The sequence below is a fragment of the Streptomyces sp. NPDC047525 genome, from assembly GCF_040643025.1.
GTDB classification, from domain to species: domain Bacteria; phylum Actinomycetota; class Actinomycetes; order Streptomycetales; family Streptomycetaceae; genus Streptomyces; species Streptomyces durmitorensis.
This window is the reverse complement of the sequence record NZ_JBEYTL010000001.1, coordinates 557119-669956: the sequence shown is the minus strand read 5'-3', so window position 1 is coordinate 669956 and position 112838 is coordinate 557119. Positions and strand designations below refer to the sequence as shown.

Annotated in this window: 103 protein-coding genes and 1 riboswitch (2 of these 104 only partly in view); of the genes, 57 read left to right on the top strand and 46 right to left on the bottom strand. The window is 70.6% G+C overall.

Annotated features, from left to right (window positions below):
• The 5 genes from ABZ833_RS03175 to ABZ833_RS03155 form a co-directional block, all read right to left on the bottom strand.
• On the bottom strand, window positions 1-1172 hold the 5' portion of the coding sequence (locus ABZ833_RS03175) for an ATP-grasp domain-containing protein (protein ID WP_361040279.1). The gene continues 52 nt to the left of window position 1, outside the view; only the first 1172 of its 1224 coding nucleotides appear in the window; the start codon lies at window positions 1170-1172; its stop codon lies off the left edge, out of view.
• A 112-nt stretch (window positions 1173-1284) separates the two neighbouring features.
• Entirely contained in the window at window positions 1285-2289 is a 1005-nt protein-coding gene (locus ABZ833_RS03170; protein ID WP_361040277.1) for an iron-siderophore ABC transporter substrate-binding protein, read from the bottom strand.
• A gap of 85 nt (window positions 2290-2374) precedes the next feature.
• A complete protein-coding gene (locus ABZ833_RS03165) occupies window positions 2375-3241 on the bottom strand; it encodes an ABC transporter ATP-binding protein (RefSeq protein ID WP_361040275.1) in 867 nt (288 codons plus the stop codon).
• Window positions 3238-4293, bottom strand: coding sequence for an iron ABC transporter permease (locus ABZ833_RS03160; protein ID WP_361040272.1), 1056 nt, complete (start codon window positions 4291-4293; stop codon window positions 3238-3240). The genes ABZ833_RS03165 and ABZ833_RS03160 overlap by 4 nt, the downstream gene beginning before the upstream one ends.
• On the bottom strand, window positions 4290-5309 hold the full coding sequence (locus tag ABZ833_RS03155; protein ID WP_361040269.1) for an iron chelate uptake ABC transporter family permease subunit: 1020 nt from the start codon (window positions 5307-5309) through the stop codon (window positions 4290-4292). The genes ABZ833_RS03160 and ABZ833_RS03155 overlap by 4 nt, the downstream gene beginning before the upstream one ends.
• 233 nt (window positions 5310-5542) lie before the next feature.
• On the opposite strand from ABZ833_RS03155, the gene ABZ833_RS03150 reads away from it, so the two are divergent.
• Entirely contained in the window at window positions 5543-6478 is a 936-nt protein-coding gene (locus ABZ833_RS03150) for a (2Fe-2S)-binding protein (protein ID WP_361041317.1), read from the top strand.
• Window positions 6479-6556: 78 nt separating this feature from the next.
• Window positions 6557-7648, top strand: coding sequence for a 2-oxoglutarate and iron-dependent oxygenase domain-containing protein (locus ABZ833_RS03145; RefSeq protein ID WP_361040267.1), 1092 nt, complete (start codon window positions 6557-6559; stop codon window positions 7646-7648).
• Here the strand turns inward: ABZ833_RS03145 and ABZ833_RS03140 are convergent.
• The 4 genes from ABZ833_RS03140 to ABZ833_RS03125 form a co-directional block, all read right to left on the bottom strand.
• The gene (locus tag ABZ833_RS03140) at window positions 7635-8375 is read right to left on the bottom strand and encodes a Clp protease N-terminal domain-containing protein (RefSeq protein ID WP_361040265.1); all 741 of its coding nucleotides are present in this window, start codon (window positions 8373-8375) and stop codon (window positions 7635-7637) included. The two genes, ABZ833_RS03145 and ABZ833_RS03140, sit on opposite strands and share 14 nt — an antisense overlap.
• Before the next feature lie 32 nt (window positions 8376-8407).
• Window positions 8408-9670, bottom strand: coding sequence for an MFS transporter (locus ABZ833_RS03135; protein ID WP_361040262.1), 1263 nt, complete (start codon window positions 9668-9670; stop codon window positions 8408-8410).
• Between the two features lie 167 nt (window positions 9671-9837).
• Window positions 9838-10230, bottom strand: a complete 393-nt coding sequence (locus tag ABZ833_RS03130; protein ID WP_361041314.1) for a GNAT family N-acetyltransferase — start codon at window positions 10228-10230, stop codon at window positions 9838-9840.
• 189 nt (window positions 10231-10419) lie between these two features.
• A complete protein-coding gene (locus ABZ833_RS03125; protein ID WP_361040260.1) occupies window positions 10420-11757 on the bottom strand; it encodes a M64 family metallopeptidase in 1338 nt (445 codons plus the stop codon).
• A gap of 234 nt (window positions 11758-11991) precedes the next feature.
• On the opposite strand from ABZ833_RS03125, the gene ABZ833_RS03120 reads away from it, so the two are divergent.
• Window positions 11992-13392, top strand: coding sequence for a helix-turn-helix transcriptional regulator (locus tag ABZ833_RS03120; RefSeq protein WP_361040257.1), 1401 nt, complete (start codon window positions 11992-11994; stop codon window positions 13390-13392).
• Between the two features lie 190 nt (window positions 13393-13582).
• Window positions 13583-14083 carry a hypothetical protein gene (locus tag ABZ833_RS03115; protein WP_361040256.1) on the top strand — a complete coding sequence of 167 codons (501 nt, stop codon included), beginning with the start codon at window positions 13583-13585 and terminating at the stop codon, window positions 14081-14083.
• A gap of 61 nt (window positions 14084-14144) precedes the next feature.
• On the opposite strand, the gene ABZ833_RS03110 is transcribed toward ABZ833_RS03115, so the two are convergent.
• The gene (locus tag ABZ833_RS03110; RefSeq protein ID WP_361040254.1) at window positions 14145-15104 is read right to left on the bottom strand and encodes an oxygenase MpaB family protein; all 960 of its coding nucleotides are present in this window, start codon (window positions 15102-15104) and stop codon (window positions 14145-14147) included.
• Window positions 15105-15254: 150 nt separating this feature from the next.
• Between ABZ833_RS03110 and ABZ833_RS03105 the strand changes: the two genes are divergently transcribed.
• Entirely contained in the window at window positions 15255-15650 is a 396-nt protein-coding gene (locus tag ABZ833_RS03105; protein ID WP_249585750.1) for a PPOX class F420-dependent oxidoreductase, read from the top strand.
• A 9-nt stretch (window positions 15651-15659) separates the two neighbouring features.
• Here ABZ833_RS03105 and ABZ833_RS03100 read toward each other — a convergent pair whose 3' ends face one another.
• Together ABZ833_RS03100 and ABZ833_RS03095 are read right to left on the bottom strand one after the other, a co-directional pair.
• Window positions 15660-16688 (bottom strand): tetratricopeptide repeat protein, encoded by a 1029-nt coding sequence (locus tag ABZ833_RS03100; RefSeq protein ID WP_361040251.1) that lies wholly within the window; start codon window positions 16686-16688, stop codon window positions 15660-15662.
• Between the two features lie 179 nt (window positions 16689-16867).
• Complete coding sequence (locus ABZ833_RS03095; protein WP_361040248.1) at window positions 16868-17953, bottom strand: hypothetical protein; 1086 nt, start codon at window positions 17951-17953, stop codon at window positions 16868-16870.
• A gap of 368 nt (window positions 17954-18321) precedes the next feature.
• Here ABZ833_RS03095 and ABZ833_RS03090 point away from each other — a divergent pair, with 368 nt between their 5' ends.
• Entirely contained in the window at window positions 18322-20550 is a 2229-nt protein-coding gene (locus tag ABZ833_RS03090) for an MMPL family transporter (RefSeq protein ID WP_361040246.1), read from the top strand.
• An 83-nt stretch (window positions 20551-20633) separates the two neighbouring features.
• On the opposite strand, the gene ABZ833_RS03085 is transcribed toward ABZ833_RS03090, so the two are convergent.
• Window positions 20634-21647 carry a DUF3048 domain-containing protein gene (locus tag ABZ833_RS03085; protein WP_361040244.1) on the bottom strand — a complete coding sequence of 338 codons (1014 nt, stop codon included), beginning with the start codon at window positions 21645-21647 and terminating at the stop codon, window positions 20634-20636.
• 305 nt (window positions 21648-21952) lie between these two features.
• Window positions 21953-23098 carry a S1 family peptidase gene (locus ABZ833_RS03080; protein WP_361040241.1) on the bottom strand — a complete coding sequence of 382 codons (1146 nt, stop codon included), beginning with the start codon at window positions 23096-23098 and terminating at the stop codon, window positions 21953-21955.
• 217 nt (window positions 23099-23315) lie between these two features.
• Between ABZ833_RS03080 and ABZ833_RS03075 the strand changes: the two genes are divergently transcribed.
• From ABZ833_RS03075 to ABZ833_RS03060, 4 genes are all read left to right on the top strand, one after another.
• Complete coding sequence (locus tag ABZ833_RS03075; RefSeq protein ID WP_361040239.1) at window positions 23316-25580, top strand: excinuclease ABC subunit UvrA; 2265 nt, start codon at window positions 23316-23318, stop codon at window positions 25578-25580.
• Window positions 25581-25640: 60 nt separating this feature from the next.
• A complete protein-coding gene (locus tag ABZ833_RS03070) occupies window positions 25641-27602 on the top strand; it encodes a M13-type metalloendopeptidase (RefSeq protein WP_361040236.1) in 1962 nt (653 codons plus the stop codon).
• 160 nt (window positions 27603-27762) lie between these two features.
• On the top strand, window positions 27763-30594 hold the full coding sequence (locus tag ABZ833_RS03065) for a beta-L-arabinofuranosidase domain-containing protein (RefSeq protein WP_361040234.1): 2832 nt from the start codon (window positions 27763-27765) through the stop codon (window positions 30592-30594).
• Window positions 30595-30767: 173 nt separating this feature from the next.
• Window positions 30768-32309 carry an FAD-dependent oxidoreductase gene (locus tag ABZ833_RS03060; protein WP_361040232.1) on the top strand — a complete coding sequence of 514 codons (1542 nt, stop codon included), beginning with the start codon at window positions 30768-30770 and terminating at the stop codon, window positions 32307-32309.
• On the opposite strand, the gene ABZ833_RS03055 is transcribed toward ABZ833_RS03060, so the two are convergent.
• Window positions 32228-33022, bottom strand: coding sequence for a glutathione binding-like protein (locus tag ABZ833_RS03055; protein ID WP_361040229.1), 795 nt, complete (start codon window positions 33020-33022; stop codon window positions 32228-32230). The genes ABZ833_RS03060 and ABZ833_RS03055 overlap by 82 nt on opposite strands.
• A 261-nt stretch (window positions 33023-33283) precedes the next feature.
• A riboswitch (SAM riboswitch) is annotated at window positions 33284-33428 on the bottom strand.
• A 247-nt stretch (window positions 33429-33675) separates the two neighbouring features.
• Between ABZ833_RS03055 and ABZ833_RS03050 the strand changes: the two genes are divergently transcribed.
• From ABZ833_RS03050 to ABZ833_RS03015, 8 genes are all read left to right on the top strand, one after another.
• Complete coding sequence (locus tag ABZ833_RS03050; protein WP_361040227.1) at window positions 33676-33831, top strand: putative leader peptide; 156 nt, start codon at window positions 33676-33678, stop codon at window positions 33829-33831.
• Window positions 33832-33937: 106 nt separating this feature from the next.
• Window positions 33938-35167, top strand: coding sequence for an LLM class flavin-dependent oxidoreductase (locus ABZ833_RS03045; RefSeq protein ID WP_361040225.1), 1230 nt, complete (start codon window positions 33938-33940; stop codon window positions 35165-35167).
• Window positions 35168-35190: 23 nt separating this feature from the next.
• On the top strand, window positions 35191-36642 hold the full coding sequence (locus ABZ833_RS03040; protein WP_361040222.1) for an NtaA/DmoA family FMN-dependent monooxygenase: 1452 nt from the start codon (window positions 35191-35193) through the stop codon (window positions 36640-36642).
• Window positions 36643-36656: 14 nt separating this feature from the next.
• Window positions 36657-37784: an LLM class flavin-dependent oxidoreductase gene (locus tag ABZ833_RS03035; RefSeq protein WP_361040220.1), complete on the top strand. Its 1128-nt coding sequence runs from the start codon at window positions 36657-36659 to the stop codon at window positions 37782-37784.
• A 445-nt stretch (window positions 37785-38229) separates the two neighbouring features.
• A complete protein-coding gene (locus ABZ833_RS03030; protein WP_361040218.1) occupies window positions 38230-39339 on the top strand; it encodes an LLM class flavin-dependent oxidoreductase in 1110 nt (369 codons plus the stop codon).
• Entirely contained in the window at window positions 39336-40205 is an 870-nt protein-coding gene (locus tag ABZ833_RS03025; RefSeq protein WP_361040215.1) for an ABC transporter permease, read from the top strand. The genes ABZ833_RS03030 and ABZ833_RS03025 overlap by 4 nt, the downstream gene beginning before the upstream one ends.
• Before the next feature lie 89 nt (window positions 40206-40294).
• Window positions 40295-41332: a glycine betaine ABC transporter substrate-binding protein gene (locus tag ABZ833_RS03020; RefSeq protein ID WP_361040213.1), complete on the top strand. Its 1038-nt coding sequence runs from the start codon at window positions 40295-40297 to the stop codon at window positions 41330-41332.
• 43 nt (window positions 41333-41375) lie between these two features.
• A complete protein-coding gene (locus tag ABZ833_RS03015; protein ID WP_361041311.1) occupies window positions 41376-42116 on the top strand; it encodes an ABC transporter ATP-binding protein in 741 nt (246 codons plus the stop codon).
• 10 nt (window positions 42117-42126) lie between these two features.
• On the opposite strand, the gene ABZ833_RS03010 is transcribed toward ABZ833_RS03015, so the two are convergent.
• Complete coding sequence (locus ABZ833_RS03010) at window positions 42127-43323, bottom strand: helix-turn-helix domain-containing protein (protein ID WP_361040211.1); 1197 nt, start codon at window positions 43321-43323, stop codon at window positions 42127-42129.
• A 140-nt stretch (window positions 43324-43463) separates the two neighbouring features.
• Between ABZ833_RS03010 and ABZ833_RS03005 the strand changes: the two genes are divergently transcribed.
• Entirely contained in the window at window positions 43464-44636 is a 1173-nt protein-coding gene (locus tag ABZ833_RS03005; protein ID WP_361040209.1) for a lactate 2-monooxygenase, read from the top strand.
• Complete coding sequence (locus ABZ833_RS03000) at window positions 44633-45610, top strand: NAD(P)-dependent oxidoreductase (protein ID WP_361040207.1); 978 nt, start codon at window positions 44633-44635, stop codon at window positions 45608-45610. The genes ABZ833_RS03005 and ABZ833_RS03000 overlap by 4 nt, the downstream gene beginning before the upstream one ends.
• A 63-nt stretch (window positions 45611-45673) precedes the next feature.
• Here ABZ833_RS03000 and ABZ833_RS02995 read toward each other — a convergent pair whose 3' ends face one another.
• Together ABZ833_RS02995 and ABZ833_RS02990 are read right to left on the bottom strand one after the other, a co-directional pair.
• Complete coding sequence (locus tag ABZ833_RS02995) at window positions 45674-46495, bottom strand: endonuclease (protein ID WP_361040205.1); 822 nt, start codon at window positions 46493-46495, stop codon at window positions 45674-45676.
• Between the two features lie 194 nt (window positions 46496-46689).
• On the bottom strand, window positions 46690-47280 hold the full coding sequence (locus ABZ833_RS02990; protein ID WP_361040203.1) for a TetR/AcrR family transcriptional regulator: 591 nt from the start codon (window positions 47278-47280) through the stop codon (window positions 46690-46692).
• 204 nt (window positions 47281-47484) lie between these two features.
• On the opposite strand from ABZ833_RS02990, the gene ABZ833_RS02985 reads away from it, so the two are divergent.
• Window positions 47485-48894, top strand: coding sequence for an aldehyde dehydrogenase family protein (locus ABZ833_RS02985; protein ID WP_361041309.1), 1410 nt, complete (start codon window positions 47485-47487; stop codon window positions 48892-48894).
• Window positions 48895-48926: 32 nt separating this feature from the next.
• Here ABZ833_RS02985 and ABZ833_RS02980 read toward each other — a convergent pair whose 3' ends face one another.
• Both ABZ833_RS02980 and ABZ833_RS02975 read right to left on the bottom strand, forming a co-directional pair.
• Window positions 48927-49709, bottom strand: a complete 783-nt coding sequence (locus tag ABZ833_RS02980) for a thioesterase family protein (protein ID WP_361040201.1) — start codon at window positions 49707-49709, stop codon at window positions 48927-48929.
• A gap of 74 nt (window positions 49710-49783) precedes the next feature.
• Window positions 49784-50989 (bottom strand): acyl-CoA dehydrogenase, encoded by a 1206-nt coding sequence (locus tag ABZ833_RS02975; RefSeq protein ID WP_361040199.1) that lies wholly within the window; start codon window positions 50987-50989, stop codon window positions 49784-49786.
• Between the two features lie 220 nt (window positions 50990-51209).
• Between ABZ833_RS02975 and ABZ833_RS02970 the strand changes: the two genes are divergently transcribed.
• Window positions 51210-51431, top strand: a complete 222-nt coding sequence (locus ABZ833_RS02970; RefSeq protein ID WP_361040197.1) for a hypothetical protein — start codon at window positions 51210-51212, stop codon at window positions 51429-51431.
• Here the strand turns inward: ABZ833_RS02970 and ABZ833_RS02965 are convergent.
• Together ABZ833_RS02965 and ABZ833_RS02960 are read right to left on the bottom strand one after the other, a co-directional pair.
• On the bottom strand, window positions 51428-51886 hold the full coding sequence (locus ABZ833_RS02965) for an Rrf2 family transcriptional regulator (RefSeq protein ID WP_361040194.1): 459 nt from the start codon (window positions 51884-51886) through the stop codon (window positions 51428-51430). The genes ABZ833_RS02970 and ABZ833_RS02965 overlap by 4 nt on opposite strands.
• A gap of 46 nt (window positions 51887-51932) precedes the next feature.
• The gene (locus tag ABZ833_RS02960; protein WP_361040192.1) at window positions 51933-53141 is read right to left on the bottom strand and encodes an ROK family transcriptional regulator; all 1209 of its coding nucleotides are present in this window, start codon (window positions 53139-53141) and stop codon (window positions 51933-51935) included.
• A 445-nt stretch (window positions 53142-53586) separates the two neighbouring features.
• On the opposite strand from ABZ833_RS02960, the gene ABZ833_RS02955 reads away from it, so the two are divergent.
• From ABZ833_RS02955 to ABZ833_RS02935, 5 genes are all read left to right on the top strand, one after another.
• The gene (locus ABZ833_RS02955) at window positions 53587-54546 is read left to right on the top strand and encodes a TauD/TfdA family dioxygenase (protein ID WP_361040190.1); all 960 of its coding nucleotides are present in this window, start codon (window positions 53587-53589) and stop codon (window positions 54544-54546) included.
• Between the two features lie 413 nt (window positions 54547-54959).
• Complete coding sequence (locus ABZ833_RS02950) at window positions 54960-55187, top strand: type A2 lantipeptide (RefSeq protein ID WP_361040187.1); 228 nt, start codon at window positions 54960-54962, stop codon at window positions 55185-55187.
• 93 nt (window positions 55188-55280) lie between these two features.
• Window positions 55281-56087, top strand: coding sequence for an HlyD family efflux transporter periplasmic adaptor subunit (locus ABZ833_RS02945; RefSeq protein WP_361040184.1), 807 nt, complete (start codon window positions 55281-55283; stop codon window positions 56085-56087).
• A complete protein-coding gene (locus tag ABZ833_RS02940; protein WP_249585722.1) occupies window positions 56084-58369 on the top strand; it encodes an NHLP family bacteriocin export ABC transporter peptidase/permease/ATPase subunit in 2286 nt (761 codons plus the stop codon). Before ABZ833_RS02945 ends, ABZ833_RS02940 begins: the two co-directional genes overlap by 4 nt.
• Before the next feature lies 1 nt (window position 58370).
• Window positions 58371-61229, top strand: coding sequence for an NHLP bacteriocin export ABC transporter permease/ATPase subunit (locus ABZ833_RS02935; protein ID WP_361040182.1), 2859 nt, complete (start codon window positions 58371-58373; stop codon window positions 61227-61229).
• 61 nt (window positions 61230-61290) lie between these two features.
• Here the strand turns inward: ABZ833_RS02935 and ABZ833_RS02930 are convergent, their stop codons facing one another.
• The 6 genes from ABZ833_RS02930 to ABZ833_RS02905 form a co-directional block, all read right to left on the bottom strand.
• Window positions 61291-62010 carry a hypothetical protein gene (locus tag ABZ833_RS02930; protein WP_361040179.1) on the bottom strand — a complete coding sequence of 240 codons (720 nt, stop codon included), beginning with the start codon at window positions 62008-62010 and terminating at the stop codon, window positions 61291-61293.
• 7 nt (window positions 62011-62017) lie between these two features.
• Window positions 62018-62629 carry a sigma-70 family RNA polymerase sigma factor gene (locus ABZ833_RS02925; RefSeq protein WP_361040176.1) on the bottom strand — a complete coding sequence of 204 codons (612 nt, stop codon included), beginning with the start codon at window positions 62627-62629 and terminating at the stop codon, window positions 62018-62020.
• Window positions 62626-62817, bottom strand: coding sequence for a hypothetical protein (locus tag ABZ833_RS02920; RefSeq protein ID WP_361040173.1), 192 nt, complete (start codon window positions 62815-62817; stop codon window positions 62626-62628). Before ABZ833_RS02920 ends, ABZ833_RS02925 begins: the two co-directional genes overlap by 4 nt.
• A 393-nt stretch (window positions 62818-63210) precedes the next feature.
• Window positions 63211-64389 (bottom strand): serine hydrolase domain-containing protein, encoded by a 1179-nt coding sequence (locus ABZ833_RS02915; RefSeq protein WP_361040171.1) that lies wholly within the window; start codon window positions 64387-64389, stop codon window positions 63211-63213.
• A 137-nt stretch (window positions 64390-64526) separates the two neighbouring features.
• A complete protein-coding gene (locus ABZ833_RS02910; protein ID WP_361040168.1) occupies window positions 64527-65042 on the bottom strand; it encodes a lytic polysaccharide monooxygenase auxiliary activity family 9 protein in 516 nt (171 codons plus the stop codon).
• 173 nt (window positions 65043-65215) lie between these two features.
• A complete protein-coding gene (locus ABZ833_RS02905; protein ID WP_361040165.1) occupies window positions 65216-65563 on the bottom strand; it encodes a DoxX family protein in 348 nt (115 codons plus the stop codon).
• A gap of 299 nt (window positions 65564-65862) precedes the next feature.
• Here ABZ833_RS02905 and ABZ833_RS02900 point away from each other — a divergent pair, with 299 nt between their 5' ends.
• On the top strand, window positions 65863-66786 hold the full coding sequence (locus ABZ833_RS02900) for an NADP-dependent oxidoreductase (RefSeq protein WP_361040162.1): 924 nt from the start codon (window positions 65863-65865) through the stop codon (window positions 66784-66786).
• 50 nt (window positions 66787-66836) lie between these two features.
• Window positions 66837-67775 carry an AraC family transcriptional regulator gene (locus tag ABZ833_RS02895; RefSeq protein WP_361040160.1) on the top strand — a complete coding sequence of 313 codons (939 nt, stop codon included), beginning with the start codon at window positions 66837-66839 and terminating at the stop codon, window positions 67773-67775.
• Between the two features lie 98 nt (window positions 67776-67873).
• Here ABZ833_RS02895 and ABZ833_RS02890 read toward each other — a convergent pair whose 3' ends face one another.
• Window positions 67874-68626 (bottom strand): sulfite exporter TauE/SafE family protein, encoded by a 753-nt coding sequence (locus tag ABZ833_RS02890; RefSeq protein WP_361040158.1) that lies wholly within the window; start codon window positions 68624-68626, stop codon window positions 67874-67876.
• Between the two features lie 230 nt (window positions 68627-68856).
• Between ABZ833_RS02890 and ABZ833_RS02885 the strand changes: the two genes are divergently transcribed.
• Together ABZ833_RS02885 and ABZ833_RS02880 are read left to right on the top strand one after the other, a co-directional pair.
• Entirely contained in the window at window positions 68857-69804 is a 948-nt protein-coding gene (locus tag ABZ833_RS02885) for a LysR family transcriptional regulator (protein WP_361040156.1), read from the top strand.
• A gap of 65 nt (window positions 69805-69869) precedes the next feature.
• The gene (locus ABZ833_RS02880; RefSeq protein WP_361040153.1) at window positions 69870-70832 is read left to right on the top strand and encodes an ankyrin repeat domain-containing protein; all 963 of its coding nucleotides are present in this window, start codon (window positions 69870-69872) and stop codon (window positions 70830-70832) included.
• Window positions 70833-70960: 128 nt separating this feature from the next.
• Here the strand turns inward: ABZ833_RS02880 and ABZ833_RS02875 are convergent, their stop codons facing one another.
• On the bottom strand, window positions 70961-72079 hold the full coding sequence (locus ABZ833_RS02875; RefSeq protein ID WP_361040150.1) for an ABC transporter substrate-binding protein: 1119 nt from the start codon (window positions 72077-72079) through the stop codon (window positions 70961-70963).
• A gap of 37 nt (window positions 72080-72116) precedes the next feature.
• Entirely contained in the window at window positions 72117-73238 is a 1122-nt protein-coding gene (locus tag ABZ833_RS02870) for a substrate-binding domain-containing protein (protein ID WP_361040148.1), read from the bottom strand.
• 354 nt (window positions 73239-73592) lie between these two features.
• Between ABZ833_RS02870 and ABZ833_RS02865 the strand changes: the two genes are divergently transcribed.
• On the top strand, window positions 73593-74819 hold the full coding sequence (locus tag ABZ833_RS02865; protein WP_361040145.1) for a carboxylesterase family protein: 1227 nt from the start codon (window positions 73593-73595) through the stop codon (window positions 74817-74819).
• Window positions 74820-74846: 27 nt separating this feature from the next.
• Here the strand turns inward: ABZ833_RS02865 and ABZ833_RS02860 are convergent, their stop codons facing one another.
• Window positions 74847-75791, bottom strand: a complete 945-nt coding sequence (locus ABZ833_RS02860; RefSeq protein WP_361040143.1) for an MBL fold metallo-hydrolase — start codon at window positions 75789-75791, stop codon at window positions 74847-74849.
• Window positions 75792-75870: 79 nt separating this feature from the next.
• Between ABZ833_RS02860 and ABZ833_RS02855 the strand changes: the two genes are divergently transcribed.
• The 7 genes from ABZ833_RS02855 (at window position 75871) to ABZ833_RS02825 (ending at window position 82043) form a co-directional block, all read left to right on the top strand.
• Complete coding sequence (locus ABZ833_RS02855; protein ID WP_361040140.1) at window positions 75871-76299, top strand: MarR family transcriptional regulator; 429 nt, start codon at window positions 75871-75873, stop codon at window positions 76297-76299.
• A gap of 274 nt (window positions 76300-76573) precedes the next feature.
• Entirely contained in the window at window positions 76574-76777 is a 204-nt protein-coding gene (locus ABZ833_RS02850; RefSeq protein WP_100598391.1) for a cold-shock protein, read from the top strand.
• Window positions 76778-76939: 162 nt separating this feature from the next.
• Window positions 76940-78466, top strand: coding sequence for a DEAD/DEAH box helicase (locus ABZ833_RS02845; protein WP_361040137.1), 1527 nt, complete (start codon window positions 76940-76942; stop codon window positions 78464-78466).
• Window positions 78467-78512: 46 nt separating this feature from the next.
• Window positions 78513-79091: a TetR/AcrR family transcriptional regulator gene (locus tag ABZ833_RS02840; protein ID WP_361040134.1), complete on the top strand. Its 579-nt coding sequence runs from the start codon at window positions 78513-78515 to the stop codon at window positions 79089-79091.
• Window positions 79092-79270: 179 nt separating this feature from the next.
• Window positions 79271-80053 (top strand): oxidoreductase, encoded by a 783-nt coding sequence (locus tag ABZ833_RS02835; protein ID WP_361040131.1) that lies wholly within the window; start codon window positions 79271-79273, stop codon window positions 80051-80053.
• A 90-nt stretch (window positions 80054-80143) separates the two neighbouring features.
• Window positions 80144-80713, top strand: a complete 570-nt coding sequence (locus ABZ833_RS02830) for a WHG domain-containing protein (RefSeq protein WP_361040128.1) — start codon at window positions 80144-80146, stop codon at window positions 80711-80713.
• A gap of 145 nt (window positions 80714-80858) precedes the next feature.
• Window positions 80859-82043, top strand: a complete 1185-nt coding sequence (locus tag ABZ833_RS02825; protein WP_361040125.1) for a GDSL-type esterase/lipase family protein — start codon at window positions 80859-80861, stop codon at window positions 82041-82043.
• 16 nt (window positions 82044-82059) lie between these two features.
• On the opposite strand, the gene ABZ833_RS02820 is transcribed toward ABZ833_RS02825, so the two are convergent.
• Complete coding sequence (locus tag ABZ833_RS02820; RefSeq protein ID WP_361040122.1) at window positions 82060-82794, bottom strand: ankyrin repeat domain-containing protein; 735 nt, start codon at window positions 82792-82794, stop codon at window positions 82060-82062.
• Between the two features lie 200 nt (window positions 82795-82994).
• Between ABZ833_RS02820 and ABZ833_RS02815 the strand changes: the two genes are divergently transcribed.
• Window positions 82995-84092 carry a chitinase gene (locus ABZ833_RS02815; RefSeq protein ID WP_361041307.1) on the top strand — a complete coding sequence of 366 codons (1098 nt, stop codon included), beginning with the start codon at window positions 82995-82997 and terminating at the stop codon, window positions 84090-84092.
• A 2-nt stretch (window positions 84093-84094) separates the two neighbouring features.
• On the opposite strand, the gene ABZ833_RS02810 is transcribed toward ABZ833_RS02815, so the two are convergent.
• On the bottom strand, window positions 84095-85072 hold the full coding sequence (locus ABZ833_RS02810) for an aldo/keto reductase (RefSeq protein ID WP_361040119.1): 978 nt from the start codon (window positions 85070-85072) through the stop codon (window positions 84095-84097).
• A 326-nt stretch (window positions 85073-85398) separates the two neighbouring features.
• On the opposite strand from ABZ833_RS02810, the gene ABZ833_RS02805 reads away from it, so the two are divergent.
• The 3 genes from ABZ833_RS02805 to ABZ833_RS02795 all read left to right on the top strand — a co-directional run bounded on the left by ABZ833_RS02805 (window position 85399) and on the right by ABZ833_RS02795 (window position 88206).
• On the top strand, window positions 85399-86313 hold the full coding sequence (locus tag ABZ833_RS02805) for an FAD:protein FMN transferase (protein WP_361040116.1): 915 nt from the start codon (window positions 85399-85401) through the stop codon (window positions 86311-86313).
• Between the two features lie 72 nt (window positions 86314-86385).
• A complete protein-coding gene (locus tag ABZ833_RS02800) occupies window positions 86386-86865 on the top strand; it encodes a hypothetical protein (RefSeq protein WP_361040113.1) in 480 nt (159 codons plus the stop codon).
• 204 nt (window positions 86866-87069) lie between these two features.
• The gene (locus ABZ833_RS02795) at window positions 87070-88206 is read left to right on the top strand and encodes a PQQ-dependent sugar dehydrogenase (RefSeq protein WP_361040110.1); all 1137 of its coding nucleotides are present in this window, start codon (window positions 87070-87072) and stop codon (window positions 88204-88206) included.
• 57 nt (window positions 88207-88263) lie between these two features.
• Here ABZ833_RS02795 and ABZ833_RS02790 read toward each other — a convergent pair whose 3' ends face one another.
• The 4 genes from ABZ833_RS02790 to ABZ833_RS02775 form a co-directional block, all read right to left on the bottom strand.
• Window positions 88264-88932 (bottom strand): fasciclin domain-containing protein, encoded by a 669-nt coding sequence (locus ABZ833_RS02790; RefSeq protein ID WP_361040107.1) that lies wholly within the window; start codon window positions 88930-88932, stop codon window positions 88264-88266.
• A gap of 87 nt (window positions 88933-89019) precedes the next feature.
• Complete coding sequence (locus ABZ833_RS02785) at window positions 89020-90597, bottom strand: molybdopterin-dependent oxidoreductase (RefSeq protein WP_361040104.1); 1578 nt, start codon at window positions 90595-90597, stop codon at window positions 89020-89022.
• 227 nt (window positions 90598-90824) lie between these two features.
• A complete protein-coding gene (locus ABZ833_RS02780) occupies window positions 90825-91325 on the bottom strand; it encodes a hemerythrin domain-containing protein (RefSeq protein WP_361040101.1) in 501 nt (166 codons plus the stop codon).
• A gap of 157 nt (window positions 91326-91482) precedes the next feature.
• Window positions 91483-91971: an ATP-binding protein gene (locus tag ABZ833_RS02775; RefSeq protein ID WP_361040098.1), complete on the bottom strand. Its 489-nt coding sequence runs from the start codon at window positions 91969-91971 to the stop codon at window positions 91483-91485.
• Window positions 91972-92246: 275 nt separating this feature from the next.
• Here ABZ833_RS02775 and ABZ833_RS02770 point away from each other — a divergent pair, with 275 nt between their 5' ends.
• Genes ABZ833_RS02770 through ABZ833_RS02760 form a run of 3 tightly spaced genes read left to right on the top strand, consistent with a single transcriptional unit; the run spans window position 92247 to window position 94674 of the window.
• On the top strand, window positions 92247-93056 hold the full coding sequence (locus ABZ833_RS02770) for an alpha/beta hydrolase (RefSeq protein ID WP_361040095.1): 810 nt from the start codon (window positions 92247-92249) through the stop codon (window positions 93054-93056).
• Entirely contained in the window at window positions 93056-94327 is a 1272-nt protein-coding gene (locus ABZ833_RS02765) for a SpoIIE family protein phosphatase (RefSeq protein ID WP_361041305.1), read from the top strand. Before ABZ833_RS02770 ends, ABZ833_RS02765 begins: the two co-directional genes overlap by 1 nt.
• Entirely contained in the window at window positions 94324-94674 is a 351-nt protein-coding gene (locus tag ABZ833_RS02760) for an STAS domain-containing protein (RefSeq protein ID WP_361040093.1), read from the top strand. Before ABZ833_RS02765 ends, ABZ833_RS02760 begins: the two co-directional genes overlap by 4 nt.
• Here the strand turns inward: ABZ833_RS02760 and ABZ833_RS02755 are convergent.
• The 3 genes from ABZ833_RS02755 to ABZ833_RS02745 all read right to left on the bottom strand — a co-directional run bounded on the left by ABZ833_RS02755 (window position 94671) and on the right by ABZ833_RS02745 (window position 96569).
• Entirely contained in the window at window positions 94671-95135 is a 465-nt protein-coding gene (locus ABZ833_RS02755) for a peroxiredoxin (protein ID WP_361040091.1), read from the bottom strand. The two genes, ABZ833_RS02760 and ABZ833_RS02755, sit on opposite strands and share 4 nt — an antisense overlap.
• Window positions 95136-95288: 153 nt before the next feature.
• Window positions 95289-95609, bottom strand: a complete 321-nt coding sequence (locus ABZ833_RS02750) for a DUF6191 domain-containing protein (protein WP_361040088.1) — start codon at window positions 95607-95609, stop codon at window positions 95289-95291.
• A 117-nt stretch (window positions 95610-95726) separates the two neighbouring features.
• Window positions 95727-96569, bottom strand: coding sequence for a SigB/SigF/SigG family RNA polymerase sigma factor (locus tag ABZ833_RS02745; protein WP_361040086.1), 843 nt, complete (start codon window positions 96567-96569; stop codon window positions 95727-95729).
• 305 nt (window positions 96570-96874) lie between these two features.
• On the opposite strand from ABZ833_RS02745, the gene ABZ833_RS02740 reads away from it, so the two are divergent.
• Window positions 96875-97201, top strand: coding sequence for a plasmid stabilization protein (locus tag ABZ833_RS02740; RefSeq protein ID WP_361040083.1), 327 nt, complete (start codon window positions 96875-96877; stop codon window positions 97199-97201).
• A 332-nt stretch (window positions 97202-97533) separates the two neighbouring features.
• Here the strand turns inward: ABZ833_RS02740 and ABZ833_RS02735 are convergent, their stop codons facing one another.
• Together ABZ833_RS02735 and ABZ833_RS02730 are read right to left on the bottom strand one after the other, a co-directional pair.
• Window positions 97534-97758, bottom strand: coding sequence for a DUF5133 domain-containing protein (locus ABZ833_RS02735; protein WP_361040081.1), 225 nt, complete (start codon window positions 97756-97758; stop codon window positions 97534-97536).
• A 63-nt stretch (window positions 97759-97821) separates the two neighbouring features.
• Entirely contained in the window at window positions 97822-98661 is an 840-nt protein-coding gene (locus ABZ833_RS02730) for an RNA polymerase sigma factor SigF (RefSeq protein ID WP_361040079.1), read from the bottom strand.
• A gap of 177 nt (window positions 98662-98838) precedes the next feature.
• On the opposite strand from ABZ833_RS02730, the gene ABZ833_RS02725 reads away from it, so the two are divergent.
• Window positions 98839-100002, top strand: a complete 1164-nt coding sequence (locus tag ABZ833_RS02725) for a PP2C family protein-serine/threonine phosphatase (protein WP_361040077.1) — start codon at window positions 98839-98841, stop codon at window positions 100000-100002.
• A 47-nt stretch (window positions 100003-100049) separates the two neighbouring features.
• Here ABZ833_RS02725 and ABZ833_RS02720 read toward each other — a convergent pair whose 3' ends face one another.
• A complete protein-coding gene (locus tag ABZ833_RS02720) occupies window positions 100050-100547 on the bottom strand; it encodes a MarR family transcriptional regulator (protein WP_361040075.1) in 498 nt (165 codons plus the stop codon).
• Between the two features lie 335 nt (window positions 100548-100882).
• Window positions 100883-102295, bottom strand: a complete 1413-nt coding sequence (locus ABZ833_RS02715) for a histidine kinase (RefSeq protein WP_361040073.1) — start codon at window positions 102293-102295, stop codon at window positions 100883-100885.
• Between the two features lie 151 nt (window positions 102296-102446).
• Here ABZ833_RS02715 and ABZ833_RS02710 point away from each other — a divergent pair, with 151 nt between their 5' ends.
• Window positions 102447-103184, top strand: a complete 738-nt coding sequence (locus ABZ833_RS02710; protein ID WP_361040071.1) for an FCD domain-containing protein — start codon at window positions 102447-102449, stop codon at window positions 103182-103184.
• Between the two features lie 40 nt (window positions 103185-103224).
• Here ABZ833_RS02710 and ABZ833_RS02705 read toward each other — a convergent pair whose 3' ends face one another.
• Entirely contained in the window at window positions 103225-103929 is a 705-nt protein-coding gene (locus tag ABZ833_RS02705) for a FadR/GntR family transcriptional regulator (protein WP_361040069.1), read from the bottom strand.
• 163 nt (window positions 103930-104092) lie between these two features.
• Here ABZ833_RS02705 and ABZ833_RS02700 point away from each other — a divergent pair, with 163 nt between their 5' ends.
• From ABZ833_RS02700 to ABZ833_RS02665, 8 genes are all read left to right on the top strand, one after another.
• Window positions 104093-105052: a dihydrodipicolinate synthase family protein gene (locus ABZ833_RS02700; protein ID WP_361040067.1), complete on the top strand. Its 960-nt coding sequence runs from the start codon at window positions 104093-104095 to the stop codon at window positions 105050-105052.
• On the top strand, window positions 105049-106005 hold the full coding sequence (locus ABZ833_RS02695; RefSeq protein ID WP_361040065.1) for an ROK family protein: 957 nt from the start codon (window positions 105049-105051) through the stop codon (window positions 106003-106005). The genes ABZ833_RS02700 and ABZ833_RS02695 overlap by 4 nt, the downstream gene beginning before the upstream one ends.
• Window positions 106002-106700: a putative N-acetylmannosamine-6-phosphate 2-epimerase gene (locus ABZ833_RS02690; RefSeq protein WP_361040063.1), complete on the top strand. Its 699-nt coding sequence runs from the start codon at window positions 106002-106004 to the stop codon at window positions 106698-106700. The genes ABZ833_RS02695 and ABZ833_RS02690 overlap by 4 nt, the downstream gene beginning before the upstream one ends.
• A 77-nt stretch (window positions 106701-106777) precedes the next feature.
• Complete coding sequence (locus tag ABZ833_RS02685; protein ID WP_361040060.1) at window positions 106778-108271, top strand: sialate:H+ symport family MFS transporter; 1494 nt, start codon at window positions 106778-106780, stop codon at window positions 108269-108271.
• 364 nt (window positions 108272-108635) lie between these two features.
• On the top strand, window positions 108636-111047 hold the full coding sequence (locus ABZ833_RS02680; RefSeq protein WP_361040057.1) for a phosphoketolase family protein: 2412 nt from the start codon (window positions 108636-108638) through the stop codon (window positions 111045-111047).
• A gap of 225 nt (window positions 111048-111272) precedes the next feature.
• Window positions 111273-111662, top strand: a complete 390-nt coding sequence (locus tag ABZ833_RS02675; protein ID WP_361040055.1) for a hypothetical protein — start codon at window positions 111273-111275, stop codon at window positions 111660-111662.
• Window positions 111663-111741: 79 nt separating this feature from the next.
• Window positions 111742-112425 (top strand): M15 family metallopeptidase, encoded by a 684-nt coding sequence (locus ABZ833_RS02670; protein ID WP_361041303.1) that lies wholly within the window; start codon window positions 111742-111744, stop codon window positions 112423-112425.
• Between the two features lie 45 nt (window positions 112426-112470).
• On the top strand, window positions 112471-112838 hold the 5' portion of the coding sequence (locus tag ABZ833_RS02665) for a hypothetical protein (RefSeq protein ID WP_361040053.1). Its footprint extends 55 nt past the window's final position; the window shows 368 of its 423 coding nt (coding positions 1-368); its start codon is at window positions 112471-112473; the stop codon falls past the right edge of the window.

The window sequence follows — 112838 nt, the reverse complement described above, 5'->3', positions numbered from 1 at the left end:
TCCACCGCAGCCTGTTCGGTGCCGGTGGCGCGGACCACGCCGAGGAAGTCGCGGTTGGTGCCGTGGAGTTCGTGCCGTTCGCCGATCTCGCGCAGCGGGCGGTACGTCAGTCGCACCCCGCCCACCGTCACTTCGCTCGCGCGCGGCGCGGCCGTCAGCGTTCCGGAGCTTCGCGCGCACGGATAGTCGAGCCGGGCCCGGCCGTCCGTCCGCGCGCCCAGGTCCGAGGGGAGCGGCTCGCCCAGATGCGTACGGAGGATGTGCTCGAAGAGCGGTATGTCCAGGAGCTGCGCCAGGAGCAGGTCGCACTGGTCGCCGATGGCGCGGTAGTTGACCTCGATGAGCCGTGCCCGCCCCTGCGCCACCACGAACTCCGTGTGACAGGCCCCGAACCCCACACCCAGCACGTCCAGTTGGGCAAGAACCTGGGCCGTCACCGGCTCCGGATGCGCCGGGACGAACGTCATCCGCTCCTCTATGAAGTACGGCGGCGGCGACACCTCCGTACGGAAGCCGCCCAGGACGTGCCGGACGCGGCCGTCGCCGAGCGTCTCCAGAGTGCACAGCTCCCCGGCGAGATACTCCTCGACGACCAGTGCCGCCCCCGGACGTCGCGCCTGTATCTCCGCGCACCGCCGGATCAGGTCGGCCGGCCTGTCGGCCAGCACCACGTCCTCGCTCGCCACGCCCTCCCGCGGCTTGACCACGCACGGAAACGGCACGTCGAGGCCGCTGAGTTCGGCCGGGTCCTGGTCGGCGGAGAGCTCCGCCGACCAGACCGCGTCGGCGCCCGCAGCCGCCAGATGGCGGCGCATCTGCGCCTTGTCCTTGGTGCGCAGCGCCACCCGCCAGTCCTTGCAGGGCAGCCCGAAGTACTCGGCGGCAAGGGCGGCCTGGGTCTGGAGGTGGTCACTGTTGGTGAAGACGGCGCCGGGGGAGTGGTGTGCGGAGATCCGGCTGATGACGGCGCGGAAGTCGCGCACGTCGCACTCCAGGATCTCCAGGTTGTCCGGGGTCTCCGATGACTTCAGGGTCTCCAGGGCGGGACCGCGCCGGTGGGCATCGGGCTGATCGGTGAGGAGGGTGACGTCTAGGCCGAGCCTGCGCGCGGCGGGCAGAAAGCCTTCGGTGACCGAGTCGGTGGGGTTGCGGGCAAGGACGTACAGCCGCATGGCGGGGGTCCACTTCCGGGTGCGAGCGGAGGTGCGTGTGGGGGAGGGGGAGGTGCGGGCCGATGGAGCGGCCCGCACCGAAGAGGCCCTGAGGGTTCTGTGTGAAGGCCGTCTACTTCGCCGGGAGTTCGACGCCCGTCGCCTTGGCCACGTCCTCAAGGACGTGCTCCGCGGCCTGGACCCCGATGCCCGACATCCACGTCTCGTCCGGGACCGTGAAGACCTTGTCCTTCTTGACGGCGCTCAGGTCCTTCCAGACGGGGTTGGACGTGACGTCCTTCTGCTGGGTCTTGTCGGGAGCGTCGGCCACCGTCACGAAGATCAGGTCGGCGTCGGCCTTGTCGATCTGCTCGGGGCTGACGTCGAGCATCGTCTTCTCGGGGTCGGACGAGTTCTGCGACGCCGGGCGCGTGAGGCCGATGTCGTCGAGGACGATGCCGCTGTAGGAGGACTTCTGGTAGAGCCGCGTCGGTCCCGCGACGAAGCGGACGACCGAGGCCGACGGCATCTTGCCGTCGTACTTCGCCTTGATGGAATCGCCGAGGGCCTTGGCGCGCGTCTCGTAGCTCTTGAGCGCCGTGTCGGCCTTGCTCTCCATGCCCAGGGCCTTGGCGTGGACCTTCAGGTTCTCCTTCCAGGGGGAACCCGTGGTCTCGGTGAAGACGGTCGGCGCGATGCCGCCCAGCTTGTCGTAGACCTTTTCGTGCCGGACCTTGGAGGACAGGATCAGATCGGGCTTGAGCGAGGCGATGAGTTCCAGGTTCGGCTCCTCCATCGGGCCGACGTCCTTCACCCCGCCGATCTTGTCCTTGAGGTACGAGGGGAAGCCGCCCGAGGTCTTGAAGTGCGGGGAGACCGCGCCGACCGGCTTGATGCCGAGCAGCGTGACGTCGTCCAGCTCGCCGGTGTCCAGGACGACGACCTTCTGCGGCCGTGCGGGGATCTCGGTGCTGCCCATGGCGTGCTTGATGGTGCGCGGGAAACCGGTGTCGGCGGCGGCGTCGGCCGTGCCCTTGTCGTCTCCCTCGGAGCCGCCGCACGCGGCGAGTGCGCCGGTGCCGAGGACGACGGTGAGCAGGACGGCACTGAGCCTGCGCGGAAGGCTTCTGGTGGTCATGAGGCCTGGATCCCTTGCTGTGAGCGGAGGTTGGGACGGGGTGGAGAGGGGTGCACCGGGTTTGACGGAACACACGGGGCGACGATCAGGCGGGGACTGCCGGATCGCCCGTGGCGCGGCGGGCGGTTCTGCCCTTCGGTACGACCAGTGGGGTGCCGGTCTCCGGGTCGGGGATGACCCGGCATTCGACGTCGAAGACGTCTTTGACGAGGTCCGCGTCGAGTATGTCGGCGGGCGCACCGGCCGCGGCGAGCCGCCCGTCCTTGAGCACGACCAGGTGGTCCGCGTACCGGGCGGCCTGCCCGAGGTCGTGCAGCACCATCACCACGGTGCGGTCCGCCTCGGTGTGCAGATCGGCGACCAGGTCGAGTACGTCGAGCTGGTGCCGCAGGTCCAGGAAGGTGGTCGGCTCGTCCAGGAGCAGCAGCTCGGTGTCCTGGGCGAGCGCGAGGGCGATCCAGGCGCGCTGACGCTGGCCGCCGGAGAGCCGGTCCACGGACCGGTCGCGCAGCTCCGTGGTGCCGGTGCGCTCCAGGGCCTCGTCCACCGCCGCCTGGTCGGCCTTGGACCAGGGGCTGAGGAAGCTCTGGTGGGGGTAGCGGCCCAGGCGTACGAGGGCTTCGACGGTGATGGCGTCGGGCGTCACCGGCTGCTGCGGCAGGAGGCCCATCCGCCGGGCGAGGGCCCGCGCCGACATCCGGTGGATGTCCGCGCCGTCCAGGGCGACACTGCCGCCGGCGGGCGCGAGCAGCCGCGTCAGGCCGCGCAGCAGCGTGGACTTGCCGCAGGCGTTGGGGCCGACGATGGCGGTGACGGCACCGCCGGGCAGGGTCACGTCGAGGCCGCCGACCACGACCTTGTCGCCGTACCGCAGAGCGAGCCCGTGCGTGGAGAGTTGATTGGCGGGGGGCGTCGGCGTGGATGTCGGTGTGGACGTCGGCGTGGGGCTCATGCGGCACTCCGGTTGACGGGCCTGCTCTGTCGGATCATCAGCACAAGGAGCCAGGGGGCGCCGAGCGTCGCGGTGACCACCCCGACGGGCAGGCCCGACACCGGAAGCAGGTGCTGCACCACCAGGTCGGAGGCGAGCAGCAGCACCGCCCCCGCCAGACCGGTCAGCGCCAGCGTCCCCGGAGTCGGCGGACCGGCCACGAACCGCACCAGGTGCGGCACGGCGAGCGCCACGAACGCGACGGGCCCGGTGAGCGCGGCGGCGAGCGAGGCCAGCACGATCGCGGTGAGGAGGAGTTGGAGCCGCGCGGCCGACGGGTTCAGGCCGAGCCCGCCCGCCGACTCGTCGCCCAGGTCCAGTACGGCGAGCCGCCGCTGGAGCGAGAAAGCGGCCACCAGCGCGAGCGCCACCGCGCCTCCGGCGGCCCACACCTCGGTCCACGTCCGCCCGTAGAGCGATCCGGTGGTCCATTGGAGCGCGGAGCCCGCGAGTTCGGCGGGGAAGCGTACGACCATGAGGTTCACGGCGGCGGCAAGACCCGCCTGGACGGCGAGCCCGACGAGCACGAGCCGGGTGACGGTCAGGCCCGAGCGCCAGCCGAACACCCCGAGCAGCAGCGCGGCCAGGAGACCGCCGCCCAGCGCGGCCGGCGGGATCAGCGTCTGGGACGCCCCGGTGGCGAGCAGTACGACGGCCCCGAAGGAGGCGCCGCCCGTCACGCCCATCACGTCCGGCGAGGCCAGAGGATTGCGGAACACCCGCTGCAGCAGCGAGCCCGATACCCCGAGTCCGACCCCGGCGACGACCGCGGCGATCACCCGGGGCGCCCGGAAGTCCTGCACCACCAGCACGTCCGCCGGGTCACCGAGCCCGACCAGGCCGCGCAGCGCGACCGAGGCGGGCATGGGCATCTGACCCGTGGTCAGGGCGAGCGTGACGAGTGCGAAGAGGGCGGCGAGGCCGACGCAGGCGAGCAGGGCGAGGCGCCGCCGCTGACGCACCCGCGCGCCGGTGGGAGCGGCCTTGATCTCACGTACGGCGAAGACGGTCATCGCGCCACCTTCCTGGCCAGGACCGCGAGGAGCGGCGCGCCGAGGAAGGCACTGACGATGCCGACCTCCAGCTCGGAGGGGCGCACGACGACGCGGCCGAGGACATCGGCGGCCAGGAGCAGCAGGGGCCCGGCGATCAGACAGCCCGGCACGAGCAGCCGGTGGTCGGAGCCGACCGCGAGCCGCACCAGGTGCGGGGCCGCGAGCCCGATGAACGCGACGGGCCCGGCGACCGCCACCGCCGAGCCCGCCAGCAATACGACCGCGATGCCGCCGGCAACGCGGATCCTGGCCACCGGCACTCCGAGCGCCTGCGCCGAATCGTCGCCCAGCGCAAGGGCGTTGAGGGCGGGCGAGATCGCGAGGGCGAGCACCAGGCCGATGACGAGGGTGGGCAGGACCGGCCAGAGCACGTCGAACGTGCGCCCGGACAGCGATCCGGCCAGCCAGAAGCGGGCCTCGTCCAGGGTGCGTTCGCTGGCCAGCATCACGGCCTGGGTCCAGGAGAGGAGCACCATCTGGAGCACGACTCCGCCGAGCGCGAGGCGCACCGGATCGAGGTCGCCCGCTCGCCGGGCCAGCATCAGGGCCAGCATCCCGGCCGCCGCGGCCCCGAAGAAGGCGAACCACAAGTACTCGACGGGCCGCGTGAGATGCAGGGCGTAGATCGCGACGACGACCGCGAAACCTGCGCCCGCGTTGATGCCGAGCGTGGTCGGCGATGCGAGCGGGTTGCGGGTGATGCCCTGGGCGACGGCTCCGGCCACGCCGAGGGCGGCACCGACGGCGAGTGCGACGACGGTGCGCGGAAGGCGCAGTCCGGTGACGACGATCGCGTCCCGCCCGTGGGCGTCGCCGAAGAGCGCTTCGGCCACGGTGGAAAGCGGTACGGGGCGCGATCCCAGGGCCAGGCTCAGGGCGGCGCACAGCACCAACGCGCCGAATCCGGCGAGGAGCAGAGGGATCCGCCGCGTGACGAGGCTGCCTGGCGGGACGGCCCGATCGATCTTGGACACGGGGTGAGAGTTTAGGTTAGGTATACCTAAGGATGTCAACTCGCTGTGAGGGTTGGCTCACTCGTGGATCACTCATGGGTCACTCGTGGGCCACTCGGTACGACAGGGTGCGCGGCGCGCCGCTTCCGATGAGGCAAGTTGAAGAGAAATAAGGTAAGCCTTACCTAGTCGCGGTGGACGGGTCTGCCGCCGAACGACCGATTGACCTGCCTTTCAAGGAGTTACGCGTGCCGCTGACCGTGGCCCCGGACCTGGCGTCGACCGCCACCGCCCTGAGCCCCGCCGCCCTGCTCGCCACGACCTATCAGCGGCTCGCCGCGCACTGCGGGACGCTCGCCGTCACGGTGGCGCAACCTGGCTCGACCGCGGGTCAAGGGTGGCTCAGCGGCGCCGAACTGACGGCACATCAAGACGCCCTGCAAGCCTTCGTCGGGGCGGAGGCCGCACGCATCCGCGCCGGTCACGATCACACTCCGCGCCCGGATGTCGCCGCGTCCCGCGCGCTGCACGGCTACCTCTGGTCGGTATCCCTGCTGATGAGCGGTGCCTGGTACCTGGATCGGCGCGTGCCGCGGATCCGCCCGCAGGACGTGCGTGTCCATCTGGAGACCGGCGCCTTCGAGATCGTCCCCGGCTCCTTCGCCTGCCTCCCGGACGACCCGGCGGCCGGACTTCCCGGAGCGCTGGTCCTGCCCGACGAGGAGTCGCTGCGCACCGAACTCCGCGCCGCGGTCGTCGCGCACATGCGCCCGCTGCTCACGGCGATCGGACCCCAACTGCGGCGAGGGCAGCGGGCGTTGTGGGGCATGGCCGGGGACGATCTCATCTCCGGGATCTGGTACCTGGGCCGCATGCTCGGCCAGGAGGACGAGGCACTGCGCGCCGTGGACGCCCTGCTCCCGGGCCCCGTGGAGCCCTTCCCCGGTGGCGCCGCCTTCCGTCACCTGACGACCCGCGACGGCGAACGGCATCCGACCCGCACCCGTCTCGGCTGCTGCCTCTACTACACGATCCGCCCCGCCGAGGCATGCGGCACCTGCCCGCGCGTCTGCGACGCGGAACGGCTGCGGAGGCTGGAGGCGGACATCACCTCGGCCGACGTGCCGTTGGCCGACGTACCGTTGACCGATGTGCCGTCGGCTCAAGCGTCGCCGGAGTCCGGGCAGTGAAAGCGTGGCAGGAGCATCGGGACAGGGGAATCGTGATAGGGAATCCGGCGTAGCCCTCGCTCACGCCAGGAGAAGCCCGTGCCCTTCCAGGTTCCCGTCATCGACATCACGCCGTACGTCGCCGGCGGCACGACGGCCGAACGCGCCCGTGTGGCACGCGGGATGGACGAAGCCTGCTCAGAAGTAGGCTTCGTCCAGATCCTCGGGCACGGCATTCCCGAGGCGACGGTGGACGGTCTGGCCGCTGCCGTGGACGGCTTCTTCGGACTGCCCCTGGAGACGAAGAAGAGCTACCGTGTCACCGGGGCGAACCGCGGCTACAGCCCGCCCAGGAGTGAATCCCTCAGCCTGAGCCTCGGCGTGGAGTCCGCCGCCCGAATGAACGACTTCTTCGAGGCGTTCAACATCGGCACCGAAGCCCGCTCGTTCCCCGGACTCGACCTGTCCGAGGACGACTACGGTCTCAACGTCTGGCCCGCGCAGGTCGACGGCTTCGAAGCGGCCGTGCTCGGCTACTTCACCCGGGCAGGCCGCGTGGCACGCACCCTGACCCGCATCTTCGCGGACGCCCTGGGGCAGCCCGCCGACTTCTTCGAGTCGCTGACCGACCACTCCATCGACGTACTGCGCATGAACCACTACGCCCTGCCGGAAGGGACGGTCACCCTCGACGGTGACCTGACGGGGATGGGGGAGCACACCGACTTCGGTCTGGTCACGGTGTTGTGGGCGGACCAGGTCGCCGGGCTGCAGGTGCTCGGCGCCGACGGCGCCTGGCACGACGTGTCGCCCGTCGACGGCGCGCTCCTGGTCAACCTCGGCGACCTCACCGCCCGGCTCACCAACGACCGCTGGATGTCCACCCTGCACCGCGTCAAGCCGCCGATCGTGGACGGCGGCATCGTCCGGCGCCGGTCCGCCGCCTACTTCCACGACGGCAACGTCGACGCGGTCATCTCCACGCTGCCGAGCCACCTCGACGCGGCCGACGAACTCGCCTACGAACCGATCCTCGTGCGTGACCACATCAAGGCGAAGCTCGCGGGGTCCCGACAGGGCAAGGCGAACGCGGCGGCCGTCCGGGAGGCGGCGCGGGTGCGCGCGGCTGCTGGGCGGGAGGCGGGTAAGGGCGGCCCCGCGGCCGACTCGGGCTCCGTCACCCCTGGTTGAGGTCGGCGCGGATCGCCTCCAGGGCCTCGGTGATGTTCGCTTCGGCGGCCGCCTTGTCGACGCCGAGCCCGGCGAGTGTGCCCGTGCCGCCCTCCGTCTCCAGGAGGGAGAGCAGGATGTGCTCGGTCCCGATGTAGTTGTGACCGAGCCGCAGCGCCTCCCGGTAGGTGAGCTCAAGGACCTTCTTCGCCCCGGCGTCGTACGGGATGAGGTCGGGCACCTCGCCCACCGCGGGCGGCAGTGCTTCGGTGACGCGCTCGCGGATCGCGTCGAGCGAACTCCCCTGCGCGACAAGGGCCTTCGCGGCGAGCGCGTCCGGCTCGGTCAGGAGGGCGAGCGTCAGATGGCCGGGACCGATCTCGTCGTTGCCCGCCGCGCGGGCCTCCTCCTGCGAGGCCATGACCACGTTCTTCGCCCGGGGGGTGAACCGGCTGAAGCCCTGCCGGGGGTCGAGGTCCGACATCTCGCCGGGGTCCTTGGCCACGAACCGCTTCTGGGCCGCCTGCCGGGTGACCCCCATGCTCTTGCCGATGTCCGTCCAGGAGGCGCCCGAGCGGCGCGCCTGGTCCACGAAGTGGCCGATCAAGTGGTCGGCGACGTCGCCGAGGTGATCGGCGGCGATCACGGCGTCGGAGAGCTGGTCGAGGGCTTCGGGGCGGGCCTTCTTGATGGCCTGGATCAGATCGTCGAGACGGACGGGCTGTGTGGGCTGAGTGGGCTGCGTCATGTGTCAACGGTAGGTTGACAGTGGAGCGAGCGTCAACCCTGCGTTGACACTCGATCCGGTGGCCCTGCGATCCGGACCCCCGCCTCCGCGCCCGTCCGTGAGCGCTCCGCCCACCGCACCGCGGGCCCCGTCGCAAGGCCCGCCGCGAGGAAGATCCCGCCGAGGAGCAGCCAGCCGGGCGCGCCCCACACCACGAGGAGCGAGGTGAGCAGGAGCGGACCGAGAGTGCGGGCGACGGGGACTCCGGTGCCGAAGAAGCCCTGGTACTGGCCCACTTGGTGTGCGGGCGCAAGGTCGAAGCTGATCTGCCAGGAGCCGGCGGACTGCTGCATCTCCGCGATGACTTGAAGCAGCGCCCCCGCCACCAGGACCACCACCGTCGCCCACACCGGAAGCCCCGCGGCGGACAAGGCGAAGACGGCGCACGAGGCGAGCATGATGAGACCGGAGCGCCGCACCGCACGCGTGGCCGTGCGCGGCCCGCCGACATCACGGGCCATGCGGACCTGGAAGGCCATCACCGCAAGGGTGTTGAGGACGAAGAGCGGCGAGACCAGCCAGCTCGGCGCGTTCGTCCGGTCCACCACCCACAGCGGAATCGCGAGGCTCAGCAGCGGCATCCGCAGCAGCAGGACCGCGTTGAGCGCGGTGATGACGGCGTACGGCCGGTCGCGGAGCACCGCAAGGCGCGGCTCCCCCTTTCCGCGGGCCACGGACCGCGGCACCGCGGGCAGCCGGAGCAGTACGAGCGCGCAGAGCAGGAAGCTGACCGCGTCCAGCACGAAGACCGCCAGATACGCCCCGCGCGAGTCATGGTGCAGGGCGAGGCCGCCGAGCGCGGCACCGACGGCGAGACCGGCGTTGAGCGTCGACTGGAGATGGGCCAGGACGCCCGTACGTGCCGCGGGCGTCACGAGCCCCGCGAGCAGAGCCTGCCGTGCCGCGGCGAGCCCGCACTGGGCGACGGCGTACAGACAGGCCGCGAGGAGGAAAGGGACGAAGGAGCGGATGAACAGGAAGGAGGCGACCGACGCGCTGGTGGCCAGGGCGAGCAGCACCGCGGTGCCGCGCGGGCCCTTCCGGTCGGCGAGCGCGCCCAGCGGCACACCCGTGACGGAACCGATGGCCCAGGCGACCGTGAGCGCGAGCCCGATCTGCGTGGGGGAGAGGCCGACGACGCGGGTGAAGTACAGGGCCGAGGTCACGTAGTAGGCGCCGTCGCCGAGTGAGTTGCTCAGCTGGGCGGCGGCGAGCACGCGTGGCGCTCCGGCCGGCGGCAGGATCTGGATCGGCACAACGCTCCCTGACCAGGCGGCCGTTGGGCCGTTTCTTCACTGATGAGAAGAGGCTAGCCAGCCAAATGGCGCGGTCCGTGGGCCATTTGCGGGACGCGAGTGCGGGCCAATTCCCCGCGCGAAGTGGGGTGGGGGCCACGAAGAAGCCCCGGCACACACCCGCCGGGTCAGCCCGGCCTTCGCACCATGAAGACGTCGACCGGGTCCTCGTGCTCGACGCTGAAACCGTGTCGCTCGTATAGGCGTTGGGCCGCGCTGCCCTGCAGGACGTTCAGGCGTACGAGGTCGCCGTCGGCGTCGGTCCGGTCGAGCAGCCCGCGCAGCACGGCCGAACCGAGGCCCCGGCCCTGGAGCGCGGGGTCCAGGTAGAAGTGCTCGAGCCACTGCGCGTCCTCGGCCGGGCGCAGGGCGACGCAGCCCGCGAAGGAGCCGTCGGCGACGACGACCGAGGTGTGCCCGGGAGCGAACGCGTCCCGCAGTCGCTGGCGCACCCGATGCTCGTCGAACCGGCCGAGCCGCTCCAGATCCGGGCGCATCACCCTCGCGCGCAACTCGACCATGGCCTCGAGGTCGGTCCGCTCGGCGGCCCGCAGCACCCACCCCGGGACAGGTGCCGCGGCCTGGCGCGACTGCTTCGCATGTGTGGTCATGGCCGGATCATCCCTGATCAGCGCCCGGCGGAACGGGGCCGGGGTGCCCTCAGCGGCGAGCGGGCCCCGGCTCCCGTCCAGGTCATGGCGTACGGCACATCAGCGAGTGACCTGCCAGCTCAGCGAGCCGGTCAGGCGCTTGCGCAGTTCCGGGGCGCGCACGGACTTGCTCGGGTCGGTGGCGCGTGCCGTGACGGTGTGCGCGCGGCCGTCGGCCGGCACCCCGAGCGCGGCGGGGGTCACGCTGCTCGCGTCCCTGGCCTGGCGTGCCTCGCGGCCGTCGACGTACCAGCGCACTCGTGCGTGGGAAGACGCCTCGACGCGCATCCGCTCGGAGCCGCGCACCTGTCGGTCCGTGGGGGTGACACCGCTGAGGACGGGCGCGTGCTGGTGGAAGCCCGCGATCATCGCCTCACGTCCGGGCAGGTTGAACTCGCGGCCCAGCGTGCGCATGATCGAGTCCTCGGTGGGGCGGTTGAGGCCGTGTCCGTGGTAGCCGCCACCCTCGTACGCGCCGACGGTGCCGCCGTCAGGCGACTCCTGGCCGAGCCACTGGTGCCACTTCGTCTTCTGTGCGGCCATCTCGTCGGCGCTGAGCTTGGTGAGGTTGGACTCGCCGGGCTCGGGGCCGGTGTAGGTGCTTTCGTCGTACCAGTACTCGTCGGCGAGCTTGCCGAACGAGTGGCCGGTCTCGTGGACGGCGACCTGGTCGGAGTCGGGGTGGTCGGAGGACGCGGTGCCGATGCCGTCGTACCCGGAGGGCGAAGTGATGGCGTTGTAGCCCGCGCCGCCGTACTTGGTGGAGTTGCCGAGCACGATGACGAGGTCGGGGTCGGCGGCCTTGCTCGCGTACGCCTCGACCTTGTTGGTGTCGACGCACAGCAGCCGCTCGATGTCGTCGCAGAAGAACGCCGAGTCCAGGGCGGTGTTCTTGCGGACGTCGCTCGTCGGGTCGCCCGAGATGCCGGAGTCCTGCGAGTGCGCGTCGACGGCCCAGACGTTGAAGAGGTCCTCGTACTCTGCGTACGGCTCGACGGCGGCCATCTCCTTCCACTTGGTGCGCACGTCGGCGTGGAAGTCCTCCTGCTGGGCGGCGGTGTAGCCGTCGCCGATGAAGACGACGTCGACCTTGGTGTCGCTCGCTCCGGCCTCCACGATCGGCAGGACATCGCCGTCGCCCTTGATCGTGGACCGCTCCTTCGTGGTGAGGGGGGCGGAGGCGGGGACCTGGGCGTGGCGGGGGTGGCTGCCGGGTCCTGCGAAGTACTCGACCTCGACCTGACCGGTGTCGTGGGCGGCAGTGGCGCTGCTGTCCTGTCCCTGGTCCGCGGCGACCGGCGCGGTGACGGCGAGCGCGGCGGCCAGGGCGACACCGGTGGCGATGGCGAGACGCTTGCGGGATATGCGGGATATGCGGGATGAGTGTCTGCGACGCATGGAAGATCTCCCGGGATCTGCGCGGACTCGGGATCGGCAAGTCCGCGACGTAAGTGGGGGGTTAAGGGAGGTTAAGGCGCGGTTCAATGTAGGGGCTGTCGGGAAGCCGGGCAATGCCTGGGGCGCAAGGTGGCGGCGGGAATGCTGAGTTCGCACCACCTGCTCCCAAATGACCGTGCGTCAGGCGTTGATGGGCTTGGCTCGGAATCGGAGCTCGGAATCGGAGAGGGAGAGATGAAGCAGAGCGGATCTGGGGGTGTGCGGCTCGACGGGCCCGGAGTGATCGGGCGTCGCGTCCTGCGCCTGCGTACGGAACTCGGGCTCACCCAGCGGCAGTTGGCGGAGCCCGCGTACACGCCTGCCTACGTCTCCACGCTGGAGTCGGGCAAGGTGAGACCCTCTGAGGCCGCCCTCAGGCACCTGGCAGAGCGGCTCGGCGTCACCCCCGAGGAGCTTGCGACGGGACGCCCTGCCCGGCTCGCCGCGGAGCTGCGCCTGCGCCTGACCGACGCGCGGCGCGCCCTGGCCACCGGGGCTCCCGAGGACGCTGCCGCCCTCTTCCGCGCCCTGCGCGCCGAAGCCGTCGAGCACGCGCTGCCGGGGGAGCAGGCCACCGCGCTCCTCGGTCTCGGCGAGTGCCTCCTTGAGTCCGGCGACCTCGACGACGCGCACGAGTGCTTCGCCTCGGTGGAGCGGCTGCTCGCCGACGAGCCGCTGCCGCGCCGCGTCCCCGCCATCCGCGGCCGCGCCAACGCCCACCGCCTCACGGGTGAACTCCGCTACGCCTGCCACCTGTTGGAGACCGCTCTCGACCAGCTCAACGCGTCAGGCCTGCACGACCCCGACGCGCTGCTCCTCCTCTACTCGGCGTCCATCGCCCCGTACATGGACATGGGCGCACAGGAACGCGGCGCGCACGCCGCCGAACTGGCCCTCGCGCTCGCGCCGCGCGTGGACGATCCGGCACTGCTGGCCGGGATGCACCGCGGGGTGGCCCGTACTCTCATCGCGCAGGGCCGTATCGCCGAGGCCGACGCATCGCTCGCCAAGGCCCAGGATCTCTATCAGCAGCTGCACATCCGCACCGAACTCGCCCACTGCCACTGGATGCGCGGCTATGTGCACGCCCAGGACGGCGACCTGGAACGCGCCGAGAGCGAACTGCGCACCGCACACGACATGCTCACCGCCAAGCGGGCGGCTCTCTACGCCGAACAGGTCGAGGTGGAACTGGCGGACGTGCTGCGGCGGCGTGGCAAGGTCGGTGAAGCCGAGGCGCTGCTGAGGCCGCTGCTTGCCACCGGCACGGAACCCGCGGGGTCCAAGGACGTTCCGGCCCTGCGGGCCGGACGAGGCGCGGTGCACGTGGGCGCCGCGCACCGGCTGCTCGGCCTCATCGCGGAGGAGTGCGGTGACACGGAGGCCGCAGAGGAGCACTACCGCGCCGCACTGCCGCTGCTCGAACGCGCGGGCGTGACCGGGGACGTGGCCGACCTGTGCCGCCTCCTCGGCGATCTGCTCCGGCGCACGGGACGGACGGAAGCCGCCCTGGACACCTACCGCACCGGCCTCGCCCACCGGTCCACGCCGGGCACGACGACACTGGGACCCGCGCCGGCGCCCCCGCCGATGTGAGGGCGGACCGCTGAGCGATTGTCCGGCTTCTGTCACGGTGCTGTGCGCGCGGACAACCTGATGTCCCCTCATGTCCGTCCGCCTGCTAAAAATACGGGCGGCACAGGGACGCAGACCGCCTTGTGTGCCTGCATCGCAGTATTTCGACAGTTGGGCCCGAGAGGGCCACAGGGGGAAAGGCAACAGCCTGATGAACCACGCACGCACGACCGCCGCAGTCCTGGCCACGGCGGGGGCACTCACGGCCGCTCAGCTCGGCCTGGCCGGATCCGCGTCCGCGGCGGACGCACCGAAGGCACCGAAGGCGTCGGCCGCATCGGCGCAGAGCGCCGGCTGCCCGATCGACATCGTCTACACGTCCCGGTTCTACATCGGCCCGGGTGGGTGGGTGAAGGGCGACGGCCTGTACTTCGGTCTCAAGAACAAGAGCACGAAGAGCTTCAAGAAGGTCACCTTCACCGTCAGCAACGTCAAGAACGTCCGCTTCGGCACGGCGAAGGCGAAGGGCGGCAAGGTCACGCACAAGACCTCGAAGACCATCTCCGTCTACGACAAGAGCCTCGCGGGCAAGGCCAGCCTCGGGGTCAGGGTCAAGACGCGCCTGCTGAACACCAGGTCGTACAAGGTGAAGTTCAAGGTCCACGGCAACGGCTGGAACTGCGCCGTCAACCAGGGCACCTGGGGCGCCTGAGCATCGCACGGCTCATGCCTCCGGGGTCCGGATCCGTCCGAGCCCCGGAGGCGCATGAGGTTCAGGAAACCCTCCGCAACGCAGCCGCTCCCGCGTCCCAGTCGCGGCCCGCGTTCGTGCCCCACTTCTCCCTGGCCTGGGCCGGGGTCAGCGTGACCGGGTTCAGGGGCGGCTCGCCGTACAGCTTCTGCTCCATGACCGGGCGTACGGCCGGTGCGAGGCGGTCGGTGAGGGGGAGCAGGATCTTCGGGTGGGCGGCTGCCCGCACCGCGGCGCGGGTGGGGGCGAGCGCGGCCAGGTCCAGGGCCCTCGGCTGGTCGAAGCCGCCCAGGACCCGCATCCAGCGCGGAATCGTGGCGATGACGGCCGGAGCCATCAGGCGGCTGCCGAGCCACATGTCCCCTCCTGCGACGGACCGCTGGGCCCGCAGGAAGTAGTGGATCAGGGCCCGCGCGTGCTCGGTCATGCACAGCCGCCTGCGGACGTCCGCGTAGTAGTCGCGTACGTCGGACCGTGACCTGGGCACCTTCGCCGGGTCGCAGGTCTGCAGCTCGGCGGCGATCGCCGACTGGGCCCAGTAGCGCTCCTGCTCGTCGGGGGTGAGCGGGCCGGGGCCGTAGCGCTCGTACATGAGGAGGTTGGAGTGCCAGCCGGTGACGTGGATCCACAGTTGCGAGTCCGGGTCGTTGGCGCTGTAGGGCCGCTGGGTGACCGGCTCGGTGCCCTGGGCCCGGTCGTGGATGCGCATCAGGACGTCGGACGCCTTCAGGGCCGTCCTGGAGTCCGCGACGGCGACCGTGAGGAAATAGGCGATGGTGTGGTTGAAGCGGCTCTTGGCGTACTCCCGCACCCCGTTCTGGTCCTCGACCGCCGCGGCGAGGAACGGGTCGAACGACTCGACGACGATGGACCGTTGGAAGGCGAGCAGTCCGATCGGGCCGTGCCCCCACACTTTCCACGTCGGCGATCCGGGTCCGAAGAACCCCCAGTCCTCGCGGCGCCCCAGCGGCTTGTGGACCATGGTGTACTCCTCGGACAGTAGGTGGCGGGACGCGACGTGGCCGGTGGTGACCGTGATGGCGATTCGACCGCCGGAAGCGAACCTGATCGCGAGTAACATCCGCACCATAGGCTGTTTGAATCTGAGTCAACAAGAGGTTGGAGCGGTCACGTGGACGAGGTAGCGCAGGCGGGGCTCGGCGCAGGGAAGTACCTGCTGGTCACCAGTTTCCGCAAGAACGGCAACGGGGTGCCGAGTCCCGTCTGGGTCGTCGAGGACGGCTCCGCGCTCGGCATCTGGACGGTCACGGACTCCTGGAAGGTCAAGCGGATCCGCAACCGCGCCGACGTCCTGATCGGCCCCTGCGACCTGCGGGGCAACCCGACCGGGGAATCGGTCCCCGCCACCGCCGAGATCTGCGACCCGGAGACGACGGAGCGCTACCGCACCCTCATCAAGCGCAAGTACGGCCTGGTCGGCCGCCTCACCCTGCTCGGCAGCAAGCTCCGGCGCGGCGCGACCGGGACGGTGGGCATCCGCATCACGCCCACCCCGCCCGCCGTGTGACGCCCCGCGTCACGCCACCCGCAGCTCCTCGGTCATCTCCTCCCGGAAGGCGACGGCCGTCTCCCGCGCGTGACGCAGCCCGATGCGGGCGAAGTCCCCTTCGAGCTCGGTCAGTTCGGCCAGTGTCTCGCTCCGGTCGCGACCGAGGCGGGCGCGCGACTTGACCAGGCCGAGCCGGGTGAGCGCCACGCCGCGCGGCTCCCGCATGTCGCTGAACTCCTCCAGGGCGATGGCGTACATCTCGCGTGCCGCGTCGTAACTCCCGTCCCGGTACAGGACATTGCCGCGCATCTTGTGGTTGTACGCGAGCGCGCTCGCCAGATCCATGGACCGGCAGATGACCTCCGCCTCCGAGAGCAGCGTGAGCGCCCGCTCCGTCTCGCCCCGCAGCGAGAGGACGTCGGCGACCCCGCGCAGCGACCAGGCGCGCCCCCGCGCGTCCTGAGCGTCGGCCGCGATCCTGACGCACTCCTCGAACAGCTCGAGCGCCTCGGCGTAGTCGCCGGTGTTCCGCCGCATCTGGGCGATGCCGGACATGGCCCACACCATGTGCCGCGCCTCGCCGTGCGCCCGCCCCTGTTCGAGCAGCTGCTCGTGGAGCGCGGCCACCGCCGCGTAGTCCCCCTGGATGCGTCCGGTCTCGGCGAGCCCGGCGAGCGCGTAGCCGTGCGCGAGCCGTTCACCGCTGTCGGCGGCCAGCGCGACTCCCCAGGTCAAGAGCCTTCGGGCGAGCCGCAGTTGTCCGCACTGGCGGGCGAGCGTGCCGCCGCTCCACAGGGCCCAGGCCATGGCCCCCTCGTCCCCCGCGACGCGTGCGCTGCGGTAGCTCTGGCGCCAGGCGGCGCCCGCGTCGTCCACCTGCCCGAGCCGCCGGTTGGCCTCGGCCAGGGCGAGAGCGGCGCGCGCCCTCTCCAGTGCGGTGTCCGCCTGGGAGAGGGCGCGGTCCGCCGCTGTCAGCACCTCCTCGTAGGAGGAGTTCACCCCGAGTGCCGTGCCCAACTCGCCTTGGTATTCAGGCGCGAATGCCTTGCCGTGCATAGATCCAGGACCTCTCGATCAACTCCGTACGTCGGTCTCCGTACGTTGATCAAGAAGCTACGAGCGGGGCGGGGTGCGGCGAATCCCTCCGCGTATGGGTCATTCCGTACGACTCCAGGGCTACGGGAGAGGCCATGGTCATCATCGGGATGTACGGGGAGGGCGGGGTTCCAGTGTCGTCAGTCGGCGTCCCCGGCGGGTGCGGCGGCGCCCGCGGTCGCCGACTGCAGGGCCGTGATGCACGCGGCGATCGACTTCTGCAGCTCCTCCAGGCGCAGCAGCATGTCGTCCTCGTAGATGTCATCGACCTCGGCGTCGTCGAAGGTCAGCTCCTCGAAGACCTTCGTCGCCTTCTGCAGGCTGCTGTAGAACTTCGCGCGGCGCTCCTGCACCCGCAGCTGCGGGTCGCTCTGGACGGTCTGGGCGACCAGGTCCTTCACGGTGTCGTACGCCTCGCGGGCCCACTCGCCGGAGTCCTCGCCCTCCTCCAGCTCGTCGATGAGGGACAGGTGGCGCTCGGCCTCCTCCTTCAGCTCGGCGGGCGCGTCGATCAGCTGGCCCGCCGGTGTCTTGACCTGACCCTTGTCGACGATCTGGCGGACGTAGTCGACGCGGTCGCCCGCCTTGGCCTCGGCCGCGACCGCCTTCTTGAGGTCGTCGGCCCGGACGATGTCGCGCACCATCTCGGTGCGCAGCGCCGGGTCCTCCTCGAGCCGGTCCATAAGGGCGCGCCGCGCCGCCTCCGCGGTCCCGGGGTCGGCGAGGATCGCGGCCCGCAGCGCGGTGGGGTTCTCGGCGACCTCCAGGGCCTTGGTGGGGCGGATGCCCTCGGCCTCGGCGGCCTCCGTGATCGCGGTGCCGCGCGGGGTGAGGGCACTGGAGCGTGACGCGTAGTACGTCAACCAGACGTCGGAGTCGGGAAGTTCGACGTCCTCGCCGGGCGTGAGCGCCTCGAAGTGGGGTACGAGGCCGTCGTCAGCGGCCTTGTCCCAGGCTTTGTAGTAGCGCATGACGCGCTCGGCGGAGCACCCGGCAAGATCGCTGAACTCCTTCGCCGAGACCTTCGGCGTCTCGTCGGCGCCCTGTCCGCCGGGGCGCACGCTGCGCGCCACCTTCAGGGCGAAGGCCCAGCCGCCGGTCCGTGCGTAGGCACCGAAGTCGCGGGCGTCCCGCGCCACCGGCTCGGGCACGTCGGTCGAGGTGTCGTCGGCCGAGGTGGCGTCGGACGTGTCGGCGGCTTCAGACGGCGCGATGGCAAGAGTCACGAAGGTTCTCCTGGATGGTGATGACAAGTATCTGAGAGCTGACTCGACACCTTATCGCTCCTATTGGGGTGTTATGAGGGCGAGTTGTTGCGTGGTGAAGAGGTGTCCCACGGTACGGAGGCGAATCCTCCGCCGATCAGGCGTCCGGTGTGGGTCCTACACAACCTGACCACATCTCCTCCCCGAGGATGACCCAGCGTGCACGGCACTACAGCGCCCGTGGGCCGATAGTCCGGCTCTGAGTCTGACTTCCGTCCCTGTCAGGGCCTGGACTATTGAGAGGAAACCTGCTGACCGCCCTGACGTGCGCTGATCGTGCCGCGGGGGGAGTCACCCTGCCTGCCGACACCGACGGGAGCCCCTTCGCCGTGGCTACGTTCCTCTACAAACTGGGCCGCCTCGCCTTCCGGCGACGCCGCTATGTGGCACTGATGTGGGTGGTGCTGCTGGCCGGCGTCGGCTTCTCCGCGTCGGCCGCACCCGCACCGCCCGAGGACTCCTTCTCCATGCCGGGGACGGAGTCCCAGAAGGCCTTCGACCTCCTCGACGAGAAGTTCCCGGCGGCCAGCGCCGAGGGCGCCACCGCCCGTGTCGTCATCCGCGCCCCCGAGGGCGAGAAGCTGACGCAGTCCGGCCCCAAGAACGACGTCGAGAAGCTGGTCAAGACCCTGGGCACCGGCCCGCAGGTCGCCGAGGTCGCCGACCCCTTCAAGGCCAACGCCGTCAGCAAGGACGGCACCACCGCGTACGCGTCCGTCACGTACAAGGTCAACGCCCAGGAACTCACCGACAAGGCGCGCGACGCGCTGACCAAGGCCACCGACGACGCCCGCAAGACGGGCTTCACCGTCGAGACCGGCGGCGACGCCGTCATGGCCGAGCAGGAGATGGGCGGCTCAGCCGAACTCATCGGCATCGCGGTCTCCGCGGTTGTCCTGATCATCACCTTCGGCTCGATGGTCGCCGCGGGCATGCCGCTCCTCACCGCCATCATCGGCGTGGGCATCGGCATCTCGGGCATCGCGGCCCTCGGCAGCGTCCTCGACCTCTCCGCCACGACCTCGACGCTCGCGATGATGATCGGCCTCGCCGTCGGCATCGACTACGCCCTCTTCATCGTCTCCCGCTACCGAGCGGAGATCGCCGACGGCCGGGAGCCCGAGGAGGCAGCGGGCCGCGCCACCGGCACCGCGGGTTCCGCCGTGGTGTTCGCCGGACTCACCGTCATCGTCGCGCTCTCCGGCCTGGCGATCGTCAACATCCCGATCCTCACCAAGATGGGCCTGGCCGCGGCCGGCACGGTCGCGATAGCCGTCCTCATCGCCCTCACCATGATCCCCGCGCTGCTCGGCTTCGCGGGCAAGAAGGTGCTGCGCCGCAAGGACCGCAAGAAGCCCGCCGGTGAGCTGCAGGACCCGAACGCCAAGCCGAAGCTCGGCACGCGCTGGGCACGCTTCGTGCTGCGCCGCCCGATCCCGGTCCTGCTGCTCGCCGTGGTGGGCCTCGGTGTGGTCGCCGTACCGGCCACCAGCCTGGAGCTCGGCCTGCCCGACGAGGGCACCTCGGCACCGGACACCACGCAGCGCAAGGCGTACGACATGCTGTCCGAGTCCTTCGGCGCCGGCTTCAACGGCCCGCTGATGGTCACCGTCGACACCGACAAGGACAAGGGCGCCGCCGCCGCGGCCGACACCGTCGGCAAGGAGATCGCCAAGATCGACGGCGTCGCCGCCGTCACGCCGGCGAACGGCAACAAGTCCGACGACACCGCGATCTTCAACGTCGTACCGAAGACCGGCCCCAGCGACCACAAGACCGAGGGCATCGTCAAGACGATCCGCTCGACGGTCGACGGCCTCGGGGACAAGACGGGCTCCGAGGTCCTGGTCACCGGCGCGACCGCCATGACCATCGACTTCTCGCAGACCCTGGACGACGCGCTCCTGCCCTACCTGGGACTCGTCGTCGGCCTCGCCTTCCTGCTCCTGATGCTGGTCTTCCGCTCGGTGCTCGTGCCGCTCAAGGCGGCGCTCGGCTTCCTCCTGTCGGTGACAGCCGCACTCGGTGCAGTCGTCGCGGTCTTCCAGTGGGGATGGCTCGCCGACATCGTCGGCGTGGACCAGCCGGGCCCGATCATGAGCATGATGCCGATCTTCATGATCGGTGTGGTCTTCGGCCTCGCGATGGACTACGAGGTCTTCCTGGTGACGCGCATGCGTGAGGCGTACGTCCACGGGGCGCGCCCCGGTGAGTCCGTCGTCACCGGCTTCACACACGGCGGACGGGTCGTCGCCGCGGCGGCGGTCATCATGATCAGCGTCTTCTCCGGCTTCATCATGGAGAACGACGACATGATCAAGATGATGGGCTTCGGCCTGGCCATCGCCGTCCTCTTCGACGCCTTCGTCGTCCGTATGGCGATCGTTCCCGCCGTGCTCGCCCTGCTGGGCAAGTCGGCGTGGTGGCTGCCGAAGTGGCTCGACCGGCTGCTCCCGAACGTCGACGTGGAGGGCGAGAAGCTGCACCGGCAGCTCGGCGACTTCCCCGAGGCGCGCGAGGACGACCAGGACCGGGAGCTCGAGTCCGTACGCGGCTGAGCACCTGACGCTCCGTGAGGAGTACCCCGTCAGCCCGGTGACCGATCACGGTCACCGGGCTGACGCCTGTCTGGTCCGCCCGCTCAGCGGTCCGCGAAGACCATCCACACCTGGCCGGGCGCGAAGGGCATCCGCTCCCCGTTGGGGCGGGTGAAGGTCGTGCCGCCCGTGGCGCTCGACCGCTTCCAGCGGGTCTTGTACGCCTTGCCGCCCCGCAGGACGGTCGCCCTGCCGCTGCCGATCGTCTTGATGTACGGGGTCGCCGCGCCGTTGACGTCCTTGTAGCGCGACGGGGGCATGTCCACGTACTGGATCACGATCGTCTTCGCGCCGAGGCGCGACCCCGAGGTGCTGCGGGCCGGGGCCCCGTCGAAGGACGCGAGCCAGCGGCGCTCCTGGGGCGACCAGCGGAAGGTGTGGCTCGCCGACGCGTAGCGGACGGTCCGCACGGACGCGGGGGAGCCGCCCGCGGGTGCCCTGCCGAAGCGGAAGCCGATGTCCGTGGGGTGGTCGGCCTTCGGGGCCGAGCGCAGCACGGACCGGGGGCGGACGAAGAGGTTGTGCGGGGCGGGGCGGCTGCCGCTGCGGAAGTAGGCACCCGGGAGGCGGCCGTGCGAGCGGACGTACAGCGGGGACCGCTTGAGCATCTTGCTGAGCGAGCTGCGCACTCCCGAGTAGGCGAGGGCCGGGCGGCCGAACTGCCGCAGCAGCTCGACGTCGGACTCCCGGGCGCTGCGCACCGGGCCGACGTACTGCGGCAGGCGGCTGGAGTAGACCCCCATCAGCCGGCTCATGCCGCCCTCGACCTTCTCCACGTAGACGATGTCCGCCTGCGCGAGACCGGTGTGCGGCCGTGCCATGCGCGCGTTGTCGAACTTCACCGCGAGCACCGGGCCCTGATCGGCGCTCACTCCGGTGAAGGGCGACCGGTCGCGCGGCGGGGCGCCGGGGTCCGCCGGTGCGCTCTCCTGTGCGGCTCCCATGGTGAGCGCGCCCACGGCGACCGTGGCGAGGAGTCTGGTGCCGATGCGGCCGCGGCGGCGGGCCCTAGGGCCTCTCGTTTGGATCAGGCCGGGCTCGCGGGGTCTGGTACGCACATCTGCGGCGTTGCCGTCAGTTGCCAACGCTCCGCGTTGTCGCCCTCCTCCGCCTTGCAGCTGCACGCACCAGACCCCGCTCCCTGATCCGGCCTGATCCAAACGAGAGGCCCTAGCTGTCATCGCGGTTCTCCGTTCGTCCCCGAACGCGCGGTTCCGGGACCAGTTCGTTCCTGGCAGTGGCAGCCGCAGTCCTTCCTCCCCGGCGCCCGCGGCGAACCCGGTTAGGGCCATCCAGCCGCCAGGACTCACCGCAGCGGCGTACGTGCCGGGCCCTCCCGCGGGCCCGGCACGGTCCGCCGCCGTCAGGCGGTGTGCAGGGTAAGGCCGTACCGCCCGAGGATCTCGTTGATCGGCTGGTGCCAGGTCTCGCCGCCGCCGCTGCAGTTGCCCCAGCCGCCCGAGGTGACGCCCTGGGCCTGGTCGCCGCTGATGAACGAGCCGCCGGAGTCGCCCGGTTCGGCGCAGACGCTCGTCTTGGTCATCTGGTGGACGGCGCCCTGGCTGTAGTTCACGGTCTCGTTCTTGGCGAGCACGCTGCCGCAGTGCCAGTGCGTGGTTGAGCCGGAGCGGCAGATCGACGCTCCCACCGGAGCCTCGGCCGAGCCGCGCACGAGCTGGTCGGAGACGGTGCCCCAGCCGAGGACCACCGGGACGGTCCACCAGCCGTTGCCCACGCTGACGTACGCGTAGTCGTTGTCGGGGAACGAAGAGCCCTGGAAGCTGCCGATGGTCGAGTTGTCCCAGCCGCGCACCGCGGCTCCCGCCTGCCCGCAGTGGCCCGCGGTGACGAACCCTCCGTGCACCGAGAAGCCGATCGAGCAGCGGACGTTGCCGGTGTAGTAGGGGTCGCCGCCCACGGTCCCCGCGGCGAAGGTGCTCGGCGCCTTGCCGACCGTCTCGACCTGGACGGGGCCCGCCTCGCGGGCGCGGTCGACGAAGCGTCGGACATCGTTGTCGTCCCGCTGAGCGGCGACGACGTTCACCACGACCTTGTTGCTGCGCGGCGCGACGTGCCAGCTGCTGACGCCCTTGGGTGCGGACAGGGCGTCGATGCGTTCCTTGGCGGCGTCCAGTTCCTTCGCGCTGTGGCGGACCACGCGGACGGCGGCGCCGGCCTCGCGCAGGGCGTCGGTCTTGCGCGCGCTGGTGGTGGCGACGGTCAGCTTTCCGGTGTCCGCGTCGTACCAGGACCCGGCGTAGGAGGATCCGGCCGCCCGCTGCGCCGCGCGGTCGACGCGGATCGCGGTCTTCTCGGAGGCGAGGCGGGCGCGGGCCTGGCTCGCGGTGAGCCCGAGGTCGTCCTGCAGGGCGGTGAGCATGCCCGCGGAGGCGGGCGGAGCGGAGGGTGCGGGGGCGGCGCTCGCGGTGGGGGCGAGCGAGGCGCTCGCCCAGGTGCCGACCAGGAGCAAGGAGGAGAAGGCGATGCGCACTCCGGTTCTGCGTCTCATGGCAGTGCCCTTTCTGTCGTTCCATCGAGGTGGGGAGGAACAGGGTGATGAGAGCGCTCTCACGATGAGTTCAGGCGGAGCATAGGAGCGGCTTGGCAGTCATGTCCATACCAACTGACCGCTCTCAGGCGGCAATTGGTGTCAGAAATTGATGCGAGACGAAGACTGGGTACGGTGTACGCTTTTCCTTCCGCCCGGTTCAGGCCAAGGAGCATCAGTGACGGTCACCCCCGCCGACAGCCACAACGTGATTCAGGTGCGAGGCGCCCGCGAGAACAACTTGCGCGACGTCTCGCTCGACATCCCCAAGCGGCGGCTCACCGTCTTCACCGGAGTCTCGGGCTCCGGGAAGTCCTCGCTCGTCTTCGGCACCATCGCCGCCGAGTCCCAGCGGCTGATCAACGAGACGTACACCGCGTTCATCCAGTCGTTCATGCCGAGCCTGGGCCGCCCCGACGTGGACGGCCTGCGCAATCTCAGCGCGGCGATCGTCGTCGACCAGGAGCGGATGGGCGCCAACTCGCGCTCCACGGTGGGCACCGCCACCGACGCGTACACGATGCTCAGGATCATCTTCAGCCGCCTCGGCGTCCCGGAGATAGGGACATCGGGCGCCTTCAGCTTCAATCTGCCCGAAGGCATGTGCCCCCAGTGCGAGGGCACCGGGGAGGCCTCCACGGTCGACGTCGACCAGCTCGTGGACCGCGAACTCTCGCTGAACGAGGGCGCGATCACGGTCCCGTACTACGCGGTGGACTCCTGGAGCTGGCAGATCATGGCCAACTCCGGCTTCCACGACCCCGACAAGAAGCTCAGGGACTTCACCGAGCAGGAGTGGTCCGACCTGCTGCACAAGGCCCCGGTCAAGGTGAAGGTCGGCTCGAACGGCTTCACGTACGAAGGCCTGATCGCCAAGATGCAGCGGACCTGGCTCGCCAAGGACCGCGATTCCCTCCAGCCCCACATCAAGACCTTCGTGGACCGGGCCGTGGTGTTCGCCCGGTGCCCGCTGTGCGACGGCACGCGTCTCACAGCGGCCGCGCTGTCGTCGAGGATCGACGGCCTGAACATCGCCGACTGCTCGTCGATGCAGATCAGCGATCTGGCCGTGTTCGTACGCGGACTCGAGGACCCCGCTGTCGCGCCGCTGATCGCGAGCCTGCGCGAGCTGCTCGAATCGCTGGTCGAGATCGGGCTCGGCTATCTGAGCCTCGACCGCACATCGGGTTCGCTCTCCGGCGGCGAGGCGCAGCGCGTGAAGATGGTCCGCCATCTCGGCTCCAGCATCACCGACGTGACGTACGTCTTCGACGAGCCGACCATCGGCCTGCACCCGCACGACATCCGGCGCATGAACGATCTGCTCGTCCGGCTGCGCGACAAGGGCAACACGGTGCTCGTGGTGGAGCACAAGCCCGAGGTCATCGCGATCGCCGACCACGTGGTGGACCTCGGCCCCGGGGCCGGAACGGCGGGCGGTGAGATCTGCTTCACCGGCGACGTGGCGGGGCTGCGCGCCTCCGGCACGCTGACCGGGCGGCATCTGGAGCACCGGGCCGGGCTGCGCGAGCAGGTGCGCGTGCCCAAGGGGCAGCTGTCCATCAAGGGCGCCGACCTGCACAACCTCAAGGACGTCGAGGTCGACATCCCGCTCGGGGTGCTCGCCGTGGTCACCGGGGTCGCGGGGTCCGGCAAGAGCTCGCTGATCCACGGCTATCTGTCCGGGCGCGATGGCGTCGTGGTGGCCGACCAGTCGCCGATCCGTGGCTCGCGCCGCTCGAACCCGGCGACCTACACGGGGCTGCTCGGCCCGATCCGCACCGCGTTCGCCAAGGCCAACGGCGTCAAGGCGGCGCTGTTCAGCGCGAACTCGGAGGGTGCCTGCCCCAAGTGCAACGGCATCGGGCTCATCTACACCGACCTGGCGATGATGGCCGGGGTGGCATCCGTCTGCGAGGCCTGCGAGGGGGAGCGCTTCACGGCCGAGGTCCTCACCTACCGGCTGCGCGGCAAGAACATCAGCGAGGTCCTCGGAATGTCGGTCGCCGAGGCACACGACTTCTTCCCCTCGGGGCAGGCGCACACCATCCTCGGCCGCCTCAGCGATGTGGGGCTCGGCTATCTGCGCCTCGGCCAGCCGCTCAACACCCTTTCCGGTGGCGAGCGCCAGCGCCTCAAGCTCGCCATCCACATGGCCGAGAAGTCATCGACGTACGTCCTGGACGAGCCGACCACCGGACTGCACCTGGCCGACGTGGACAAGCTCCTCGCACTGCTCGACCGGCTCGTCGACGACGGCAACTCGGTGGTCGTCATCGAGCACCACCAGGCGGTGATGGCGCACGCCGACTGGATCATCGACATCGGCCCCGGCGGCGGCCACGACGGCGGTCAAGTGGTGTTCACCGGGACGCCCGCGGCCCTGGTGGCCGATGCGCAGACCGTGACGGCGCAGCATCTGCGGGAGTACGTCGCGGGCTGAGCGGGGCCCGCGGTGACCAGCCGATCGTGCTCGGGCCCGGTGTCCGCGTAGGGTGCGTGAATGAGCATGCTGGATGACGCCCGCGCGGGCATGAACCCTGAGATCCGGCCGCAGGACGACCTGTTCGGCCACGTCAACGGTCACTGGCTGGAGACCGAGGCGATCCCCGAGGATCGCTCCAGCTGGGGCCCCTTTGTGCAGTTGGTCGACACGGCCGAGGAACAAGTGAAGGTGATCATCCAGGATCTGGCGTCGGCCGCGTCGTCCGGCGCCGTCCCGGATGACGCACGCAAGATCGCCACGCTGTACGCCTCCTTCATGGACGAGGAGACGATCGCCGCCCGCGGGCTCGCCCCCGCGCAGCCCTTGATCGACGAGGTCGCGGGGGTGCGGGACACCCGCGACCTCGCCGCGTTCCTCGGCCGCTTCGAGCGGACCGGCGGCTCCGGCCTCTTCGGTTCGTACATCGACACGGACGACCGCAACTCCGACCGCTACCTCTTCAACGTCCTCCAGGGCGGGCTCGGCCTGCCCGACGAGTCGTACTACCGCGAAGAGAAGTTCGCCGAGATCCGCGAGAAGTACGTCGCCTACCTCACCGAGCTCCTCACGCTCGGGCAGCACGCCTCGCCCGCCGACGCGGCGCAGGCGGTCCTCGCCCTGGAGACCCGTCTCGCCGCGGGCCACTGGGAGCGGGCCGAGACGCGTGACGTGCAGAAGACCTACAACCTCCTCACCCTGCACGAACTGATCACCCTGGCACCGCACTTCGACTGGCGCGCCTATGTCGAGGGGCTCGGCGGCTCGGACGACACCATCGCCGAGACGTGCGTCCGCCAGCCGTCCTACTTCCGTCACCTGTCCGCGGTCCTGGACGAGGTGCCGATCGAGCAGTGGCGGGACTGGACGCTGGTCCGGGTCCTTCGCTCGTGCGCGCCGTACCTCACGGACGCGTTCGTCCGGAACAACTTCGAGTTCTACGGCCGCACCCTCAACGGCACCCCGGAGCTGCGCGCCCGGTGGAAGCGGGCGGTCGGCTTCGTCGAGGGCTCCATCGGTGAGGCCGTCGGCAAGGAGTACGTGGCCCGGCACTTCCCGCCGAGCTCCAAGGCGATGATGGACGACCTCGTCGCCAACCTGCTCGAGGCCTACCGTCAGTCGATCGCCCGCCTGGACTGGATGACGGACGAGACGAAGGAGCGCGCGTACGAGAAGCTCGCCACGTTCCGTCCCAAGATCGGCTACCCGGACACGTTCCGCGACTACTCGGCCCTCGAGGTCTCTCCCGACGACCTGCTCGGCAACGCGCAGGCGGCGGACGCCTTCGAGTCCGACCGGCAGCTCGCCAAGATCGGCTCCCCGGTCGACCGCGACGAGTGGTTCATGCTGCCGCAGACGGTCAACGCGTACTACAACCCGGGCACCAACGAGATCTGCTTCCCCGCGGGCATCCTGCAGAAGCCGTTCTTCTCGCCCGACGCCGATCCCGCCGAGAACTACGGCGGCATCGGCTCGGTCATCGGCCACGAGATCGGCCACGGCTTCGACGACCAGGGCGCGCAGTACGACGGCGCGGGCAACCTCAACGACTGGTGGACCGCGGCCGACAAGACCGCGTTCGAGGCGAAGTCGAAGGCGCTGGTCAAGCAGTACGACGCCTTCTCGCCCCGCAATCTGCCCGACGAGTTCGTCAACGGCTCCCTGACCGTCGGCGAGAACATCGGTGACCTGGGCGGCCTGACCATCGGGCACACGGCGTACAAGATCGCTCTCGACGGCGCCCCGATGCCCGAGAGCGACGGCACGACCGGCTCCCAGCGGCTCTTCATGAACTGGGCCTACTGCTGGCGCACCAAGCGCCGCAAGGAGCAGGAGCAGCAGTACCTCACCATCGACCCGCACTCGCCGCCCGAGTTCCGGGCCAACATCGTGCGCAACCTCGACGAGTTCCACGAGGCGTTCGGGACGGCGGAGGGCGACGGTCTCTGGCTGGAGCGCGCGGAGCGCGTCCGGATCTGGTGATCCACCGGCGGCCGCGGCGCTCCTGCCGCGGCCCCCGTCTCCACGCCGAGCGTGGATCCTGACAGAAGCATTGACGTGCCCTTGCCACACTCCTACTTTTTGGTCGGTAATCCGAACTGCGTCCGGTATATCGAACAATCAGGTAAGGGATGAGGCACTCATGGCCCCCGCACCCGCCAGACGAGCCGTCCTCCGCGCCGCAGTTCTCGCGGCGGCGGCACCGGTGATCCCGTCCCTCGCGGCAGGCAGGGCGGCCGCGGCACCGCGAACGGTGGTCCATGCGGGTGCGCAGGCCGCGACCCCTTCGAGCTGGACGGCGCAGCCGTTCCCGCTCAAGGACGTCTCGCTGCGCGAGGGTGCCTTCGCCGCCAAGCGGGCCCTGATGCTCGACCACGGCCGGGGCTACGACGTGCACCGGCTCCTCCAGGTGTTCCGCGCCAACGCGGGCCTCTCCACCCGGGGCGCGGTGGCCCCCGGCGGCTGGGAGGGGCTCGACGGCGAGGCGAACGGAAACCTCCGGGGCCACTACACCGGCCACTTCCTCACCATGCTCTCCCAGGCCTACGCCGGCACGGGCGACAAGGCGTACGCCGACAAGATCGGCACCATGGTCGGGGCGCTGACGGAGGTCCGTGCGGCGCTCCGCCGCGACCCGGCCGTCCTCGGCGTCCCCGGCAAGTTCGGTACGGCCGCGGAGAACGTCCGCGGTTCCCACCAGTACGTCGATCTTCCCTCCGGTGTCCTCGGCGGTGCCTCGGACGTGACCTTCTCGGCCTGGGTGAAGCCGGTCCACGACGCCGACTGGACCCGGATCCTCGACTGCGGCAACGACACGAGCCGCTACCTCTACCTGGCCGCCCGCAACGCGGACGGAGTCCCGCGCTTCGCCATCACGACCGACGGCCCTGGCGGCGAACAGGGCATCAACGGGACCGCGCCGCTGCCCCTGGACGAGTGGAGCCACGTGGCGGTGACGCTCGCGGGCACCACCGGCACGCTCTACGTCAACGGCACCGCCGTCGCCTCGAACACCGCGATGACCCTGGACCCGGCCGCACTGGGCACCCTGAAGAACAACTGGCTCGGCCGCTCCAACTACGCGGCCGACCCCGTCTTCGCGGGCGCGTTCGACGAGGTGAACTTCTGGTCGCGGGCGCTGACCGCCACCGAGATCGCCGGACTCCAGGAGGAGCCCGCCGCCGGTTCACCCGCCGGAGCGGGGGACTTGGCGTCGTACGCCTTCGACGAGACGAGCGGCGGCTCCTTCGCCGACAGCTCCGGCCGGGGGCGGCACGCCACCTTGCGCCGCACCTGGGGCGGGCCGAGCCATCCGGGGTTCCTCGCGGCGTACCCGGAGACGCAGTTCATCGCCCTGGAGTCGATGACCAGCGGTGACTACACGGTGGTGTGGGCGCCCTACTACACCGCGCACAAGATCCTGCGCGGTGTCCTCGACGCCTATCTGTACACGGACGACACCCGGGCACTCGACCTCGCGTCGGGCCTGTGCGACTGGATGCACTCCCGTCTCTCCGCCCTGCCACGGAGCACCCTGCAACGCATGTGGGGGATCTTCTCCAGCGGTGAGTTCGGCGGCATCGTCGAGGCGATCTGCGACCTGTACGCCCTCACCGGCAAGGCCGAACACCTGGCCCTTGCCCGCCTCTTCGACCTGGACAAGCTGATCGACGCGTGCGCCGCCGGCGACGACACACTCGACGGCCTCCACGCCAACCAGCACATCCCCATCTTCACGGGACTGCTGCGGCTGTACGACGAGACGGGGGAGCGGCGCTACCTCGCCGCGGCGAAGAACTTCTGGGGCATGGTCGTCCCGACGCGCATGTACGGCATCGGCGGCACCAGCACCGGCGAGTTCTGGAAGGCTCCCGGCGTCATCGCAGGAACGCTCGGCGAGACCACCGCCGAGACCTGCTGCGCGTACAACCTGCTCAAGCTGAGCCGGGCGCTGTTCCTCCACGAGCAGGACCCCGCCTACATCGACTACTACGAGAGAGCCCTGTACAACCAGGTCCTCGGTTCGAAGCAGGACAAGGCCGACGCGGAGAAGCCGCTCGTCACGTACTTCATCGGCCTCCTGCCGGGCCACGTGCGCGACTACACACCCAGGGCGGGCACGACCTGCTGCGAGGGCACGGGCATGGAGAGCGCCACCAAGTACCAGGACTCCGTGTACTTCCGGAAGGCCGACGGCTCGGCCCTGTACGTCAACCTCTACAGCCCCTCTGTGCTGACCTGGAAGGAGAAGGGCATCACGGTCACGCAGACCACCGACTACCCGAGGGAACAGGGCACCACGCTCACCGTCCGGGGCTCGACCGCGGCCTTCGATCTGCGTCTGCGCGTACCGGCCTGGGCGGGGAGCGGGTTCGCCGTGACCGTCAACGGCAGGAAGGTGAAGGCCGATCCGGCCCCCGGCAGCTACTTCTCCGTGTCACGGACCTGGCGCGACGGCGACACGGTCCGGGTCTCCATCCCCTTCCGGCTGCGGGTGGAGAAGACCCTCGACAAGCCGGAGGTCCAGGCCCTGTTCTACGGACCGGTCCATCTCGTGGCCCGCGACAGCCGCAAGACCTACCTCCGGTTCGGCCTCTACCGCAATGCCGCGCTCTCCGGCGACCTGCTGCCCTCGCTCACCCCGGTCGCGGGCGCACCGCTCCACTACACGCTCGACGGCATCGACATCGCGCCCTTCTCCGAAGGCACGGAGGACCCGACGCACTCCTACTTCCAACGGGCCGAACCCAAGGTGGTCTTCGGCACGACCGACTCCGGCGTCACCAACCCGGCAGGGTCCGACGGCGCGACGCTCCTCGACGACATCTGGTCGGCCGCTCCCTTCAAGGACAAGGGCGCGCTGGTCAAGCACGTTCGGACCGTCGTGGACACCTGGGTCTCCGGCGGACGGCTGAGCGAGGCGGACGGCACGAAGGTGGTCGGTACGGCGAAGAGTGCGTCGTACGTCCCGTAGGCGTGCCGTAGGTGTCGTGGCTGCGAGAACCGCAGGGCGGGTGGTCCCGGGCGAGGGAATCCGTCGTCAACCAGGCATGTTGGTTAAGGAGTTAAGCAAGCAGGCTGCTTCGTGCACTCCACGGACACTCCACGGCCCAGGTCGATCCGACGGCCTATTGACGGGAGACACCCATGCCTGCTGGCGGAACCCCTTGGATGCGCGTCGTACGCGCGCGACGTGAACCGGCGGACGCCGGTACGACCCGGCGCACCGTGCTGCGCGGCGGACTCGCCACCGCGAGCGGTCTCGCACTCGGCGCCACGCTCACGCCCACCACAGCGCGCGCCGCGGACCGCACCACCGCGCACGACGCCCGCGTCGTCGTCATCGGCGCGGGCCTCGCCGGGCTCACCTGCGCCCACCGGCTTGCCCAACAGGGCGTCAAGGCCCAGGTGTTCGAGGCGAGGGACGGCCGTGTGGGTGGACGCTGCTGGACCGCGCGGGGCTTCGCGTCGGGCCAGCTCGCCGAGCACGGCGGCGAGCGCATCGACACCCGGCACACCCATATCCGCAAGCTGGCGGCGGAGTTGGGGATCTCCCTGGAAGAGGAGAACCCCGACCGCGAGCACGGCGAGCGCGGCGTCATCCACCTCCAGGGCAAGGTGGTCACCGAAGACGCGGTCTACCGGGACATGGAGGTCGTGCAGAAGCAACTCGCCGCCGACGCACGGCGTATCGGCAGTTACGCCGCGGACGAGGCGGGGCGCGCCGCCCGTGACTTCGACGGCCTGTCGGTGCGGGACTGGCTCGCGGCGAACGTACCCGGCGGAATGTCGTCCCTGCTCGCCTCCGCGATGGCCAACAGCGTGGCCACGTTCTTCGGCAACAGCGCCGACGAACTGAGCGCGATCAACCTCATAGAGCAGTACATCGGACCCGCCGGAGCCGACGAGAAGTACCACGTCAAGGGCGGCAACGACCTCATCCCCCAGGCGATGGCCGAGCGGCTGCCCAAGTCGGCCCTTCACTTCGACGCGCCCCTCACGGCCGTACGCCGCGCGGGCGGCACCTACCGGCTGCGCTTCGGCGGCCGCAGAGGGGAAGTCACCGCCGACCGCGTCGTGTTCGCCCTGCCCTTCACCACCCTGCGCCGCGTCGACCTGGACGGCGCGGGCCTCAGCGCCCGCAAGCGCGAGGCCATCGACAACCACGGCATGGGCACGGATGCCAAGCTGCTGTTCCAGTTCGACCGCCAATTCCCGCGGTTCGACGGATTCAGCGGCGGCATCATGAGCGACAACCCGCTGTTCAGCTCCTGGGACACCTCTTCGTACCAGACAGGACCGGAAGGTCTGCTCACGCTGTTCACCGGCGGCTGGAGCGGCGCGAGTTACCCGGCCGAGCGCCCGCACGCCGCGCCGTCCGCCACGGTGACGGACCTGGCACTGCGGCACCTCGACGCGCTCGTCCCCGGCCTCAAGAAGGCGTACAACGGCCGCGGCTGGCTGGACTCCTGGGTCGACGACCCCTGGGCCCGCGGCTCCTACGCCTCCTACCGCCCCGGCCAGTACACCCGGTACTGGGGCTTCACGGGACGCCGGGAGGGCGGCCTCCACTTCGCGGGCGAACACACCAGCACGCACAGCCAGGGCTACCTCAACGGCGGTGTGGAGAGCGGGGAACGGGCGGCGCGGGAGGTGCTCGCGGCCTTGGGGAGAGGGCCGTTGGCGTAGAAGGCGGGATGGGCGTGCAGGCGGCGGACGTAGGCGCGGACGTGGGGGTGGGAGTCGCCTGCCTCGGCCGCGTCCGGAGTGGGGTGGACGAGAGCGGCCCACAAGTCCACGTCCACCGAGGTGAGTTCGTCGCCCACGAGGTACGGGTGGGAGGCCAGCCGGCCGTCGAGGCGGTCCAGCGTCTCGACGGTGAGGGGGCCCGCGAGGAGTTCGTGCCAGGTGTCGATGTGCGCCGCCAGGGCCGATGGGCGCAGGAGAGGGCCGCTGCCGTGCGCGGCGAGGCGGCAGGCGAGGTCGCGCAGGATGTCGGGCGTGTGGTTGCTGACGACGTGCCCGCTCCAGCGGTCGCACAGGGCGGGAACGGTCAAGGGGCCGTCGAAGTGGTGCTCGGTGGCCTCGTAGTAGCGGTGCAGTGAGTCGAGTGCCGCCGCAGGGGTGTGCGAGGTCAGGAGCGTCGTGGTGACCGACTCCCGGAGTCCGAGCAGGTCGAGGGTGATCGAGACGCGCAAGGAGCGCGGACATCCGGCCGAGAGGTACAGGTGATAGCGGTGCGGCGCCGGGTAGAAGCCGCCGGCCAGGTCGGCGCCGATGCGGCTGCGGATCGGCGCGGGGCAGCTGCCGCCCGGGACGGTTTCGAGCGGGGAGCACGGATCCGGATCCGTGAGGGAAGTCGGGTGGGAAGGGTGGGAACGGTGCGACGTGGTCTCGGGCATGGCTCTCCAGGCAGGTGAGAGGGCGCCGACCGCGCGCACGGCGACGGTGGCACAGGGGAGGGGGAGGGAGAGAGTGATGCGTGGACGTCAGACGGCTGGAGCCGCTGCGCTGCACACGCGCAGCAGGTCGATGTGCAGCCGTCTGGTCAACACGCGGGGGCGGGGCCGGGGCGCGGTCAGGAGAGGCCGCTGGGTGCTCTTCCTCTCACCGACCGCCCTGGACATGTCCACCAGCCCTGCCGTCGAGGCCCGTTGCAACCGGGGCCGCACTTGCCCCGCCGCCACGGCGGGACCCGGTCGTCACCCGGGGCACCCCGTCGCGGCGGAAGGGTTGCCTGCCAGCGGGCCGGGGCCGATGAACCGCTCGTGCAGGGAGCCTGCCGGGCGGGCGCTGACAATCGTGACCGTCCCCGGAAGTCTGGGTCCGGGCACAGGGCGCCGTCAAGAAGGCCGTGCAACTCCCGGCGCGGAGGCGGAACAGATGGCGTGGCCCGGCGGTTGTCCTTGACGGAGAGGGACGACGAGGCACGTACGGCGATGTGAGGACGCCCATGATCGACGGGCATTGCGCACCGCTGCGACCTCACGTAACGTCCCGAGCAGCTTACGAGTGTCGACGTCAAGCCCTGGCTTGCCGAGCGGAGGTGACGGACATGCCGGCAGTCTCCGCCGTGCCGTCCACGTCATCCCTGCTGCCGCCCGTGTCCGCTCGGCGTGTCATCACGATCGCCCCGAGCCGCCAGGTGCACCTGTACTCCCGGCCGCACATCGACCTCCAGCGCGTCGCCGGCGCGCTCTGTCGTTCCTGACCCGTCACCCCGCCGCCGCACCCTCGGAGCCGAGGGGCCGGTGTTCTCGTACGGTCGATCAGGAAGGCACTCCTTCGTGTCGTCATCATCTTCACCCTCGTCCGCGTTGCCCTCTTCCGTTCCCTCCGCTCCTTCGCTGCGCCTCGCCGTCGCGCTCGACGGCGCGGGCTGGCACCCCGCCGCCTGGCGCGAACCAGCCGCCCGCCCAGGGGAGTTGCTCACCGCCCAGTACTGGGCCGATCTGGTCACCGAGGCCGAACGCGGCCTGCTCGACTTCGTGACGATCGAGGACGGACTCGGCCTCCAGTCCTCGCACTTCACCGAACCCGACGGACGCACCGATCAGGTACGAGGGCGGCTCGACGCCGTCCTCATCGCCGCCCGTGTCGCGCCACTGACCAGCCACATCGGCCTTGTGCCGACCGTGGTGGCCACGCACACGGAGCCCTTCCACATATCCAAGGCGATCGCCACGCTCGACTACGTCAGTGAGGGCCGCGCAGGCGTACGGGTGCAGGTGTCCGCACGCCGGAACGAGGCCGCGCACTTCGGGCGCCGCACGCTTCCCGCCCTCGATGCCGTCGAGGACCTCGGCAGGCCGGAAGTGCGGGAGTTGACCTTCGACCTCTTCGACGAGGCAGCCGACCACATCGAAGCCGTGCGCAGGCTCTGGGACAGCTGGGAGGACGACGCGGAGATCAGGGACGTCGCCACCGGCCGCTTCGTCGACCGCGACAAGCTGCACTACATCGACTTCGAGGGCAAGCACTTCAGCGTCAAGGGCCCTTCGATCACGCCCCGGCCGCCGCAGGGCCGCCCCGTCGTCAGCGCGCTCGCCCACGAGACCCCCACCGACGCCCCGTTCCGTCTCCTCGGCCGCTCGGCCGACATCGGATACGTCACCCCGCGCGACGCCGGACACGCACACGCCATCGTCACGGCGGTGCGAGCGGAACAGGACGCCGCAGGGCGGGCCGATGAGCCCCTGCATCTCTTCGGCGATCTGGTGGTGTTCCTCGACGACGACCAGGGAGCCGCCGAAGCCCGCAGGGAGCGTCTGGACGCCCTCGCCGGTCAGCCGTACAGCAGTGACGCGCGGGTGTTCACCGGTACGCCCGCCCAACTGGCCGACCTGCTCGTGGAGTTGGGGCAGGCCGGGCTGACCGGATTCCGGCTGCGTCCCGCCGTCGTCGGGCACGACCTCCCGGCGATCACCCAGGGCCTGGTGCCCGAACTCCAGCGCCGCGGCGCCTTCCGGCGCGCGTACGAAGCCGACACCTTGCGCGGCCTCCTTGGCCTGACCCGCCCCGCGAGCCGCTACGCCGCCACCGCCTGAGCCGGACCGGAAGGAACCCCGTCATGAGCAAGTCACCGGACAAGCCGCTCAAGCAGATCCACCTCGCGGCGCACTTCCCCGGCGTCAACAACACCACCGTATGGAGCGACCCCGAGGCCGGGAGTCATATCGAGTTCTGCTCCTTCGCGCACTTCGCGCGGACCGCCGAACGCGCCAAGTTCGACTTCCTGTTCCTCGCCGAGGGGCTTCGGCTGCGCGAACAGGGCGGAAAGATCTACGACTTGGACGTCGTGGGACGGCCCGACACCTTCGCCGTCCTCACCGCACTCGCCGCCGTCACCGAACACCTCGGCCTGACCGGCACCATCAACTCCACCTTCAACGAGCCCTACGAGGTGGCCCGCCAGTTCGCCAGCCTCGACCACCTCTCGGGCGGGCGCGCCGCGTGGAACGTCGTGACCTCCTGGGACGCCTTCACCGGCGAGAACTTCCGCCGCGGCGGATTCCTCCCGCAGGAGGAGCGGTACTCCAGGGCGAAGGAATTCCTCGCCACGGCAGGCGAGCTGTTCGACTCCTGGCGCGGGGACGAGATCGTCGCCGACCAGGAGACGGGCACCTTCCTGCGCGACGCGCGGGCGGGAGCCTTCGTCCACCAGGGGCAACACTTCGACATCCAGGGGCAGTTCAACGTCCCGCGCAGCCCCCAGGGGCGGCCGGTCGTCTTCCAGGCCGGTGACTCGGACGAGGGGCGCGAGTTCGCCGCCGAAGGCGCGGACGCGATCTTCAGCCGGTACAGCACGCTCAAGGAAGGCCAGGAGTTCTACAGGGACGTCAAGGGCCGCCTGGCCCGCCACGGCCGCACCCACGACCAGCTCCTCATCCTGCCCGCCGCGACCTTCGTCCTCGGTGACACGGACGCCGAGGCGGAGGAGCTCTCGCGTGAGGTGCGGCGCAAGCAGGTCAGCGGTGCCACGGCGATCAAGCACCTGGAGTTCGTCTGGAACCGCGACCTCTCCGCGTACGACCCGGAGGGCCCGCTGCCCGACATCGATCCGGACGTGGGTGAGCACACGATCGCCCGCGGCCGTGCGCAGGTGCGGATGTACCGCGACCCGCTGGCCACCGCGCGGGAGTGGCGCGAGCTCGCTGCCGCGAACAAGTGGTCCATCCGCGACCTCGTCATCGAGACCGGCAACCGCCAGTCCTTCGTCGGCTCCCCGGCCACCGTCGCCGAGACGATCAACTCCTTCGTCCAGGCCGACGCGTCCGACGGCTTCATCCTCGTCCCGCACATCACCCCGGGCGGACTCGACGCCTTCGCCGACACCGTGGTCCCGCTGCTCCAGGAGCGCGGCGTGTTCCGCACGGAGTACGAGGGAACCACCCTGCGCGACCACCTCGGCCTGGCCCACCCCGACTCCGGGGCGCGCCTGCCCGAGCCTGACCCCGAGCCCGTATCCACACCCGAACCCACTCCCGAACCCACACCCGTGCCCGCGTCGGCCGACCACTGAGGAGGACCACCCACATGTCAGCCATCCCGCTCGGCGTCCTCGACCTGGTCCCGGTCTCGTCCGGCTCCACCGCGGCCGCTGCACTGCACAACTCCATCGACCTGGCCCGGCAGACCGAGCGATTCGGGTACGCCCGCTACTGGTTCGCCGAGCACCACCTCAACCCGGGCGTGGCCGGCACCTCACCGGCGGTCGTCCTCGCCCTGACCGCCGCGGCGACCTCGACGATCCGGCTCGGGGCGGGCGCGGTACAGCTCGGCCACCGCACCGCTCTGTCCACGGTCGAGGAGTTCGGCCTGATCGACGCGCTGCACCCCGGACGCCTCGACCTGGGCCTCGGCCGCTCCGGCGGCAAGCCGCCCGGAACGGCCGCTGGTGCGCCGCCGACCGCGACCCCCGTCGTCGACGGCCACGCACCCAACGGACTGCGGATCCCGCCGCGGTTCTCCTACGAGCATCTGCTGGGCTCGCCCCGCGTCGCCCTGCAGCGCAAGCTGCTCCAGCTGCCGCACGCCCAGTCGCAGGACTACGGGGAGCAGATCGACGACATCCTCGCGCTGCTCGCGGGGACGTACCGTTCCGAGGACGGCATCGAAGCGCATGTCGTCCCCGGTGAGGGCGCCGACATCGAGGTGTGGATCCTGGGCAGCAGCGGCGGCCAGAGTGCGGACGTCGCGGGCCGCAACGGTCTGCCCTTCGCGGCGAATTACCACGTCAGTCCGGGGACGGTGCTGGAGGCCGCGGACGGCTACCGCGCCGCGTTCAAGCCCTCCGACGTACTCGACGAGCCCTACGTCAGCGTCTCGGCGGACGTCGTCGTCGCCGAGGACGACGAGACCGCCCGCGAGCTCGCCGCGGGCTACGGCCCGTGGGTCCGCAGCATCCGCACGGCGGAGGGTGCCATCCAGTACCCGACGCCGGAGGAAGCGCGTCGGCACGTCTGGACCGACGCGGACCGCGCGCTGGTGGAGGACCGCACCGAAACCCAGTTCACCGGCTCCCCGGGACGCGTCGCCGACCAGCTGGAACAGCTCCAGGAGGCCACCGGCGCGGACGAGTTGCTCATCACCACGATCACCCACGGCCACGCCGACCGGGTGCGCTCCTACGAACTGCTTGCGGAGGAGTGGCGGCGCAGGTGATCCTCGCCCTCGCCCTCGCCCTGTCCGGGCGAGGGCGAACAGCGAACACGTCATTCGGGAGGCGACGGCAGCTCGGGTGCGGGTCCTGGCAGTACCGCGAGGCGGGATCTCCATGTCCACATGCCGGAACCGGGTTGTCGGCGGGACAAGGACCCGGTCAGGATGCACGCATGAACCCCGCCCTCGTCTCCCGTCGCCACGTGGACCTTCTGCGTGTCTCGGGGATGCTGTGTCGGGCCATCTCCTGTTGTCGCGCGGCCTGTTGCTGAGCGCTCCACCGAGCCTCCGCACCCCTGCACACCGCTGACGACCTCATTCGACCGGTCGTCGGCCGTCGCCGCACCTGACTCCTTCCTCAGCCCCGGACACCCGGGCAGCCCGGCACGCCCCTGCGCATGACGCGGGGCGGCCCGCCCGCGTCCGCTCTCTCTCGAGGTGCCCCAGCATGTCCTCCTCTGCCGCCCCCGTGCTGCACTGGTTCCTGCCCACCGGCGGCGACGGCCGCGACCCCGGTGGTGTCACCGCCGTCCAGGGCCGCACCGCCACCGCGACCCGACGCGCCGCCGACCTCGGGTATCTCGCCCAGGTCGCCCGCGCCGCCGAGCAGTCGGGCTTCGCCAAGCTGCTGACTCCCGTGGGCCTCGGCTGCGTGGACCCCTGGGTGCTGACCCCGGCCCTGGCCGCGGTCACCGAGCGGATCGGCTTCCTCGTCGCCTTCCGCGCGGGGCTCGCCCGGCCGACGCTGCTCGCCCAGCAGGCCGACACCTTCCGCCGCCTGTTCGGCGACCGCATCGCGCTGAACGTGGTCACCGGTGGCGACCCGGCAGAGCAGCGGGCGTACGGCGACCATCTGCCCAAGAGCGAGCGGTACGTCAGGACCGGCGAACTCATGCAGGTCGTACGCGAGTTGCTCGACGGCAAGCCGGTCGACCTCGAAGGCCTTCATGTCCGGGTGGAGGGCGCCCGGCTGGATGCGCCCGCATCGGCTTCGTACGTACCCCTCTACTTCGGCGGCGCCTCCCCGGCCGCCGAGGAGGTCGCGGCGCGCCATGCCGAGGTGCAGCTCCTGTGGGGCGAACCCCCGGCCGCGCTCGCCGAACGCATCGCCAGGGTGCGCGACAAGGCAGCGCTCCTGGGCCGCACCCTGCGCTTCGGGCTACGGCTGCACGTCATCACCCGCGACACCGCCGCCGAGGCGTGGGCGGAGGCCGACCGCATCCTCGCCGGGTTCGACCCGCAGGCGGTCCGCGCCTCCCAGGACCGCTTCGCCCGCATGGACTCCACCGGGCAGGCCCGGATGACCGCCCTGCACGGCGGCTCGGCCGAGAACCTGACCGTCGCCCCCAACCTCTGGGCGGGCATCGGCCTCGTCCGAGAAGGTGCGGGCACCGCGCTGGTCGGCTCGCACGACGAGGTCGCCCAGCGGCTCTTCGAGTACCGCGGGCTCGGCATCGACGAGTTCGTCCTGTCCGGCTATCCGCACCTCGAAGAGGCCTACAGGGTCGGCGAAGAAGTAGCTCCCAGGCTGCGCGCGCTCACGGAGGCGACGGCGTGACCCTCCTCAAGAACACAGAAGCGAGCCCCCGACCCGCGTCGGCAGCAGCACCGCGGCCCGCACGGCGGACGTGGGCCGCGGCAGCGCCCCTGCGCTGGACGTCGCTGCGGCTCCTGGCGCTCGCCGTGCTCCTCGCCGCCTGGCAGGCGGTGGTCGTGGCCGACGTCTGGCCACGCGTCCTCGTGCCGTCGCCCGGGGACGTGTGGCACGCCTTCGTGGAGGCGTCGACCGTCCACGACGGGGTGCGCGGATTCAGCGGCCACCTGCTCGGCGAGCACCTGGCCGTCTCGCTGCGCCGGATCGGCATCGGCACCGCGTACGCGGCTCTCGCCGGGATTCCGCTGGGGCTGCTGATCGGCGTGGTGAAACCGCTCGCGGTGGTCCTGGAACCGGCGGTCACCTTCCTCCGCACGCTGCCGCCGCTGGCGTACCTCTCCCTGCTCGTCATCTGGTTCGGCATCGACGAGACCCCGAAGATCTGGCTGCTCGTGATCGCCGCGCTGCCGCCCATCGCGGCGGCCACCGCGGCCGCGGTACGCGGGGTGCCGGGCGACCTGGTGGAGGCCGCGCGGGCGCTGGGCGCCGGGCCCGTGGTGCTGCTCCTTTCCGTACGGCTGCCCGCCGCACTGCCGGAGATCCTCACCGGTGTACGGATCGCGGTCGGCATCGCGTACACCTCGGTCGTCGCCGCCGAGACCGTCAACGGCGTACCCGGCATCGGCGGCATGATCCGCGACGCCCAGCGCTACAACCAGACCGACGTCGTCATCGCCGGGATCATCGCCATCGGCCTCTCCGGGATCGTCCTGGACGCCCTGTTCAAGGGGGTGGAGCGGGTGGCGGTGCCGTGGCGCGGCCGCGTCTGACGCCCGGCCGCCCTGCCCCCTCTCCCGCTTCCCCGCCTTCCCTCCCTTTCCGGCCTTCCCGCTCCACGTCAACGTACGAAGGAACCGTCATGCCCTCACACCTGAGCCGCACCGCTCTCCTCGCCTCGGCCACCGCTCTGGTCGCACTGACCGCGACCGCCTGCGGCGACGGCGCCGATGCCGCAGGCGGCGGTGGAAAGACCCAGGTCCGCATCGCCTACCAGGCGATACCCAACGCCGATCTGGTGGTCAAGAACCACCGGCTCCTGGAGAAGGCGCTGCCCGAGGCCGAGGTGAAGTGGGTGAAGTTCGACTCGGGGGCGGACGTCAACACGGCGGTGATCGCCGGGTCGGTGGACTTCGCACTGGCAGGCTCGAGCCCGGTCACGAAGGGTCTTTCGGCGCCGCTGAACATCCCGTACAAGGTGCTGTGGATCCATGACGTGATCGGCGAGAACGAGGCACTCGTCGCCAAGAAGGGCATCGGGTCCGTCAAGGCGCTCAAGGGCAAGAAGATCGCCACGCCCTTCGGGTCGACCGCCCACTACTCCCTCCTCGCCGCACTGGACTCGGCCGGTCTCAAGGCCTCCGACGCCTCGCTCGTCGACCTTCAGCCGCAGGACGCGCTCGCCGCCTGGCAGCGCGGTGACATCGACGCCGCCTACGTGTGGACGCCCACCCTCACGGACCTCAAGAAGGACGGCAAGGTCCTGGTCACCAGCCGTCAGCTCGCCGAGCAGGGCAAGCCCACCGCCGACCTCGGTGTGGTGACCGACGCGTTCGCGGCCGAGCACCCGAAGATCGTCGATGCCTGGCTCAAGGCGGAGGACCAGGCCGTCAAGCTGGCCAAGAGCGACCCGGACAAGGCCGCCGATGCGATCGGCGCCGAGCTGAACCTCAGCCCCGAGGCCGCCCGGAAGCAGCTTGCCCAACTGGTGCTGCTCACCGCGGATCAGCAGCGGGGAGCCGACTATCTCGGCAGGCCCGGCGCTCCCGGGGCGCTCGCCGGAAACCTGCACGACGCGGCCGGCTTCCTCAAGGCGCAGAAGGCCATCGACGCGGTTCCGGAGCGGTCGGCCTTCGAGAAGGACCTCGCGGTGAAGGAGCTGGCCCGTGTCGCAGGCTGAGACCGGCTCGACCGCGTCCGACACCGACGCGACCGCGTCCGACATCGAACTGTCGGGCGTCAGCGTCCGCTACGGCACGGCCAAGGCGCCGGTGACCGCGGTCTCCGACGTGTCCCTGGCCGTGGAGCCCGGCGAGTTCGTGGTGCTCGTCGGGCCGTCCGGGTGCGGCAAGACGACGCTGCTGCGACTGGTGGCCGGCTTCGAGCGGCCCGCCACCGGCACGGTGGAGGTGCGCCGGAAGGTCGGCGTCGTCTTCCAGCAGCCGCGCCTGTTCCCCTGGCGCACGGTGGGCGGCAACCTCTCCTTCGCGCTGGCGCGGCACGGTGTCGTACGCGCCGAACGTGCCGCCCGCATCCAGGAGTTGCTGTCCCTGGTGGGGCTGCCGGGCATGGCAGGGCGCCGTACCTGGGAGCTCTCGGGCGGACAGCAGCAACGCGTGGCCATCGCACGGGCCCTGGCGGCCGAACCGCAGATCCTGCTCATGGACGAGCCGTTCGCCGCGCTGGACGCGCTCACCCGCGAACGCCTCCAGGAGGAGGTCAGGACACTGGCTGCCGTCACGGGAACGACCGTCCTGTTCGTCACGCACTCCGCGGAGGAAGCCGTACTGCTCGGCTCCCGGGTCCTGGTGATGGCCGCGGGCCCGGGGCGCGTGATCGACGAGGTGGCGGTCCCCCTGCCGCGCGCGGCGACGACCGACGTGGCCGCCCTGCGCGGCGCGCCCCGGTTCGCGGCCCTGCGTGCCGAACTGGCCGCCGCCGCACGCGATGCGGCGGCGGCCTGACCGAGGGAAGCTATCCGCTCCGGCCCCCGAGGACGATCGTGCGGGCGATGTCCAGGGTGAGGCGCTGCCACGGGTCCTGGGGGTCGCGGGACGTGAGGTCGCGGACGCGGCGCAGGCGGTAGCGTACCGACTGCGGGTGGAGGTGGAGTTCGCGGGCCGCGGCATTGGCGGAGCCGGTGTCCACGTACGCCGTGAGGGCTTCCAGGAGGTGGCGCTGGGCGCGGTCGACGAGAGGGCCGAGGACGATGCGGCCGATCTGGTCGGGGCTCACCACGGGGTGGCCCGCGAGCAGGGCAAGGACGTGGGCGTCGGCGTCGGTGAGGACCCTCTCGGCGTGGTGGGCGTGCGGGGGAGCGGTGTCCAGGGCGCCCGCGGCGAGGCGGTGGGCGACCGCGACGCGGTCCAGGCTCTCGCCCGAGATCACGCAGCCGCGCCAGGAGTGCCCGCGCAGGACGTCCGGCACGGCCTCGGCGGACGCGGCCGGGAGGAGCAGGACGGCGCGCGAACCGTGGGTCGTCGCGAGGGACGTGCCGCGGGCTCCACCGCCGTCGAGCGCCGTGAGCAGCGCGGTCGACGTGGCGAGGGAGATGTCGGACGAGCCGCCGTCCAGGGCTCCGGCGTTCATCGGCTCCGCGACCAACAGGCAGTAGCGTTCCGGGAGTTGCACACCCAGCCGTGATGCCCGCGCGCCGAGCGCGCCCAGCGACGCGTGGCGGCCCGCGATCAGGTCGTCGAGCAATAGCTGGAGCGACCTGTCGCGGTCGCCCGTGAGGCGTTCACTGGTGGCCGCGTACGCCGTCGTCATCTCCTCGGAGATGGTGTCCATGGCGGTGAGCAGCAGCTGTGCGAGCGCGAAGGCGTCCTTCGCGGACAGCTGCGGCGCGCGGGCCGCGACCTCGTCCGCGAGCACCGCTGCCGCGACCCGGTAGGCGCGCAGGACGGCCTGCAAGGGGCGGCCGTCCGCCGCCCGCGCCGCCGCGATCCCGCGGAAGCGCCGCAGATCGGCGTCACCGATCGCGCCGTCCGTGACCCAGTGGTCGAGGAGGCGGTCCGTCGCCCACGCGGCGATGGCCCGCACCTCGGGAAACCTGCTGCCGTCGAGCGCCGTGTACGCCGGGACCTGTTCGTGCACCGCGTCGACGACCGCCTCGACGAGGCGGGTGTCGGCCAGGAGCTCCTGCCGGACGCGTTCGCGCTTGTTTGTCACAGAGTGATAGTCCCATCGGAAAAGGGTGCGTACGGCCATGGACGGGACTTGTCACTGTGGCAAGGATCGTCGGGTAGACAGTGCTGGCTTGCTGGCTTGCTGTCTCCCGCAGTCTCACGCCACCGGACGGGACCCACCACATGACACAGCCGAACTGGGCGGACTTCCAGTACGAGATCTATCTCAACGGCATGACCGGCGCCGTACCCCGCCTGCCCACCGACCTGACCCGACTCGAGGAGCTGACCGAGCAGCGGCTCGGACCCGGCCCCGTCGGCTATGTCTCCGGAAGCGCGGGCAACGGCAGCACGGCCCGCGCCAACCGCGCGGCACTCGAGCGGCGCCGGATCGTGCCGCGCATGCTGCGCGACGTACACGAACGCGATCTGTCCGTGGAGGTGCTCGGCCACCGGCTGCCCGCGCCGCTAGCGCTCGCGCCCGTCGGCGTCCTGTCGATCATGCACCCGGAGGGCGAGTCCGCCGCCGCCCGCGCGGCAGCGGCCCGCGGCGTCCCGTACATCCTGTCCTCGGCGTCCAGCACCCCCATGGAGCAGGTCGCCAAGGAGATGGGTGACGCGCAGCGGTGGTTCCAGCTGTACTGGGCCAAGGACCGTGACGTCACCAAGAGCTTCCTGGACCGGGCGAAGGCCGCGGGCTTCACGGCCCTTGTCGTCACGCTCGACACCCCGCTCCTGGCCTGGCGGCCCCGCGACCTCGACCAGGCCTACCTGCCCTTCCTGCACGGTGTGGGCACCGCCAACTACTTCAGCGACCCGGCGTTCCAGGCGGGCCTCGCCAAGCCGGTGCACGAGGACCCGAACGCCGCGGTGATGCACTTCGTCGGCATGTTCGCCGACCCCGCGAAGACCTGGCCGGACCTGGCGTTCCTGCGCGAGAACTGGGACGGTCCCATCGTGCTCAAGGGCGTTCTGCACCCGGACGACGCGCGGCGCGCCGCCGACGCGGGCATGGACGGGGTGGTCGTCTCCAACCACGGAGGCCGCCAGGTCGCGGGCTCCGTCGCGGCGGCCGACGCCCTGCCCCGCGTCGTGGAGGCGGTCGGTGACCGGCTCACCGTCCTGTTCGACAGCGGGATCCGCACCGGTGACGACATCTTCAAGGCGCTCGCGCTCGGCGCCGAGGCCGTCCTCGTGGGGCGCCCCTACGCCTACGGTCTCGGCCTGGACGGCCAGGCGGGCGTCGACCACGTGATCCGCTGTCTGCTCGCCGAACTCGACCTCACCCTGGCCCTGTCCGGACACGCCGGACCGGCCACGCTCACCCCCGACGACCTGATCGAGGAGACCGCATGACCACCGAGAAGAACGTCCTCGCCATCGTCTCTCCCCACGTGGGCGGCCGCGCCGCCGGAGGCGCACTCGCCGGGCTGCTCCCCGGGACGGCGCACGTGACCGTCGTGGAGTCGGCCGACGAGGACCCGGCCGCCCTGCGCGAGGCGCACGTCATCATCACCGGCCTCGCGCCCGTCACCGCCGAGCACATCGCCGCGGCCCCGCACCTGGAAGTCGTCCAGTGCGCGAGCCACGGCTTCGACTACGTCGACGTGGACGCGGCCCGCGCGCGCTCAATCTCCGTCTGCTCGATCGGTTCGAGCGGCGCCGAGAAGCAGAACGTCGCCGAGCAGACCTTCGCCCTCATGCTCGCCCTCGCCAAGCAGCTGATCCCGGCGCACACCGCTCTCGTGGAGGCCGACTGGGCGCTGCCGCGCCTCCAGCAGTCCATCACGGAGCTCTCGGGAAAGACGCTCGGCATCGTCGGGCTCGGCCACATCGGGGAGGAAGTCGCCCGCCGCGCGGTCGTGTTCGACATGACCATCCTCTACGCCGGTCCGAGGCCGGTGGCGGCGGAGACGGAGGCCCGCCTCGGCGGCGCGCGCCACGTCGAACTCGACGAGCTCCTGCGTACGTCCGACTACGTCACCCTGCACGCCCCGCTGACCCAGGACACCCGACACCTCCTGGACGCCGGACGCCTGGCCCTCCTGAAGCCGACGGCCTTCGTCATCAACACGTCGCGGGGCGCGCTCATCGACCAGGACGCCCTCGCCGACGCGCTCACGGCCGGCACGCTGGCCGGGGCGGGCATCGACGTCTTCGACCCCGAACCGCCGACGGCCGCGCTGCGCCTCCTGAAGGCACCGAACGTGGTCCTTTCCCCGCATGTCGCGGGCGTCACCCGCGAGACGCTGGTCCGCATCGGCCTCGCCGCGATCCAGAACGTCGCAGGCCACCTGGAGGGCAAGCCGCTGGGGGATGTCGTCAACTGACGTCCCGCAGGCACCGGTTGTGGCAGCGTCCCAGAGGTCGCTGCCACAACAGCGGGCCGTGATCTACCAGATCGCGCCGACCCACTCGGGGTGGTCGACGAACGGGTTGCGGTTGTGCTGGAACTGGTCGTAGATCGCCTGGTTGCGGTTCTTCTCGAAGGTGTCCGGCGGGTCCTCGTCGCTCCACTGCTTCAGCACGGACAGGCGTCCGATGGCGGGGGCGCTGCCGTTGTCGACCTTGTCGTTGGGCTCCAGGTCGGCGAAGCCGTCCTCGCCGTCGTAGCGCACGGCCATGTAGAGGATCATCCGGGCCACGTCGCCCTTGACGGCGTCACGGGGCTCGAAGGAGTCGGAGTCGGTGGAGTTGCCCGGCGCCTCGCCGACCTCGCTGCCGCCGTTGTCGAAGTCCTTGTTGCCGCGGGTGCTGTTGACCGACACGTCTTCCGGGCGCAGGTGGTGGATGTCGGTGCCGGGACCGGTCGCGGTGCCGAAGTCGCCGTGGGACTTGGCCCACACGTGCTCACGGTTCCACTGGTCCGGGTCGCCGCCGTTGCTGTCCTTGCTCTGCGAGCGGCCGGTGTAGAGGAGGATCACGTTGCTGCTGTTGGCAGGGTCCTCGTCGGTGACCTTCAGCGCGTCCCAGACCTGGTCGTACGAGAGCTTGGTCTGGTCGCTGATGATCGTGTGCAGGGCGCTCTTCAGCTCCGGACCGGTCTTGCCGAGGGCGTCCTGGTAGTACGTGTCGTCATAGGCGCTGACGGGTGCCGCGGTCGGCGTGGGGGCCGTGGTCGCGGCGTCGGCGGCGGCCGGGACGGTGATCCCGACGAGGACCGCGGCGGCCGTCATGGCGAGCGGTTTCCAGCGGCGTATGTGAGGGACGGGCATGTGGGGGTGTCCTCTCCCGGAGGCTCGCGCACCGCGGATCCCTCCAACAGGACCTGCGGTCTACGCGAGTTGACAAGTGGGCCAACGGGAGAGTGGCACGGGTGAGCGCATCACTGTATGAACGTTGTGGGTCGACTGTGTGACGATGTCATGGACGCGACATGCGGCATGAATCGGGTGCGAAGGGGGCGAACTCAGGCCGTGGGTACGCCGTCGAGCACGACCGCGACGGTGCGCCGGGCGAAGTCCTCGTCCAGCGGCAGGCGGCGGAAGACCACGCGCAGCCAGACCGCGCCGGCGAGCAGGTCCATCAGGAGCATCGTGTCGGTGCCGGGCGGCAGTTCGCCGCGTGCCACGGCGCGGTCGATCACCGACTGCTCGCGGGCGAGGCGATCGGCGAAGAAGCCCTGGGCGTAGGTGGCGAGTCCCGGGTCGCCGACGGCCGCTCCCAGGACGGCCTGGGCGACGGAGCCCGAGGGCTGTGTGGTCAGCAGTCGTACGAGGCTGTCGACGAGGTGCTCCAGGTCGCCGCGGAGATGTCCGGTGTCCGGTATCGGCAGCTCCAGAAGGGGTGCGTCGATCAGGGCTGCCCCGAGGAGCGCGGACTTGGACGGCCACCAGCGGTAGATCGTCGTCTTGTTGACGCCGGACTCCTCGGCGATGCCCTCGATCGTCATGGACTCGAAGCCGTCGCGCGCCAGGGCCCGCAGGGTGGCGTCGAAGATCTGCTGCTTGCGGCGCGGGCCACCGCCAGGAGCGGGTCGCGGGCGGTGAAGTGTCGTCATGGTGCCGCAGCCTAGTGCAACGCAACGGTGCGTTGCGTATGAGGGGTTGTGGGGCTACGGTCGTCAAAACACAACGCACCGTTGCGTTTTCGGGGAGGAGAAGCCGTGAAGCAGGAGCTACTCGCTGACGGAACAGGGGAGTTGGGCTCGGCCGAGGCCCGAGAGGCGTACACCGGGGCCCGAGAAGGGATTGCCGAGGCCCGAGTGGCGGTCGAAGATGCCGCCGCTCCGGTCGGCGAGGCCCAGGACGCCGCCGCGACGGTCGCCCGGCTGCGCGCGACCTTCGACGCGGGCCGGACGCGGCCGACGGCGTGGCGCCGCCGCCAACTGCGCGCGCTGCGTGCGCTGCTGACCGAACAGGCGCCCGCGCTCACCGACGCACTCGCCGCCGACCTCGGCAAGAGCCCGGTGGAGACGCACACTTCGGAGCTGGGCTTCGTCGTCAACGAGATCGACCACACGCTGCGCCACCTGGACCGCTGGCTGCGCCCGCGCCGCGTACGGGTCCCCGTGATGATGCTCCCGGCCCGTGCGGGGACGGTGCGCGAACCGCTGGGCGTGGTCCTCGTCATCAGCCCGTGGAACTACCCGGTGATGCTCGGGCTCGCGCCGCTGGTGGGCGCCTTGGCCGCCGGGAACTGCGCCGTGCTCAAGCCGAGCGAACTGGCACCGGCGACCTCGGCCGCCCTGGCCCGCCTCCTGCCGCGGTACCTGGACACGGACGCTGTCGCGGTCGTCGAGGGCGCCGCCGAGCAGACCACGCGCCTCCTGGAGCAGCGCTTCGACCACATCCTCTACACCGGCAACGGCACGGTGGGCCGCGTCGTCATGACCGCCGCCGCCCGCCACCTCACCCCGGTCACCCTGGAACTGGGCGGAAAGTGCCCGGTGCTTGTCGAGCCGGGCACCGATCTGGCCGCCGCCGCGCGACGGATCGTCTGGGGCAAGTTCCTCAACGCGGGCCAGAGTTGCACCGCCCCCGACCATGTCCTCGCCATCGGCGGCACGGCGGGGCCGCTGGCCGACCACCTCGCAGCGGCGATCACCTCGATGTACGGCGAGGACCCCGCCCGCAGCCCCGACTACGGCCGCATCGTCAACGACCGCCACTTCGACCGGCTCACCGCACTCCTCGGACACGGCCGCGTGGTGACCGGCGGGACGCACGACCGGTCCGCCCGCTACCTCGCGCCCACCGTGCTCGCCGACGTCGACCCGGACGCACCTGTGATGACCGAGGAGATCTTCGGCCCCATCCTGCCGGTCCTGCACCTGCCCGACCTGGACGCGGCCATCGCCTTCGTCAACGCCCGTGCCAAGCCGCTCGCCCTTTACGCCTTCACGCCCCACCGGGAGGCAAGGCGGCGGCTGCTCGGGGAGACGTCGTCGGGCGCGGTCGGCTTCGGGCTCCCCAACGCCCATCTCACCCTGCCGGGACTGCCCTTCGGCGGTGTGGGGGAGAGCGGCATCGGCAGCTACCACGGGCAGTACTCGGTCGAGACCTTCAGCCACACGAAGGCCGTCCTAGACAAGCCGCTGCTTCCCGACACCGTACGAGCCGTCTACCCGCCCTTCACGGCGGCCAAGGAGCGGCTGATCCGCCGTTTCATGTGACGACCCGGCGGTGCGCGTACGACCCAAGTGGTCTACAGGGGACGGACGGTGAGGATCTGCTGTGCGTGTCCGACGGGGCCCGTGGTGTCGTGCAGCACGGTGCTGGTGATGCCCTGGCCTGTCGGTCCGAAGGTCACCGTGGTGTCGAGCCCGGTCCACTTCCCTTCGGGCTGACGGTGCAGGTGGACGGTGAGGTCGACGTTGGGGAACATCCACTCGGTCGGCTGCTGGCGCACGGCGATGCCGTTGGCGGTGTCGACGAGTGCGATGAAGGACGCGAGCGGGCTCGCGGTCTGCCCCGCGACGAGGTCGAGGCCGGTGGAGATCCACGCCGTCGTGCGGCCCGGCTGCGGGGGTGCGAGGGGGCGGACGTCCAGCGAGGCGATGTACCCGCCGGGCCACACGGAAGCCATCGGCCAGGGCGTGAGTGCCTCGGGCGGGGTGAGCCTGTCGGCACCGCCCCCGGCGACGGCACTGGTGTCGCCGGAGCCGAGGAGCCACGCGCGGGCCCGCACCACTGGGCGGTCGGCCATGAGCACCACGGCTTCGAGCAGTTCGATGGTGCGGCCCGGCCGGATGGTCTCCACCCGGATCTCGCACTCGTCGAGGGCGAGGCGCCCGAGGATGTCGAAGCTGATCCGCGACAGGACGAGTCCGTTGTCCGGCCCGGCGGCCAGGTACCGGTCGATGGCGTGCACGATGAGGCCGCCGAGCGGGCTGAAGTGCTGCTCGTCGGTGGCCCAGGCCCCTCCGGCGTGCGGCGTGGGCTTGTAGCGGTGCTCGTCGGTGGGCTCGTAGTAGCTGCCGGTGTTCAACGGGTGCTTCTCTCTCGGCCGGGGTCCCAGTGTCCGAAGATCGTACCGACCGGAGAAAGGGGCGGGGCGGACCGCTACTGCAGCCCGTTGAGGTAGTGCTCGCCGATGTCGCGCAGGCGGTGCGCGGCGGAGCTGTGGGCCGTCAGGGCGCGGGCGTTGCGCCAGAACCTGTCCAGGCCGGGGTCGGTCGTGGGGGAGGGTGCGTCGGCGGTGAGTTCGAGGACGCGGGTGGTGATGTGCAGGGCGGACTGGGTGGTGACCGCTTCGGCCGCGCCCACGAGGAACGCGATGTCGGCCCGCTCGTCGGCGCCGAGCGCGGGTCCCGTCTCGAGCCCCCGGGCCATCGCCTCCGTCGCGCGTTCCACCACCGCCGCGGCGCTGTGCGCTGCCGTCGCCAACTCGCCGTAGGCGAGCAGCAGATAGGGGTCGGTGGGCGGCGGCCCGCAGTCCCCTGCCGTGTCGAGAGCCGACAGCGGGCCGGGCCGCGGCAGGGCGCGGCTGATGTCCCGCGCCTCGGCGAGGGCGCCCTCCGCGTTGCCGAGGCCGACCTGGACGAGCAGGAGGCGGCGGGTCAGCGGCGCGAGCGCGGTGAACGGCGAGATCTCGTGCTCGTCGACCGGAACCGTGCCGAGGACCTGGTGCGCGGCCAGCGGTACGTCGTCGTAGCTGACGCCGCCCGCGCCGCTGAGGCGCTGGCCGAGCAGGTCGTGCGCAGGCTCCGCGGAGACGCCGGGGTGGGCCGGGTCCACGTGGACGACCACCCATTCGCCGCTGTCCGTGCGCCGCGCCGTGTGGACGAGCCGGTCCGCGACGGCGACACCGGCGGTCAGGGGCCGCCGGCCGTGCAGGACGTACCCGTCGGCGACCGGGGTGAGTGCGAGGTCGGTGCCCGTCTGCGCGTCCGGCAGCTCGATGTCGCCGCCCCAGAGCCACTGCTCCTGTACGGCGCGCAGTTCGAGCGCGGCGGCGCTCTCCGGCGTACCGAACAGGCGCGGACTCCACGACAGGGCGTGGTGGTGCGCGAGGAGTTCCGCGATGGAGCTGTCGGCCGCCGCGATGTCCCTGACCGCCGTACACGCCGTGCGCCAGTCGCTGCCCCGGCCGTCCGCACCGTCCTGGCCGGTCGGCGTCAGGAGCGCGGGCAGTCCCGCCTCGCGCAGCCGCGAGACCTCGTCGAACGGGGGCTTGCCCGCCCGGTCGCGCAGGTCCGCGTCGACGGCGAGGTCGTCGGCGAGCTCCCGGACGACGCGCGGCGAGGCGGAGGGGATCAGCGTTGTCACGGGGACGCCTCACAGATTCCTAGTTTCCCTACCTGATTGATAGGAATAGTGGGCGCGAACTCCTGCTGCGGCAAGGGGGCGTTCGAGGGGCGGACTGCCGCGTCTCGGAATACGGGATGGTGCAGGGGGTGATCGGGGCCGGGTCCCTCCCCGTGGACCGCCGCGCGGTCGCACCGAAATTCGGTTACGGAACCACGGCCCGGGTGCCTAGCATCCGACCATGCCAAGACCTTCTGGTTTCACCTACGAGCAGCACGCCGACGCCAGTGTGACGATCACGCACCACGGCCGCGCCGCCGGCACGCTGCGAGGTGCGCGCGCCGAGAAGTTCCTCGCCGAGGTCGAGTCGGGCGACGCCCAGTTGGTGATGGCCCGCTGGACAGGTGCGTACAAGCACGGCAATGAACGCACGGCGCGCAATCATCCGCGCAATCGGCGCTAAGGGTTCGTCCAGGCCGCGGGGTCCGCTGCGAGTGCCGTGACCGTGGTGGGCAGTTCGGCGCCCGCGACGTCGGCCAGGGACACACCCTCGAGGATCTGGCGGACATTCGCCCGCAGCGCGATCCACAGCGGAAGGAGTGATTCCGCGGGGCCGCTGTAGGCCAGCTCCGGAGGGCGTACCCCGCGCACCGACACCAGGGGGCCCTCCACGACGCGGATGACGTCCGCGATGCTGATGCGGTCGGCGGGCCGGGCCAGGCGGTAGCCGCCGTTGCCGCCACGCTGGCTGAGGACGAGACCGCCGCGCCGCATGTCGTTGAGGATGCCCTCGAGGAACTTGTGCGGGATCTCCTGGGCGTCCGCGATGGCCTCGGCCTTCAGCGGCCCGTCGTCCTGGCACGCGGCGAGTTGCAGCGCGGCACGTACCGCGTAGTCCGCCCTGGCTGAGATCCGCATGGCCGCATTATGCTGCACCGCCCCGAACGGAACGTATCGCCCCTGGTCATGAGGTGATGTCGCCGAGCGCCTGCAGCGGGCTTCTGAACAGTGGATTCAGCAGCACGGTGGCGGCGGCCACGGGGAGCGCGGCCGGTCCCGCGTGCGGGCCGACGATCCGCTCGGGATCGTCGCAGACCAGTGAGTGGCCGGTCGCGGCAGCGCGGATCTCCTCCAGATACTCCGGGTTGAGCAGACTCGACTGTTCGGTGATCACGGCAAGGTCGGGATTGAGTACGTCGAGCAGCAGACCCGCGGCCCGGCCCACCGCGCGGGCCCGCTTCCGCAGCAGCACGTCCGCGCGCCGGTCCCCGGCCGCCGCCGCGTCCACCACCAGGGACGCGCTGGGCTCGGGGACGATGCCGCGCGTGAAGGCCTCGTGGGCGAGCGCCGTGTCGGATGCCGTGGCCTCCAGGCAGCCGGTGCGGCCGCAGGGGCACGCGACCGCGCTGTCCGGCACCGGGAGATGGGCCACGTCACCGGCGCCGGAACGGGGCCCGCGGTGCACGACACCCGCGATCGCGAGCGCCGCGTCCACCACATTGCCCACGAAGAGATGCAGCAGGGAGCGCCGCGCGGCGGGCCGCCCGAACAGCAGCTCGGACTGCGCCACCGCGCGCGCATGGTTGTCGACGCGCACCGGAAGCCCGGTGTGCCGCCGGAGTCCGGAGCCGAGCGGGTGCTGATGCCAGCCGAGGGCGTCGTGCCGTACGACCGTGCCGGTGGCGGGATCCACCCAGCCGCCGACGGCCGCGCCCACCCCCAGGAGCGGGCCGCCCGCCGCGTGCCCGGCGAGGAAAGCGGCCAGGGCGCGCCCCACCGCGTCCGGCAGTTCCCCGGCGGGGATCCCGTCGTGGTGGAAGGCGCCGCGGGACAGGACCCGGCCGCGCAGGTCCGCCACGCAGAAGGTGGAACGCGGTACGCCGATGTGGATCCCGGCGGCGACCGGGCCACCGCCGTCCCCCGTGGTCAGGTCCACCGGGATCTGCGGTCTGCCCACGCCACCGGAGGCGGCCAGCTCCGGGACCTCCCGGATCAGGCCGATGCGGGCCAGGTCGGTGCACTGCCGGGAGACCGCGGCCGGACTGAGCCCGGCGCGCCGGGCGATGGCGCTGCGGGACACCGGGCCGTGGTCGAGGACGGTGCGCAGCACGGCCGCGACGTTCGCCTCGCGACGGCCGTCACCGGTGGTGGGCGGTGCGGAGGTGTGCGGCATGACTGCGCCTTCCGGGGGAGGGGAGGATGTGTGGGGGAGTTCGCGGGCCAGGTGGTCCAACGTGCCTTGTGCGCAGGGCATTTGGCGAGTGGCAGTGGTCCGCGTCACGCGGGCGGTGACGGGCGCGTTGCAGGGTCGTGAAGCGGGCGGGGGAGACCTTGACCGCGCTTCCGGCGGGCGGCCATGCTCCTGGACATGACCGCGATGACCCCTCTCGTCCCGCGGCTCCACGTAGACCTGGGCCGCCGCGTATCCGCTGCGTGTCGTCTGCGCGTGGCCTGACCGCCGCTTCTCTCGTCTCTGCCGCTGCCCCGCAGCCTCTCAGCCGTGCGTCCTCGCGCCCTCGCGTCTCACCTCGCTCGGGCAGCGATGCCGTCTGACCTGCGCTGATTTCATTCCGCTCCGAGAGCATCTAACGCCCGCCCCACCGAAGGGATTCCAACCCATGACGTCCGCACCTGTAGTGCAGAGCCCCACCCTCACCGTCCAGAAAGTCGGCGGCCGCATCGGCGCGGTGATCTCCGGAGTCCGGCTCGGCGGTGACCTGGACGAGGTGACCGTGGCCGCCGTACGTGCCGCGCTCCTGGAGCACAAGGTCGTCTTCTTCCGCGACCAGCAGCACCTCGACGGGGAGAGCCACGAGGCCTTCGCCCGGCTGCTCGGCACCCCCGTCGCCCACCCCACCGTGCCCTCCGTTGACGGCCGTTACGCCCTCGGCATCGACAACGAACGCGGCGGCCGAGCCAACCAGTGGCACACGGACGTCACGTTCGTGCCCGCCTACCCGGCGTTCTCCATCCTGCGCGCCGAGGTCATCCCGCCCTACGGCGGCAACACCCTGTGGTCCAACACGGCCGCCGCGTACCGGGACCTGCCCGAGCCGCTGCGCACCCTCGCCGACAGCGTGCGCGGCGTGCACACCAACGACTACGACTACGCGGCCACCCGCCCCGGCGCCTCCTCGGCGGCGCTCGAACAGCACCGGAAGGTGTTCACCGCCGTCACGTTCCAGACCGAGCACCCCGTGGTCCGCGTGCACCCGGAGACCGGTGAACGCACCCTGATCCTGGGCAACTTCCTGCAGAAGCTCAGCGGGTTCCGGGCCGCCGATTCCCGCGCCCTGATCGGCGTACTCCAGTCACATGTGGAGCGGCCGGAGAACACGGTCCGCTGGCAGTGGCGCGCGGGCGACGTCGCCATCTGGGACAACCGCGCGACGCAGCACTACGGAGTCGACGACTCCGACGACCACGAGCGCACCCTGCGCCGCGTCACCATCGACGGCGACGTGCCGGTCGGCGTCGACGGCCGCCGCTCGGTGCTGCTCGCCCCGGAGTCGGTGCCGGAGCCCGGCCACGGAATCGCCTCCGGCGCCTCGACCGACGGTGCGGTGGCGGAGGTCTGAGCCGCCGGAGCCCGTCGGGCCGTGTCCCCTTCGGCGATGATTCGGCACGCCTTCAATAAACCTGCACATCGAATACGCAGCCCAGTCACGCTATTCGGCGAACACTCCACGCAAAGTCTCGTGCATTGACCACAGAACTTGCGCTTTGGTGCGAGAGTGTCCGCTTTGGTGGAGGGAGTCCTTCCGCTCGCAGGATTTCCTTCTGTGAATCTTGTGAAGGAGCTGCTCCCGAGCGGTGAACATGCCTGCACGCAGCGGTGATTCGATGCCACAGGCGCCGTCGGCTGCCGCCTCGTCGATTGGATGTACGACGTGCGAACGTGCTTTGATCCTGGCCACCGCGGAATTCGCACATCAAGTTCCGCAGTGTTGGAAACACCTTTGCAACATTCATGAGAAGGGCAGCTCACACCATGAACTACACCCCCCAGGTCGAGACCCTCGAGATTTCCGACGCCGACCTCGACAACGTCTCCGGTGGCCTCGTCGCCGGTGTCGCGGGCAACGTCACGGACACCGTTGACTCCATCGCCCCGGTCTCGGGCGTCGTCGGCGGCGTCGTCGGCACCGTCGAGGGTGTCACCGGTCTCAACACCGGCGCCGTCACGGGTCTGGCCGGCGGCCTGACCGCTGGTCTCTGAGCTCCAGCTCACTGAGACGCCATGATTCGTGAGCCCCGGAACCATTGGTTCCGGGGCTCACGGACGCCACAGGCAAGGTAAGGGAAGCGTTCCGTGCAGTTCCGCCAACAGGCCCTGTCCAAGCTGCAGTCGCCCGAGGAACTCGACCTGCCGGTGCGCTACGCCCGACCCCAGGGCCTGCTCGTGCTCGCTGTCACCGTCATCGTCATGGCCGCGGCGAGTGTCTGGGCCGTGACCGGCTCGATCTCCTCCACGCTCAAGGCACCCGGCATCCTCACCCACGGCCAGGGCAGTTACGTCCTGCAGAGCCCCGTCACCGGACAGGTGACCCGCGTCCTGGCCGAAGAGGGCAAACGGATCGCCGCGGGCGCTCCCGTGCTCAAGGTCCGTACGGACCAGGGCGACAAGGTCGTACGCTCCATCGCCGCCGGCCGTGTGACCACGCTGGTCGCCAGGATCGGCACCGTCGTCACCACCGGCGCCGACGTCGCGAACGTCGAGCGGGTCTCGGGCAGCGACGACCCCCTCCTCGCGATGATCTACGTACCCGCGGACAGCGCGGCCACCGTCCCCGTCGGCGCCTCGGTGGATCTCACGGTCCAGTCCGTGCCCACGCAGGAGTACGGCACGCTGCGAGGCCGTGTGAAGGCGATCGGACGAGCCGCGCAGAGCGAACAGAAGATCAGCGGGTTCCTCGGCGACAAGGAACTGGCCGGGCAGTTCACCAAGGACGGGCCGCCCGTAGGCGTCCTGGTGCAGCTCGAACGTTCCTCGTCCGCCAAGTCCGGCTACAAGTGGTCGTCCGACGGCGGCCCGCCCTTCGCGCTCGACTCCATGACCCTGGCCACCGGCGCCTTCCACCTCGCCGAGCAGCGCCCGATCGATTGGCTGCTTCCGTGACCGCACCGCACCCCTCACCGGCGCACCAGCAGCAACTGCCGCCCCCCGGCGGCCGACGCAGGCACCGCCCCGAGCCCCCGCAGCGCAACCGCCGCCGCGCCGCACCGCGCCCCGCGTCGAAGGGCAAGCGGCAGAAGACCGTACGGACCCCCACCGTCCTGCAGATGGAGGCCGTGGAGTGCGGCGCCGCCGCGCTCGCCATGGTCCTCGCCCACTACGGACGGCACGTCCCGCTGGAGGAGCTGCGCATCGCCTGCGGCGTGTCGCGCGACGGCTCGCGGGCCAGCAACCTCCTGAAGGCGGCGCGCAGTTACGGCCTCACGGCCAAGGGCATGCAGATGGAACCGGCCGCGCTCGCCGAGGTGAAGGCGCCCGCGATCCTCTTCTGGGAGTTCAACCACTACGTCGTCTACGACGGCATGGGGCGCCGCCTGGGCCGCCGCGGCGTGCACATCAACGACCCGGACAAGGGGCGGCGCTTCGTCCCCTCGGAGGACTTCGACACCAGCTTCACGGGCGTCGTCCTGGTCCTCGAACCCGGCGAGAACTTCCGCACCGGAGGGCGCAGGCCCGGCGTCATGCGGGCGCTCCCCGCACGCCTTCGCGGCACCACGGGCACCATGCTCGCCGCGCTCTTCGCCAGCCTGCTGCTCGTCGCGGTCGGCGCGGCGCTGCCCGCGCTCAGCCGCACGTACATCGACCTGTTCCTGATCGGTGATCAGACCTCCCTGCTCGGCGCGCTGTTCGCGTCGATGGGCGCGATGGTCGCGCTCACGGTGGTCCTGACCTGGCTGCAACAGGCGAACCTGCTGCGCGGGCGCATCATCTCCTCCACGCTGAGCAGTGCCCGCTTCCTGCGCCATCTGCTGCGCCTGCCCGTCACGTTCTACGCCCAGCGCAGCCCCGCCGACCTCGTCCAGCGCCTCGCGTCGAACGACGCGGTCGCCGAGACCCTGGCCCGCGACCTCACGGCCGCGGGCGTCGACGGCATCGTCGTGCTGCTCTACGCGGCCCTGCTGTGGACGTACGACCCCCAGCTCACCCTCGTCGGCGTCGGCATCGCCCTGCTGAACATCGTCGCGATGCGCATCGTCATCCGGCTGCGGGCCACCGGGACCCAGAAGCTGCGCGCCGACAGCGCCAAGCTCACCAACACCTCGTACACCGGCCTGCAGTTGATCGAGACCATGAAGGCCACCGGCGGTGAGAACGGCTACTTCCGGCGGTGGGCGGGCCAGCACGCCACCACCCTGGAGGAGCAGCAGCGCCTCGGCGTGCCCAGCGCCTGGCTCGGCGTCGTCGCGCCGACCCTCGCGACGCTCAACAGCGCGCTGATCCTGTGGATCGGCGGCCTGCGCGCCGTCGAAGGGCACCTGTCGATCGGCCTGCTCGTCGCGTTCCAGGCGCTCGTCACCCGCTTCACCGCGCCGATCACCCGCCTCAACGGCGTCGCCGGACGCATCCAGGACTTCGGCGCCGACGTCGCCCGCCTCAAGGACGTCGAGAACTTCCCCGTGGACACCCTCTACTCGCGCCCCGAACCGGCCGCGAGCACCCGCCGCCTCAAGGGCCACGTCACCCTCGACGACATCACCTTCGGCTACAGCCCCCTCGACAAGCCGCTCCTGACGGGCTTCTCCCTCTCGGTCGGACCCGGCCAGCAGGTCGCGCTAGTCGGCGGCTCCGGCAGCGGCAAGTCGACCGTCTCGCGGCTGATATCGGGGCTCTACAGCCCCTGGGAGGGCACGATCCGCATCGACGGACAGCGCCTGGAGGACATCCCGCGCGGCGCGCTCGCCGCCTCCGTCTCCTTCGTCGACCAGGACGTCTTCCTCTTCGAGGGCACCATCCGCGACAACGTCGCGCTGTGGGACCCCTCCATCCCCGACGACGCCGTCGTCGCCGCCCTCAAGGACGCCTGCCTGTACGAGGTCGTGGCCCGCAGGCCCGGCGGCATCCACGGCCGCGTCGAGCAGGACGGCCGCAACTTCTCCGGCGGGCAGCGCCAGCGCCTGGAGATCGCGCGGGCCCTGGTCCGCCGCCCCAGCATCCTCGTCCTCGACGAGGTGACCAGCGCCCTGGACGCGGAGACCGAGCAGGTCATCATCGACAATCTGCGCCGCCGAGGCTGCGCCTGCGTCGTCATCGCGCACCGCCTGAGCACCGTGCGCGACAGCGACGAGATCGTCGTCCTCGACCACGGCCAGGTCGTGGAACGCGGACGTCACGAACACCTCGTCGCCGCCGGCGGAGCCTACGCCGACCTGGTCAAGGAGCACTGAGGTGACCTCGGTACCGGAGCAGTACACCCCGTACACCGATGATTCGGTGGCCGCGGCCTTCGGCGCGCTCGGCACACCGGCCGACTGCACGGGCCTGCGCAGCGTGCACCTCGAAGGCCCGCAGGTCCTGTGGCTCGTCGTGGCCGGCGCGCTCGACCTGTTCGCGGTCGACGCCGTGCAGCAGGGCCACTGGCACTTCCTCGGCCGCCTCGAACCGGGCACCCTGCTCCTCGGCCCCGTCGAAGGCCCCCAGCACACCCTCGTCGGCCGCCCCCTCCAGGGCTGCGAGCTGCGCCGCATCCCGCTGCGCGAGCTGTACCGCCCCGACTACGGCGACACCTGGGCCTACGAGCAGCAGTTCCCCACTCAGTACGACACCCAGGACCAGGCCCTGAGCCTGCTCGAGCACGCCTTCGCGCTCGGCATCGGACGCAGCCACCGGGTCCTCTTCGAGGCTCCGCTCGACGGCCGCACCATGGGCGACGACGTGGTGACCGACGACGACATCCTCTGGATGCCGGTCGCGCCGGGCAGCGTGCAGTACGGCTCCGCCTACAGCGCCGAGGCCGCGGGCGATCTGCTCGTCGACGCCGCCATGTGGCAGCGCATGGTCAACCAGCAGTACAGGCTGCTCTCCACCCTCGACCGCTGGATCGAACGCCTGGAGCGGGCCCACGAGGACCGCACGGCGGCCGGCATCAAGGCGGGCGAGACGGTCCGCGAGCAGGCCGACCGCACCCTGATCGACTCCATCGGCCGCTCGGGCAAGGGCGGTTCACGGCGCAGCGCATCGCGGGGCGGTGACGACGCGACGTACGCGGCCTGCCGTCTGGTCGCCGACGCGGCGGGCATCACGCTGTCCGGCGCCGCGGAGGGAGGTGCGGTGAGCGACCGCATCGACCCGGTGGAGCAGGTCGCGGTGGCCTCGCGGATCCGCACCCGTGCCGTCCGGCTCGACGGGCGCTGGTGGCGCGAGAACACAGGGCCGCTGGTGGGGCACCGCGCGGCCAGCGGGCAGCCGGTCGCGCTGCTGTGGCGCCGCGGCGGCTACGAATCGGTGCACCCCACCTCCGGGCGCCGCATGCGCATCGACCAGACCAACGCGGACGAATTCGAGCCGCAGGGGGTCATGTTCTACCGTCCGCTGCCGGAGCGGACGCTGACGCCGTGGCACCTCTTCCGCTTCAGTCTGCGGGGCACCGGCGGCGACGTACGCAATCTGGCGATCGCCGGTCTGGTGACGGTCGCGATCGGGGCGCTCGTGCCGATCGCTACAGGCCAGGTGCTCGGCGTGTTCGTCCCGAACGGCGAGAAGAGCCTCATCGTCCAGGTGTCTCTGGCGGTGATGATCACGAGCATCGTCTCGGCGGCCTTCATGCTGCTCCAGAACCTCACCATCCTGCGGATGGAGGGACGCATGGAGAGCGCCCTCCAACCGGCGGTCTGGGACCGCCTGTTGCGCCTGCCCACGCGCTTCTTCGCCTCCCGCTCCACAGGTGAACTGGCGAGCGCGGCGATGGGCGTCAGCGCGATCCGCCGGGTGCTCTCGGGCATCGGCCCCGTCGCGCTGCAGGCGGGCACGATCGGCGCGATGAACCTGGTCCTGCTCCTGCTCTACAGCGTTCCCCTGGCCCTGGCCGCGCTGGCGATGCTGCTCGTGATCGCGGCGGTGTTCCTGACCCTGGGCCTGTGGGAACTGCGCTGGCAGCGCCGCCTGATCGAGCTGAGCAACAAGCTCAACAACCAGGCCTTCCAGACGCTGCGCGGCCTGCCCAAGCTCCGCGTCGCGGGAGCCGAGAGCTTCGCGTACGCGGCGTGGGCGGGGGAGTTCGCCCGCAGCCGTGAGCTCCAGCAGCGCGCGGGCCGCATCAAGAACGTGACGACGGTCCTCAACTCCGTCTACCTGCCGCTCTGCACGCTCATCATGTTCATCCTCCTCGCGGGCCCGGCCCGCGGCAGCCTCACGGCAGGGGAGTTCCTCACCTTCAGCACGGCGGTGACGATGCTGCTGACATCCGTCACGCAGCTCACCGGCGCACTGATCTCGGCGGCCGCGGTACTGCCCATGTTCGAGCAGATCAAGCCCGTGCTCGACGAGGCCCCGGAAGTGCGGGGCGCGAGCACGCAGCCGGGTGAACTGCAGGGCGAGATCGAGGCCCGCGGCCTGTCCTTCCGCTACGCGGACGACGGCCCCCTGGTTCTGGACGACGTGTCCCTGGCCATCCGCCCGGGCGAGTTCGTGGCGGTCGTCGGCCCCAGCGGCTGCGGCAAGTCGACGCTCCTTCGCCTCCTGATCGGCTTCGACAAGCCGGTCTCGGGCAACGTCCTCTACGACGGCCAGGACCTGTCGGCCCTCGACCAGGCGGCAGTCCGCCGCCAGTGCGGCGTCGTCCTGCAGAACGCCCAGCCGCTCACCGGCTCGATCCTGGACTGCATCTGCGGCGCCGAGACGTTCACGCAGGAGGAGGCGTGGGAGGCCGCGGCGATGGCGGGCCTCGCCGAGGACATCAAGCGCATGCCGATGGGCCTGCACACGATGATCTCCGGCGGCGGAGCGGTCTCCGGCGGCCAGCGCCAACGCCTGATGATCGCCCAGGCCCTGATCCGCCGCCCGCGCGTCCTGTTCTTCGACGAGGCCACAAGCGCCCTGGACAACGAGACGCAACGCACGGTCATCGACAGCACCCGCGCCCTGAACGCCACCCGCATCGTCATCGCCCACCGCCTCTCCACGGTGATGGACGCGGACCGCGTCATCGTCATGTCGGAGGGCCGGGTCGTCCAACAGGGGCCTCCCGCACAGTTGTTGGCGGACACGGGTGGGCGGTTGCATGAGCTGGTGCGGCGGCAGATGCAGTGAGCCCTTTCAGCGTGATGCCGACGCAGGAGTTTCCACGCATGGAGCATCGCGCCGGTGCGCCTCAGTGGCCCGCGGTGACGAGATCCTCGAGTTGGTGCGCCAGTTCCGGGCTCGGCTGCGGGACGGCTCGGAAGTCACCGACCTGGTCGACGTCCAGATCCTCCACGGCTCCCTTGACCGCGGATTCGGAGACGGCGGCCCCGTCGTCGGGCAGATTGATGTAGACGGTCACCCCGCCCGCGGCGGGGGCCGCGTCGACGACCTCGTGGGGCACCGGCGTGTACTGACTGGGCCAGTCCTCGAGAACGGACATCTGGTGGGCCCAGTGCTGGGCGTCACGCCATTCGCCGCGGCGCAGGTGCAGCAGGTACAGGCATAAGGCGCCGGTGGCCTCGCCGCCCCCGGCGGCGAACTGGAGCCAGAACTGTGCCCCCTCCTCCCGTTCGGCGAGGACGAGGAGGCACGCGAAGGCGAGCGCGCCACCGGGGTCACGGATGGTGTCGAAGTGGGCCAGGCGACGGGCGGCCTCGTCGTCGTGGATGACGCCTTGGCACAGGGCCCGCAGGTCGACGGCGGCACGCTCGTGCAGGAGCAGGGGTGTCCGGGCTGGGCGGGCCGAGCCGGCGCTGGGTCCGCTCAAGGCCTGCATCCAGCGCAGTTCGAGGAGTTGGCCGGTGATGCGCCGTCGGGAAGCAGCCTGGTGTGCCGCGGTGTAGTCGCTCTCGAAGATCCGGGCCCGGGCAAGGGCTTCTTCGATGGTGCGCGGTTCCTGCGGGCGCATGATGGACTCACTCCTCATCGTCGACGTCCTCGCCGATCGCCAGCTCCAGCTCCGCCGCCAGCTTCCGTTTGGCAGCCCGACGGGTGGAACGGACAGTTGCCTCGCACACACCCATGACCAGCGCGGTGCGTTTCGTGGTGAAGCCAAGGGCGAACTGCAGCACCATCACATCAAACTGGCGCTCAGGCAGGTGGGCCATAGCCTTATAGAGGCCCAGGCCGTCCTCCAGTTCGGTAACCTGCGCGCGGAATTCCTGGCGGAATCTCCCCATGATGGGGCCGCAGGCTGCCCGCGTGGCGCGTTCGAAGGCCACGGTCTCCAGCGTGGCCGCCTCCCGGCCCTGTACTTCCAGTTCGCTGGCGACGCGCTCCTTGAGCAGGGTCCAGGCGAAGGCTTCAAGATTCCCCTGGGTGGTGACTTGCTGCCAGATGACAGCCAGGAAGACGAAGGTGGTGTCGACCAGCTGATCTGCGGCGGCCCCGTCGCCCAACTGTGCGTGGGCGTACTCGAAGTAGGCCTGGTGGTACAGCGTATGGAAGGCCCAGAACGCTGGTGGCATCACCTCACTCGGCTCGCGCAGAGCGCTCTCGCCACGGTCGTCGGGAGGTTGCCCGGTCATCGGCGGCCTCCCTCGTCCAGGCCGGCAGCTGTGGGGCGGGCTGCGGGCTGCTGCTCGATGAGGGTCGCCGCACCCACCCGGACCCCGGCACCCAGAAGGCGCCGCAGACCGGAGCGCACATCGGGCGCGAACGCCCGTGCCGCCGCTGCCGAGGCCAGCACGAGGCTGGCAACGTCGTCGAGTGTCACCTTGGTCCCTTTGATCTCTTGCAGCGCCGCGGCAACTCGTCGTCGCTCGTGAACTGCCAACGCCTGGAGCCTCGTTGCTCCTGTCGAGAAGGAAACCGCCTGTGGGGGCCTGTTCGTGCAGAGCACTCCACCGCAACTTTTTAACGGCGAGTAGAGTTCCGGTTACGGCAAATATCGTGCGCGAGTTCGCCTCTCGTCAGCCAGTCCGCGCCACCCTTTGCGCCATGCCCACGACCTGGGCAACGGCCGATATGGGCAGCAATCTGCCATGATTTGCGCAAACCCGCCGTGTTCATTCCGCCACCCAGGTGTGACCGAGGTCACCGGGTCACTTGAATCGCCCTGCGTCAGAAGGTTGTTCGCCGCCGCCGTCTCCGCGCGGGCCCGGTTTCCTCACGCCCCGGCCGCGTACCGCCAGAAGTCCCGCATCAGCTCGGGGAAGCTGGGCCCGCCCATCTGCAACTGGCTGTACATGACGGTGACCGCGCCGGTGGACGGTGTGATGTGTGCCGTCGTGCCCGTGCCGCCGACCCAGCCGTAGCGCCCCGGTACGCTCCACGGTTGCACCGCCTCGACGTCCACCGCGCCGCCGAAGCCCCAGCCCATCCCTTCGAGGAACAGACCGGCGGATTCCCTTTCGGGCGTGGTGAGTTGATTGGTGGTCATCTGCCGCACCGCGTCGGGAGTGAGCAGCCGTCGCCCGTCCGCCGTCGTCCCCTCGGCGAGCAGCATGCGCCCGAAGGCGAGCCAGTCGTCGACGGTCCCGACCAGGCCGCCCGCGCCGGACGGGAACGCGGGCGGAGTGCTCCACTGTCCTTCGGCGGCGTCGAGCAGTTCGAGCCCGGTCTCGGGATCGCGCTCGGGCCCGGCCTCGGGTCCGGCCGCGTAGTAGCTGGTGAACCGGTCGAGCTTGCCCGGCGGCACGAAGAACGCGGTGTCGGTCATCCCGAGGGGTTCGAAGATCCGCTCCGCCAGGAAGTCGGGCAGCGGTGTTCCCGTGACCCGCGAGATCAGCACGCCCTGGAGGTCCGAGCTGAGGTTGTACAGCCAGCCGTCGCCGGGCTGGTGAAGGAGCGGGATGTGGGACAGCGCGGCCATCCAGGCGTCCGGAGCGGGTACGGCCCGCGGCTGCGGAGGCCCCTGCTTCAGCTCACTGAAGAGCGGCGCGAGCGCGGGCAGCGAGAAATCGGAGGGGAACCCGTATCCCGTACGGGAGGCGAGGAGGTGGAACACGGTGATGGGCCGGACCGCCGGGACCACGTCGTCCACCGGTGAATCCGGGGCGCGGACGACGCTCGGCGACGCCAGCTCCGGGAGCCACTCTCCGATCGGGTCGTCCAGTGCGACCCGGCCGTCCTCGACCAGCATCATGACGGCCGCGGCGGTGACGGGCTTGGTCAGCGACGCGATGCGGAAGATGGAATCCCTGGCCATCGGGGCGGTGCCCTCGGCGTCGACGGACCCGACGGCCGCGACCTCCTCGACACGGTCACCGCGGGCCACCAGGCCCACCGCTCCCGCCACCGAGCCGTTGTTGACGTGTGTCTCCAGAGTCCTGCGCAGATCGGCCATGCGACCACCATCCCAGCCGGACCCGGACTTGGGCGTCATGGCACGCAAGAGCCCGGCCCACCGGACCGTCGGCGCGATGGCGCCGCGGCCCGGCAGGCCGGGTGGGGTGGTGTGGGGGAGCCACCCCGGGGCGGGGATCAGCCCGCGATGTTCACATCGATGCAGGCGTAGAAGGCGTTGGCGGTGTCGGCGATGTTCCACACCGCGAGCACCTTCTGCTTGCCGCTGAGTCCACCGAAGTCGACCTTGTGCGTGACGGTCTCGCCCGGCTGGGCGCCTCCGTCGTCAACTTCGGCGATCTTGTTGCCGCCGACGAAGTACTGCCAGGTGCTGGTGCTGTGACGGGCCGTCAGCTTCCAGCTGAACTCCTGTGACGAGCCGACATCGGTGACTTTCCAGCCCTTGCCGTCGTCGTCCAGATCGGAGAACCGTGCGTTGCCGCCGCTGCACGTCGTCTGCCCCTTGGGGCCTTCGACGCTCTGCGGTTCGTTGGTGATCTCGCCGCAGGACACGGTGCCGGCCGCGCACTGCGCCTGACGGCTCGGGGGCGAGGAGACATAGCCGTGCGCACTGGCCGGGGTGACGGAGGCCAGGACGAGCACGGGCGCGAATCCCGCACCCAGAGCGGCTGCCAGCTTCTGCTTCTTGTTCATCTCTGTTCCCTCTGTATGGGGGGAGGAGGGGCGAGAGGCAACCGGGCGCCTCGGTCGACTCATTGGCCTAGACCATACGCCTTGTCGGGGCTCAGTCAACCCTTCAAGTAATGCGCGTGGTGCGGAAGTTGCGGCTGGGGCGGTCTCCGGGGTGCGGACGGTGCGGCCGAGGCCTAGGCGGCAAAGCTCAGGGCCAGGGCGCCGACCACCGGCGCCGCGTACAGCAGCGGGAACGGGATGTGCGCGTACCAGCGGGCCCGGATCACGGTGACGACGGCGCCGGCGAAGTACAGCGCGAGGCCGATCCCGGCCGCGACGCCGACGGCCGGCACGAGCAGTCCGGCCAGCAGGCCCGCCGCCCCCGCGGCCTTCGCCGCGCCGAGCCAGGGCAGCCACGCGAGGGGGACGCCGTAGTCGGCCATGGGCTCCACGACCCACTTGGCGCGGAGGAAGACGGAGACGGCCGAGAAGCCCACCATGACGGCGGCCAGGACGGTGACGACAACGTAGGCGGTGGACATCAGAAATGCTCCCATCGGGCGGATGCCTGGCGGACTCGTTCCGGCCGGGCGTCTTGAGTGCGTCACTGCTCTGACGGAGTGCGGCGCGGGAATGTGACCGGCGAACGCCGCTCGCGGTGTGACCTGGGGCGCGTATGGCCAAGGGTGTCGCGCATCAAGACGATGAGACATGTGGACGAGACAGAAGGCTATTCTGCCGCTCATTCGATCTCCCTAGGGTTGAGGACATCAGGCGGAGCGGCCCATCCCGGCAGCCGAGCAGAACACCCAGCAGGACATGTGACCCAGGGAGAATTACCGTGCGCGCAGTGATCCAGAAGTCCTTCGGCGGACCCGAGGTCCTCGAAGTCGTGGAGACCGAACGACCGAAGCCGCTGGTCGGCGAGGTCCTCGTCAAGGTCCGTGCCAGTGCCGTCAACCCGGCGGACGTGGCCGTCAGGTCCGGCGCCTTTCCGCTGCTCGGCGAGCCGCCGTTCGGCGTGGGCTGGGACATCTCCGGAGTGGTCGAAGAGGCGGGCCTCGGCGCCACGTTCGCGGTGGGCGACGAGGTGTACGGGATGCCGCTCTTCCCCCGCGCCGCCACCGGGTACGCCGAGTACGTCATCGCACCCTCCCGCCAGCTGGCCCGCAAGCCCGCCTCACTCGACCACGTGCACGCCGCCGCCGTCCCCCTCGCGGCGCTCACCGCCTGGCAGGGACTGGTGCGGGCGGCGGACGTCAAGGAGAGTGACCGGGTGCTGATCCAGCGAGCGGCCGGCGGCGTCGGCCACTTCGCCGTGCAGATCGCGAAGGCACGCGGCGCCCACGTGATCGCGATCGCCAGCGCGGGCCGACACGACTTCGTACGCGGCCTCGGGGCCGACGAGGTCATCGACTACCGCACCACCGACTTCACCGAGGCCGTCAAGGACGTGGACGTGTTCCTCGACTCCACGGCCCAGGGCGATCTCTCGCTCGGAGTGGTGCGCCCCGGCGGCATACTCATCAGCATCCTGGAACACGGCGACCGGCAGCTCGCCGAGCGCGTCGAGGCCGCCGGGCGGCGCTTCGCGGGTGTCCTGGTGGAGCCGGACGCCGAGGGGCTCCAAGCGCTCGCCGAGCTGATCGACGCGGGCCGGATCCGTCCCTACGTCGAGGAGACGTTCCCGCTGGCAGAGGCGGGCAAGGCACACGAGCTGGTCGCCACGGGACACGTACAGGGCAAGATTGTCCTGACGGTCTGAACAGGCCGACCGCCACGGGCGGCACACGGCACCAGGAAGGGCGAGGCCGGATGGACATCCTCACCGAGGCGCTGGCCTCGATGCGCACCGGGCACCCGGCGTCCGTACGGACCAACGGCCGCGCCCCCTGGGGCCTGCACCTGCCACCCGTCGCGGGCGCGGGTTTCCACGTGGTCCTCTACGGGACGTGCTGGCTGGTCCCGCTGCCCGACGCCCTGCCGCACCTGAAGCCGATCCCGCTGAACCCCGGCGACGTGATCTTCCTGCGCGGCGGGCGGGGCCATGTCCTCGCCGACCATCCCTCCACCCCGGCCGAGGAGTTCAAGGCAGGGGAGTTCCACGGGGGTTCACCGATCGGCTCGGTCACGCTCGGCGGCGAGGGCGCCGAGACCAGCCTGCTGTGCGGCAGCTACCACCTGGACCAGGGGCGACCGCACCCTCTGGTGCGCCAGCTGCCCGAGGTGATCCACCTGCCGACGCGGCTCGGGCGCCATCCGGAGCTGAGCGCCGCCGTCCAACTCCTCGGCTCCGAGCTGGAGAACCCGCGCATCGGCTCGGACGGCATCGTGCCCGCCCTGATCGACTCGCTGCTCCTCTACATCCTGCGGGCCTGGCTGGACGATCAGCCGTCGGCTGCCGCGCAGGGCTGGGCGGCGGCCCTCGGCGACGCGGCGGTCGCGCCCGCCCTGACGGCCATGCACGACGACCCCGCGGCCACGTGGACGGTGGAATCCCTCGCGGAGCGGGCCGGCCTGTCCCGCGCCGCGTTCGCCCGGCGGTTCGCCACGCTGGTCGGCGAACCGCCGATGGCCTATCTGACCCGCTGGCGCATGACGACCGCCGCCCGCATGCTGCGCGAGTCCGACGCCCCGTTGACGACGGTCGCCGCCCGCACCGGATACGGCTCGGAGTTCGCCTTCGCCAAGGCCTTCAAGCGGGAGTACGGCCTGGCGCCCGGCGGCTACCGGCGCCAGAGCAGGGCGGCCTAGCCGGGGCCGGGGACCGGCGCTCGCCCGGTCACGAAACCGCTCGCCCGGTCACAGAACCGCTCGCGCGGTCACAGAACTGCCGAACGGCCTCGGCACGCTCACAGGGCGACCGCGATGGCCGCCGTCACGCCGACGGCGACAATGAGCCCGCGCAGCACGGCGGGTGAGAGGCGGCGGCCCACCCGCGCGCCGATCAGACCGCCCACGGTCGAGCCGAGAGCGATCACACCTGCCGCCTTCCAGTCGACGGCCGTCACCGCGATGAAGATGACCGCGGCGACGCCGTTCACGAGCGCCGCGAGAACGTTCTTGACGGCGTTCAGGCGCTGCAGGTCATCCCGGAGGAACGACCCGAACAGGCCCATGAGCAGCACCCCTTGGGCAGCGCCGAAGTAGCCGCCGTAGACACCGGTGGCCAGCACGCCGGTCCACAGGGGGATGCCGCCGTCCTCCCGGCCCCGGCTGTCGCGCCGCGCGAGCCACTTCTGGAGGCGGGGCTGCAACAGCACAAGGACGCAGGCGAGCAGGATCAGCACCGGCACCGCGGCGCGGAACGTGTCGGCGGACAGTTTCAGGAGCAGCACCGCTCCCGCCACGCCGCCCAGGAGCGATGCGAGGCCGAGCTTGAGGACGCGGGGCAGCTGGCCCTTGAGCTCGGCGCGATATCCGTACACCGCGCTGATGACGCCCGGGACGAGCCCGATGGTGTTGGAGACGTTGGCCAGCACGGGCGGGTATCCGAAGGCGAGCAGCGTGGGGAAGGTGATCAGGGTGCCGGAGCCGACCACCGCGTTGATGCCGCCGGCCGCGACGGCCGCGGCCCCGATGGCCACCGCCTCGAGTGCGTACATGGATCGCCCTTCCCGGGACGGTCGGCGTACCGGAGTGCGGGCAGCCCGGGACGGAAGAGACTGGTGCGGGGCCGGCGGGTCGGCACCCGGCCCGGAGTACGCCTCATCCGGATGAGGCGTACTCCGGGCCGGGTTGCCGCCCTGGGCCCGGAATGATCGTCCCGCCCGCCCAACCCCCAAGTCAATCCTCGGATTTCCTTGCAGACCCCCAAGCTGTAGCTTCACCCTCCATGACCCTCGATGATCTGCGTGTCTTCGTCGCCGTCTGCCGAACGGGCAGCCTCAGCGCCGTCGCCCGCGACCTTTCCTGTACGCAGTCGGCGGTGAGCCAGCACATCAAGCGTCTGGAGCGGGAGCTGGGGCTCAGCCTGCTCGAACGTCACCCGCGCGGAGTCGTGCCCACCCCGGCCGGACGGCTCCTGCAGAACGCGGCGGCGGGCGGCCTGGGGGACATCGACCACGCGCTGCGTCGACTGAGCGACCTGGTGCACGGCGAGGCCGGGTCGGTGCGGATCACCACCGGCGCCACCACGGTGCGCCACTTCATGTCCGACGCGATCGTGGACTTCCGCCGCCGTCACCCCCAGGTGAGCCTCGAATTCGAGACCGCGCACTCCAGCCGCAGCTGCTTCGACGCGCTCATCGCGGGCGGCCTCGACCTGGCCTGGATCAGCCTCGGCGCACCCGTGAAGGGCATCGAGCAGCGCCCCGTCATCGAACTTCCCTGGGTGCTCGCCGTCCACCGGGACGACCCTCTCGCCACGAAGCAGCTGATCACCACCGGTGACCTGGCCGGCATCCAGCTCATCGGGCTCCCGGAGAGCACGACATCCCGGGCGCGCCTGGACGCCTGGTTCACCGAGCGCGGCATCAGCCCGGCCTCCGACACCAGCGTCGCCGACTGGGACACCGCCCTGCTGCTCGCCGAACTCGGCCTGGGGCACGCGATCGTCCCCGACCTGCCGGGCTGGCGCGGTCCGGGCCACCCCGACCTGCGCCTGATCCCCATCCCGGAACTGCCCACCCTGTGGACGGGCTGGGCGGTGCGCCGCTGGGAGGCGCTGTCTCCGCTGGCCAAGGCGTTCGCGGACACGGTCAGCCACAACTGCCCGGGGGCACGCGTCCCCCAGCAGGCGTCTGAGCAGGCGTCGGAGGCGATTGTCAGTGGCCGTCTGTAGCGTTCAGTGAGTGGCCGACGACGACACGACGACAGGTGCTGCGGCCACCACGAGGGGGGAGAGTCATGGCTGTTGGCGAGGGAGACGGCTGGGCGGGGCTCGGCTGGGAAGGCTGGCGGGACCATGCGCTGGTCCGTGATCGGCTGGAGCGCGGGGCCGACCCGAATGTGTGGAGCGGTGGCCGCCCCCTGCACCGGGCGGCCGTGTTCGGCTCACCGGAGGTGGTCGCCGAACTGGCCCGCCGTGTCGATGACGTCGACGCGGAGGACGAGGGCCGTACGGCTCTGTGGGACGCGGTCCTGTCCGATCGCGCGGACAACGCCCGCGTCCTGGCGGCCGCGGGGGCCGACCCGTGGCGGCCCATGCTGGCCGGCTGGTCCCCGGGCAGGCTCAGCCTCGCGGGGCCGACCCCGGACCTCTTCAGGGTTCCGGCCGGCGAGCGCGGACTGACCCCGGCGGAGTCCGCCGCCGCGACGGAGGGCAGACGGCTGACCGCGGCACTGGGGGACATTCTCTACGAGGGCACGGGCCTCGCATGTGTGGCCGGGATCGGCGCGGCCGAGGCCGCCCGCCGACTGGGGGCCGAGCCGTACGAAGACCCCGAGCTGGACGAACTCCTGGAGGACTCCTCGTCGTACGACATGGACGAGTCCCTGCAGATCATCGGCGCCACTGATGTGCCGGGCGGCTGCGTCATCACCCAACCCTGGGGGTACGCACCGCAGATGCCCGGAGTGCAGGCCCTGCTCTCCGCGGGCACCGTCTGCTACGGCCTCTACGCCAATCCCAAGAGCGGCAACCAAGGCAGCATCTTCCGTGACGGCGCCGGAGAAGGCTGGGACCTGCACCCGGGAGGCGGGCCGTACGAGGGAGACTCCGCAGAGGAAGTCCTCGCCTCCTATCTCTACCGCCACAACGCTGTGGCCTACTCCTGCGCCCACGTCGGTCTCCGGCTGACCGACGCCCGCGCCGTCACCGGCCCGCCCGACATATGGCTCAAGCTGCCCCGGCGCGACTATTGGCACTAAGGGCGCGGTGCTGCCTTTGGTACGTGGCAGGCGCCGATCCAGATGCTCCTGATCGCGCTGAAGGTGTGGCGCTGCGGTCCGTTCGTGTTTCAGTTGATCCTCCGGACGCTCCCCCTGCCTTCCCGCTCTCAGCCGGCGTGAAGGATCCGGAAGCGATCGGGTTCCGCCGGATCCCGATCGACGACTTGGATGGGCGTCGAAGCCCATTGCCACACGCTGATGCCCGGCGTGCGGGAGAACCGGATCCGCCCGCGGGTGCCTTCGACATCGACGCGCGGCCAGGCCGCGGCAGTACGCGCCCGGTCCGTGCCGTGCGAACGCAGCACATCGGCGAGGACGGTGACCGCGTCGTAGCCCTCGAAGGCGACGAAGGAGGGAGTTTCGGCCAGTCGTTCGCGCAGAGTCTTCTCGACGCGTGCACCGAGCGGGGTGAGGCGCTCGGGCAGATAGCGCAAGAACGGGATCGCGGCGCCTTCGTCGCCCAGCAGCGCCGCCCATTCGGCGAACTCCGGCTGCCCGGCCGGAGCACCGATCATGATCTCCGCGAGACGCCGATCGCCGCGCACGGACCTGACGATCGGCACCGCGGGATCCGGGTGGCCGACCAGAAGAAGGAGGGCTGTCGCGCCCTTGTCGGCGAGTTCGTCGCACAGGGCCGCGGGGGAGAGCGCGCTCATGTCGAGTTCGACGACGGTGCCGCCGCGTGGGGTGAGGCAGTCCCGCAGGATGCGGGTCCCGGCTGCCCAGTAGACACTCGGCTGGGCAGCCACGGCGATGCGGCTGTGGCCCGCGTCGAGAAGGAGGTCCGCGTAGATCCGCCAGCCGCGGGACTGCGGCGGGCAGAGGCGCGCGACCCACTCCGTCGGCTGTTCGGTGAGCGTGTCGAGAACCGCTGACGAGCAGAGGTACGGCAGGCCGATGGCGTCGGCCATGGCGGCAGCGGCGCGGGCGACGACGCTGTGATACTCGCCCGCCACCGCGGCCACGCCCAGACCGGCCAGTTCCTCCACGGCCGCAGCGGCCCTCGCGGGATCGGCCGCGGTGTCCCGGACCACCAGCTCGAGCGGCCTTCCGGTGATCCCGCCGGCGTCGTTGACCTCGGACACGGCCAACTCAAGTCCTGCGAGCAAGTGCTGGCCTGCCTCGACCCAGCCAGGCCGAGTCAGCGGAACGAGAGCGCCGATCCGGACGGCTGAACCGTCAGGCCGTCCCGCCCCCGTTCCCGATGGCGTTGATGGCGTACTCATGCGCGTGCCCCCAGTCCCTAGTCCCTAGCCCCAGCCCCTAGCCCTTGAGGCCGACCGTCGCGCACGCCGCCTTGAGCTCGGCCGTGCAGATCTCCTTGGTCGTGTAGATGCCGTCCTTGATGACCGTGGACTTGATGGTGTCCCGCGTCAGGGGGCGGACCGAGACCAGGAGCGAGGGGATGTTCTTCGTGGTGGCGTTCTCGGACCTGTCCCCGGCCAGCGCGTCGTACTCGACCATGCGGCCCTGGGCGATCCGGACCGCCATCTGCGCGGCGCCGACGGCCTCTTCGGGGTAGGGCTTGTAGACGCTCATGTACTGCTCGCCCGTGACGACGCGCTGTACGGCCGGCAGCTCCGCGTCCTGGCCGGTGACCGGCGGCAGGTCAGTGAGGCCTGCGGCCTTGAGGGCCTTGATGGCACCGCCCGCCATGCCGTCGTTGGCGGAGTAGACGGCCGCGATGTTGTCCTTGCCCAGCTCGGTGATCGCCTCGGTCATGTGGGTTCCGGCCGTCTTCGGCTTCCAGCCCACGGTGTTGTACGACTTGGCGATGGTCACCTGGTTCTGGAGCTGGGAGAGCGCGCCTTCCTTGAAGACGGCCGCGTTCGGGTCGGTCGGTGAACCGTTGAGCATGACGATCTTGCTGTTCTGGCGGTTGCCGCTGCCGAGCGCCTTCAGGATCGCCTGGCCCTGGACCTGGCCGACCAGTTCGTTGTCGAAGGCCACGTACCCGGAGACGGGTCCCTCGGCGAGCCGGTCGTAGGCGATGACGGGAATGTCCGCTTCCTTCGCCTTCTTGACCGCCGGCGCGATCTTCTTCGCGTCCACCGCGCTCACCAGGATCGCGTCGACCTTGTCGGCGACCATCTGCTCGAGCTGGCTGCTCTGCTTGGCGGCGTCCTCGTCGGCGTTGGCGTAGACGAGCTTGCCCTTGCCGTTCGTGAGCTTCTTGACCTGCTTCTCGATGATGGGGTGGTCGAACTTCTCGTAGCGCGCCGTCTCCGCTTCGGGCAGGAGCAGGCCGATGGTGACCGCGTCACCCTTCCTCTCGGTCTGCGACTTGCCGTCGTCGGAGCCCAGCAGGCTGCCGCATGCGGCGAGCGAGAGTGCCAAGGCGCTCACAGATACGGCGACGGTGGCTTCACGCGTACGGGTTTTCATTCGCCCACTTCCTCGATCGGACCGCTTCGTTGTGGTCCGAGGTGGCTGAAAGCCAACCCCGGAGCGTTCCCGGCGTCAAGGAGTCAATGCATAACGAGATTGCAATGGAATGTGCGTTTCAGTATTGAACTGTCCTGCATTGACACGTGACAACGGCCGAGCGCACCGGACCGAGTGCGAGAAGCCGCGTGGAAGGCCGCCACGTGGAGGTTTCCCGCTCGACGGTCGGCCGCGTTCCCGGTGGCTGAACGTCGCCGTCGGTTCCGGCTCTCCTCCACCGGTGGTGGCGCTGTTCCATACGGTGACGGAGACTGCGCGCGGTGCAGTCGTACTCGTCACGGAGGGCGTAGAAGGATGACCGAATCGACGATGATCCGGACCGGACCGATTCGCTACGCCACGGCGGAGCGCTTCACCCGCCCAAGGCCCGTGTCGGCCCCGGACACCCGCCCGTCGAGCGGCGAGATCTGTCCTCAACTGCCTTCGAGGCTTGACGCGGTGATGGGCCCGCCCCTGGACCGCCACCCGCAGGGCGAGGACTGTCTGAACCTGTCGATCACGACACCGGCCCGTGACGCCGGGGCCCGCCCGGTGCTCGTGTGGCTGCACGGCGGCGGGTTCAGCAGCGGCGCCGGACTGATGGACTGGTACGACGGCGGCGCACTCGCCGCCCAGGGCGATGTGGTGGTCGTCAGCGTCAACTACCGCCTCGGCGCGCTCGGTTACCTCTGCCTCGACGGGATCAGCGAGGGAAACCTCGGCCTGTACGACCAGTTGGAAGCGCTGCGCTGGGTCAGCGCGCACATCGCCGCGTACGGGGGAGACCCCGGCAACGTCACGGTGATGGGCCAGTCGGCCGGCGGCCTGTCCATCCGCCTCCTCCTCGACATGCCGGAGGCCAAGGGGCTGTTCCGCCGGGCGATCCTGCAGAGCGCCCCGCTCGCGCTCGCGGCGCGCCCCCACGATGACGCCCAGGTGCTGGGCCGTCTCTTCGCCGATCTCGTCGCCACGGACCCGCGCACCGCTGACGTACGCGCGATCGTGACGGCCCAGCGCGAGACCGCGCTGGCCCATCTGAGCCGCTCCGGCGGCACGATGGAACCCGCGTTCACCCCTGTCGAGGCCGCCCAGACCTCCGTGGAACCCTTCGACTCCTTCGACTCCTTCGACTCCTTCGAGGAGAACGTGCGCGGCCTCGACATCCTGTACGGCTGGAACCTCGACGACATGACCGCGTTCCCCGGCGAGGGCGACGACACGGCGGGCCTGACCCGCCGTGTCTACGAAGAGCCTCTGTCCCTCTTCGGGACGCGCGCGGCACGGGCGGGCGCCCAGGTCCACCGGTACCGCCTGGACTGGCGCCCGGCCGCATCGCTCTTCGGCGCCACCCACTGCCTCGAACTCCCGCTCCTCTTCGGCTCGCGCGAGGCATGGCGGGCGTCGCCGATGCTCGGGAACGTCCGCTGGCAGGACGTGGACTCACTCGGCTCGAAGCTGCGTACCGCCTGGATCACCTTCGCCCGCACGGGCGCTCCCGGGCGCACGTCCGCACCGTTGCGCTGTGTGCCGGTGCCCGGGTAGCCCGAGGTGCGGGAGACGGCCCATGGCTCACGCGCCGTCGTCGACGGGATGCCACACGGCTCGGCCCTCTTCCGCCTGGACCCGTCCGAACACCACATCGGCGAAGTGGATGCCGAAGCCGATGGTGCCGGGCTCCTGGAGTTCTTCGACGAGGCGGCGGCGGAAGTCCGCGGCCTTGCCGGGGTCGTGGTCGGGGGCCGCGGACCACTCGGGGTGGCCGATCTGGACGGGGGAGTGGAGCGCGTCGCCGAAGGCTATGAGCCGTTGCCCGCCCGAACCCTGCCCACTCGGTTCCTGCCCGCCCGGACCCTGCCCGCTCGATGTGATGACGTAGGCGGCGTGGCCGGGAGTGTGACCGGGGACGAGCTGGACACGTACGCCGGGGAAGATCTCCTGGCCGTCCGCCACGGTCCGCACCTTCGGTGCCAGCACGGCGAGTGCCTCCTTGCTCGTGCCGTCCGCCTCCAGGAGGTGGCGCTGTGACCATTCGGGCTCGACCACCAAGTAGTCGGCCCGGGTGAAGGCGGGCTGATCGCTGCCCGGGGCGACGTGCACGGCCCAGCCGATGTGGTCGGTGTGCAGGTGAGTGAAGGCGACCGCCTCGATCTCCTCGGGCCTGCGGCCGAGTGCGACGAGGTTGTCCAGGAGCGCCCCGCCCTGGATGGCGCCCACCGCGCTGCCCGGCTCGGCCGGGAAGGACTGGGGGCCGAAACCGGTGTCGATCAGTAGCGCGCGGTCGCCCTGTTCGACCAGGAGGCCGCCGATGCCCGCCACGAGGTGGCCGGTGTCGTCCACGTAATCGGAATGGGCGGCCCAGTCCTCGTCGGTGGTGGCAGGAAGCCAGCCGCGCGGCGAGAGCTGGACGGCTCCATCGGGTACGTGCGTCACCTTCGTGTCGCCGAGTCGCAGGGAACGGACGCCGGAGGGCCGGCGCAGCCGTGCGGTCGCGGTCTGGTGCTCGGGAGTGGTCATGGCGCAACCATAAGCATCAAGCTTGAATCATTCAAGCTCACAATATTTAAGGCTGGATGTACTTGCTAGGCTGGACCGCATGACGAACCCCGAATCGCAGGTCATCGCCGAGCGGCAGCTGTGCGGCCTGGTGAACGGGATGGCCGACCAGATCGCGGAGCATCTCCGCCGGCGCGCCGCCAAGGTGGGGCTCACCGCGCCGCAGGCGGCCGCGCTGCGCGAGCTGACGGGGCCCATGACGATGCGCGAGCTTGCCGAGCGTCTGAGCTGCGAGCCCTCCAACGCCACCTTCGTCGTGGACAAGCTGGAGAAGCAGGCGCTGATCGAGCGCCGCCCGCATCCTTCCGACCGGCGTGCCAAGCAGTTGGTGCTCACACCGGAGGGCGGCGCGCTGCGGGAGCGGCTCCTGGGGCTCCTGTCCGAGGATTCGCCCCTGGCAGGCCTTACGCAAAAGGAGCAGGACGCCCTGCGTGGCCTGCTCGAGCGGGCCATTTCTCGGCCCCGGTGAGTCCAGAGGTCCGCAAATTTCCGCAATGTGTGGTGGGTCCTCGGCCGGTCGGGCGAAATATGTAGAGCTTGCCCGTGCCGTGAAGGCGATCTCGTGCTACTGTTGATCGTAGTTGCAGTTGTGGTTCCCATAAGACTTCAAGTGCCTTTGGTGGATCTATTCCGCCGGGCACTTTTGTATTTCCGGAGAAGTTTTCCGGACGGGGCAATCAACGTGGCGACGCCGGGGTCCGCACAGTGCGGGTCCCGGGCTTGCCCCGAAGGAGATATTTAGTATGGCTACTGGCACCGTGAAGTGGTTCAACTCGGAAAAGGGCTTCGGCTTCATCGAGCAGGAGGGTGGCGGCCCCGACGTCTTCGCCCACTACTCGAACATCGCCACCCAGGGCTTCCGTGAGCTTCAGGAAGGCCAGAAGGTGAACTTCGATGTCACTCAGGGCCAGAAGGGCCCGCAGGCCGAGAACATCGTTCCTGCCTGACGCTGAAGCGTAAGACGACGCTGGTGCCCGCACCTCACGGTGCGGGCACCAGCTCGTTGCTGTTTACAGAAGTTTGTCTTTTATTCGGCTCGTGCTTGCAATTCGTTCGGTTGAAATCCACCGAGAATTCCTCGATGCGTGCCATATCGAGGAAGGTTCTCCATGAACCGTTCAGCTCGCACGAACGACCGCTATTCCAACTCCCGCAACAGCGGCGGCCCCCGCGGCGCCGGCACCCGTCAGGGCGGCTACCGCCCCGGCAACCGCTCCGGCGGCCAGGGACGTCGTCCCGCCGCCCCGCAGGGTGAGTTCGCCCTGCCGGTCACCATCACCCCGGGCCTCCCGGCGGCGGAGACCTTCGCCGAACTCGACATGCCGGCACCGCTGTTGAAGACGCTCACCGACCTCGGCGTGACCGAGCCGTTCCCGATCCAGGCGGCGACGCTGCCGAACGCCCTCGCGGGCCGGGACGTCCTGGGCCGTGGCCGTACGGGTTCCGGCAAGACCCTCGCCTTCGGGCTCCCGCTCCTCGTGCGCACCGCTGGACAGCGCGCCGAGTCGAAGCGGCCCCTCGCTCTGGTCCTCGTTCCCACCCGGGAGCTCGCCCAGCAGGTCACCGAGGCACTCACGCCGTATGCCCGTGCCCTGAAGCTGAAGCTCGCCACGGTGGTCGGTGGCATGTCCATCGGCCGGCAGGCCGGTGCGCTGCGGTCCGGGGCCGAGGTGCTCGTCGCGACGCCCGGCCGGCTCAAGGACCTCATCGAGCGCAAGGACTGCCGTCTGGACCGGGTGAGCATCACCGTCCTGGACGAGGCCGACCAGATGGCCGACATGGGCTTCATGCCCCAGGTCACCGAACTGCTCGACCAGGTGCGCCCCGACGGCCAGCGGATGCTGTTCTCGGCCACGCTCGACCGCAACGTCGACCTGCTGGTGCGCAGCTACCTCCACGACCCCGTCGTCCACTCCGTCGACCCCTCCAAGGGCGCGGTCACCACGATGGAGCACCACGAACTGCACGTGCACGGCGCCGACAAGATGGCGACCGCCACGGAGATCGCGGCGCGCGAGGGCCGGGTCATCATGTTCCTGGACACCAAGCACGCCGTGGACCAGTTCACCAAGCACCTGATGGGCAGCGGCGTGCGCGCCGCGGCGCTGCACGGCGGCAAGTCCCAGCCCCAGCGCACCCGGACCCTCGCCCAGTTCAAGACCGGCGCCGTGACGGTCCTGGTCGCCACGAACGTCGCCGCGCGCGGAATCCACGTCGACAACCTCGACCTGGTCGTGAACGTCGACCCGCCCAGCGACCACAAGGACTACCTCCACCGCGGCGGCCGTACGGCACGCGCCGGTGAGTCCGGCAGCGTCGTCACCCTGGTGACGCCCAATCAGCGCCGCGACATGAGCCGTCTGATGTCCGCCGCGGGAATCCGGCCGCAGATCACCCAAGTCCGTTCCGGCGAGGCCGAGTTGAGCCGCATCACCGGTGCGAAGGCCCCCTCCGGTGTGCCGATCGCGGGCAACACGCCCACGGAGCGCCCCAAGCAGCGCGGCGGCGCCCCCTTCCGGGGAATGGGCACGCGTCCGGGGCAGCCCGGCCGCTCCGGCGGCGGCTCGCGCCGGACCGCCGAGTCCCGCGAGATGGCGGAGGCCCGCAAGGCCGCACGGGTGCGTCGCGCCGCCTGAGCGGAGTTCTTGACCTGAAGGTCAAGAAAGGTCTAGGCTCCTGACCATGGGAAGGCCGAAGCAGTTCGATCCGGACGCCGCCGTCGAGCGGGCCATGGACGTGTTCTGGCGCAAGGGTTACGCCGCCACCACGCCCCAGGACCTCGTCGACGCGCTCGGCATCGGCAAGGGCAGTCTCTACAACACCTTCGGCAGCAAGCACGCTCTGTTCGAGCGGGCGCTGCGCCGCTACCGCGACAGTCAGGCCGCGGCTCTCATCGAGATGCTCGAGGAGTCGGGGCCCGTGAAGGAGCGGTTGCGCGCGGCGCTGTGGCTGCTCGTCGAGATGGACCTCGCCGACCCGGACCGGCGCGGCTGCATGGCGGTGAACACCGCTGCGGAGCTGGCCGGGACGGACGAGGTGGCGACCGACCTGGTGCGGCGCATGTTCGACCGTACCGAGGAGGCCTTCTCCGCTCTGGTGGAGAAGGGGCAGCGGGCGGGGGAGATTGCCCCCGGCCGGGACGCGCGCGCCGTCGGGAGCCTGCTGTTGACCACGGTCGTCGGCCTGCGGCTGATGGCGCGGGTCGCGGAAGGGCCGGAGCGGCTTTCCAGGGTGATCGACGCGACGGTCGACTCCCTCTGACCCCGCTTCTGCCTCTGGCCGTGCTTCTCCCGCGCTGAGTTCGCCGGTTCGGCGTGCCGCATCCGGCTTCGTGTGATCGATGTTCGCTGTGCGGCGCTCAGCCGTTCTTCGGCTGCTGACGTGTACCCACATTCTGTACTTGTAGTTCAAAAACTGTCGCTCGAAGGAGCTGGAACAACATGAAGCTCGACCTCAATGGCAAGACGGCCGTCGTCACCGGTGCGAGCCGCGGGATCGGCCTGGCCACCGTCAGGACCCTGATCGACGAGGGCGTACGCGTCGTGGGCGCGGCCCGCACCATCACCCCCGAACTCAAGGAGGCGGGAGCCTTCGCCGTGTCGGCCGACCTCAGCGCTCCGGAGGGAGTGGCCGCGCTCATGGACGGCGCCTTCGCCGAACTGGGCGGCATCGACCTGCTGGTGAACAACGTCGGCGCCGGTGACGCCGTGGAGCCGGTCGGCTTCCTCGACACCGACGACGCGCAGTGGCAGGGCGTCTTCGACCTCAACCTGCTCAGTGCGGTCCGTGTCAGCCGCGCCGCGCTCCCCAGCCTGATCGAGCGTAGCGGCGCGATCGTGAACGTCTCGTCCATCAACTCCCGCCTGCCCGCGGCCGGTCCCGTCGCCTACAGCGCGGCCAAGTCGGCGCTCACCTCGCTGGGCAAGTCGCTGGCCGAGGAGTTCGGGCCGCAGGGTGTGCGGGTCAACACCGTCTCGCCCGGCGTGGTGCGCACCGCCATCTGGGAGGACCCCGACGGCTTCGGCGGCCAGGTCGCGGCCGGTGCGGGAGTCGAGCACGGGGCGTTCCTCGCGCAGATCCCGGAGGCGTTCGGCATCACCAGCGGGCGCATCACCGAACCGCAGGAGGTGGCGTCACTGATCACGTTCCTGCTGTCGGGGGTGGCGGGCAACGTCACCGGCGCCGACTACGTGATCGACGGAGGCACGGTCAAGACGGTCTGATGGCGCTGCCGCCTTCCTTAACGACTGGCTGATTTGCCTAAAGGTATTAGGCAGCTGCATAATCGGTTTAGTCGAAGGAGAGGTGAGGGCATGGTCCGCGCAGGACTGACCACGGAGCGCCTGGCCCTGGCCGGGGCGGAGCTGGCCGACGAGGTCGGCTTCGAGCAGGTCACCGTCTCGGCTCTGGCCAGGCGGTTCGACGTCAAGGTCGCGAGTCTGTACTCGCACCTGAAGAGCTCCCAGGACCTCAAGACGAGGATCGCCCTCCTCTCCCTGGAGGAACTCGCCGACCGGGGTGCGGCGGCCCTCGCCGGGCGGGCCGGGAAGGACGCCCTGACCGCGCTCGCCAACGTCTACCGCGACTACGCCCGGGAGCACCCCGGGCGTTACGCCGCGGCCCAGCTGAGGCTCGACCCGGAGACGGCCGCCGCCAGCGCCGGCGGCAGGCACGCGCAGATGACGCGGGCGATCCTGCGCGGCTACGACCTGACGGAGCCCGACCAGACCCACGCGGTCAGGATGCTGGGCAGCGTCTTCCACGGCTACGTCAGCCTGGAGCTGGCGGGCGGATTCAGCCACAGCGAGCCCGACTCCCAGGAGACGTGGTCACGCATCCTGGACGCCCTCGACGCCCTGCTGCGGAACTGGCCCGCGCCCTGACCCAGGCCCCGTGCCTGTTCCCGGCCCCGGGCAGCCCGGCCCCGTGCGGGCCCGCTTCGGCTCTCGTGGGAGCGGCGACGCGACGTACCGACACATCGGCGCCCCCGCGCCCCCCAACTACCTTGATCAGCAGGCGGAGACGAGCATGGACACCGAGCACGACTGGATCAGCACGCCCATCACCGCGGACATCGTGCGCGGTGCCCTCGATCTGGAGCACACCGAGCACGGCGTCCTGCCGCACCGGCTGCCCGCACGGGCCCGCGCCCAGTGCACCGACGGGCAACTGGCCATGGCGGAGTCCCAGCCCTCCGGCGTACGTCTGGTCTTCCGCACCCGCGCCACCGCCGTCGAGCTGGACACGCTGCCCACCAAGCGTGTCTACGTGGGCGCCCCGCCCCGGCCGGAGGGCCTGTACGACCTGCTGGTCGACGGCCGCCTGGCCGGTCAGGCCTCCGTGAGCGGCGGCAACACCCTGACCATCGACCTCACCACCGGATCCGCCGAGCGCAGCTCCGGCCCGGTCGGCACCCTGCGCTTCACCGAACTGCCGGACGGCGACAAGGACATCGAGATCTGGCTGCCGCACAACGAGAGCACCGAACTCGTCGCGCTGCGCACCGACGCACCCATCCAGCCCGCACCTGACCGGGGCCGCAAGGTATGGCTGCACCACGGCAGTTCGATCAGCCACGGCTCCGACGCCGCGAGCCCCACCACCACTTGGCCCGCGCTCGCCGCCTCCCTCGGCGGCGCGGAGCTGATCAATCTCGGCCTGGGCGGCAGCGCCCTGCTCGACCCGTTCACCGCGCGCGCCCTGCGGGACACCCCCGCCGACCTGATCAGCGTCAAGATAGGCATCAATGTCGTCAACGCCGACCTGATGCGCCTGCGTGCCTTCGGGCCCGCCGTCCATGGCTTTCTCGACACCATCCGCGAAGGTCACCCCACCGCGCCGCTGTTGGTCGTATCGCCCATCCTCTGTCCCATCCACGAGGACACGCCGGGCCCCAGCGCGCCGGACTTCAATGCCCTCGGAGAGGGGCGTCTCGGGTTCGTCGCCATGGGTGAACCGGCGGAGACGGCGAGCGGGAAGCTGACCCTCGTGATCATCCGTGACGAGCTGGCGCGGATCGTGGAGCAGCGGTCGGCCGAGGACCCCAACCTGTACTACCTCGACGGCCGCGAACTGTACGGGGATGGCGACTCGGCCGAGCTGCCGCTGCCCGACCAGCTCCACCCGGACGCCGCCACCCACCGCCGCATGGGCGAACGCTTCGCCAAGCTGGCGTTCGCGGACGACGGCGCCTTCGGAGGCTCAGGCGCGTGACGCAGGGCCCGGTGACTCAGCCGAGGTCCGCGCGTCCCTTCGCGCCTTGGGCGAGCAGCCACTGGACGACCTCGTCGGCGTCCTGCGCGCGGGCGATGTCCAGAGGTGTCATGTCGTCGTAGCCGATCCAGTTCACGTCTGCGCCTTGCCGCAACAGGCGCTGCGCAGTGGGGAGGTGTCCGCCGTGGCAGGCGCCCCAGAAGGCGCTGGTGATCTCGGACCCGGTGGGGGAGCCGGGGGCGGAGAGGAAGGCCTCGACCCGGTCGAGGAGGCCGAGGGTGGCCGCGTCCTGCAGGTCCGCACGGGCCCCGTGCTCCAGCAGCCTGCGGGCCGCCCGCCACTGGCCGAAACCGCGCGCGTCGGCGAGCGGGGTGCCGCCGCCGATGACGGCGCCGGAGGCCTCGATGTCGGCGCCCGCGTCGATGAGGGCGTCCAGCGCGGTGACGTCGTCGTTGCTGGCAGCCCAGTGCAGAGGCGTCTCGGTGTGGGCGCCGACGAAGCGGGCGTCGGGGTCGGCGCCCGCCGCGGCGAGCGTGCCGATGACTGCCGCGGAGTCGGGGCGGTGGCCGGGCCAGTCGGTGGCGATGTGCAGGAGGCTCCGCCGGCCCGCGGCGGGACCGTCCTGGCTGATGGCGCTGGTGGCCAGGGCGGGGTGGTCGGCCAGGAGCTGACGCAGGGTGGGGACGTCGCCCTTCCGGATCGCCTCGGTCACCGTGACGGCCAGCGGATCGTGGGAGTTGAGGATGTCCATGCGGGGGAGGGCCTCCTGCTCTCGAACGGTCTGGTCCAGACCTATTGACGGCAGGTCTGGACCTCTTTACGGTGTGGCGCGTCGCACCACTTACGTCTCCAGGCACCACAGTCCAGGAGGTAAGCGTGTCATCCCGAACCTCTCCTCGCGCCTTCGCCCCGCGCCGTGCACCGTCCCGCCTCCTGACGATCGGTCTGGCGATGGCCTTCGCCGTGCCGGTGCTCGTGGGCGCCGCGCCGAGTGCCGCGCCGGGCGGCGCGTCGCCGCAGGACAGCCAGGGCATCACCCAGGCCGCGCAAGCGACCCTCAACGCCCAGGACACCCAGCGCGTCAAGGGCGCCCAGGACGAGACGTGCGCGGTCAAGTCGAAGCCCGCCGGGAAGGTGCTCCAGGGTTACTGGGAGAACTGGGACGGAGCCGCCAACGGCGTTCACCCGCCGTTCGGTTGGACCCCGATCACCGACACCCGCATGCGTGACCACGGTTACAACGTGATCAACGCGGCGTTCCCCGTCATCCGTTCCGACGGCACCGTCCTGTGGGAGGACGGGATGGACTCGACGGTCAAGGTCGCCACACCGGCCGAGATGTGCCAGGCGAAGGCGAACGGCGCCACGATCCTGATGTCGATCGGCGGCGCGACGGCGGGCATCGACCTCAGCTCGAGCAAGGTCGCCGACCGCTTCGTCGAGACCGTGGTGCCGCTCCTGAAGAAGTACAACTTCGACGGCATCGACATCGACATCGAGACCGGCCTCGTGGGCAGCGGCAACATCAACCAGCTCTCCGCCTCCCAGGCCAACCTCATCCGCATCATCGACGGCGTCCTCGCCCGGATGCCCGCCAACTTCGGCCTGACGATGGCGCCCGAGACGGCGTACGTCACCGGGGGCAGCGTGGTGTACGGCTCGATCTGGGGCGCGTACCTCCCCATCGTGAAGAAGTACGCGGACAACGGCCGCCTCTGGTGGCTGAACATGCAGTACTACAACGGAAGCATGTACGGCTGCTCCGGCGACTCCTACTCCGCCGGAACCGTCCAGGGGTTCGTCGCGCAGACGGACTGCCTGAACAAGGGCCTCGTCATCCAGGGCACCACGATCAAGGTCCCCTACGACAAGCAGGTCCCGGGCCTGCCCGCACAACCGGGCGCGGGCGGCGGCTACATGGCGCCGAGCCTGGTGACGCAGGCGTGGAACCATTACAACGGCGCGCTGAAGGGTCTGATGACCTGGTCCGTCAACTGGGACGGCTCGAAGGGCTGGACGTTCGGTGACAACGTGAAGCGGCTGTTCTAGCGTCAGCGTTCGAGCATGTTCAGCTGGGCTTCGTTGTGCGTGGCGCCGGCCGCGGGCGGGAGATTCGTCAGCCGGTCGAGCTGGGCGGGCGTGAGCCGGACGGCGTCGGCGGCCGCGTTCTCCTCCAGGCGGCTCACGCGCTTGGTGCCCGGGATGGGGGCGATGTCGTCGCCCTGGGCGAGCAGCCAGGCGATGGCGATCTGGGCCGCGGTGGCGTCGGCCTCGGCGGCGACGGCCTGGACCTCGTCGGCCAGGCGCAGGTTGTGCTGGAAGTTCTCGCCGGTGAAGCGCGGGTTGTCCCGCCTGAAGTCGTCCTTGTCGAAGCCGTCGGTGGATCGGATCGTCCCCGTGAGGAAGCCGCGGCCGAGCGGCGAGAAGGGGACGAAGCCGATGCCGAGTTCGCGCAGCGTCGGCAGGACACGGGCCTCGGGTTCGCGGGTGAAGAGTGAGTACTCGGACTGGACGGCGGTGACCGGGGTGACGGCGTTGGCCCGGCGGATGGTGTCGGGTCCGGCCTCGGACAGGCCGAACGTGCGGACCTTGCCCTCGGCGATCAGCTCGCCCACGGCGCCCGCCGTCTCCTCGATGGGGACGTTGGGGTCGACCCGGTGCTGGTAGTACAGGTCGATGTGGTCCGTGCCGAGGCGGGCGAGTGATCCCTCCACGGCGGTGCGGATGTTGGCCGGGCCGGAGTCCAGGCTCCCCGGCCCTTCGCCCTCGTGTGACACCAGGCCGAACTTCGTCGCAAGCACCACCCGGTCGCGGCGCCCCTTCAGAGCGCGGCCGAGCAGCTCCTCGTTCGTGTAAGGACCGTAGATCTCGGCGGTGTCGATGAAGGTGACGCCCAGCTCAAGGGCGCGGTGCACGGTACGGATCGACTCCGCCTCGTCCGTTCCGGCGCCGGTGTACGCCTGGGACATGCCCATCGCCCCGAGACCGATCCGGGAAACGTCCAGGTCGCGCAGGTGAATGTGGTGCATCAGTGCTCTCCGTTCCATCGAGTCCGGGCCGGTCCCACTCTGGCCCCGGCCGACCGACCGCCGCCTGTCGAGGACCTGCGGCTTCACGTCTCACGGGAAGCCTACGACCGCCTCGCCTCGCCATCCGTGCCTGCGGGCCCTCGGTGAGGGGCCGAGCTGTTCGGGGTAGTGACAGGGCCCCCTCGTGCCTGGCAGATGGGTCAAGGGAGTGGAAACATGCAGGTAGAGGCCCATTCGTCGGTCCTCACCCGCTGCCGCCGACCGTCCGCGCAGGGCCCAGGGCGCACCACCGTGAGGGCCTGCCGGACAAGGCAGGAGGAGCAACAGTGAGTGACGTGAACCCAGAGGCGGGCGGCAGCGGCCGGTTTGTCTTTGAGGCGATCGGCACCCGATGGCAGATCGAGACCGATGCACCGCTGAGTCAGGATCTGCGGGACCACATCCTTGATCGCACCGAACGGTTCGACGTCACCTACTCCCGCTTCCGTCCCGACTCGTTGGTGTCCAGGATCGCCTCCGCCCCCAGCGGCGGACAGTTCGACTTCCCGGGGGACGCGCTCGCGCTGTTCGGCCTGTACGACCGCCTGCACGCGGCCACCAGCGGTGCCGTGGACCCGCTCGTGGGGCGGGAGTTGGAGCTTCTCGGCTACGACGCCACGTACTCGCTCCGCCCCGCGCCCGGCGCGGTGCGTGCCGCCGAGCACGCCCGGGGGCGGCCTGCCTGGGCCGCCGACGTCGACCGGGACGGCACCCGCGTCATCACGCGGCGACCTCTGGTGATCGACGTGGGAGCGGCCGGGAAGGGGTACTTGGTCGACCTTCTCTCGGCTGTGCTCCGAGAGGCCGGTCACCACCGGTTCGTCGTCGACGGAAGCGGCGACCTGCGGCACAGCGGCCCGCGCGCCACCCGGGTCGGTCTTGAACACCCCTTCGATCCACGGCGCGTGATCGGTGTGGCCGAACTGCGGGGCCGAGCCCTGTGCGCTTCCGGCGTCAACCTCCGGGCCTGGGGCGACGGACTGCACCACGTGCTCGACGCGCGCACCGGTGTGCCGGTCAGTGAGGTGGTCGCCACCTGGGTCATGGCAGAGGAAGCGGTACTCGCCGACGGTCTTGCGACCGCGCTCTTCTTCACCGAGGCGCGCCGACTCGCGGAGTCCTTCGACTTCGCGTACGTGCGGATGAGGTCCGACGGACGTGCCGAGATCTCGCCGGACTTCGCGGGCGAGCTGTTCACCTGAGGATCAGTGGCCCGGATGGTGCTCGCGAAGCAGCACCCGGCCAACACGAGGAACCAAGGAAGCAATCAAGACATGCCAGCCCTGAGGAAGAAGTTCACGGCAGCCCTGGTGGGTGTCTCCGCCACGGCCGCGATCGCCGGCTGTTCGACCACGGAAGTGGACAGCCCCAACTCACGCCAGGGCGGATCGAGTTCAGCGCCGGGCAAGGAGTCGACCGACACCGCCGACTCCACCCCTTCCAGCTCCGCGTCGCGCCGCGGCCCGTACGCGGACGGTGAGTACACCGTCGACGGCGAGTACGGAACGCGCGGTTCGTCCATCGGCGTGCGCCTCACTCTCGACGACGGCGAGATCACCGCTGTCGACGTCACCCCGCACGCCACGGACGAGACCTCGCTCGGTCTGCAACGACGTTTCGCCGAGGCCGTGCCGCGGCTCGTGGTCGGCCGGGACATCGACGACGTGCGCCTCGACCGTGTCGCGGGCAACAGCCATACGCCCGACGGTTTCAACGACGCGCTCGAAGAGATCAAGGCGGAAGCCGCTGGATGACTGCGATGTTCGGCGCAATGCCCAGATCGGGCCGGTTGAGGACGGTCCTGGTCTATACCAACTGCTCCCGTCCCACTATCCTCGTCCGTGGCCAGTAGCACACCATCCCCCACTCAGGTTGCGTGCTGGCGCGGGTGCCGCCCGCCCAACTCTGTCCCAAGCAGCCGGGTGGTCCCCCCATTCGCCGCCTCTAGGAGGATCACGGTGAAAGTCCGCACCAGAAGCTCGGCGATCATCGCCACCATCTGCCTCGTCGCTTCCCTCGCCTTGACCGCTGCGTCCGCCGACGAGCCCGCCGCACCGCGCCAGGTACCGAAGGTCGCGCTCACGAAGGTGACCACGGCCGCGAACCCGTCCGCCGGTGCCGCCGGACCCGGCGGCACCGTCTGGATAGCCGAACGCGCAGGAACCGTAAGGGTGTTGGACGGTCATGGGCTCGGCAAGCCCGTCCTCGACATCACCAAGGAGACCACCACCGACGGTGAACGCGGGCTGCTCGGCATCGCGTTCGACAAGAAGTTCGCGCACTTCTACATCTCGTACACGAACCTCGAAGGCACCAGCACCGTCGACGAGTTCGCCGTGCGGCACGGCAGGATCCGGCCCGACACCCGGCGCACCGTCCTCACCCAGACGCAGCCATACCCGAACCACAACGGCGGCGACATCAAGTTCGGTCCCGACGGCTATCTCTACATCGCGCTGGGTGACGGCGGTTCGGGCGGTGACCCGCACGGCAACGGGCAGAACCTCGACACACTGCTCGGCAAGCTGCTGCGGATCGACCCGGCCGGCGGCAAGCCGTACGCGATCCCGAAGGACAACCCCTTCGTGGACGACCCGAACGCGAAGGACGAGATCTGGGCGTACGGGCTGCGCAACCCGTGGCGGTTCTCCTTCGACGCGGGCACGGGCGACCTGCTGATCGGTGACGTCGGCCAGAGCGCCTGGGAGGAGATCGACTGGGCCCCGGCCGACAGCGAGGGCGGCGAGAACTACGGCTGGTCCCAGATGGAGGGCAACCATCCCTTCCGGGAAGGCACGGAGCCCGCGAACCACGTGCCGCCCGTCCACGAGTACGACCGCACCGGTCTCGGCTGCTCGGTGACCGGCGGATACGTCTACCGAGGCAAGGCGATCCCCGGCCTCAAGGGTCAGTACGTGTTCAGCGACTACTGCGACGGCACCATCCGCGCGCTGCGGATGGAGAACGGCAAGGTGACCGGGGCGAGCGACCTCGGGGTCAACGGCGGCGAGGTCATCTCGTTCGTGCAGGGCGGCAAGGGTGAGCTGTACGTGCTCGACATAGGCGGCAGCGTCTTCCGCATCGACCCGGCGTGACGGTCAGGTCGGCCGGGGCCGCACCCTTCGGGGTGCGGCCCCTCGCGTCTACCGGTGTCACATCTTCGGCATCAGGACCGTGTCGATGATGTAGACGTTGGCGTTGGCGGTCTTGACGTTGCCGCAGCCCACGTTGGCGGAGTCGTTGACCTTGAAGGATTCGCCCGAGCCCGACGTCGTCAGCTTGGACTTCTCCAGCGTCGGGAACGAGCCGTTCTCAAGGTCCTTGGGCGCCAGCTTCTGGCCCACCACGTGGTAGGTGAGGACCTTGGTGAGCATGGCCTTGTCGTTCAGGACCTTGTCGAGGTCGGCCTTGGGGATCTTCGCGAAGGCGTCGTTGGTCGGCGCGAACACCGTGATGTTCTTGGCGTTGTTCAGGGTGTCGACCAGACCGGCCTTCTTGACCGCGGTCACGAGCGTGGACAGCTCCGGGTTGTTGGACGCCGCGGTGGCGACCGGGTCCTTGGCCATGCCGTCGAAGCTGCCCTTGCCGTCCTTGGGCACGGAGGCGCAGGCCGGGCCGAACGGCTCGTCGCTGCTCGTGCCGCCGGAAGCGCTGTCCGTGCCCTCGTCGGTCGCCTTGTCCGAAGCGGCGGACGACTTCGTGTCCGAGGACGCCTTGTCCTTGCCGTCGTCACTGGAACAGGCGGTCAGGGCGAGCGGCAGCATCGCCGCCGCGGCGAGAACGAGGGCTCCACGACGAGTGCGGCGGGTGATGGCGTTCATTTCTGCTCCTTGATTGTTTTGCGCAGTGAGGGAAATTCGTGCGCTTGTTGAGTCACGCAGTGGAGAAGGCAGGTGCGGGAAAAGGGGTCAATCCACGGTGACCACCACCGAATGCCATCCGCTGGCCCCGTCGGGGATGGTGCGGGTTCGCTTCTCGGTCTGGATTTCGCCCGTTCGGTCAGTGGCCCGGACCGTCACGGTGTGGCCACCGGAGGTGGCCTTCCAGGGAAAGGACCACTGGCGCCAGGTGTCCCGGGTGTCCTCGGCGGCCAGGTCGGCCTGCCGCCAGGGACCGTCGTCCACGCGCACCTCGACCTTGTCGATGCCGCGATGCTGGGCCCAGGCCACCCCGGCGACCATCACGGTGCCCGCCTCCGGCCGGGCGAAGGGCTTGGGGGTGTCGATCCGGGACTGGGTCTTGATGGGGGCCTTGCGGGCCCAGTCCCGCTTCACCCAGTAGGGGTCGTAGTCGTCGAACGTGGTCAGCTCGATGTCCTGGATCCACTTGCAGGCGGATACGAACCCGAACAGGCCGGGGACCACCATGCGCACCGGGAACCCGTGCGCGAAGGGCAGTGGTTCGCCGTTCATCCCGAGGGCGAGCAGCGCGTCGCGGCCGTCCATGACGTCCTCGACCGGGCTGCCGATGGTCATCCCGTCCACGGACCGCGCGACCAACTGGTCCGCGGGCCCGCCCTTCGACGGCGGCTCCACACCGCACTGCGCCAGGAGATCCGCGAGGCGTACGCCGATCCACCGCGCGTTGCCCACATACGGGCCGCCCACCTCGTTCGAGACGCAGGCCAGCGTGATGTTCCGCTCGATCAGCGGCATGCGCAGCAGGTCCGCGAAGGAGAGGGTCGCCTCGCGCGTGACGCCCTTGCCGTGGATCCGCAGCCTCCATGAGGCCGCGTCGACCTTGGGCACCACCAGCGCGGTGTCGACTCGGTAGAAGTCCTGATTGGGTGTCATGAACGGGCTGACGCCCTTGACGCGCAGCGCCGCACCCTTGGGGACGGGCGATGCGGCCGAGGCGGGGGCGGGCAGCCTGACCTGATTGCGTGAGGCCACGGCGTTCTGCCCCTGAGCACCGTTCAGGGAGCGGCCGAGCAGGCCGACTCCCGTGGACGCGGCTGCCGCGGCCGTCGCGGCGACGATGAATCCCCGCCGGTCCCAGCCCGTCTCCTCTTCCGTCGCCTCGTGTGCCTCGTGTGCCTGGCGTGTCTCGTCGTGAGTCTGCCCAGCAGTCGGGGTCCCGCGTGGCCGCAGGCGCCCGACGAGGTAGTAAAGGAGCCCCGCTCCCACCACGGCGCCGGCCACCGAAGGCAGTGCGTCCGCGATGCTCGTGGAGTCGGGCCGGCTCGTGGCGGCGAAGCCCCCGACCACGCCGAACACGAGGACTCCTGCCGAGCCGATGCGCCGGTACCGGGCCGCCAGCGCTCCGAGGACGAGCGCGAGAAGGGTGAGGACGGCGAGGATGCCGAGCTGCAGGACGAGCTTGTCGTTCGTACCGAAGTGCCGGATCGCCCAGTCCTTCACGGCGGCCGGCGTGCGGTCGATCGCGGCCCCGCCCACCGCGATCACGGGGCTGGACTCGGGGCGTGCCGCGGCAGACGTGAGCTCGGCCGTCGCCAGCGCGGAGTATCCCGCCAACAGGCCGCTCAAGGCGCCGAGCGCGCCAAGCCGCCATACGCCCGTGCCCCTCGATGTTCTCGCTTCTTCGCTCACATCGGGTTATCCGGAGCGGTGGGCGGGTGCGGATTGGTCAGCCACTCATTCGAGGGAGAATTTCTCCTGGACCAATCCGCACCCGCCCACCGCTCCGAAAGCAATGGGCCACTTCTCCCTAAGAGCGCCGCAATGCTCGGCACGAGGCGCGGTGGGAGTGTGTTTCAGGCCTTTACGAGACGACGGACACTGTCGATGCTTCCGCAGCCCGCCTTGATGTGTTTGTCGCGTTCCTTGGTGAAGGCGGTGCCCAGTTCCTCGCGGCGTTCCATCGCCACGTTCTCGCGTGCGCCGTTGAGGATCGTCCGCTCCTCCTCATCGGTGTGGTGGGACACGGCCTCGACCAGCTTCTCCAGCTTCTCGTCCCAGCTGTCGGAGCCGACGTCGTTCACCTCCAGAAGTGCCAGCAGCGCCTTGTTGCCGTCCTCGTGTTCCTCGACGCCGTGCTCGACCTCGTCGTCGTCGATGTCCCGGTAGCGCCTGAGCGCGGGGTAGACCTCGGCCTCCTCCGCGTGTGCGTGAGCGATGAGCAGATCGGCGAACTCCCGCAGTGCATCGGCTCTTTCGGCTTCCACGCTGCGCATCTGGCGGAACAGGTCCTCCATCCGCCGGTGATCGTCGAGGATCAGCTCCACGACGTCGGTCGGTGTTGCCTTGTCCGGCATGTGAGGGGCTCCTTCTCAGTGGGAGGGGCGGACGGGCTCAGTGCGGTGGGCGCCTGCGTGCGGATACGTGGCGTGCGCACCGGCCCACGAGGTGGCTCGTGTACCCGGCCCTCGCGTGTGTCACTCAGATCACCGACAGCAGATCACCGACAGCAGGTCACCGAGTGCTGCGGGGCGAGCCGCTTCGGGCGGCGTCGGCGGCCGGTTCGCCCGCCAGGGAGATGTGAGCGGTGACGCGCTTGCCGGCCGGTTCGAGGTGGACGTGGAAACGCTGGGCGACGGCCATGACGATCTCCAGGCCGTGTCCGCCGATCCTGTGCGGGTCCTCGGCGCGGGCGACGGGCTGGGTGCGGGCGCTGTCGTGCACGGTCACCGCCACCGTGGCGTCCTCGATGCACAGCTCCATCAGCATGGGCCCGGGTGCGTACTTGCGGGCGTTGGTGACCAGTTCGCTGACCACCAGTTGGGTGAGCTCCATCGCGCGGGCGGAGACGGTCACGTTCTGGTCCGCCTGGGCGCGGGTGAGGAAGTCGACCGCGAGGTGACGTGCCTCGGCTATGGAGGAGTCCCCGCCGTTCAAAGAGACGGCGACGCCCATGGTGTGAGCTCCCGACGGCCCCTCGCCGTCGCTGCCGGCTGACTCCATTTCCTCTCACCTTCGTCCCCGTTGTCTGCGCTCACCTACCCTGCTGGACGCGTCGCATACTGTTCCGACCCGGATCGATAATCCGTTCGATCTGGCCGCCGTCCCGTGAGCCGGACTTCCGGCGCACGTCCCGGCTCCGCTTCGCGCCGGCGAGCGCAGTCCAGAACATGGTGACAGACACCTGCCCGGCACGGCCCGTCCATCTTTGTGACCGGACGGTCGGTGCCGCGACCGTCGAGAGGGCGGTCGGCGGGGATTCTGCAAGGATGTGTCGCATGGCTGTTCGGGGCAGGAATCATGTGACGGTGTCCGGTCGGGCCGGGGGTCCGGTGGTGATGCTGGCGCACGGGTTCGGATGCGACCAGAACATGTGGCGCCTTGTGGTGCCGCTCCTGGAGAGCGAGTTCACCGTGGTGCTCTTCGACCACGTGGGTGCCGGGCGCTCCGATCTGTCGGCCTGGAGCGAGGAACGCTATTCCTCGCTGGACGGCTACGCGGACGACGTACTGGAGATCTGCCGTGAGCTGGCGCTCGGCCCGGTGACATTCGTGGGGCACTCGGTGAGCGCGATGATGGGCGTCCTTGCCGCTGCGCGGGAGCCGGAGGCGTTCGCCGGCCTGGTCCTGCTCGCCCCGTCGCCGTGTTTCATCGACGATCCGGCCACCGGCTATCGCGGCGGGTTCAGCGCCGAGGACATCGATGAACTGCTCGCCTCGCTGGACGCGAACTATCTGGGCTGGTCGGGCGCCATGGCTCCGGTGATCATGGGCAATCCCGAGCGGCCGGAACTGGGCGAGGAGCTGACCAACAGCTTCTGCCGCACCGATCCGGACATCGCCCGCGTCTTCGCCCGTGTCACGTTCCTGTCCGACAACCGCGAAGACCTCTCCAAGGTCACCGTTCCCGCCCTGGTCGCGCAGTGTTCCAGCGACGCGATCGCGCCCCCGGAGGTCGGAGCCTTCGTACAGGCCCAGATTCCCGGCAGCCGTCTCGTCACCCTGAACGCGACCGGCCACTGCCCCCAGCTCGCCGCGCCGGAGGAGACGGCGGCCGCGATCATCGACTTCGGCAGAGCCACACCATGATGTCCAAGACCAGCGACGGCGGGAGCGGCGAGCCTCCGGATCCCGGGGAAGGGGCCGGAGGCGACCGCGCGGCGTTCTCCGCCCTCCTGGAGGACAGTGCCGAGGACCTGTACGAGCACGCCCCGTGCGGCTACCTCTCCACGCTGCTCGACGGCACCATCGCCAAGATCAACACGACGCTGCTCGACTGGCTCGGCCACGCCCACGACGACCTGGTGGGCCGCAGGACGTTCTCCGACCTGCTGACCGTGGGCGGGCGTCTCTATCACGAGACGCACTTCAGCCCCCTGCTGCGCATGCAGGGTGAGGTCAGCGGAATCGCCCTGGAGCTCAAGGCCGCCGACGGCAGCCGTCTGCCCGTCCTTGTGACGTCCACAGTCAAGACCGGCAGCGACGGACAGCCGCTGCTGATCCGCACCACCGTCTTCGACGCCCGCGAACGCCGCGCCTACGAGACCGAGCTGCTGCGCGCCCGCCAAGAAGCGGAACGCGAACGCGAAGAACTCAAGCGGCTCAACGCCGCCCTCCAGCAGACCCTGCTGCCCCCGGCGCTGGTGAGCGTGCCCGGCCTCGAAGTGGCCGCGCACTACCACATCGCCTCCGCGGACATGGTCGGCGGCGACTTCTACGACCTCTTTCCCCTTGGCTCGGGGACGTGGGGACTGTTCCTGGGGGACGTGTGCGGCAAGGGCGCCGCGGCTGCGGCCGTCACCTCCCTGGCCCGCTACACCCTGCGTGCCGCAGCCGTCTACGACCCGGACCCGGCCGCCGTACTGAGCAACCTCAACACGGTCCTCAACCACGAATACAACGGCCACGACCCGCGGTTCTGCACCGTCATCTTCGGACTGCTCACCCCCGACACCGACCAGGGCGGCTTTCGCGTCACGCTGGCGAGCGGCGGCCACCCCCCGGCCCTGCTCCTGCGGGCGGACGGGAGCGCCGACCACCTGCCCACCCCCGGCGGACAGCTCATCGGCGTCCTGCCCGACGCCCACATCGCCACCACCAGCATCCACCTCACGGCCGGGGACACCCTGCTGCTCCACACCGACGGCCTCACCGAAGCCCACACGGCCTCGAACAGCGACGACGAGCGCTACGGGGACGAAGCGCTCCTCGGCTTCGCCCAGGCGCTGGCGCCGACCACCGCCCCGGGCGCCGTCGCGGCGATCCGTGACCTGCTCGACACCTTCGGCACCGGAGTCGACGACGACACCGCCGTCCTCGCCATCAGCGTGCCCCGACTCACCAGTGAAGAGCAGCAGTGACCGAGCTCGCCATCCATGTCCGCACCACCGCTGCCGGGCCCGTCGTCGAACTGGCCGGGGCACTCGACCACGACAGCTTCTCGCGGCTACGAGAACTCCTGCCCGAGCTGCGCCTTCAGGCGGGCCGGCAGCTCGTCGTCGACCTGGCAGGAGTCACCTTCTGCGACTCGAGCGGCATCTCCGCCCTGATCGCCGCCCGCAACCACGCCCTGGCCGCCCGGGCAGTCCTCGTCCTGGCGGCGGTCCCCGGCCACATCAGCCGCATCCTCGGCATCGTGGGGCTCGACCGGGTCTTCCCGGCGTACCCCACCGCGCAAGCGGCCGAAGCGGCCTGGACGCCCTCCTAGCCGGCGGCGGAGCGCAGAGCAGCCAGGGCCCGGTCCGCGTGGGCGCTCATCCGGAACTCGCTGCGCACCACTTCGAGAACGCGCCGGTCGGGCCCTATGACGTAGGTGGCCCGTTTGGTCGGCAGGGGGCCGAAGCCGCGTGTCACGCCGAACTGCCCGCGCACCACGCCCTCCGGGTCGGACAGGAGCGGGAACCCGAGCGTGTGCAGCCCCGCGAACTCGCGCTGGCGCTCGACGTCGTCCGAACTGATCCCCACCGGCCTGGCACCCACCGCGGCGAACTCCGCGGCCAGGTCCCGGAAATGGCACGCCTCGGCGGTGCAGCCGGGTGTCATCGCCGCCGGGTAGAAGAACACCACCACCGGTCCCTCGGACAGGAGCGACGAGAGGGACGTGGGCGTGCCCGTCTCGTCGGGCAGCGTGAAGTCCTCGACGAGGGAGCCGACTTGGATCCGGGTCATCGCTGTGCTCCTTGGCCGGGGTGGAGGCGGGCGGACGAAGAGAGAGGCGGACGAGGGGAATGCGCAGACACGAGGTCTCCTCACGGCTCGGCGGTACGAGGCAGGGTGGCACGCGATACTACTCGGCGGTAAGGAGTGGTGGGCCCGGACCTGTCACTGATCGGACCGGGGCATGCGGACGACTGCGACACCCTCATCGAGGTTCACCGTCGTCCGGTGCGGGGGCGCCCCGTCGTGCTCGTCGTCCGGCATCACCAGTGCCGACTGCCGCTCCTTGAGCTCGTTCTGTTTCCCCGGCGAGAAGCTCGCGTGGAGCTGCTCGAAACCCGTCGCCGATATCTGGCCCTGCCGGACGCTGTTCCGCCACGGCAGCATGCCGGCTCGCCCCGCACGAAGCAGCAGCTGATCGGCGAAGGTCACGACAGTCAGCACGATGACCAGGCCGGGCAAGGTCATGAAGAAGACGAACTCCATGGCTCCAGTATCCGGATGGGTATCGCGGTAGCTGTATCGGAGCCCCTGGGGCGGCCCTGGCGCCCCAGGGGCAGCTCAATCGCCGAGCGCGGCGCCGCACCCGCACGCGATCCGCTGTCACGCCGCCTGGGCGTGCCCGCCGCCGTCTGAGCGGGTGGCCTCCGAACGGACACGGGCGCAGCTGGTGGTGATGAGGCGTGAGACGTGCATCTGGGAGATGCCGAGCTCTTCCGCGATCTTGCTCTGCGTCATGTCCTCGAAGAAGCGCAGGTACAAAATGGTCCGCTCACGCTCCGGCAGCCGCCGCAGGCCCGCCTTGGCGGCCTCGCGGTCGGTGATGCAGTCATAGGCGGGGTCGGGCGCCCCGAGAGTGTCGGCCAGGCTGAATCCGTCGGGGTCGGCGGACGACATCTCGGCGTCCAGGGACAGGGCGCTGTAGCTCGTCATCGCCTCCATCCCGTCGCGGACCTCGTCGTCGGTCAGCTGCGCCTGCTCGGCGATGGCCGCGATGCCGGGCTCGGCGTCGCTTCCCGGCCGGTCCATGAGCTCGCGGCGCGCGATCCGGACCTTGTTGCGCAGCTCCTGGACGCGTCGGGGCACGCGTACGTCCCACATGCGGTCGCGGAAGTGCCTGCGCAGTTCTCCGGTGATGGTGGGCACGGCATAGCTCTCAAAGGCCCCGCGCTCGGGCTCGTACCGGTTGACCGCCTTGATCAGGCCCATCGCGGCGACCTGACGCAGGTCTTCGAGGTTCTCGCCCTTGTTGCGGAACCGGCTGGCCAGCCGGTACGCCATCGGCAGCCATGCCGTCACGATCTCCTCGCACAGCAGGTCGTACTCGGGTCCGCCCTTGAGTGTGGCCAGGCGGGCGGCGGCCGCCTTGGTGTCGGGGGCGTCGTCGTGCAGGTGCCGGGTCGACGTACGACGACGGGACTGGGGTGCATGGAGATCGGTAAGCAACTGGAATCGCTCCTCAACGGTGGGCCAGTGAGTGACCGCGAGAAACGGGATGACCCGGAGCCGGACATCCGGCGGGAGTGGGCACACCGCTCCCCGCGAATGCGCCTCCGGTCCGAAGCACGAACTCCGCCTGCCCCTCGACTCGGAGAGGAAACAACCGCCAGGTGTGCGCATGCGCACGGCACGGTCGGAGCAGGTGCGGTAAAGGGCCTTCGACGTGCGGACCGCTCGGTCACGAAGAATCATGGAGACACGCATCGCCGCGCTCGAACCCGCTGATGAGGAAGATGAGGAAGGGGCAGCAGATGCCTGCTGGATCGAACAAGAAGCGTGAACGCCAGTACGAGCACATCAAGGACAGTGCCGAGGAGCGCGGGGCGTCGGCCAAGCGGGCGAAGGAGATCGCCGCCCGGACGGTCAACAAGGAGCGGGCGCGTGCGGGGGAGTCGAAGACGGCCGGCAGGACGTCGACGGGGGACAGGAAATCGGCGTACGAGCGGGGCGGGGAGCGCTCGCACAGCGGCGCGCAGGGCCCGACCAGGGATCAGCTGTACGCCGAGGCCCAGAAGAAGAACATCGAGGGCCGCTCGTCCATGAACAAGCAGGAACTCAAGCAGGCGCTCGGCCGTTGACGTCGCCGCTGGTCGGGCGACGTTCACCCGATGGAGGGTGCATGCCGAGGAACGGATGGGGCACACGTGACGCGGGGTGCGAAGCGTCGGAACGGCCTCGGACGCTTGGCTTCGTCGGTCGGCCGCATTGGGGTGCGGCCGACCGACGGCCTCCTCGGCACAGGACCGTGAGTGAGTCCCCTGATCAACCAGCGCTGGGACGGGGCCCGTTGGAACCGGAGCCGTCCACGATCGCGAGAGTCCAGCGGGCACGGCCATCCGCCTGGACGGCCAGCTTCTGCCGCGCCGGGTCGATGCGGACCGTTCCGAGTGAGGTGGCAGGCGACAGGCGGCTATACGCTCGCGGCCGGTGCGTCGCGGAGCGCTGCGGTCAGCTGCTCCTCCGCGGCGACCAGCGCTGCTTCGGCGGTATGCGTGCCGGTGGAGACGCACAACGTGTAGGTGACGTCTTCCAGTTGGCGCCGGGTGTCCTGGGAGTCCTGCTCTGCCTGCCGGAGCTTGAGCGCGCCGTACTGCTCGACAAGGTCACGCAGTATCGCGGGGTGAGCCATCAGCACGGGGATTCTCCTTCTCGGCGAGTCGGGGTGCGGGTGGTGCGGATATCGGTGCGGACATCGGTGTCAGGCCAGCATTCCGGCTCGGAGCTTGGTGAGGGTGCCGGTGAGGAGGCGGGAGATGTGCATCTGGGAGAAGCCGAGTTCGGCGCCGATCTGCGACTGCGTCATCTCCTGGCCGAAGCGCATCTCGAGGATGCGGCGCTCCCGCTCGTCGAGTTCGTCGAGCAGCGGCGCGAGGGTGTGCAGGTCCTCCACCGTCTCTATGGCGGGGTCCGGGCCGCCCAGCACGTCGGCCAAGGTGCGCGTCGGCGCGGCCGCGCTCTCGCCGCCGTCGGTGGGCGCCTCCAGGGAGCCCGCGGTGTAACCGTTCGATGCCACGATGCCGTCCATCACCTCGTCCTCGGTGATGTCCAGGTGATCAGCGAGCTCCTTGACCGTCGGATCATGGTCGAGACGGGTCGAGAGCTCTTCCTTCGCCTTGGCGAGTTCCACGCGCAACTCCTGGAGCCGGCGCGGCACATGCACGGCCCAGGTGGTGTCCCGGAAGAACCGCTTGATCTCGCCGAGGATGTAAGGGACGGCGAAGGTGGCGAACTCGACCTCGCGGCTGAGGTCGAAGCGGTCGATGGCCTTGATGAGGCCGATGGTGCCGACCTGGATGATCTCTTCCATGTCGCCGTTGCCCCGGTTGCGGAAGCGGCGGGCCGCGAACTGCACGAGGGTCAGGTTCATCTCGATAAGGGTGTTGCGTGCGTATTGGTATTCGTGCGTGCCCTCTTCCAAGGTCTGCAACCGGTCGAAGAACAGCTTCGACAGCGCTCGGGCATCCTGCGGGGCCACCTTGTCGGTGTCCTCGATCCAAGGCAGCGCGCCCTCGACAGCGTGTTCAGAGATCAGCGACATATCCCTACCTCCCCTGGTGGGTACGACATCCTCGTACGGCCCCTGCCCCGCCGCGCGGGAGGCATGTGCGTTGACCCAATTTTTCTTGCTGTGGGGAAATAGTTGTCTCCATGCATCGTACGATGTGGGAGGTTGCCCGGCATCAGCCAGGCATTCGATAACGAGAAGCAGGATCACGTGGACAGATTCGCTGCCGTCGAGCGGGCACTGCGCAGTGCGGCTCCCCATTTGTTGCTCGATGCCGTGACCGCGGCCCTGCGGGAGCAGTACGGGGTGGAGAGGGTGGAACTGCGGCTCGCCGACTACGGGTTGACCACCCTTCAGGTGGTGGAGGACGTGCCGTACACCACCGAGTCGGTGTCCATCCAGGGCAGTCCGCAGGGCAGGGCCTTCGGCGCCCAGGAACCCCACGTCGAGCCGAAGGCCGTGGAGGGCGCGGCGACCGTGCATCTGCCGGTGACCGTCCGGGGAGACCGGATGGGCGTCCTCACCGTCATCGTTCCCGACGAGCGCTTCGACCAGGCCCACCTGCCGGAGATGCAGCGCGTCTGCGAGGCACTCGGCCACGAGATCCTGGTCGCCGAGCGCGACACGGATCTGTACCTCCTCGCGCGCAGAGCCGCCCGCCTCACGCTCGCCGCCGAGATGCAGTGGCAGCTGCTGCCCGGGCGCTCGGTGTCACGTCCCGAATTCTCGTTGGGTGCCCACCTGGAGCCCGCGTACGCGATCTTCGGCGACAACTTCGACTGGTCGGTCTCGGCGCACCACCTCACGCTCACCGTGACCAACGGAATGGGCGAGGGGATGGAGGCGGCGCTGCTCACCAACCTCGTGGTGAACGCGCTGCGCAACGCCCGCCGCGCCGGGCTCGACCTCCCCGGCCAGGCCAGCCTCGCCGACCAGGCCGTCTACGCGCAGTACCGGGGCGCGCTGCACGCCTCCGTCCTGCTGCTGCGCTTCGATCTCGCCACCGGCGAGGTGGAGGCCGTCGATGCCGGATCCCCCCGCATGTGGAGGCTCCGAGGGCGGACGGTCGAGTCCGTCGGCTTCGACGCACAGCTGCCTCTGGGCATGTTCGAGGAGACGGCCTACGTCGCTGAGCGCCTGCGGCTCGAACCGGGTGACCGCATTCTGGTGGGCAGCGACGGCGTCTACAACGGCGCATCGGCGGCCGGGGAGTTGTACGGGGAGCGGGCGCTGGCGCGGTCCCTGTCCGCGCACCGACTGCTGCCTGCGTCACAGGTGCCGCAGGCCGTGCTGCGCGATCTCGGAGACTACCGGGGCTCGTTGCCCCTGGACGACGATGCCCTCGTGGTCTGCCTCGACTGGTTCGGACGGTAGAGGAGCGGGCCGGCCAAGGGGTTGGCCCGGCGCGTCAGTGGTCAGGTCTAACCGACCGAGCGCCAGGTTCTGGCTCTGTCTTCGTCCTGCTCCGAAGCGGTCGCGACGTCACGAAAGCCCCTGAGCCCCTCGAGCAGCGCACGCCGGGCCTTGGGCGGCATGGCGTCGATGGTGGACATCAGGATGCTCTCCCGGCGCTTTCGCAGGTCGGCGAGGTACGCCCTGCCGTGGCTCGTCAGCCGAAGCTCCAGCTCGCGTCGGCTGACCGGGCTCGGCGTACGTTCGATCAGCCCCGTGGCCTGCAGCCGGTCGCACAGGCGGCTCACTGACGGGGGAGCGGACCCCAGGGCCTCGGCGAGCATCCGCAGATTGATGCCGTCCTCGCGGTCCAGTGCGTACAGCACGCGCAACTGGGACGGAGACACAGGTCCCGTCGGAACGGCCTCGCGCCCCTGCTCCCACATGACCTCGAGCAGTTCGATGAACTCGGAACCCGCATGAGCCGCATCCCGGGACCTGCGATCGGGTTCGGGACTCAGACCCATATCGATGACACTCCGATCGGCGTTGTCTCTCTTGTACATCTTGCCACCGGGGCACGGCCCGCACACCGTGGCCCGATTTCGGCTGACAAGGACACTCAGGTCGCGGAGTCCGGGGACCGTGCGTACGACGGCCTGCAGCCCCGCGAAACCGCGTCGACCCCGGTGAATCTCTCCGTTGACGGGGCACGGTGCTCGGGGGCGTCGGTGGAGCACGCAGCACCGGATCGCATCTCGGCGCAGGCGGTGGTGCGAGGAAGCATAGTGGAACCGGCCTGGGCTTCGTTGACGGGTTCGTGATTCGGGAAGCCTTCCGGCCGCGGCCTCCACGGCGGCGCTCATGCCGGGTGCGGAGGCGATGGCAGGCCGGGTGCGTCGAGGGGGAGGTGCGCGCGGACCGCGAATCCCGAGCCGTCGCTGCTCGGTTCGGCGGCGAGCGTCCCGCCCACGCTGCGGGCGCGTTCGTGCATTCCTATGAGACCGAACCCGCCGGTCGAGCCAGCCGTGCCGGTCGTGCCGGCCGCGCCCGTGGCCGTACTCACCTTGCTGCCCGGTCCGCCACTGTTGAGGACGGCGACTCTCAACGCGTCGCCGTTCTCGGTGTGTTCGACCGTCACCCACACATGGACGCCGTCGCCGGCATGCCGGACCGCGTTGGTCAGGGCCTCCTGAACGATGCGGTACGTGGCGGCTCCCACGGCCGCGGGCACCGGCTTCGCCGCCGTGCGATCCGCCTGCCGAGCCGACGCGTTCCGTACGTCGAGCACGTCGAGCACGTCGAGCACGTCGAGTACGACGTGGGCGCCGGTCGCCCGCGCCGTCCGCACCAGGTCGGCAAGACCCGCGATGTGGGGCACTCGCGGTCGGCCGTGGGCGTCCGTGGTGGCGGTGGCGGTGGCCGTCCGGGGAGTGCCGTCCGCAGGGTCGGGAGAGCCGGAGTCGGTGTCGCTCGTCCGCAGCGTCACGAGGGTCGTCCGGAGTTCACCGCGCGCGCTCCGGCAGGTCTCGGCGATGCCCTCCAACGCCTCGGCGACAGACACGCGGTCGAGCCCGTCGGGATCCTCGACGAGGAGGTGTGCCGCCACCGATGTCTGCACACCGATCAGCGTGATGCTCTGCGCCAGCAGGTCGTGCAGGTCGCGCGCGACACGCAGACGCTCCTCGGCCACACGCCGGGCGGCCTCCTCTTCGCGGGTGCGTTCGGCGTGCTCGGCACGGTCGATGAGGGCGTCCACGTATCGGCGGTGGATCCGCAGGGCCTCGCCGATCAGCGCGACGGCGACCAGCCAGCCCGCGTCGCGCAGCATGTCGGGCACGGTGTGCGCCTGCCCCAGCGCGAGCGCGGCGGCCGTCATCAGAGCCAAGGCGCCGCCGAGAGTGAGCAGGGTCCGGCTCGGCGGACCGGCGACGGCGAGGTGGTACAGCACGACGATGCCCACCGGGAGCGCCGCGGAGTGCGTGTAATCGAGCAGGTGGTACGGGGCGTTGAGCACGAGGACGGCGATGGCCGCGGTCAACACCGCGCGCCTGCGCAGGAGCAGGGCCAGCGGCATGGCGGTCAGCAGGACCCAGCCCCACATGTCCGGCGTACGGCCGTTCTGGGCGGCGGGCACCACGGCCAGAACGGTCTGCACCAGCAGCATCGAGGCGACCACCGCGACATCCCGCGCGGCGGCATGGCGCACGGCCGTCCGTCGCGGAAGGAGCGAGTGCGCGATGGCCTTGGTGATCGGATCCTCGACGGTGGTCACGGCACACCATCCTGGATGACGTCCCCGTTCCCCGAAGCGGCTCCGCCGAGATTCGCCCCCTTCTGGCATGAGACGTCAGATGTCTGATGCCTTGGTAGCGTGTGAACGCAGCTCGGCAATCGAAAGGGGTCAAGAGGTGGGGAGTTCACCCATGTCCGGCGCGAAGCCCGGTCGGCAGTTGCTCCGGCAGGAGGTCGTCGAGGGCATCAAGCGCTACATCCTCGATGAGCGGCTGCGTCCCGGGGACCCGCTGCCCACCGAGCCCGCCCTGTGCGAGGCGTTGGGTGCGAGCCGCTCCAGCGTGCGGGAGGCCGTCAAGATCCTCAACGCTCTGGACATCGTCGAGGTCCGCCACGGCCACGGCACCTACGTCGGCAGGCTGAGCCTGTCGGCCCTGGTCGAGAGCCTGACCTTTCGCGGTCTTCTTTCGCCGGGCGACGACTTCCAGGTCCTCGCCGACCTCGTCGACGTACGCGAACTCGTCGAGCGCGGGATGGCCGACCGGATCGTCACGCAGCTCGGCCCCGATCAACTCGACTCGCTGGAAAGCCTCGTGGCCGCCATGCGGGAACAGGGCGCGGGGGAGGGGGAGGGGCGCGGCTTCGTGGAGGCGGACCGGGCGTTTCACGCGCTGCTCGTTCAACCGCTCGGCAATGAACTCGTCGAGCAGCTCTCGATGGCCTTCTGGGACGTGTTCGCGATCGTCGCGCCGCATCTGGACGGGTTCACGCACGCCGACGAGGCCGAGACCGTCGCCGCGCATCAGAGCATCGTCGACGCCGCGCGGGCCGGTGACGTCCCCGCCTTCATGAAGTCGCTGGGCGAGCACTACGCGCCGGTGCGGCGCAGGATCTCCGAGGCCCGCGCCCGGGACGCCGCGCAGGCCTGACCTGGCTGCACGACCTACCGGTGGCCCTGTCGGGGCCCGGTCACTCCGTAGGCGGGGCCGCGGGCGGTTGCAGGCGGGTGCGGATGCCGTCGAAGTGGGTCCGCATGGCGCGCACCGCGCGGTCGCCGTCCCCCGCCGCGACCGCGTCGACGATCTCGCGGTGCTGCGCGCAGGTGACGACGGGGTCCTGATGGCCGTCGTCGAGGTCTTCGCGCACGCGGTCCATGGCCGCCCAGAACGCGTCGAGCACCTCGCTGAGCAGATGGCTGTCCAGCGAGGCGTAGAGCGCGAGATGGAAGGCGCGGTCGGTGGAGCGCGCCACCCGGCCGTCGCCCGCCTCGGTCTCCATCTCGCCCACGAGGGCGCGCAGCACGGCCAGGTCCTCGGCGGGGATCCCCGCGGCGACCGCGCCGACCAGGCCCGCCTCCAGCGCCTCCCGCACCTTCATCAGCTCGAAGAGACCCGGCTCGCCCAGGCGGTGACGGACGGCGGCCCGGAAGGCGAGGCCTTCGGCGAACGGCGACAGCGAGAGCGAGCCGACGAAGGTGCCGGAGCCCCGGCGGATCTCGACGACGTTGACGGCCCGGAGCGCCTTGAGCGCCTCACGCACCGTCACCCGGCCGACCCCGAAGAGCTCCGTCAGCTCGGCCTCCGTGGGAAGCGCGTCACCGGGGGCCAGCCTGCGCTCCAGGATCAGCTCCTTCAGTTGGCGCTCGGTGTCCTGGGCCGTGGTCGGGCGAGCCACAACATCCTCCTGAGGTGCGATTGCCCCTTGACCGGTGGCGGGAGCATCTGTTTAAGGTACGGCAAGACGTAGGACATCTTACGTCCCATGTCCCGGCCCGGCTGCAAGCGTCACCGTCTCGGACGGCGGGCCGATGTACCCCCCCTGAGCTGGAGCCCTCACCATGTCTCTGTCCGCACCCCTGCGCGGCGTCGTCCCGCCGGTCTGCACCCCGCTCGACTCCCACGGAGAGGTCGACACCGCGTCCCTCGCCCGGCTCGTCGACCACCTCGTCGACGGAGGAGTGCACGGCCTCTTCGCCCTCGGCTCCACCAGCGAGGTCGCCTACCTCACCGACGAGCAGCGGGCCACCGTCCTGGAGACCGTGGTCAACGCCGCCGACGGCCGGGTCCCGGTCCTCGCCGGAGTGATCGACACGACGACCGCACGCGTCGTCGAGCACGCCAGGGCCGCCGCCGCACTGGGGGCGGAGGCCCTCGTCGCGACCGCGCCCTTCTACACCCGCACCCACGAGAAGGAGATCGCCGCGCACTTCCGCCGCCTGCGCGCGAGCGTGGACCTCCCGCTGTTCGCGTACGACATCCCGGTCGCCGTCCACAGCAAGCTCGCCCCGGGCCTGGTGCGTGCCCTGGCCGAGGACGGCACGCTGGCCGGGCTCAAGGACAGCAGCGGCGACGAGGGCGGACTGCGCCGCCTGATCGTCGAACTGGGCGGCCGCGACGGCCGCACCCAGGGCCCGGCCCCGCAGTTCAGCGTGCTCACGGGGTCCGAACTGACCGTGGACGCGGCCCTGTTGGCCGGAGTCGACGGCGTCGTCCCGGGCATCGGCAACGTGGACCCGGCCGGATACGTGCGGCTCTACGAGGCCGCGCGGGCCGGGGACTGGGTGCTCGCCGCGAAGGAGCAGGAGCAGCTCGTCGACCTGTTCGCCATGGTCGACGTGGGTCCGGAGGCGGACATGGGCCGCAGCTCCTCCGCGCTCGGCTCGTTCAAGGCGGCGCTCCAGCTGCTCGGCATCATCGAGTGCGGGGACACCGCCTTCCCGCAGATCCAGCTGTCCGCCGAGTCGGTCGCGCTGGTGGCACGGCGACTGCGCGCCGCCGGTCTGCCGCCGGTCCGATGAGCTCCGGCTCCCTGCCGGGCGACGACGGCGCCGCGCTCATAGGCCTCGACCTCGGCGGCACGAAGATCGCTGCCGCGCTCGTCGGCGCGGACGGCACCGTGCTTGCCCGGCACACCCGGCCCACCCCGGCCGGCAGCGGCGCCGAAGCCGTGCTCGACGCGCTGGCCGTCGCTGCCGCCGAGGTCGACCCGGGCCGCGGCGCGGCGGCGCTCGGCATCGCCGCCGCCGGGGTCATCGATCCCCGCACCGGCCGGGTCACCAGCGCCACCGACTCCATCACCGGCTGGGCGGGCACGGCCCTCGCCGCCGGGCTCGCCGAACGGACCGGGCTGCCGGTGGCCTGCGACAACGACGTACGGGCCACGGCCGGTCCGGAGCTCGCGGCACTGGACGGGGAACACGGTTCGCTGCTGTTCGCCGCGATCGGTACCGGCGTCGGGGGCGCCGTAGCCGTCGACGGGCGGATGCTGCACGGCGCCGCGGGCATCGCGGGCCACCTCGGTCATGTGCCGAGCCCACTGGCGGCCGGGCTGCCCTGCACCTGCGGCGCCACCGGACACCTGGAGGTCATCGCATCCGGGCCCGCAATCACCGCCCACTACCAGCGGCTCACCGGCACCGCGGTGGACCGCCTGGAGACCGTCGCCGGGCGGGCCGCGCAGGGCGACGCGGACGCCGTCCGCGCGATCACCACCGGTGCGGCCGCCGTCGGACAGGCGCTCGGCGGGCTCGCCAACGCCCTTGGCCCCGACCGGGTCGTCGTCGGCGGCGGGGTCCCCCGGATCGGCGCCCTGTACACGGACGCCCTGGCTGCCGCCTTCGCCGCCGAACTGATGCCGCCGCTGCGTGGCCTCGTCCCGCGGGCTCCCCTGTTCGGTCACGACGCGGCGGTGCTCGGCGCCGCCGCCCTATCCGCCACCCTGCCCCTCCACCACCCTGGAGCCCTTCGATGAGCACGCACCAGACATGGGCCGCGTCCGATCTCGCCGCCGAGCTCCAAGGCGGCCTGATCGTCTCCTGCCAGGCACCGCCCGGTGATCCGATGCGGGACACCGGCACCCTCGTACGGCTCGCGCGGTCGGCGGCGGCCGGTGGCGGCGCCGCGATCCGTGCCAACGAGCCGGAGGTCGTCGCGGCCGTGGTCGCGGCCCTCGACCTGCCGGTCATCGGCCTGTGGAAGGACGGCGACACCGGCGTCTACATCACCCCGACCGTCCGGCACGCCCTGGCGATCGCGGAAGCGGGCGCGGCCGTCGTCGCCGCCGATGCCACCGACCGGCCGCGCGCCGACGGCTCCACCTTCGCCGAGCTCGTCACCGCGGTCCACGCGGCCGACGCGCTGGTGATGGCAGACGTCGCCACGCTCGCCGAGGGCGTCGCCGCGGCCGCGCAGGGCGCCGACTTCGTCTCCACCACGCTGTCCGGCTACGTCCCCGGAACACCGCGGCAGACCGGCCCCGACCTCACGCTGGTCGAAGACCTCGCCGTCGCGATCGACGTCCCGGTCGTCGCCGAAGGCCGCATCAACACCCCCGAAGACGCCGCCGCGGCCCTCGCCCGAGGCGCCCACTGCGTCGTCGTCGGCACCGCCATCACCGCACCCACGGCCCTGACCGCCCGCTTCGTCGCGGGCCTCGCCCAGCACTGACCTGTCACAGCACTGACCTGTCCCCTCAGGCGACCGGCTGCTCAACGACGAGCGTCGCCCCGCATCATGGAGTCACCGTGCAGACCACATCACCCGCCAAGCCCCGCTGGTACCGCGAAGTCAGCCGTACCCAGTGGAAGTCGTTCTTCGCCGCCTGGATCGGATACGTCCTCGACGGCTTCGACTTCGTCCTGATCACGCTGGTCCTCACCGAGATCAGCGACGAGTTCGGCCTCAGCACCGTGCAGGCGGCCAGCCTGATCTCCGGCGCCTTCATCACCCGCTGGCTCGGCGGCGCGGTCCTCGGCGCCCTCGGCGACCGGTACGGCCGCAAGGCCTCCATGGTGCTGAGCATCCTGCTCTACTCCCTGGGCACGTTCGCCTGCGGATTCGCCTGGAACTACCACAGCCTCTTCGCCGCGAGGCTCGCCATCGGCATGGGCATGGCCGGGGAGTACAGCGCAAGCGCCACGTACGTGATGGAGAGCTGGCCCGCGAAGCTGCGCAGCCGGGCGAGCGGCTTCCTCATCTCCGGTTTCTCGGTCGGCTCGGTGCTCGCCGCGCAGGTCTACAACTGGGTGGTGCCCTCGCTCGGCTGGCGGTGGATGTTCTACCTCGGCCTGATCCCGATCGCCGTCGCGCTGTGGATGCGGCGCGCGCTGCCGGAAGCGGCGGAGTGGACCGAGTCGGTCGCCGAGAAGGGCGCCAAGCCCAACCCGTTCCGTCCGCTGTTCGCCACCCGTGGCCGGGCGACCGCCAACACGGCCCTGACCGTGGTCGCCACCCTCTCCCTCTTCCTGGTCTTCACGCCGGGCGGTGCCGGTCTGGTGCCCGTGCTCTCCGTGGTCGCGGGGCTCTCGCTGGCCGCCTTCGCCGTCCAGCTCGGCGGGAAGCGCGGCTGGGCGCTGTACCTGTCGATGATCGTCACGCTGTTCTTCGCGTTCCTCTACTCCTGGCCCATCCAGGCGCTGCTGCCCACGTATCTGAAGACCGACCTCGGCTACAGCCCGGACCAGGTCACCGATGTCCTCTACTTCGCGGGCTTCGGGACCATGGTGGGCTGCTGGGCGGCGGGTTTCCTCGGCGACCGGATCGGCGCGAAGAAGGCTTACGCGCTGACGCTGCTCGGCTCGCTCGCCTTCGTCTACCCCGTGTTCGCGGTGCACGACAACCTGCTCCTGCTCGGCGTCCTGCTGTTCCTGCTCCAGGCCACCAGCTTCGGCATCTCGGGTCTGCTCCCGCGCTACATCGGCGGCCACTTCCCCACGGAGAGCCGGGGCGCGGCGCTCGGCTTCACGTACAACGTGGGCGCCCTCGGCGGTGCGGTCGCACCGGTCCTCGGGGCGCACCTCGCCTCCGGCATGGACTTGGGGCAGGCCCTTGCCGTGCTGACGTTCGGGGGCACGGTGATCGTGGTGCTCCTCGTGGGCTTCGACGTACCGGCCCGCCTGAACCGGCTCACGGATCCGGACGCGGAGAGGGACCACCTGGCAGAGGTGTCCCGGCCGTCGGGGCGGACAGGGCCGTCGCAGGAGCCAGTCCCGGCGGCCGGGGACACCGCCCGCACCTGACAGGAGTCAGATCACGCGGAAGAGGCCGGCGGGGCGTGGACGTCGGTGAGCATCACGATGTCGCCGCGCGTGCGGGCGGCGTCGTCGAACGGGGAACGGCAGGCGGCTCAGCGCCTTCGCCCGAGCAAGACAACTCGGCGACGGGAAGCCCCATGGCGCGGGCCATGCGTCCGGCCGACTCCGGGAGGCGGGTGGTCCGGCGCGCGATTACGTTGAGCGTGACCGGTCACTCATCCGGTGGCGCCCTGCGGCCTTCGTCTCGTCTCAAAGGACTCATAGGACTTATGGGGCGGGAGGGCGCGCGCCGCCGTGCCGGTCCACCGCTGTGGTGTCCGGCGTGCCGTCCCTCTCAGAAGGAGCAGCCATGGGCGATCCCGCGGTGGACCCCTCCTCACCCGCCGAACCACCCTCCGATGCCGAACTGCAGGCGATCGCGCGGTACTGGAGGGCGGCCAATTACCTCTCGGTGGGGCAGATCTATCTGATGGACAACGCCCTGCTCCGGCGCCCCCTGGCGGTCGAGGACATCAAGCCGCGACTCCTCGGCCACTTCGGGACCTCGCCCGGTCTCAACCTGGTGCACGTGCACCTCAACCGGGCCATCAAGGCGCGGGAGCTGCCGACCGTCTGCATCTGGGGCCCCGGGCACGGCGGGCCCGCGGTGCTCGCCAACTCCTGGCTGGACGGCACGTACACCGAGACCTATCCCGACGTCACCCGCGACGGGGAGGGCATGGCCAGGCTGTTCCGCCAGTTCTCGTTCCCCGGGGGAGTGCCCAGCCATGTCGCCCCCGAGACGCCGGGATCCATCCACGAGGGCGGCGAGCTCGGCTACTCCCTCTCGCACGCCTACGGCGCCGCGTTCGACAACCCGGACCTGCTGTCGGTGTGCGTCATCGGCGACGGAGAGTCCGAGACCGGACCGCTTGCCGCCTCCTGGCACTCGAACACCTTCCTGGACCCGGTGCACGACGGCGCGGTGCTGCCCATCCTGCACCTGAACGGCTACAAGATCGCCAACCCGACGATCCCGGCCCGGCTGCCCGAGGCCCAGCTCGACGACCTGATGCGCGGATACGGATACGAGCCCGTGCACGTCACCGGCGACGACCCCATGACGGTCCACCGGGACTTCGCGGTCGCCCTGGACCGCTGCCTGGACCGCATCGCCGCGATACAGCGCACGGCCAGGGCCGAATCGGACGCCGAGCGCCCGAAGGACGCCCCCGCGCCGCGCTGGCCCATGATCGTGCTCCGCACCCCCAAGGGCTGGACCGGACCCAAGACGGTGGACGGCAAGCCGGTGGAGGGCACCTGGCGCGCTCACCAGGTGCCGCTCGCCAATGTCCGGGAGAGCGCCGAGCACCGCCACCAGCTGGAGGAATGGCTGCGTTCCTACCGGCCGGAGGAACTGTTCGACGCCGAGGGCCGCCCGGCCCCCGGGCTCGTCGACGTCGCCCCGCGGGGCACGCTGCGCCTCGGTGCCAACCCGCACGCCAACGGAGGGCTCCTCCTGCGCTCGCTGCCGCTGAAGCCGCTGGAGGAGTTCGCGGTCGAGGTGGACAAGCCCGGCGCCACCCTGAACGAGCCGACGCGGGTCCTCGGCGGCTACCTGCGGCAGGTCATGGCCGACACCGCCGAACGGCGCGACTTCCGGCTCGTCGGCCCGGACGAGACGGCGTCCAACCGGCTCGACGCGGTCTACGGGGCGTCCGGAAAGGCCTGGCAGGAGGAGATCCACGACGTGGACGAGAACCTCTCCCGGCACGGACGCGTGATGGAGATCCTCTCCGAGCACACCTGCCAGGGATGGCTGGAGGGCTATCTGCTGACGGGGCGCCACGGTCTCTTCTCCTGCTACGAGGCGTTCGTGCACATCGTCGACTCGATGGTCAACCAGCACATCAAGTGGCTGCGCACCACCCGCGAGTTGCCCTGGCGGGCGCCGATCGCCTCACTGAACTACCTGCTGACCTCCCATGTGTGGCGGCAGGACCACAACGGCTTCTCGCACCAGGACCCCGGATTCATCGGACACGTACTCAACAAGAGCCCTGAGGCGGTACGCGTCTATCTGCCGCCGGACACCAACACGCTGCTGTCCACCGCCGAGCACTGCCTTGCCTCACGCGACTACGTCAATGTGATCGTCGCCGGCAAGCAGCCAGGCTTCGACTGGCTGAGCCTGGACGAGGCACGGGCGCACTGCGCGCGGGGCGCCGGGGTGTGGACCTGGGCCGGCAGCGAGACCACCGAGCGCGAGCCGGACGTCGTGCTCGCCTGCGCCGGGGACGTGCCCACCCTGGAGGTGCTTGCGGCGGCGAGCCTGCTGCGCGGCCACCTGCCGGACCTTGCGGTGCGCGTGGTCAATGTCGTGGACATCGCACGCCTGATGCCGGAGGGCGAGCATCCGCACGGCATGCCGGATGCCGAGTTCGACGCGCTGTTCACGCGTGACAAGCCGGTGATCTTCGGATTCCACGGCTACCCCTGGCTGGTGCACCGCCTCGCGTACCGGCGCGCGGTCCATCCGCACCTGCACGTGCGCGGGTACAAGGAGCGCGGCACGACCACCACGCCCTTCGACATGGTGGTCGCCAACGACCTGGACCGCTTCCGCCTGGTGATGGACGTCATCGACCGCGTGCCGGGCCTGAGCGTCCGCGCGGTCCAGGTGCGCCAGCAGATGGAGGACATGCGGCTGCGCCACCACGCCTATGTGCGTGAGCACGGCGTCGACCTGCCGGAAGTGCGGGACTGGTCCTGGCAGGGCTGATCACCCGGAGAGGTCGAGAGCGAGAACGAGGGTGAGAGCGAGGGCCGGCGGCTTTCCCGGCCAGACGAGTGGGCCCGTGTGGGCCGAGCGAGGGACGCGCGGCGTGTTGCCGGTAGGGACACGCCGTGGGGCGGGAGGGCTGTTGGTAGGGGCGCGGTCGACGCCGGCAGAACGTTCCGGGGCACGAGAGCTTCGGGGGGCCGTGTCCGTACTGGAGGTGCATCCATGCGTTCCATCCGAGTCCTGACCGGTCTGGCCGTCGCGGGCGCCGCGCTGGCGATCACCGCCCCCAACGCGCAGGCCGTGTCGCCGAATTGCCAGAAGGCACTGGACGACGCGGAGATCACGCAGAAGAACGCCGACACGGTGAAGGCCGACCCGTCCGCCACTCCGGAGGAGAAGAAGGCCGCCGAGGACGAGGCGAACATGGCCGCGTCCACGGCGCAGCGGTTCTGCGACTCCACGGACGCGGCCGTCAGGGGCGGCGTGCACGCCGGTTCGGGTGGCTCCCAGGGCAGCAGCAACCCGGTCGAGCTGGCTGCCGGGGCCGCGGTGCTCGCCGTCGGCGCGGGCGCGGTGTACCTGCACCGCCGCAAGACCGGCGGACAGAGCTGACCTCCCGTCTCCCTCAACAGCCGACTGCAGTGGCTTCCGCCGGAATGGCGCCGCACGCATTTAGGGTCAAAACGTGCACATGATGCCTCGCGTCATCCCCGTGGTCATGGCCCTGGTGCTCGTCGTCGGCGTGGCCGTCGATGCGGGTGCGCACGCGCGCATTCCTGACGCCCCGGTCTCCCACGCCGCCTCCGCGCCCCGCCTCGATGCGCGGGTCACCGCAGTGCCGAAGGCCAAGATCGGCTCCACCTACCACCGCGGGTGCCCCGTCCCGCCGCGGCGGCTCCGGCTCATCCGCATGAACCACTGGGGCTTCGACGGCCGGGTCCATCCCGGTGAACTGATCGTCCATCGGCGTTCGGTGAAGCCTCTGCTGTACGTCTTCCGGAAGGCCTTCGCGGCGAAGTTCCCGATTCGCCGGATGCGGGTGACGGCCGAGTTCGACGGCAGCGACGCGGCGGCGATGGCGGCCGACAACACCTCCGCCTTCAACTGCCGCCGGGTGACCGGGAACCCGGGCCGGATGTCGCAGCACTCGTACGGCAACGCGATCGACATCAACACGGTCGAGAACCCGTATGTCGATGCCAATGGCCATGTCCATCCGGAGTCGGCGGCGAAGTACCTGCGGCGCGACCGCGTGGTCAAGGGCATGATCCGCCCCGGCGACGTGGTGTCGACCGCCATGCGGAGGATCGGCTGGAAGTGGGGCGGCCGCTGGGTGAACCCCGACTACCAGCACTTCTCGGCCAACGGGAGGTAGCGCGGGCCCGTATTCTTCACTGGTTGCTCAGGGGAGGGGCTGTTCATGGGGCGTGGCAGGGTCAGGGGCAGGGCAGGCAGGCGAAGAGCCGCGCGAGCGGCGACGGCTTTCGTCGTGGTCGGTCTGATGGGTGGTTGCTCGTCGCGCGACTCCGCCCAGGACGAGGAATGGCGACACAACTACTGCTCCGCGCTCGGTAGTTGGCAGGACACCAGGAACGCGTCGGCAGCCGACGACAGCGGTGTCGACGCGGATGACGGACAGAGCGCCCAGCCGTCCGAGCCCGGCATCGCCGGGTATACGGTCATCGCCGCCGCGAAGCGGCTGGACCGGGAGGGGCTCGACCGCGGTGGCAGTCACATCCTTGACGACACCGCACGGGCGATCAGCGGCGACAGGACCGCCGAGGGGCA

Bases quoted from the DNA above. Each gene is read 5' to 3' on its own strand.
- ABZ833_RS03050 (WP_361040227.1), top strand. From the start codon at position 33,676: ATGCCGGCAGTCTCCGCCGTGCCGTCCACGTCATCCCTGCTGCCGCCC.
- ABZ833_RS02695 (WP_361040065.1), top strand. From the start codon at position 105,049: ATGAGCTCCGGCTCCCTGCCGGGCGACGACGGCGCCGCGCTCATAGGC.
- ABZ833_RS02865 (WP_361040145.1), top strand. From the start codon at position 73,593: ATGACCGAATCGACGATGATCCGGACCGGACCGATTCGCTACGCCACG.
- ABZ833_RS02970 (WP_361040197.1), top strand. From the start codon at position 51,210: ATGCCAAGACCTTCTGGTTTCACCTACGAGCAGCACGCCGACGCCAGT.
- ABZ833_RS02775 (WP_361040098.1), bottom strand. From the start codon at position 91,971: ATGGAGTCAGCCGGCAGCGACGGCGAGGGGCCGTCGGGAGCTCACACC.
- ABZ833_RS02780 (WP_361040101.1), bottom strand. From the start codon at position 91,325: ATGCCGGACAAGGCAACACCGACCGACGTCGTGGAGCTGATCCTCGAC.
- ABZ833_RS02680 (WP_361040057.1), top strand. From the start codon at position 108,636: ATGGGCGATCCCGCGGTGGACCCCTCCTCACCCGCCGAACCACCCTCC.
- ABZ833_RS03055 (WP_361040229.1), bottom strand. From the start codon at position 33,022: ATGCCCGAGACCACGTCGCACCGTTCCCACCCTTCCCACCCGACTTCC.
- ABZ833_RS02890 (WP_361040158.1), bottom strand. From the start codon at position 68,626: ATGTACGCACTCGAGGCGGTGGCCATCGGGGCCGCGGCCGTCGCGGCC.
- ABZ833_RS02965 (WP_361040194.1), bottom strand. From the start codon at position 51,886: ATGCGGATCTCAGCCAGGGCGGACTACGCGGTACGTGCCGCGCTGCAA.
- ABZ833_RS02690 (WP_361040063.1), top strand. From the start codon at position 106,002: ATGAGCACGCACCAGACATGGGCCGCGTCCGATCTCGCCGCCGAGCTC.
- ABZ833_RS03060 (WP_361040232.1), top strand. From the start codon at position 30,768: ATGCCTGCTGGCGGAACCCCTTGGATGCGCGTCGTACGCGCGCGACGT.
- ABZ833_RS02960 (WP_361040192.1), bottom strand. From the start codon at position 53,141: ATGCCGCACACCTCCGCACCGCCCACCACCGGTGACGGCCGTCGCGAG.
- ABZ833_RS02990 (WP_361040203.1), bottom strand. From the start codon at position 47,280: ATGACGACACTTCACCGCCCGCGACCCGCTCCTGGCGGTGGCCCGCGC.
- ABZ833_RS03110 (WP_361040254.1), bottom strand. From the start codon at position 15,104: ATGGTCCACAAGCCGCTGGGGCGCCGCGAGGACTGGGGGTTCTTCGGA.
- ABZ833_RS02820 (WP_361040122.1), bottom strand. From the start codon at position 82,794: ATGGACATCCTCAACTCCCACGATCCGCTGGCCGTCACGGTGACCGAG.
- ABZ833_RS02850 (WP_100598391.1), top strand. From the start codon at position 76,574: ATGGCTACTGGCACCGTGAAGTGGTTCAACTCGGAAAAGGGCTTCGGC.
- ABZ833_RS02950 (WP_361040187.1), top strand. From the start codon at position 54,960: ATGAACTACACCCCCCAGGTCGAGACCCTCGAGATTTCCGACGCCGAC.
- ABZ833_RS02905 (WP_361040165.1), bottom strand. From the start codon at position 65,563: ATGTCCACCGCCTACGTTGTCGTCACCGTCCTGGCCGCCGTCATGGTG.
- ABZ833_RS03100 (WP_361040251.1), bottom strand. From the start codon at position 16,688: ATGCACGGCAAGGCATTCGCGCCTGAATACCAAGGCGAGTTGGGCACG.
- ABZ833_RS03140 (WP_361040265.1), bottom strand. From the start codon at position 8,375: ATGACGCAGCCCACTCAGCCCACACAGCCCGTCCGTCTCGACGATCTG.
- ABZ833_RS02860 (WP_361040143.1), bottom strand. From the start codon at position 75,791: ATGACCACTCCCGAGCACCAGACCGCGACCGCACGGCTGCGCCGGCCC.
- ABZ833_RS02855 (WP_361040140.1), top strand. From the start codon at position 75,871: ATGACGAACCCCGAATCGCAGGTCATCGCCGAGCGGCAGCTGTGCGGC.
- ABZ833_RS03130 (WP_361041314.1), bottom strand. From the start codon at position 10,230: ATGGTCGAGTTGCGCGCGAGGGTGATGCGCCCGGATCTGGAGCGGCTC.
- ABZ833_RS02995 (WP_361040205.1), bottom strand. From the start codon at position 46,495: ATGCCCGTCCCTCACATACGCCGCTGGAAACCGCTCGCCATGACGGCC.
- ABZ833_RS02755 (WP_361040091.1), bottom strand. From the start codon at position 95,135: ATGACCCGGATCCAAGTCGGCTCCCTCGTCGAGGACTTCACGCTGCCC.
- ABZ833_RS02790 (WP_361040107.1), bottom strand. From the start codon at position 88,932: ATGAACGCCATCACCCGCCGCACTCGTCGTGGAGCCCTCGTTCTCGCC.
- ABZ833_RS03125 (WP_361040260.1), bottom strand. From the start codon at position 11,757: ATGCGTCGCAGACACTCATCCCGCATATCCCGCATATCCCGCAAGCGT.
- ABZ833_RS03035 (WP_361040220.1), top strand. From the start codon at position 36,657: ATGTCAGCCATCCCGCTCGGCGTCCTCGACCTGGTCCCGGTCTCGTCC.
- ABZ833_RS02880 (WP_361040153.1), top strand. From the start codon at position 69,870: ATGGCTGTTGGCGAGGGAGACGGCTGGGCGGGGCTCGGCTGGGAAGGC.
- ABZ833_RS02835 (WP_361040131.1), top strand. From the start codon at position 79,271: ATGAAGCTCGACCTCAATGGCAAGACGGCCGTCGTCACCGGTGCGAGC.
- ABZ833_RS02955 (WP_361040190.1), top strand. From the start codon at position 53,587: ATGACGTCCGCACCTGTAGTGCAGAGCCCCACCCTCACCGTCCAGAAA.
- ABZ833_RS02675 (WP_361040055.1), top strand. From the start codon at position 111,273: ATGCGTTCCATCCGAGTCCTGACCGGTCTGGCCGTCGCGGGCGCCGCG.
- ABZ833_RS03115 (WP_361040256.1), top strand. From the start codon at position 13,583: ATGAACCACGCACGCACGACCGCCGCAGTCCTGGCCACGGCGGGGGCA.
- ABZ833_RS02770 (WP_361040095.1), top strand. From the start codon at position 92,247: ATGGCTGTTCGGGGCAGGAATCATGTGACGGTGTCCGGTCGGGCCGGG.
- ABZ833_RS03165 (WP_361040275.1), bottom strand. From the start codon at position 3,241: ATGAGCCCCACGCCGACGTCCACACCGACATCCACGCCGACGCCCCCC.
- ABZ833_RS02830 (WP_361040128.1), top strand. From the start codon at position 80,144: ATGGTCCGCGCAGGACTGACCACGGAGCGCCTGGCCCTGGCCGGGGCG.
- ABZ833_RS02710 (WP_361040071.1), top strand. From the start codon at position 102,447: ATGTCCGGCGCGAAGCCCGGTCGGCAGTTGCTCCGGCAGGAGGTCGTC.
- ABZ833_RS02700 (WP_361040067.1), top strand. From the start codon at position 104,093: ATGTCTCTGTCCGCACCCCTGCGCGGCGTCGTCCCGCCGGTCTGCACC.
- ABZ833_RS03020 (WP_361040213.1), top strand. From the start codon at position 40,295: ATGCCCTCACACCTGAGCCGCACCGCTCTCCTCGCCTCGGCCACCGCT.
- ABZ833_RS02750 (WP_361040088.1), bottom strand. From the start codon at position 95,609: ATGGAGTTCGTCTTCTTCATGACCTTGCCCGGCCTGGTCATCGTGCTG.
- ABZ833_RS02840 (WP_361040134.1), top strand. From the start codon at position 78,513: ATGGGAAGGCCGAAGCAGTTCGATCCGGACGCCGCCGTCGAGCGGGCC.
- ABZ833_RS02800 (WP_361040113.1), top strand. From the start codon at position 86,386: ATGCCAGCCCTGAGGAAGAAGTTCACGGCAGCCCTGGTGGGTGTCTCC.
- ABZ833_RS02910 (WP_361040168.1), bottom strand. From the start codon at position 65,042: ATGAACAAGAAGCAGAAGCTGGCAGCCGCTCTGGGTGCGGGATTCGCG.
- ABZ833_RS03005 (WP_361040209.1), top strand. From the start codon at position 43,464: ATGACACAGCCGAACTGGGCGGACTTCCAGTACGAGATCTATCTCAAC.
- ABZ833_RS02925 (WP_361040176.1), bottom strand. From the start codon at position 62,629: ATGACCGGGCAACCTCCCGACGACCGTGGCGAGAGCGCTCTGCGCGAG.
- ABZ833_RS02810 (WP_361040119.1), bottom strand. From the start codon at position 85,072: ATGCACCACATTCACCTGCGCGACCTGGACGTTTCCCGGATCGGTCTC.
- ABZ833_RS02815 (WP_361041307.1), top strand. From the start codon at position 82,995: ATGGCCTTCGCCGTGCCGGTGCTCGTGGGCGCCGCGCCGAGTGCCGCG.
- ABZ833_RS02875 (WP_361040150.1), bottom strand. From the start codon at position 72,079: ATGAGTACGCCATCAACGCCATCGGGAACGGGGGCGGGACGGCCTGAC.
- ABZ833_RS02895 (WP_361040160.1), top strand. From the start codon at position 66,837: ATGGACATCCTCACCGAGGCGCTGGCCTCGATGCGCACCGGGCACCCG.
- ABZ833_RS02825 (WP_361040125.1), top strand. From the start codon at position 80,859: ATGGACACCGAGCACGACTGGATCAGCACGCCCATCACCGCGGACATC.
- ABZ833_RS02670 (WP_361041303.1), top strand. From the start codon at position 111,742: ATGATGCCTCGCGTCATCCCCGTGGTCATGGCCCTGGTGCTCGTCGTC.
- ABZ833_RS03040 (WP_361040222.1), top strand. From the start codon at position 35,191: ATGAGCAAGTCACCGGACAAGCCGCTCAAGCAGATCCACCTCGCGGCG.
- ABZ833_RS03030 (WP_361040218.1), top strand. From the start codon at position 38,230: ATGTCCTCCTCTGCCGCCCCCGTGCTGCACTGGTTCCTGCCCACCGGC.
- ABZ833_RS03070 (WP_361040236.1), top strand. From the start codon at position 25,641: ATGAGCATGCTGGATGACGCCCGCGCGGGCATGAACCCTGAGATCCGG.
- ABZ833_RS03080 (WP_361040241.1), bottom strand. From the start codon at position 23,098: ATGAGACGCAGAACCGGAGTGCGCATCGCCTTCTCCTCCTTGCTCCTG.
- ABZ833_RS02740 (WP_361040083.1), top strand. From the start codon at position 96,875: ATGCCTGCTGGATCGAACAAGAAGCGTGAACGCCAGTACGAGCACATC.
- ABZ833_RS02730 (WP_361040079.1), bottom strand. From the start codon at position 98,661: ATGTCGCTGATCTCTGAACACGCTGTCGAGGGCGCGCTGCCTTGGATC.
- ABZ833_RS02845 (WP_361040137.1), top strand. From the start codon at position 76,940: ATGAACCGTTCAGCTCGCACGAACGACCGCTATTCCAACTCCCGCAAC.
- ABZ833_RS02885 (WP_361040156.1), top strand. From the start codon at position 68,857: ATGACCCTCGATGATCTGCGTGTCTTCGTCGCCGTCTGCCGAACGGGC.
- ABZ833_RS02870 (WP_361040148.1), bottom strand. From the start codon at position 73,238: ATGAAAACCCGTACGCGTGAAGCCACCGTCGCCGTATCTGTGAGCGCC.
- ABZ833_RS03160 (WP_361040272.1), bottom strand. From the start codon at position 4,293: ATGACCGTCTTCGCCGTACGTGAGATCAAGGCCGCTCCCACCGGCGCG.
- ABZ833_RS02915 (WP_361040171.1), bottom strand. From the start codon at position 64,389: ATGGCCGATCTGCGCAGGACTCTGGAGACACACGTCAACAACGGCTCG.
- ABZ833_RS03120 (WP_361040257.1), top strand. From the start codon at position 11,992: ATGAAGCAGAGCGGATCTGGGGGTGTGCGGCTCGACGGGCCCGGAGTG.
- ABZ833_RS02765 (WP_361041305.1), top strand. From the start codon at position 93,056: ATGTCCAAGACCAGCGACGGCGGGAGCGGCGAGCCTCCGGATCCCGGG.
- ABZ833_RS02720 (WP_361040075.1), bottom strand. From the start codon at position 100,547: ATGGGTCTGAGTCCCGAACCCGATCGCAGGTCCCGGGATGCGGCTCAT.
- ABZ833_RS03170 (WP_361040277.1), bottom strand. From the start codon at position 2,289: ATGACCACCAGAAGCCTTCCGCGCAGGCTCAGTGCCGTCCTGCTCACC.
- ABZ833_RS03000 (WP_361040207.1), top strand. From the start codon at position 44,633: ATGACCACCGAGAAGAACGTCCTCGCCATCGTCTCTCCCCACGTGGGC.
- ABZ833_RS03065 (WP_361040234.1), top strand. From the start codon at position 27,763: ATGGCCCCCGCACCCGCCAGACGAGCCGTCCTCCGCGCCGCAGTTCTC.
- ABZ833_RS02930 (WP_361040179.1), bottom strand. From the start codon at position 62,010: ATGCGCCCGCAGGAACCGCGCACCATCGAAGAAGCCCTTGCCCGGGCC.